This window comes from Salipiger sp. ABN3_019 (genome assembly GCF_056158605.1).
Genome location: NZ_JBSWTP010000004.1, coordinates 1 through 112206 on the forward strand (window position 1 = coordinate 1; position 112206 = coordinate 112206).

The 112206-nt window shown below is 65.1% G+C and carries 102 protein-coding genes and 4 pseudogenes (1 of these 106 only partly in view); 58 read left to right on the top strand and 48 right to left on the bottom strand.

Going from position 1 to position 112206, the window contains the following annotated elements; genetic code table 11:
• Together ACXAD2_RS03930 and glnT are read left to right on the top strand one after the other, a co-directional pair.
• Positions 1 to 291 (top strand): glutamate synthase-related protein (locus ACXAD2_RS03930; protein ID WP_475167129.1); only part of this gene is annotated, 291 nt, incomplete at its 5' end.
• A gap of 80 nt (positions 292 to 371) precedes the next feature.
• The gene (gene glnT, locus ACXAD2_RS03935; protein WP_475167131.1) at positions 372 to 1688 is read left to right on the top strand and encodes a type III glutamate--ammonia ligase; all 1317 of its coding nucleotides are present in this window, start codon (positions 372 to 374) and stop codon (positions 1686 to 1688) included.
• A 24-nt stretch (positions 1689 to 1712) separates the two neighbouring features.
• Here glnT and ACXAD2_RS03940 read toward each other — a convergent pair whose 3' ends face one another.
• Entirely contained in the window at positions 1713 to 2681 is a 969-nt protein-coding gene (locus tag ACXAD2_RS03940) for a GlxA family transcriptional regulator (RefSeq protein ID WP_475167134.1), read from the bottom strand.
• A 120-nt stretch (positions 2682 to 2801) separates the two neighbouring features.
• Here ACXAD2_RS03940 and ACXAD2_RS03945 point away from each other — a divergent pair, with 120 nt between their 5' ends.
• The 4 genes from ACXAD2_RS03945 to ACXAD2_RS03960 are packed head-to-tail and all read left to right on the top strand — an operon-like array spanning position 2802 to position 7820.
• Positions 2802 to 4052 (top strand): sarcosine oxidase subunit beta family protein, encoded by a 1251-nt coding sequence (locus ACXAD2_RS03945; protein WP_475167136.1) that lies wholly within the window; start codon positions 2802 to 2804, stop codon positions 4050 to 4052.
• Positions 4053 to 4061: 9 nt separating this feature from the next.
• Entirely contained in the window at positions 4062 to 4343 is a 282-nt protein-coding gene (locus tag ACXAD2_RS03950; RefSeq protein WP_206895757.1) for a sarcosine oxidase subunit delta, read from the top strand.
• The gene (locus ACXAD2_RS03955) at positions 4340 to 7285 is read left to right on the top strand and encodes a sarcosine oxidase subunit alpha family protein (RefSeq protein WP_475167138.1); all 2946 of its coding nucleotides are present in this window, start codon (positions 4340 to 4342) and stop codon (positions 7283 to 7285) included. Before ACXAD2_RS03950 ends, ACXAD2_RS03955 begins: the two co-directional genes overlap by 4 nt.
• On the top strand, positions 7278 to 7820 hold the full coding sequence (locus tag ACXAD2_RS03960; protein WP_475167142.1) for a sarcosine oxidase subunit gamma: 543 nt from the start codon (positions 7278 to 7280) through the stop codon (positions 7818 to 7820). Before ACXAD2_RS03955 ends, ACXAD2_RS03960 begins: the two co-directional genes overlap by 8 nt.
• A gap of 79 nt (positions 7821 to 7899) precedes the next feature.
• Here the strand turns inward: ACXAD2_RS03960 and ACXAD2_RS03965 are convergent.
• The 6 genes and pseudogenes from ACXAD2_RS03965 to ACXAD2_RS03990 form a co-directional block, all read right to left on the bottom strand.
• Positions 7900 to 8450: pseudogene (locus tag ACXAD2_RS03965) on the bottom strand (IS30 family transposase); the annotation flags it as partial.
• A gap of 234 nt (positions 8451 to 8684) precedes the next feature.
• Positions 8685 to 9710 carry an IS110 family RNA-guided transposase gene (locus ACXAD2_RS03970; RefSeq protein WP_475167146.1) on the bottom strand — a complete coding sequence of 342 codons (1026 nt, stop codon included), beginning with the start codon at positions 9708 to 9710 and terminating at the stop codon, positions 8685 to 8687.
• 86 nt (positions 9711 to 9796) lie between these two features.
• Positions 9797 to 10333 (bottom strand): annotated as a pseudogene (locus ACXAD2_RS03975) (IS30 family transposase); the annotation flags it as partial.
• Between the two features lie 197 nt (positions 10334 to 10530).
• Positions 10531 to 10803 carry a hypothetical protein gene (locus ACXAD2_RS03980; RefSeq protein WP_206895879.1) on the bottom strand — a complete coding sequence of 91 codons (273 nt, stop codon included), beginning with the start codon at positions 10801 to 10803 and terminating at the stop codon, positions 10531 to 10533.
• A 61-nt stretch (positions 10804 to 10864) separates the two neighbouring features.
• Positions 10865 to 12217 (bottom strand): ISNCY family transposase, encoded by a 1353-nt coding sequence (locus ACXAD2_RS03985; protein ID WP_475166197.1) that lies wholly within the window; start codon positions 12215 to 12217, stop codon positions 10865 to 10867.
• 165 nt (positions 12218 to 12382) lie between these two features.
• Positions 12383 to 13186, bottom strand: coding sequence for a DeoR/GlpR family DNA-binding transcription regulator (locus ACXAD2_RS03990; RefSeq protein ID WP_475167148.1), 804 nt, complete (start codon positions 13184 to 13186; stop codon positions 12383 to 12385).
• Between the two features lie 251 nt (positions 13187 to 13437).
• Here ACXAD2_RS03990 and ACXAD2_RS03995 point away from each other — a divergent pair, with 251 nt between their 5' ends.
• From ACXAD2_RS03995 to ACXAD2_RS04015, 5 genes are all read left to right on the top strand, one after another.
• On the top strand, positions 13438 to 14502 hold the full coding sequence (locus ACXAD2_RS03995) for an extracellular solute-binding protein (protein ID WP_475167153.1): 1065 nt from the start codon (positions 13438 to 13440) through the stop codon (positions 14500 to 14502).
• An 86-nt stretch (positions 14503 to 14588) separates the two neighbouring features.
• A complete protein-coding gene (locus ACXAD2_RS04000) occupies positions 14589 to 15401 on the top strand; it encodes an alkaline phosphatase family protein (RefSeq protein ID WP_475167155.1) in 813 nt (270 codons plus the stop codon).
• Positions 15395 to 16204 carry an ABC transporter permease gene (locus ACXAD2_RS04005; protein WP_475167158.1) on the top strand — a complete coding sequence of 270 codons (810 nt, stop codon included), beginning with the start codon at positions 15395 to 15397 and terminating at the stop codon, positions 16202 to 16204. The genes ACXAD2_RS04000 and ACXAD2_RS04005 overlap by 7 nt, the downstream gene beginning before the upstream one ends.
• The gene (locus ACXAD2_RS04010; protein WP_475167161.1) at positions 16201 to 16989 is read left to right on the top strand and encodes an ABC transporter permease; all 789 of its coding nucleotides are present in this window, start codon (positions 16201 to 16203) and stop codon (positions 16987 to 16989) included. The genes ACXAD2_RS04005 and ACXAD2_RS04010 overlap by 4 nt, the downstream gene beginning before the upstream one ends.
• Positions 16990 to 16993: 4 nt before the next feature.
• Positions 16994 to 18028: an ABC transporter ATP-binding protein gene (locus ACXAD2_RS04015; RefSeq protein ID WP_475167163.1), complete on the top strand. Its 1035-nt coding sequence runs from the start codon at positions 16994 to 16996 to the stop codon at positions 18026 to 18028.
• A gap of 178 nt (positions 18029 to 18206) precedes the next feature.
• On the opposite strand, the gene ACXAD2_RS04020 is transcribed toward ACXAD2_RS04015, so the two are convergent.
• The 6 genes from ACXAD2_RS04020 to ACXAD2_RS04045 all read right to left on the bottom strand — a co-directional run bounded on the left by ACXAD2_RS04020 (position 18207) and on the right by ACXAD2_RS04045 (position 24056).
• The gene (locus tag ACXAD2_RS04020; RefSeq protein ID WP_475167166.1) at positions 18207 to 19043 is read right to left on the bottom strand and encodes an inositol monophosphatase family protein; all 837 of its coding nucleotides are present in this window, start codon (positions 19041 to 19043) and stop codon (positions 18207 to 18209) included.
• Positions 19044 to 19055: 12 nt separating this feature from the next.
• On the bottom strand, positions 19056 to 19784 hold the full coding sequence (locus tag ACXAD2_RS04025; protein ID WP_475167168.1) for a DUF1868 domain-containing protein: 729 nt from the start codon (positions 19782 to 19784) through the stop codon (positions 19056 to 19058).
• Positions 19765 to 20880, bottom strand: coding sequence for an ABC transporter ATP-binding protein (locus ACXAD2_RS04030; protein WP_475167170.1), 1116 nt, complete (start codon positions 20878 to 20880; stop codon positions 19765 to 19767). The genes ACXAD2_RS04025 and ACXAD2_RS04030 overlap by 20 nt, the downstream gene beginning before the upstream one ends.
• Before the next feature lie 2 nt (positions 20881 to 20882).
• Positions 20883 to 21788 carry a carbohydrate ABC transporter permease gene (locus tag ACXAD2_RS04035; RefSeq protein ID WP_475167174.1) on the bottom strand — a complete coding sequence of 302 codons (906 nt, stop codon included), beginning with the start codon at positions 21786 to 21788 and terminating at the stop codon, positions 20883 to 20885.
• Positions 21785 to 22669 carry a carbohydrate ABC transporter permease gene (locus tag ACXAD2_RS04040; protein WP_475167177.1) on the bottom strand — a complete coding sequence of 295 codons (885 nt, stop codon included), beginning with the start codon at positions 22667 to 22669 and terminating at the stop codon, positions 21785 to 21787. The genes ACXAD2_RS04035 and ACXAD2_RS04040 overlap by 4 nt, the downstream gene beginning before the upstream one ends.
• An 85-nt stretch (positions 22670 to 22754) precedes the next feature.
• Positions 22755 to 24056, bottom strand: coding sequence for an extracellular solute-binding protein (locus tag ACXAD2_RS04045; RefSeq protein ID WP_475167182.1), 1302 nt, complete (start codon positions 24054 to 24056; stop codon positions 22755 to 22757).
• A gap of 142 nt (positions 24057 to 24198) precedes the next feature.
• On the opposite strand from ACXAD2_RS04045, the gene ACXAD2_RS04050 reads away from it, so the two are divergent.
• Positions 24199 to 25368 (top strand): ROK family transcriptional regulator, encoded by a 1170-nt coding sequence (locus ACXAD2_RS04050; RefSeq protein WP_475167186.1) that lies wholly within the window; start codon positions 24199 to 24201, stop codon positions 25366 to 25368.
• A gap of 7 nt (positions 25369 to 25375) precedes the next feature.
• Here ACXAD2_RS04050 and ACXAD2_RS04055 read toward each other — a convergent pair whose 3' ends face one another.
• Positions 25376 to 26545 (bottom strand): MFS transporter, encoded by a 1170-nt coding sequence (locus ACXAD2_RS04055; protein WP_475167190.1) that lies wholly within the window; start codon positions 26543 to 26545, stop codon positions 25376 to 25378.
• Between the two features lie 200 nt (positions 26546 to 26745).
• On the opposite strand from ACXAD2_RS04055, the gene ACXAD2_RS04060 reads away from it, so the two are divergent.
• From ACXAD2_RS04060 to ACXAD2_RS04080, 5 genes are read left to right on the top strand one after another with little or no spacing between them, the layout of a single operon-like run.
• Positions 26746 to 27903 carry an extracellular solute-binding protein gene (locus ACXAD2_RS04060; RefSeq protein ID WP_475167193.1) on the top strand — a complete coding sequence of 386 codons (1158 nt, stop codon included), beginning with the start codon at positions 26746 to 26748 and terminating at the stop codon, positions 27901 to 27903.
• A 5-nt stretch (positions 27904 to 27908) separates the two neighbouring features.
• A complete protein-coding gene (locus ACXAD2_RS04065; RefSeq protein ID WP_475167197.1) occupies positions 27909 to 28802 on the top strand; it encodes an ABC transporter permease in 894 nt (297 codons plus the stop codon).
• On the top strand, positions 28799 to 29653 hold the full coding sequence (locus tag ACXAD2_RS04070) for an ABC transporter permease (RefSeq protein ID WP_164183136.1): 855 nt from the start codon (positions 28799 to 28801) through the stop codon (positions 29651 to 29653). Before ACXAD2_RS04065 ends, ACXAD2_RS04070 begins: the two co-directional genes overlap by 4 nt.
• A gap of 10 nt (positions 29654 to 29663) precedes the next feature.
• Positions 29664 to 30725, top strand: coding sequence for an ABC transporter ATP-binding protein (locus ACXAD2_RS04075; RefSeq protein WP_475167204.1), 1062 nt, complete (start codon positions 29664 to 29666; stop codon positions 30723 to 30725).
• On the top strand, positions 30718 to 31578 hold the full coding sequence (locus ACXAD2_RS04080) for a glycerophosphodiester phosphodiesterase (RefSeq protein WP_475167210.1): 861 nt from the start codon (positions 30718 to 30720) through the stop codon (positions 31576 to 31578). Before ACXAD2_RS04075 ends, ACXAD2_RS04080 begins: the two co-directional genes overlap by 8 nt.
• On the opposite strand, the gene ACXAD2_RS04085 is transcribed toward ACXAD2_RS04080, so the two are convergent.
• Entirely contained in the window at positions 31575 to 32405 is an 831-nt protein-coding gene (locus ACXAD2_RS04085) for an inositol monophosphatase family protein (RefSeq protein ID WP_475167217.1), read from the bottom strand. The two genes, ACXAD2_RS04080 and ACXAD2_RS04085, sit on opposite strands and share 4 nt — an antisense overlap.
• Positions 32406 to 32766: 361 nt before the next feature.
• On the opposite strand from ACXAD2_RS04085, the gene ACXAD2_RS04090 reads away from it, so the two are divergent.
• Together ACXAD2_RS04090 and ACXAD2_RS04095 are read left to right on the top strand one after the other, a co-directional pair.
• Positions 32767 to 33018, top strand: coding sequence for a hypothetical protein (locus ACXAD2_RS04090; RefSeq protein WP_475167221.1), 252 nt, complete (start codon positions 32767 to 32769; stop codon positions 33016 to 33018).
• Between the two features lie 62 nt (positions 33019 to 33080).
• Positions 33081 to 34283, top strand: coding sequence for a bifunctional aminoglycoside phosphotransferase/ATP-binding protein (locus ACXAD2_RS04095; RefSeq protein ID WP_475167227.1), 1203 nt, complete (start codon positions 33081 to 33083; stop codon positions 34281 to 34283).
• Between the two features lie 691 nt (positions 34284 to 34974).
• Here ACXAD2_RS04095 and ACXAD2_RS04100 read toward each other — a convergent pair.
• From ACXAD2_RS04100 to ACXAD2_RS04140, 9 genes and pseudogenes are all read right to left on the bottom strand, one after another.
• On the bottom strand, positions 34975 to 35709 hold the full coding sequence (locus ACXAD2_RS04100) for an amino acid ABC transporter ATP-binding protein (protein ID WP_224906917.1): 735 nt from the start codon (positions 35707 to 35709) through the stop codon (positions 34975 to 34977).
• Positions 35706 to 36380, bottom strand: coding sequence for an amino acid ABC transporter permease (locus tag ACXAD2_RS04105; RefSeq protein ID WP_475167231.1), 675 nt, complete (start codon positions 36378 to 36380; stop codon positions 35706 to 35708). Before ACXAD2_RS04105 ends, ACXAD2_RS04100 begins: the two co-directional genes overlap by 4 nt.
• A gap of 4 nt (positions 36381 to 36384) precedes the next feature.
• Positions 36385 to 37143 (bottom strand): amino acid ABC transporter substrate-binding protein, encoded by a 759-nt coding sequence (locus ACXAD2_RS04110; protein WP_475167234.1) that lies wholly within the window; start codon positions 37141 to 37143, stop codon positions 36385 to 36387.
• A gap of 180 nt (positions 37144 to 37323) precedes the next feature.
• Positions 37324 to 38073 (bottom strand): annotated as a pseudogene (locus ACXAD2_RS04115) (SDR family NAD(P)-dependent oxidoreductase); the annotation flags it as partial.
• Positions 38074 to 38144: 71 nt separating this feature from the next.
• Entirely contained in the window at positions 38145 to 39473 is a 1329-nt protein-coding gene (gene hisD, locus ACXAD2_RS04120) for a histidinol dehydrogenase (RefSeq protein WP_475167237.1), read from the bottom strand.
• A gap of 49 nt (positions 39474 to 39522) precedes the next feature.
• Positions 39523 to 40287 (bottom strand): HpcH/HpaI aldolase family protein, encoded by a 765-nt coding sequence (locus ACXAD2_RS04125; protein ID WP_475167239.1) that lies wholly within the window; start codon positions 40285 to 40287, stop codon positions 39523 to 39525.
• Between the two features lie 23 nt (positions 40288 to 40310).
• Complete coding sequence (locus ACXAD2_RS04130; RefSeq protein ID WP_475167241.1) at positions 40311 to 42227, bottom strand: TRAP transporter permease; 1917 nt, start codon at positions 42225 to 42227, stop codon at positions 40311 to 40313.
• 86 nt (positions 42228 to 42313) lie between these two features.
• Entirely contained in the window at positions 42314 to 43282 is a 969-nt protein-coding gene (locus ACXAD2_RS04135) for a TAXI family TRAP transporter solute-binding subunit (protein WP_475167244.1), read from the bottom strand.
• Between the two features lie 111 nt (positions 43283 to 43393).
• Positions 43394 to 44374 carry a LacI family DNA-binding transcriptional regulator gene (locus tag ACXAD2_RS04140; RefSeq protein ID WP_475167250.1) on the bottom strand — a complete coding sequence of 327 codons (981 nt, stop codon included), beginning with the start codon at positions 44372 to 44374 and terminating at the stop codon, positions 43394 to 43396.
• 218 nt (positions 44375 to 44592) lie between these two features.
• On the opposite strand from ACXAD2_RS04140, the pseudogene ACXAD2_RS04145 reads away from it, so the two are divergent.
• Positions 44593 to 44796 (top strand): annotated as a pseudogene (locus ACXAD2_RS04145) (transposase domain-containing protein); the annotation flags it as partial.
• A gap of 82 nt (positions 44797 to 44878) precedes the next feature.
• Here ACXAD2_RS04145 and ACXAD2_RS04150 read toward each other — a convergent pair.
• The gene (locus ACXAD2_RS04150) at positions 44879 to 45784 is read right to left on the bottom strand and encodes a LysR family transcriptional regulator (protein WP_475167254.1); all 906 of its coding nucleotides are present in this window, start codon (positions 45782 to 45784) and stop codon (positions 44879 to 44881) included.
• Between the two features lie 114 nt (positions 45785 to 45898).
• Here ACXAD2_RS04150 and ACXAD2_RS04155 point away from each other — a divergent pair, with 114 nt between their 5' ends.
• From ACXAD2_RS04155 to ACXAD2_RS04170, 4 genes are all read left to right on the top strand, one after another.
• The gene (locus tag ACXAD2_RS04155; protein ID WP_475167257.1) at positions 45899 to 46831 is read left to right on the top strand and encodes a VOC family protein; all 933 of its coding nucleotides are present in this window, start codon (positions 45899 to 45901) and stop codon (positions 46829 to 46831) included.
• A 5-nt stretch (positions 46832 to 46836) separates the two neighbouring features.
• Positions 46837 to 47442: an alpha/beta hydrolase gene (locus tag ACXAD2_RS04160; protein WP_475167260.1), complete on the top strand. Its 606-nt coding sequence runs from the start codon at positions 46837 to 46839 to the stop codon at positions 47440 to 47442.
• Positions 47443 to 47554: 112 nt separating this feature from the next.
• A complete protein-coding gene (locus ACXAD2_RS04165; RefSeq protein ID WP_475167264.1) occupies positions 47555 to 47854 on the top strand; it encodes a GNAT family N-acetyltransferase in 300 nt (99 codons plus the stop codon).
• 127 nt (positions 47855 to 47981) lie between these two features.
• Positions 47982 to 48947, top strand: coding sequence for a pirin family protein (locus tag ACXAD2_RS04170; protein WP_475167267.1), 966 nt, complete (start codon positions 47982 to 47984; stop codon positions 48945 to 48947).
• A gap of 503 nt (positions 48948 to 49450) precedes the next feature.
• Here the strand turns inward: ACXAD2_RS04170 and ACXAD2_RS04175 are convergent.
• The gene (locus ACXAD2_RS04175) at positions 49451 to 51457 is read right to left on the bottom strand and encodes a TonB-dependent receptor domain-containing protein (RefSeq protein ID WP_475167269.1); all 2007 of its coding nucleotides are present in this window, start codon (positions 51455 to 51457) and stop codon (positions 49451 to 49453) included.
• A gap of 420 nt (positions 51458 to 51877) precedes the next feature.
• Between ACXAD2_RS04175 and ACXAD2_RS04180 the strand changes: the two genes are divergently transcribed.
• From ACXAD2_RS04180 to ACXAD2_RS04195, 4 genes are all read left to right on the top strand, one after another.
• The gene (locus ACXAD2_RS04180) at positions 51878 to 52933 is read left to right on the top strand and encodes a hemin-degrading factor (protein WP_475167271.1); all 1056 of its coding nucleotides are present in this window, start codon (positions 51878 to 51880) and stop codon (positions 52931 to 52933) included.
• Positions 52934 to 53007: 74 nt separating this feature from the next.
• Positions 53008 to 53814 (top strand): heme/hemin ABC transporter substrate-binding protein, encoded by an 807-nt coding sequence (locus ACXAD2_RS04185; RefSeq protein ID WP_475168184.1) that lies wholly within the window; start codon positions 53008 to 53010, stop codon positions 53812 to 53814.
• A 1-nt stretch (position 53815) separates the two neighbouring features.
• Positions 53816 to 54883 carry a FecCD family ABC transporter permease gene (locus tag ACXAD2_RS04190; protein WP_475167273.1) on the top strand — a complete coding sequence of 356 codons (1068 nt, stop codon included), beginning with the start codon at positions 53816 to 53818 and terminating at the stop codon, positions 54881 to 54883.
• 3 nt (positions 54884 to 54886) lie between these two features.
• Complete coding sequence (locus ACXAD2_RS04195) at positions 54887 to 55672, top strand: heme ABC transporter ATP-binding protein (RefSeq protein ID WP_475167275.1); 786 nt, start codon at positions 54887 to 54889, stop codon at positions 55670 to 55672.
• 10 nt (positions 55673 to 55682) lie between these two features.
• Here ACXAD2_RS04195 and ACXAD2_RS04200 read toward each other — a convergent pair whose 3' ends face one another.
• Positions 55683 to 56315, bottom strand: coding sequence for a TetR/AcrR family transcriptional regulator (locus ACXAD2_RS04200; RefSeq protein WP_475167278.1), 633 nt, complete (start codon positions 56313 to 56315; stop codon positions 55683 to 55685).
• Positions 56316 to 56482: 167 nt separating this feature from the next.
• Between ACXAD2_RS04200 and ACXAD2_RS04205 the strand changes: the two genes are divergently transcribed.
• From ACXAD2_RS04205 to ACXAD2_RS04220, 4 genes are read left to right on the top strand one after another with little or no spacing between them, the layout of a single operon-like run.
• Positions 56483 to 58603: a TonB-dependent siderophore receptor gene (locus ACXAD2_RS04205; RefSeq protein ID WP_475167281.1), complete on the top strand. Its 2121-nt coding sequence runs from the start codon at positions 56483 to 56485 to the stop codon at positions 58601 to 58603.
• A complete protein-coding gene (locus ACXAD2_RS04210; RefSeq protein ID WP_475167283.1) occupies positions 58600 to 59682 on the top strand; it encodes an ABC transporter substrate-binding protein in 1083 nt (360 codons plus the stop codon). Before ACXAD2_RS04205 ends, ACXAD2_RS04210 begins: the two co-directional genes overlap by 4 nt.
• On the top strand, positions 59682 to 60152 hold the full coding sequence (locus tag ACXAD2_RS04215) for a hypothetical protein (RefSeq protein WP_475167286.1): 471 nt from the start codon (positions 59682 to 59684) through the stop codon (positions 60150 to 60152). The genes ACXAD2_RS04210 and ACXAD2_RS04215 overlap by 1 nt, the downstream gene beginning before the upstream one ends.
• Positions 60149 to 60796, top strand: a complete 648-nt coding sequence (locus tag ACXAD2_RS04220; protein WP_475167288.1) for a siderophore-interacting protein — start codon at positions 60149 to 60151, stop codon at positions 60794 to 60796. Before ACXAD2_RS04215 ends, ACXAD2_RS04220 begins: the two co-directional genes overlap by 4 nt.
• Positions 60797 to 60858: 62 nt before the next feature.
• Here the strand turns inward: ACXAD2_RS04220 and ACXAD2_RS04225 are convergent, their stop codons facing one another.
• Positions 60859 to 61248, bottom strand: coding sequence for a hypothetical protein (locus ACXAD2_RS04225; protein WP_475167290.1), 390 nt, complete (start codon positions 61246 to 61248; stop codon positions 60859 to 60861).
• Between ACXAD2_RS04225 and ACXAD2_RS04230 the strand changes: the two genes are divergently transcribed.
• On the top strand, positions 61240 to 61449 hold the full coding sequence (locus ACXAD2_RS04230; protein ID WP_475167293.1) for a hypothetical protein: 210 nt from the start codon (positions 61240 to 61242) through the stop codon (positions 61447 to 61449). The two genes, ACXAD2_RS04225 and ACXAD2_RS04230, sit on opposite strands and share 9 nt — an antisense overlap.
• Here ACXAD2_RS04230 and ACXAD2_RS04235 read toward each other — a convergent pair.
• Complete coding sequence (locus tag ACXAD2_RS04235) at positions 61427 to 63352, bottom strand: TonB-dependent receptor domain-containing protein (protein ID WP_475167294.1); 1926 nt, start codon at positions 63350 to 63352, stop codon at positions 61427 to 61429. The genes ACXAD2_RS04230 and ACXAD2_RS04235 overlap by 23 nt on opposite strands.
• Positions 63353 to 63524: 172 nt before the next feature.
• Positions 63525 to 63782: a hypothetical protein gene (locus tag ACXAD2_RS04240; protein ID WP_475167295.1), complete on the bottom strand. Its 258-nt coding sequence runs from the start codon at positions 63780 to 63782 to the stop codon at positions 63525 to 63527.
• Between ACXAD2_RS04240 and ACXAD2_RS04245 the strand changes: the two genes are divergently transcribed.
• From ACXAD2_RS04245 to ACXAD2_RS04270, 6 genes are all read left to right on the top strand, one after another.
• A complete protein-coding gene (locus ACXAD2_RS04245; RefSeq protein ID WP_475167298.1) occupies positions 63781 to 63975 on the top strand; it encodes a hypothetical protein in 195 nt (64 codons plus the stop codon). The genes ACXAD2_RS04240 and ACXAD2_RS04245 overlap by 2 nt on opposite strands.
• Positions 63976 to 64179: 204 nt before the next feature.
• Positions 64180 to 65097 carry a siderophore ABC transporter substrate-binding protein gene (locus tag ACXAD2_RS04250; protein WP_475167302.1) on the top strand — a complete coding sequence of 306 codons (918 nt, stop codon included), beginning with the start codon at positions 64180 to 64182 and terminating at the stop codon, positions 65095 to 65097.
• 11 nt (positions 65098 to 65108) lie between these two features.
• The gene (locus tag ACXAD2_RS04255; RefSeq protein ID WP_475168189.1) at positions 65109 to 66062 is read left to right on the top strand and encodes an iron chelate uptake ABC transporter family permease subunit; all 954 of its coding nucleotides are present in this window, start codon (positions 65109 to 65111) and stop codon (positions 66060 to 66062) included.
• Complete coding sequence (locus ACXAD2_RS04260; RefSeq protein ID WP_475167305.1) at positions 66055 to 66996, top strand: iron chelate uptake ABC transporter family permease subunit; 942 nt, start codon at positions 66055 to 66057, stop codon at positions 66994 to 66996. Before ACXAD2_RS04255 ends, ACXAD2_RS04260 begins: the two co-directional genes overlap by 8 nt.
• Complete coding sequence (locus ACXAD2_RS04265; protein ID WP_475167308.1) at positions 66993 to 67748, top strand: iron ABC transporter ATP-binding protein; 756 nt, start codon at positions 66993 to 66995, stop codon at positions 67746 to 67748. Before ACXAD2_RS04260 ends, ACXAD2_RS04265 begins: the two co-directional genes overlap by 4 nt.
• Before the next feature lie 148 nt (positions 67749 to 67896).
• Positions 67897 to 68901, top strand: coding sequence for a siderophore-interacting protein (locus tag ACXAD2_RS04270; RefSeq protein ID WP_475167310.1), 1005 nt, complete (start codon positions 67897 to 67899; stop codon positions 68899 to 68901).
• Between the two features lie 37 nt (positions 68902 to 68938).
• Here the strand turns inward: ACXAD2_RS04270 and ACXAD2_RS04275 are convergent, their stop codons facing one another.
• Entirely contained in the window at positions 68939 to 69733 is a 795-nt protein-coding gene (locus ACXAD2_RS04275; RefSeq protein WP_475167316.1) for an IclR family transcriptional regulator, read from the bottom strand.
• Between the two features lie 284 nt (positions 69734 to 70017).
• Here ACXAD2_RS04275 and ACXAD2_RS04280 point away from each other — a divergent pair, with 284 nt between their 5' ends.
• Positions 70018 to 72060, top strand: coding sequence for a TonB-dependent receptor (locus ACXAD2_RS04280; RefSeq protein ID WP_475167320.1), 2043 nt, complete (start codon positions 70018 to 70020; stop codon positions 72058 to 72060).
• A 410-nt stretch (positions 72061 to 72470) separates the two neighbouring features.
• Positions 72471 to 73784 (top strand): NtaA/DmoA family FMN-dependent monooxygenase, encoded by a 1314-nt coding sequence (locus ACXAD2_RS04285; RefSeq protein ID WP_475167326.1) that lies wholly within the window; start codon positions 72471 to 72473, stop codon positions 73782 to 73784.
• 321 nt (positions 73785 to 74105) lie between these two features.
• Here the strand turns inward: ACXAD2_RS04285 and ACXAD2_RS04290 are convergent, their stop codons facing one another.
• From ACXAD2_RS04290 to ACXAD2_RS04300, 3 genes are read right to left on the bottom strand one after another with little or no spacing between them, the layout of a single operon-like run.
• Positions 74106 to 75407 (bottom strand): NAD(P)/FAD-dependent oxidoreductase, encoded by a 1302-nt coding sequence (locus ACXAD2_RS04290; protein WP_475167328.1) that lies wholly within the window; start codon positions 75405 to 75407, stop codon positions 74106 to 74108.
• Positions 75404 to 76147 carry an N-formylglutamate amidohydrolase gene (locus ACXAD2_RS04295; RefSeq protein ID WP_475167330.1) on the bottom strand — a complete coding sequence of 248 codons (744 nt, stop codon included), beginning with the start codon at positions 76145 to 76147 and terminating at the stop codon, positions 75404 to 75406. The genes ACXAD2_RS04290 and ACXAD2_RS04295 overlap by 4 nt, the downstream gene beginning before the upstream one ends.
• The gene (locus tag ACXAD2_RS04300; RefSeq protein ID WP_475167331.1) at positions 76140 to 77021 is read right to left on the bottom strand and encodes a MurR/RpiR family transcriptional regulator; all 882 of its coding nucleotides are present in this window, start codon (positions 77019 to 77021) and stop codon (positions 76140 to 76142) included. The genes ACXAD2_RS04295 and ACXAD2_RS04300 overlap by 8 nt, the downstream gene beginning before the upstream one ends.
• Positions 77022 to 77183: 162 nt before the next feature.
• On the opposite strand from ACXAD2_RS04300, the gene ACXAD2_RS04305 reads away from it, so the two are divergent.
• On the top strand, positions 77184 to 78881 hold the full coding sequence (locus ACXAD2_RS04305) for a peptide ABC transporter substrate-binding protein (protein WP_475167333.1): 1698 nt from the start codon (positions 77184 to 77186) through the stop codon (positions 78879 to 78881).
• 346 nt (positions 78882 to 79227) lie between these two features.
• Here the strand turns inward: ACXAD2_RS04305 and ACXAD2_RS04310 are convergent, their stop codons facing one another.
• From ACXAD2_RS04310 to ACXAD2_RS04320, 3 genes are read right to left on the bottom strand one after another with little or no spacing between them, the layout of a single operon-like run.
• Positions 79228 to 80508, bottom strand: coding sequence for an NAD(P)/FAD-dependent oxidoreductase (locus ACXAD2_RS04310; protein WP_475167336.1), 1281 nt, complete (start codon positions 80506 to 80508; stop codon positions 79228 to 79230).
• A gap of 25 nt (positions 80509 to 80533) precedes the next feature.
• Positions 80534 to 81442 (bottom strand): dihydrodipicolinate synthase family protein, encoded by a 909-nt coding sequence (locus ACXAD2_RS04315; protein WP_475167337.1) that lies wholly within the window; start codon positions 81440 to 81442, stop codon positions 80534 to 80536.
• An 11-nt stretch (positions 81443 to 81453) separates the two neighbouring features.
• On the bottom strand, positions 81454 to 82941 hold the full coding sequence (locus tag ACXAD2_RS04320; protein WP_475167340.1) for an aldehyde dehydrogenase: 1488 nt from the start codon (positions 82939 to 82941) through the stop codon (positions 81454 to 81456).
• Positions 82942 to 83122: 181 nt separating this feature from the next.
• Between ACXAD2_RS04320 and ACXAD2_RS04325 the strand changes: the two genes are divergently transcribed.
• From ACXAD2_RS04325 to ACXAD2_RS04375, 11 genes are all read left to right on the top strand, one after another.
• On the top strand, positions 83123 to 83722 hold the full coding sequence (locus ACXAD2_RS04325; protein ID WP_475167343.1) for a cupin domain-containing protein: 600 nt from the start codon (positions 83123 to 83125) through the stop codon (positions 83720 to 83722).
• A gap of 135 nt (positions 83723 to 83857) precedes the next feature.
• Positions 83858 to 84709, top strand: coding sequence for an ABC transporter permease (locus tag ACXAD2_RS04330; protein WP_475167346.1), 852 nt, complete (start codon positions 83858 to 83860; stop codon positions 84707 to 84709).
• Positions 84706 to 85503, top strand: a complete 798-nt coding sequence (locus tag ACXAD2_RS04335) for an ABC transporter permease (protein ID WP_475167350.1) — start codon at positions 84706 to 84708, stop codon at positions 85501 to 85503. The genes ACXAD2_RS04330 and ACXAD2_RS04335 overlap by 4 nt, the downstream gene beginning before the upstream one ends.
• A complete protein-coding gene (locus ACXAD2_RS04340; RefSeq protein ID WP_475167353.1) occupies positions 85500 to 86636 on the top strand; it encodes an ABC transporter ATP-binding protein in 1137 nt (378 codons plus the stop codon). Before ACXAD2_RS04335 ends, ACXAD2_RS04340 begins: the two co-directional genes overlap by 4 nt.
• A gap of 35 nt (positions 86637 to 86671) precedes the next feature.
• A complete protein-coding gene (locus tag ACXAD2_RS04345) occupies positions 86672 to 87730 on the top strand; it encodes an ABC transporter substrate-binding protein (RefSeq protein ID WP_475167356.1) in 1059 nt (352 codons plus the stop codon).
• Positions 87731 to 87792: 62 nt separating this feature from the next.
• Positions 87793 to 89244, top strand: coding sequence for an FAD-binding oxidoreductase (locus tag ACXAD2_RS04350; protein WP_475167359.1), 1452 nt, complete (start codon positions 87793 to 87795; stop codon positions 89242 to 89244).
• Positions 89245 to 89249: 5 nt separating this feature from the next.
• Positions 89250 to 90437, top strand: a complete 1188-nt coding sequence (locus tag ACXAD2_RS04355) for an alpha-hydroxy acid oxidase (RefSeq protein ID WP_475167361.1) — start codon at positions 89250 to 89252, stop codon at positions 90435 to 90437.
• A gap of 166 nt (positions 90438 to 90603) precedes the next feature.
• Positions 90604 to 91305, top strand: a complete 702-nt coding sequence (locus ACXAD2_RS04360) for a helix-turn-helix domain-containing protein (protein ID WP_475167364.1) — start codon at positions 90604 to 90606, stop codon at positions 91303 to 91305.
• Entirely contained in the window at positions 91302 to 92105 is an 804-nt protein-coding gene (locus ACXAD2_RS04365; protein WP_475167366.1) for an IclR family transcriptional regulator, read from the top strand. The genes ACXAD2_RS04360 and ACXAD2_RS04365 overlap by 4 nt, the downstream gene beginning before the upstream one ends.
• A 156-nt stretch (positions 92106 to 92261) precedes the next feature.
• Positions 92262 to 92972 carry an isochorismatase family protein gene (locus ACXAD2_RS04370; protein WP_475167368.1) on the top strand — a complete coding sequence of 237 codons (711 nt, stop codon included), beginning with the start codon at positions 92262 to 92264 and terminating at the stop codon, positions 92970 to 92972.
• Positions 92973 to 93104: 132 nt separating this feature from the next.
• Positions 93105 to 94097 (top strand): AraC-like ligand-binding domain-containing protein, encoded by a 993-nt coding sequence (locus ACXAD2_RS04375; protein ID WP_475167370.1) that lies wholly within the window; start codon positions 93105 to 93107, stop codon positions 94095 to 94097.
• Positions 94098 to 94130: 33 nt separating this feature from the next.
• Here ACXAD2_RS04375 and ACXAD2_RS04380 read toward each other — a convergent pair whose 3' ends face one another.
• The 8 genes from ACXAD2_RS04380 to ACXAD2_RS04415 all read right to left on the bottom strand — a co-directional run bounded on the left by ACXAD2_RS04380 (position 94131) and on the right by ACXAD2_RS04415 (position 104412).
• The gene (locus ACXAD2_RS04380; RefSeq protein WP_475167372.1) at positions 94131 to 95219 is read right to left on the bottom strand and encodes a substrate-binding domain-containing protein; all 1089 of its coding nucleotides are present in this window, start codon (positions 95217 to 95219) and stop codon (positions 94131 to 94133) included.
• Positions 95220 to 95447: 228 nt separating this feature from the next.
• Positions 95448 to 96428 (bottom strand): ABC transporter permease, encoded by a 981-nt coding sequence (locus ACXAD2_RS04385; RefSeq protein WP_475167376.1) that lies wholly within the window; start codon positions 96426 to 96428, stop codon positions 95448 to 95450.
• Positions 96425 to 98911: an ATP-binding cassette domain-containing protein gene (locus ACXAD2_RS04390; protein ID WP_475167378.1), complete on the bottom strand. Its 2487-nt coding sequence runs from the start codon at positions 98909 to 98911 to the stop codon at positions 96425 to 96427. The genes ACXAD2_RS04385 and ACXAD2_RS04390 overlap by 4 nt, the downstream gene beginning before the upstream one ends.
• Positions 98912 to 98915: 4 nt before the next feature.
• Positions 98916 to 100016, bottom strand: a complete 1101-nt coding sequence (locus tag ACXAD2_RS04395; RefSeq protein ID WP_475167381.1) for a substrate-binding domain-containing protein — start codon at positions 100014 to 100016, stop codon at positions 98916 to 98918.
• Positions 100017 to 100065: 49 nt separating this feature from the next.
• On the bottom strand, positions 100066 to 101430 hold the full coding sequence (locus tag ACXAD2_RS04400) for an amidase family protein (protein ID WP_475167383.1): 1365 nt from the start codon (positions 101428 to 101430) through the stop codon (positions 100066 to 100068).
• A 38-nt stretch (positions 101431 to 101468) separates the two neighbouring features.
• Positions 101469 to 102137 (bottom strand): nitrile hydratase subunit beta, encoded by a 669-nt coding sequence (gene nthB / locus ACXAD2_RS04405; RefSeq protein ID WP_475167386.1) that lies wholly within the window; start codon positions 102135 to 102137, stop codon positions 101469 to 101471.
• Entirely contained in the window at positions 102134 to 102760 is a 627-nt protein-coding gene (gene nthA, locus ACXAD2_RS04410; RefSeq protein WP_475167389.1) for a nitrile hydratase subunit alpha, read from the bottom strand. Before nthA (ACXAD2_RS04410) ends, nthB (ACXAD2_RS04405) begins: the two co-directional genes overlap by 4 nt.
• A 137-nt stretch (positions 102761 to 102897) precedes the next feature.
• Positions 102898 to 104412, bottom strand: coding sequence for an amidase (locus ACXAD2_RS04415; RefSeq protein WP_475167391.1), 1515 nt, complete (start codon positions 104410 to 104412; stop codon positions 102898 to 102900).
• Positions 104413 to 104589: 177 nt separating this feature from the next.
• Between ACXAD2_RS04415 and ACXAD2_RS04420 the strand changes: the two genes are divergently transcribed.
• Positions 104590 to 105966, top strand: coding sequence for an amidase (locus ACXAD2_RS04420; protein WP_475167393.1), 1377 nt, complete (start codon positions 104590 to 104592; stop codon positions 105964 to 105966).
• A gap of 18 nt (positions 105967 to 105984) precedes the next feature.
• Here ACXAD2_RS04420 and ACXAD2_RS04425 read toward each other — a convergent pair whose 3' ends face one another.
• On the bottom strand, positions 105985 to 106965 hold the full coding sequence (locus ACXAD2_RS04425; RefSeq protein WP_475167395.1) for an AraC-like ligand-binding domain-containing protein: 981 nt from the start codon (positions 106963 to 106965) through the stop codon (positions 105985 to 105987).
• A gap of 259 nt (positions 106966 to 107224) precedes the next feature.
• Positions 107225 to 108259, bottom strand: a complete 1035-nt coding sequence (locus ACXAD2_RS04430) for an NADP-dependent oxidoreductase (RefSeq protein ID WP_475167397.1) — start codon at positions 108257 to 108259, stop codon at positions 107225 to 107227.
• 54 nt (positions 108260 to 108313) lie between these two features.
• On the opposite strand from ACXAD2_RS04430, the gene ACXAD2_RS04435 reads away from it, so the two are divergent.
• Complete coding sequence (locus ACXAD2_RS04435; protein WP_475167398.1) at positions 108314 to 109564, top strand: MFS transporter; 1251 nt, start codon at positions 108314 to 108316, stop codon at positions 109562 to 109564.
• 108 nt (positions 109565 to 109672) lie between these two features.
• Here ACXAD2_RS04435 and ACXAD2_RS04440 read toward each other — a convergent pair whose 3' ends face one another.
• Positions 109673 to 110308: a HupE/UreJ family protein gene (locus ACXAD2_RS04440; RefSeq protein WP_475167400.1), complete on the bottom strand. Its 636-nt coding sequence runs from the start codon at positions 110306 to 110308 to the stop codon at positions 109673 to 109675.
• Between the two features lie 318 nt (positions 110309 to 110626).
• On the opposite strand from ACXAD2_RS04440, the gene nthA (ACXAD2_RS04445) reads away from it, so the two are divergent.
• The 3 genes in view from nthA (ACXAD2_RS04445) to ACXAD2_RS04455 are tightly spaced (each overlapping or abutting the next) and all read left to right on the top strand, a layout consistent with a single transcriptional unit that may run on beyond the window.
• Positions 110627 to 111256 (top strand): nitrile hydratase subunit alpha, encoded by a 630-nt coding sequence (nthA, locus tag ACXAD2_RS04445; protein ID WP_475168191.1) that lies wholly within the window; start codon positions 110627 to 110629, stop codon positions 111254 to 111256.
• Positions 111253 to 111921: a nitrile hydratase subunit beta gene (gene nthB, locus ACXAD2_RS04450; RefSeq protein WP_475167403.1), complete on the top strand. Its 669-nt coding sequence runs from the start codon at positions 111253 to 111255 to the stop codon at positions 111919 to 111921. The genes nthA (ACXAD2_RS04445) and nthB (ACXAD2_RS04450) overlap by 4 nt, the downstream gene beginning before the upstream one ends.
• A protein-coding gene (locus ACXAD2_RS04455) for a nitrile hydratase accessory protein (RefSeq protein WP_475167405.1) crosses the window boundary here: on the top strand, positions 111921 to 112206 show its 5' portion. The gene runs 191 nt beyond the window's last position; only the first 286 of its 477 coding nucleotides appear in the window; the start codon lies at positions 111921 to 111923; the stop codon falls past the right edge of the window. The genes nthB (ACXAD2_RS04450) and ACXAD2_RS04455 overlap by 1 nt, the downstream gene beginning before the upstream one ends.

Genomic DNA, 112206 nt, shown 5'->3' on the forward strand with positions numbered 1-112206 from the left:
ACCACCGCCGGAGCTTATGACGACTGGCACGAAGGGCGCGATCCGGCGGGCATCACCACGCAGGACCCTGACCTCATGGCGCGGCTCGATCCCATCGCTGCGGGCCGCCGTTTGCGCAACTACCTCAACGTGATGACGCTGGAATGCCAGACCATCGCGCGCGCCTGCGGCAAGAGCCATGTGCACAATCTTGAACCAGAAGACCTCTGCGCGCTGACCATGGAGGCCGCCGCCATGGCGCGCGTGCCGCTCGCCGGGACAGAGTGGTACCCGGGCAAGCCGGGCTTCTGAACCGGCTGCAAGCGACGGGAAGACCGGGCGAGGGCGCGCAGACGCCCCGCCCGCCACAACAGGGAACGAAAGGTATCGCCATGGCCGATCTGGCTGAATTCGCCCGCGAACGCGGCATCAAGTACTTCATGATCTCCTACACCGATCTTTTCGGGGGCCAGCGCGCCAAGCTGGTGCCCGCGCAGGCGATCGCGGACATGCAAGAAGACGGCGCGGGGTTTGCCGGTTTCGCCACATGGCTCGACCTCACCCCGGCGCATCCCGACATGCTGGCGGTGCCCGACGCTTCGGCGGCGATCCAGCTGCCATGGAAGCCCGAGGTGGCATGGGTCCCCGCCGATTGCGTCATGGAAGGCGCGCCGGTGGATCAGGCGCCGCGCAATGTGCTGCGCAAACTGGTCGATGAGGCCGCCTCCGAGGGGCTGCGCGTGAAGACCGGCATCGAGGCCGAATTCTTCCTGCTCACCCCCGAGGGCACGCAAATCTCAGACCCTTTCGATACCGCCGAGAAACCCTGCTACGACCAACAGGCGGTGATGCGCCGCTACGATGTGATCGCCGAGATCTGCGATTACATGCTGGAACTGGGTTGGGGCCCGTATCAGAACGACCACGAGGACGCCAACGGCCAGTTCGAGATGAACTGGGAGTTCGCCGACGCGCTGGTCACCGCCGACCGCCACAGCTTCTTCAAGTTCATGGTGAAATCGGTCGCTGAAAAGCACGGGCTGCGGGCGACCTTCATGCCCAAGCCGATCGAAGGGCTGACCGGCAACGGCTGCCACGCGCATATCTCGGTCTGGGATCTGGACGGCAAGACCAACGCTTTCGCCGGAGATGCCGGTGGCCAGATCGGCGAGGTCGGCCTTTCCGAGCAGGGCGGGCACTTCCTTGGCGGCATCATGAAACACGCCGAAGCGCTGGCCGCGATCACCAACCCCACGGTCAACAGCTACAAGCGCATCAACGCGCCGCGCACCATGTCGGGTGCAACTTGGGCGCCGAACACCGTCACATGGACCGGCAACAACCGCACCCATATGGTGCGCGTGCCGGGGCCGGGCCGCTTCGAGCTACGGCTGCCGGATGGCGCGACCAACCCCTATCTGCTGCAGGCGGTGATCATCGCGGCGGGTCTGTCGGGCATCCGCTCCAAGGCCGATCCGGGCCAGCGCTACGACATCGACATGTATGCCGAAGGCCACACTGTGAAAGACGCGCCGAAACTGCCGCTGAACCTGCTGGACGCAATCCGTGCCTATGATGCGGATGAGGAGCTGAAGGCGATGATGGGTGCCGAGTTCTCGGCCTCCTACGCCAAGATGAAGCTGCAGGAGTGGAATTCCTTCGTGTCGCATTTCTCTCGCTGGGAGAAAGACAATACGCTGGATATCTGACGTCCCGCTCATCACGCCCCGGGGTTAGCTCCGGGGCGTCTTGCGTGTTGAGGCAGACACCGCAGGTCGCAGCCGCGATGGCTCGTGACCATAGAGCCGCCGGAATGCATCGGAGAAGTGCGAGGGCGTCGAGAAGCCGGTCATCTGGGCAATCTGCGAGAGTGGCAGGCGGGTCGAGGCGATCAGCTCGCGCCCGGTCTCGAGCCTCAACCGCCGGTATTCCTCCATCACCGAACGCCCCAGTGCGGCGCGGAACTGGCGCTGAAGCTGGCGCACGGACAACCCGCTCAGGCTTGCGATCTGATCCTGGTCGAGCGGATCGGCGATATGGCTCTCCATCAGCTCCAGCGCGCCTTCGACCGCGCGCGGCAGCGCACCGTATCGGGCGGCGAGAGACACCCGTTGCGGTGCTTCGGCGCCCCGGATCTCGGTCTGGATGAACCAGTCGGAAATGCGCTCGGCGAAGCGGTTGCCGAAATCCCGCGCGATGATCGTATGCATCATGTCCAGCGGCGCCGAGCCGCCGGCGCAGGTATAGCGGTCGCGGTCGATGACAAAGAGTCTGCGCTCCAGCAGCCAGGGACCGGGCATCGTGTCGAAATCATCGTAATGGTGCCAGTGGACGGTAAAGCGCCGGTCGAGCAGAAGTCCCGCCCGCGCCAAGACCACCGCCCCGCCCGAGATGCCCCCCAGCGCCACGCCGTTGCGATCCGCCTGCCGCAGCCAGGCCATCAGCGCCGGGTCCGTGATGCGCGCCGGATCGCCCCCTGCCACCACGAAGATGAGATCGTAGAGCGGCGCGGCATCGCGAAAGAACTGCGTCTGGAAGGTGGCCCCGACCGACGACACGGCGGTGGTGCCGGTGTTCGAAAGAAGCGTGATGTCATAGGCGAGATCGGGCGAAAAAAGGTTCGCTGCGCGCAGCGGCTCCAGCGCGGCGGAGGTCGAGAGCAGCGCAAAACCGTCGAGCAGAAGAAATGCAATTCGACGCATCGCGCGTCTCCCGTCCCGGAATTTCAGTCTATGTCCCAAGTTCAACAGAAATCGTCCCAAAGCAAGATAGTGCCGCGAAAAAATGGGGATACAACAAGGGAGTTCGCAAGAGAGGCCCGCATGACATTCTCAGGTTTCAAAGTCGTCAAAGAAGCGCTGACCGGCCACAGGGGATGGGGCCCGCTGTGGCGCAATCCGACCCCGAAACCAGCCTATGATGTGGTGATCGTAGGCGGCGGCGGGCACGGGCTTGCGACCGCCTACTACCTCGCCAAGCGCTACAATCTGCGCAATGTGGCGGTGCTGGAAAAGGGCTGGATCGGGTCGGGCAATGCGGGGCGCAACACCACCATCATCCGCTCGAACTACCTGTTGCCGGGCAACCAGCCGTTCTACGAGCTGTCGATGCAGCTCTGGGAGACCCTCGAGCAAGACACCAATTTCAACTCGATGGTCAGCCAGCGCGGGATCATCAACCTCTTTCACTCGGACGGCCAGCGCGACGCATACCGTCGGCGCGGCAACGCGATGATGATCTCGGGTGCAGGGGCGCGGCTGCTGGATCAGCGCGAGCTGCGCGACATGGCGCCCTTCCTCAACTTTGACAACGCGCGCTTTCCGATCAAGGGCGGGCTGCTGCAGGAACGTGCGGGCACGGCCCGCCACGATGGCGTGGTCTGGGGCTATGCCCGCGGCGCCGACCAGCTGGGCGTCGACATCATCCAGAATTGCGAGGTTACGGGCTTCCGCATCGAGAACGGGAAGATGCTCGGGGTCGAGACCACGCGCGGCTATATCGGCGCGGGCAAGGTGGGCGTGTCGGTCGCGGGCAGTTCGGGCCGGGTGATGGCCTATGCGAACCGCCGCCTGCCGATCGAGAGCCATGTGCTGCAGGCCTTCGTGTCGGAAGGGCTCAAGCCGGTCATCCCGGGGGTCATCACCTTCGGCGCGGGACATTTCTATGTCAGCCAGTCCGACAAGGGCGGGCTGGTCTTTGGCGGCGACATCGACGGCTACAACTCCTATGCGCAGCGGGGCAATCTGCCGGTGATCGAGGACGTGCTCGAAGGCGGCATGGCCTTGATGCCGATGATCGGACGGGCGCGTCTGCTGCGCGCCTGGGGCGGGTTGGTCGACATGTCGATGGACGGCTCTCCGATCATCGACCGCACCGACATCGACGGGCTCTATTTCAACGGCGCGTGGAACTACGGGGGCTTCAAGGCGACCCCCGCCGCGGGCCTCACCTTTGCGCATCTGCTGGCCACCGACACGCCGCACGACACCGCGACCGGCTTCCGCTTCGATCGGTTCAACCGCGGCTACGTCATTGATGAAAAGGGCGTCGGCGCCCAACCCAACCTGCACTGAGGCCATGACATGCTGATCCCTCATCCCCTTCTCGGCCTTCGCGACGCGCAGGAGTTCACCTATCTGGGCGATGCCGCGCTGATGAACCGCCCCGACCCGGATGCACCGGGCGCCGAGGCCGCCTTCTGCGACTACGTCTTCCTGCGCGACAACCCGGCGGGCGTGCACCGCGAATTGTGGTTCCACGAACAAGGGGATCGCTCGTGGCTGGTGGTCACGCGCAACACCCTGACCCATGAGATCCTCGGCGCCGAGCTGGCCTCGGACGTGAAAGCAGGAGCCGCGCAATGACCCGTCTGACCGGCGGTCTGATCGACCGCAGCCAGCCGCTGCACTTCACCTTCAACGGCTCCGGCTATCAGGGCTTCGAAGGCGACACGCTCGCCTCGGCGCTGCTGGCCAGCGGCGTGCGGCTGATGGGCCGTAGCTTCAAGTATCACCGTCCCCGCGGACCGATCGCGGCGGGCAGCGAAGAGCCCAACGCGCTGGTCTCGCTGCGCGATGGCGCCCGGGCCGAGCCCAACACCCGCGCCACGGTGACCGAGCTTTACGATGGGCTCAGCGCCCGTTCGCAGAACCATGTCGGCCCGCTGCACCGCGACATGCTGGCGGTGAACGACCTGCTGTCGCCGTTCTTTGCCGCGGGGTTCTATTACAAGACCTTCATGTGGCCCAAGGCCTTCTGGGAAAAGCTCTATGAGCCTGCGATCCGCAAGGCGGCGGGGCTCGGAGCGCTGTCGATGCTGCCCGATCCAGACGCCTATGACCGGGGCTTCCTGCATTGCGACCTGCTGGTGATCGGCGGCGGCGCGGCGGGGCTGACGGCGGCGCTGACCGCCGGGCGCGCGGGGGCTCAGGTGGTGCTCGCCGACGAGGACTTCCGCCTCGGCGGGCGGCTGCTGATGGAAAGCGACCTTCTGGACGGTGCGCCTGCCAGCGACTGGGTCGAGAGCGTGCTGGCCGAGCTTGCCAGCCTGCCGAATGTGCGGATCATGACCCGCACCACGATCTTCGGCGTCTTCGATCACGGCATCTATGGCGCGGTCGAGCGGGTGGCGGATCATCTTCCGGTGCCCGGCGACAGGGTGCGCCAGACGCTCTGGCGGATCACCGCAAAACGCGCCGTGCTGGCGGCGGGCGCGACCGAGCGGCACATCCCCTTTGCCGACAACGACCGGCCCGGCATCCTGCTGGCGGGCGCGCTGCGCGCCTATGCCAACCGCTGGGCGACGCTTCCGGTGGCGCAGGCAGGCGACGCGGTGGCGATATTCACCAACGGCGACGACGGGCACCGCACGGCGCTTGACCTGCTGGCCAAGGGCGCGACCCTGCTTGGGGTGATCGACACCCGCGACGATGCGGTCGCCCATGGCGACTATCGCGTCTTTGCTGGCGCGCAGGTCACCGGCAGCAAGGGCCGTCTGGGGCTGAGCCAGATCGAGATCACCGAAGGCGGCAAGGCCTCGTGGCACGAGGTCGGCGCGCTGGGGGTGGCGGGGGGCTGGAACCCGAACCTGCACCTCGCCTCGCACCATCGCGGGCGGCCCGAGTGGGATGCCTCGCTGCTGGCCTTCGTGCCGGGGCAGGGCGGCCCGCAGGGGCTGATCCCCGCGGGCGCTGCCGCCGGCAAAGGCGGCACGGCGCAGGCGCTGGCGGATGGCGCGCGCGCGGCGCAGGCCGCTCTGGACGACCTGACGCTCACCGCGCCGCAGATCGCGCTGCCCGAGGCAACGGATGCCCCCTCGGCGCAGGAGGCTTTCTGGCATGTGCCCGGAAAGAAACGCGCCTGGTTGGATTTCCAGAACGACGTGACGGTCAAGGACGTGAAGCTGGCGCATCAGGAAAACATGCGCCCGGTCGAGCATCTCAAGCGCTGGACCACGCTCGGCATGGCGACGGATCAGGGCAAGACCGCGAATGTCTCGGCGCTTGCGGTGATGGCCGAACTGACAGGAAAGTCGATCCCCGAAACCGGCGCCACGATCTTTCGTCCGCCCTACACCCCGGTCTCGCTTGGTGTGCTTGGCGGCGGTGACACGGGTGCCAATTTCCGCCCGCGGCGGCTCACGCCGACCCATGGCTGGGCGCAGGCGCAGGGCGCAGAATTCGTCGAGGTCGGTCCATGGATGCGGGCGCAATATTTCCCGCGCAAGGGCGAGAGCCACTGGCGCCAGAGCGTCGACCGCGAGGTGCTGGCCGTCCGCGCGGGTGTCGGGCTGTGCGATGTCACCACGCTGGGCAAGGTGGATGTGCAGGGCGGCGATGCCGGGGAGTTCCTCAACCGCCTCTACGCCAACATGATGGGCACGCTGAAGGTCGGCAAGGTGCGCTACGGGCTGATGCTGCGCGAGGACGGGCACGCCTACGATGACGGCACCTGTGCGCGGCTGGCCGAAGATCACTATGTGGTCACAACCACCACCGCCAACGCCGGGCTGGTCTATCAGCGCATGGAATTTGCGCGCCAGTGCCTCTGGCCCGAGCTTGACGTGCAGCTGATCTCGACCACCGACGCATGGGCGCAGATCGCCGTGGCGGGGCCGAAATCGCGCGAGTTGCTGAGCCGCATCGTCGATGATTTCGACCTGTCGAATGAGGCCTTCCCCTTCATGGCCTGCGCGCCGCTCAGCATCTGCGGCGGGCTGCGCGCGCGGCTATTCCGCATCTCATTCTCGGGCGAGCTTGCCTATGAGGTCGCCGTGCCCGCGCGCTACGGCCATGCGTTGATGCAGCGGTTGATGGAGCGCGGTGCCGATCTCGGCGTCACGCCCTATGGCACCGAGGCGCTTGGCGTGCTGCGCATCGAGAAAGGACACGCCGCCGGGGCGGAACTGAACGGCCAGACCACGGCGCAGATGCTGGGGCTGGGCCGGATGGTCTCGGCCAAGAAGGACAGCATCGGCGCGGTGATGTCGCGCCGCGAGGGGCTGGCCGCCGACCGCCGCCGCCTTGTCGGGCTGAAGTCCGCCTCGCCGCAGGAACAGGTGGCGGCGGGGTCGCATCTCTTCACCGAAGGGACGGCGCAGAGCATGCAAACCGATCAGGGATGGGTCACCTCGTCGTGCTGGTCGCCACATCTGCAGAGCTACATCGCGCTGGCCTATCTCGAGAACGGCGACACTCGCCTTGGCGAGATCGTCATTGCCGCCAACCCGCTAGAGGGGCGCGAGCTGCGCGCCGAGGTCGTGCCCGCCCATTTTGTGGATCCCGAAGGAGGACGTCTCCGTGACTGACCTTTCCCCCGTCACCGCGCTTGGCGACAGTGCGCAGCGCTGCGCGCGTTTCGGCGCGCTCACCTTGTCGGAAAACACAGGCCTCGCCCTGGCCTCGCTGGCGCTGCGCAAGGGGCAGGCGGTCCCGGCGCCCTTTGGCCTCGCGCTTCCGGATGTGGCCCGCGCGGTCTCCGCGGGCTCGCATGGCGCCTTCTGGACCGGTCGCGGCCAATGGATGATCGAGGGTGAGGGTCTGGCCGAGACCGATTTTGCCGCCGCGCTGCAGGCGCAGGTGCCGGGCTACACGGTCACCGAGCAGACCGACGGTTTCGTCGCGGTTGAGATTGTCTCGGACTCGGGCGGCGCTCCGCTCGAGAGGTTGCTGAGCAGGCTGGTGAATATCGACCTGAAGACGCTCGAGCCCGGCTGCTGCCTCCGCACGGGGCTCGAACATATGAGTGTGTTCCTGATCCGCCGCTCGGACACCCGACTGGCGGTGATCGGCATGCGCAGCCTTGCGGGATCGCTGTGGCACGCCCTGTCGCACGCGGCCTGAAGTGATGTGGAGGAGACGAACGGGCTGAACCGGGCCAAGAACGGTTTTCTGATTCACGACTCGGATGCGAGTGGCAAGACTATCGTGCAGCGCCAGCGTGTGTGCGCGACTTGAAGCGCGACTCCCATGACCTGCGACGGTAGGGGCGCCCGCCCATTTCCTCCATCATCTTTTCTCGGAAGACCTCGGCCGGGGTCCTCCAGCCGAGGCACTTACGGGGCGTGTTTTTGAGCTGGTCGCAGAGCTGCTTCAGCTCAAGCTCCGTCATGGCCGCGATGTCACGCTGCCTTGGAAGCCAGCGCCGCAGCCGGCGGTTGGTGTTCAGGGCAGTGCCTTTCTGCCAGGGCCCTGCGGGTCGCAGAACCAGCTGTCCGCGCCGATCCCATCCTTGAGCCGTTGCCATGCCGAGAACTCGGTTCCGCGGTCGAAGGTGATGGATTGCCGCGCATCCGCGGGCAGGGCGGAGAGCCCCTGGATGAGGAATTCCATGATCGGCTTCGATCGTCGGTCCTCGTTGCGCAGCACGACGGTGTAGCGGCTGACACGCTCCACCAGGGAGGTCACGTTGATCTTGCCGTGCTCCTTGCGGAACATCACCAGGTCACATTCCATGTGTGGATACCTCGGTCGGTGCAAGCCTTTCTTGAACGAGTCGAACATGTGATCGGGTACGGTCATGTGTCAGGCCTCGATGTGCGGCTTTGACAATGCCGCGGGCCGGTATGGCGATGCGAAGGTTGGGTCCATATCAATGTGCCCGAGTTGGAAGCTCTCTGGGAATGCCTGGTTTCCCCAACCTCGATCTGGTCGATCGTTTGTCCTTACTGTTTAATGTCCGTCTCACACCTGCCAACCCTCACCGTGTCACGCGGCAAGGGCTGGCTCTCGATAGTCCTCCTGTTTCGTCATCATCGCCCAGATCGCGCGGGCGGTTTTGTTTGCCAAGGCGATGGCGACCAGAATCCGGGGCTTGCGCGCCAGCATCTGCTCCAACCAGGACCCTTTGGGAGGGCCGTTCTTGACCGCCCATCTGACCCGCGTCATCGCGCCGATGATCAACAGTCTGCGAATGTCCCATTGTCCCATCTTTGAAGTGCGCCCCAGAATTTGCCGGCCACCTGTCGATTTCTGAACAGGGACGAGACCTAGCCAGACCGCAAAATCACGCCCCGTTCGGAACCCTTCCATCGGCGGGGCGAAGGCTTGAATTGCCATGGCGCTGACGGGGCCGACACCCGGGGCGGTCTGCAGGCGGATCGTCTCTGGATCGCTCTTGGCTTCTTCTTTGAGGCGCTTTTCTATTTTCATGATCCTGACGTCGAGACTGCCAATCTGCTCGAGGTGCAGGCGACAAAGCTCGGTGACGCCGGATGGGAGCATGCTCTCTGGAGCATCGAGCTGCGCCTCGAGTTTCCTGACGAATGTCCGTCCGGGGGGCGCGATGATGCCATATTCCATAAGGTGCCCACGCAGCGCGTTGATGAGGGCGTTGCGTTGTCGAACGAGGAGATCGCGCGTCTTGAAGGCCATGGATTTGGCCTGCTGCTCGGCGGAGTTCACGGGTACGAACCGCATGGTCGGACGCACCACGGCCTCCGCGATGGCCTCGGCGTCATTCGCATCGTTTTTCTGCCGCTTCACGAAGGGCTTCACGTAAATCGGTGGGATGAGCCGCACTTCGTGGCCGAACTTCATGAACTCCCGCCCCCAATAGTGCGACGAAGCGCAAGCCTCCATGGCGACAAGGCAGGGCGGGTGCTCGGCCATGAACCGGGTGAGCTGCGCCCGCGAGGGCTTCTTGCGGAACACGGGCCGTCCTGACGCCGCCGCGCCGTGAAGCTGAAAGACCGACTTTGCCAAGTCGATGCCGATGACTGTAACCTCTTCCACGGATACCTCCTCCATGCTGGTGCTTTTCAACATCACCATCTTGGCACATCGCGATGCCGTTGCGGGGTGAGGTATCCACACCATCAGTGCCCAAACTCAACGCGCTCGGCGACGCAATCCGGCCTGTTTGAAAGGCTTTGCGCGTCCGAGATGTGGCTGCGCTGGTACCGGCGATATCCTCGGGGTCTGCGGCGTCTGCGATGCTCGGGTAGGTGCCGGTAGAACTGCTCGGCGCGACCTTCCTTCGAGTAGGCGTAGCGATAGATTGTCTCGTGGCTCACACGGACACCATGCTGCTCGAGACGCATCCGGCCGGCGATTTGCTCCGGCGACCAGCCAGCCTTGAGCCCATGCAGGGCGGCAGCTTTGAGCTGCGGGTGCTGAACCATCTTGCGGTGAAGGGCGCGGCGCTTCTCGCTCATGGTCTGGGCATTCAGCGCGTAGTATCCCGCGAGCTCGGGCAGCTCGCCGCCGTCGTAGTGATTGCGCTTCAGATCACGGTAGATGGTCGAGGGGGCGCGGCTCAGACGATCCGCGATCTCGGGGATCGACATCTTGGCCTCACGCCACTTGGAAATCTTGATCCGCTCCTCGAAACTCAGCTGAAGGTAACAACGACCCATCCCACATCCTCCATGCAAACTTCTGTTTTGATACAGAATTTGCACTTCGTTTGTGAATCCATCCCATTTGTTGAACTTGTTGCAACCAAGTTGAAATGTCTTCGGCTGCGCAAAGCAGAAATGTCTCACCGAGGGTGGAGAAGCATGGCCGGGCAGGGCGAAGACCCCACATATCGCAGCCCTGATCGGCCATGCGTTCAGAGCCGGAGCTTGCGGCGCTCCTTTGCGCTGTAGAAGGCACGGAAACCTTGCTCATCGAGGAGCTTCTCGAAGGCCCGCCAGGCAAGGCCGTCGGCAAAATATGGAGGGTTGTCCAAGATCGTCAGCGTCCCGAAGGCGTTCTCCACTGACAGGATCCAAGAAGGATCATCTGAGGTTCGGTAAATCTCCACGGTGAAGCGGTGGCCGTCGATCACCACGTCCTGCGTCAGGTTCGAGAAGATGATCTCCGGCTCTGTATTGCCTGCCATGTGCCTGCCTCGCTCATTCGCTCGCGGCGGAGGTTAGCATCGCGGCGACGCGGCGACAGCGTCATTCCGGGGGTGCTGCGGCCCGCGCCTTTGCCTGGCGCGCTGCCAGCGAGTTCCAGCCGTCGTTGCGGCGACCTGTCGGCTCGTAGCGGGTCCGCTGCTTACCGGCCCGCCGCTTCTTCGGAGGCGCCTTGTCCTGCTCGGCCTTGATGTATTCCAGCACCGCGCTCAGATGCTTGTTCTCGGTGATCGCGGCATGGCTGACACGCTGGTCTTTGTCGAACACGGAGTAGGGCAGCGACACGCCTTTCCAGCGGACCTCGAACCGGCCATCGGGGAACTCGTAGGTGTCGACATACTTGCCAGGCAGTGCGCGCGTGATGTCGTTCTCCGCAAGGATGATGCGCTGCCGCTCATAGGAAAAGGCCAGTTGCCTGGTGACATAGCGCTCATCGCGGAAGCACAGGATCTCTCGCAGACGTTCCGGTTCCATGTTCAGGGACCGGTGCAGGTTGTCGGCCCGTAGCGGCACCTTGGCGAACTTCGCATTATGGCGCGCCAAGAACCTTGGCAGGATCGCGTTGCCGGCTGCCATGTCGCAGACGCCCGCCAGCCGTAGTTCCTTCACCAGCCGATCCTGTAGGGTACGGTTCGCGCGCTCGACGCGGCCCTTTGCCTGGCTGCTGTTTGCACAGAGGATCTCGATGTTCAGATCGTTCAGCGCCCGACCGAACTGGGTCATGCCATGGCCCGACTTCGCTCCTTGCTTGGCGACACGGAACACCGAGTGCTTGTCGGAATAGAAGGCCACGGGCCGGCCGTGCGCCGCGAGATACCGCTCGAGCGCGCCGAAATAGCTGAAGGTGCTCTCAGAGGCTACAAACTCCAGGTGCATCAGCGTGCTGGTGGCGTCGTCGACAAAGGCCAGCAACGTGCAGGCCGGACCGCGTTCCTCGAACCAGGCGTGATCAGAGCCGTCTATCTGCACGAGCTCGCCATAGCAGTCTCGGCGCCGGCGCGGCTGGTGAAACGTTCTGCGCTGATTGCGCGACAGCCAGATGCCGGCATCCTGCATCCATTTGCGCAAGGTCTCCCGCGACACCTTCAGGCCATGGTCTTCCGCCAACTTCTCGGCTGCGAACGTGGGCCCAAAGTCGGCGTAGCGCTCACGGATCAGCGTCAGCGCAAACTCACGCACCGCGGGATCGATCCGGTTGTTGGACGGACGTCCGCGGGCCTTGTGCCGGATCGCCGCCGGACCATCGGCCTGGAACGTCTTCAGAAGCCGGTGAACCTGCCTTCGACTCAAGCCCAGGACCGAGGCCGCCGCCACCGCAGACATCCGGCCTTGCACCACATCACTCAGGACTTCGATCCGGTTCAGCTCGCGCTCGCTCATGACCACCAATCCCACGGCCGCACTCCAATCCTGCCCAATCAGGGGAGTGTGACACTTCAGCTTTGCTCATGTGAGACATTCTAACTTGGCGCTTACAGAACTGATGCTGATAAGAAACATTATGTACATTTTTTTCTGTATCACATGCCGCGAGACGCGTTCACAGACAGCGTCCGCAGGCTACTTCGTCAAGGCCGTATCAGCAGGCCCCTCGAACTCCGGTCCTGCGATCAGCACCCGTAGACACTCCGGAGATGGTCCACCGAGCCGATCTACAAAGTCTTCTGCATCGCTGATCAACGTATTCACGCTCTCGAGACCGCAGATCCGCGCGCGACTTTGTCGACCGAGCTTGGCGGCGTGAGCAAGGGCGATGGTTTGCCGCGCATGTTCGACCATCGCCCGGGCGACCAGAGCTTCGTCCATCGAATAATTGGTCAGCCCGGCGGCGGCCTCCACCGCGACCGGGGCGATGATCGCAAAATCTAGGTGATAGCGACGAATGGCCTCCACCGTGAGCGCGCCGTAGGTGCCCTGTCGGTCCTTGTCGAGGTCGCCGCCCAGAAGCGTGACGCGATGCGCGCAGGTGAGCGTACGCGCGATCGGCAGCGAGTTGGTCACGATGGTCAGGTCGGTGCGGTCGATGAGCGCCTTGCCGAGAACAGCCGTCGTGCTCCCCGCGTCGATGAAGCAATGGCTCTGCTGCGGCAACAGTGCCACGGCGCGTTCGGCAATCCGCTGCTTGGCCTCCGCCGCCTCCATCAGGCGTAGGCCGAAGTTGGGCTCGGGTTGCGGCTCGGCCACGCCCGGACGTACAGCGCCGCCATGGCAACGCCGCAGCAGCCCGCGCGCCTGAAGTTCTGACAGATCGCGCCGCGCTGTCTCGCGCGAGACGCCGGTCTGCGCAACGATCTGCGCGATCCCGATCGCGCCCTCGCGGTCGAGTTGGTCAAGGATCATCCGGTGCCGGGCGTCATGCCACATGTCTCGCTCCTCCTGCGCTGCCTGAGATAATGAGCAACTTGCCACAGTTTGCCACATGAAAATCCACGGGGTCATCGAAGCTTCATCAAAGGTTTGGATTTCTGACATGCTTCTTGCGCTAGCAGGCGCATGCAGATGGGCTGAACGGTGGCAAAAGCACAAGAACACACAGGCACCATGCCCCGACACCGTCTGCCCCAAAATGCCACATGCCGAGACCTCCCGATCGGCACATATCCAAGGACCGACCCATGACTCGCGTTTTCGCGTTCGCCGCCCCGCTGCTCGTCGCGGCCACCTCCCTCTCGGCCCAGAGCTACCCCACCGCAGACACCTCGCCCGAGGTCGCCGACCTGATCGCCGCCGCCAAGCAAGAAGGCGCGGTCAGCTCCGTCGGCATGCCCGACAGCTGGGCCAACTGGAAAGACAGCTGGGAGCAGATCACCGAGCACTATGGTCTCGAGCATTTCGACCGTGACATGAGCTCGGCGCAGGAACTCGCGGTTTTCGAAAACGAAGGCACCAACGGCACCGCCGACATCGGCGACGTGGGCGTCGAGTTCGGCCCGATCGCCGTCAGCCGCGATCTTGTGCAGCCCTACAAGCCCACCACATGGGAGCAGATCCCGGCCTGGGCCAAAGACGCCGACGGCATGTGGGCAATGCCCTACACCGGCACCATGGCCTTCGTCATCTCCAGCGACATCGAGACCCCGCCGTCGAGCTGGGCCGACCTGCTGGAAGGCGATTACGCGATTTCGCTGAACGCCGTCGGCTCGGGCGCGCAGGACAACGCCGCCGTGCTGGCCGCCGCCATCGCCTTCGGCGGCGACGAGACCGACCTGATGCCGGGCGTCGAGTTCTTTGCCAAACTGGCCGAACAGGGCCGCATCCGTGCCAACGCCGCCAACCCTGCCACCATGGAACAGGGCGAGATCGAGGTCGCGCCGCTGTGGGACTTCAACGCACTGAACTACGCCGCCACCGTCGGCGGGGACCGCTACACTGTGATCATCCCTTCGGATGGCTCGGTCACCTCGGGCTATGCCAGCGTGATCAACAAGAACGCGCCGCACCCGAACGCGGCCAAGCTGGCACGCGAATACATCTTCTCGGATCAGGGCCAGATCAACCTCGCCAATGGCTACGCCCGTCCGATCCGCATCGACCACATCGAACTGCCCAAAGAGACCGCCGCCCGCGTGCTGCCCTCCGAGCAGTACGAAAGCGCCAAGCCGATCGACGCCCAGACCTGGCAGGAGAACGCGCCGCGGCTCGGTCAGCTGTGGCAGGAATACGTGCTCTCGGCGATGTAATTTCCGGGCAGACACAGCCCAGCGTGCCCCGCCTCGCGGCGGGGCACCTCAGTCTTGACCGCTCCGACTTCACGAAAGCCCACCCCATGACCGAGCCCGCGCCCCGCGTGATCCTCATCGTGCTCGACGGCCTGCGCCACAGCACCGCCCGCGACACCCTCGGCTGGCTCGAAGGACAGGTCCGCGCCGGCCGCGCCCATTGCGCCGCCATAAACGCCGAGCTTCCGGCGCAGTCGCGCCCCCTCTACGAGACCATCCTCACCGGCCGCACCCCCGCCGAGCACGGCGTCTCCAGCAACGCCATCGTCCGCCGCTCGACGGGTGACAATCTCTTTGCCCGCGTGCGTGCCGCAGGACGCCGCAGCGCCGCTGCCGCCTATCACTGGGTGAGCGAGCTTTACGTCTCTGCCCCTTTCGATCCGCTCACCGACCGGCTGCTGCTTGATGGCAGCGGCGATATCACCGACGGGCTGTTCTACTGGGACGACGCCTATCCCGACGCCCATCTCTTTTCCGACGCCCACGCGCTGATCACCCGCAGCGCGCCCGATTTTCTTCTGCTGCACCCGATGAATGTCGACGACGCCGGGCATAAGGCGGGCGGCAGTTCCAAGCTCTACCGCGATACCGCCCGCGCGCAAGGCGACCTGCTGGCCCGTTTCGCGCCGCTTTGGCAGGCGCTCGGCTACACGGTGATCGTCACCGCCGATCACGGCATGTCGGACGACGGCAACCATTCCGGCCCCGCCCCGGACGAGGCCCAGGTGCCGCTTTACACGCTCGGCTTCCGCGCCGAGCCCGCGCCCCTGCAGACCGAATTGGCGGGCCTGTGCTGCCGCCTGATGCAGATCGAGTCCGGCGCGCTGCGTCCCTACGACGGCGAAATCACCCGATGCTGAGCCGCCGCCTCTACGCGCTTCCGTTCCTCGCGCTGCTGGCACTGATCGTGGTCTGGCCGCTGTCGACCGTTGTCGTCGGATCGTTCAAACCCGGCGCGCCGCTGGAGCATTATGCCTACATCCTTGGAAGCCGGTTTTACCTCAAGGCCTTCTCGGTCACTCTGAAACTCTCGCTGCTGACCACCGCGCTGGGGCTGGCGATCGCTGTGCTGCTGGCCATTGCGCTGCGCGCCCGCTCGCGCCGCCTGTCGGATCTGGCTCTGACCATCGGCAACATCGGCGCGAACTTCGCCGGGGTCCCCTCGGTTCTGGCCTTCATGATCCTGCTCGGGTCCAACGGCATCATCACCAAACTTCTGCGCGAGGCCGGGCTGATGGAGGGCTTCGACCTCTACAGCTGGTCCGGGCTGGTTCTCACCTATCTGTTCTTTCAGGTCTCAATCGGTACCGTTCTGGTCCTGCCGGTGATCACTGCGATCCCGCGCGACATCGAAGAGGCCGCGGACCTCCTGGGACAGGGCGGCGCGCGCTTCTGGGCCTCGGTCGGACTGCCGGTGGTCTGGCGGCAGTTGCTGTCGGTGGCAACGCTGCTCTTCGCCAATGCCATGGGCACCTATGCCACGGCATACACGCTGATGGGGACCAGCGCGCAGATCGTCACCGTGCGCATCGGCGAGCTGGTCGCAGGCGATGTCTTTGCCGATCCCGGCCTCGCCAACGCGCTGTCGATCTGCCTGCTGGTGGTGCTGATCGCGCCGATCCTCCTGGCGCAGCTTCTCACCGCGAAAGGGACGAAGGCATGAGCAGACATTTCTCTGGCAGTTTCCTCGTCTTGTTGGCGAGCCTCTTCGCCCTGCCCTTCCTCGCCATTGCCCTCAGCGCCGTCGCGACCGACTGGAGCGATGCTCTGCTGCCGCGCCACATCGGCCTGGACGTGATCACATCGGTGCTTGGCGATCCGCGCTTTCAGGCTTCGGTGTTGCGGTCACTGGCCATCTCCCTTGCGGCACTTGCGCTCTCACTGGCGCTTATCGTGCCCGCCATCGTCGCCGCGCATGTCTACTGGCCCGCGCTCGACCGCTGGTTCGCCCGGCTGGTGGTGCTGCCCTACGCGGTGCCCGCCGTGGTGCTGGTGGTCGGCTATCTGCGGGTGTTCTCGCAGCCTCCGGTGCAGATTAACGGCACGCCAATCCTTCTGGCACTGGCCTATGTGCCGCTGTGCTTCCCAATGCTCTACGTCAACGTCAAGAACGCGTTGCAAGGGCTTGCCGTGCGCGACTGGCTCGACGCCGGACGCCTCGTCGGCGCAACCGACGAAAGGGTGCTTCTGAGCGTGGTTCTGCCGATGATCGCCCCCGCAATCGGGCTGGCCTGCGTGCTCAACCTCGGCATCCTGATGGGCGAGTTCGTCTACGCCAACTTGCTCGTGGGCGGCCGTTTCGAGACGCTGCAGATCTACATGTTCGCGCAGCGCAGCGAAAGCGGCTCGGTCACCTCCGTCATCATCCTCGCCTATTTCCTGACATTGCTGCTGCTGACGGCTCTCGCCATCTGGCTGAGCGCGCGCGGCGGCACCGACAAGCGCTGATCCCATGAGTTCACAAACCTCCTCCACCTCCCGCAATTTTCTCGACATCGACCGCGTCACCGCCGCCTATGGCGACACGCAGGTGCTGCACGGCGTTTCTCTGGATGTCTCCGAGGGCGAAATGCACGTGCTGCTCGGCCCCTCGGGCTGCGGCAAGACAACGCTGCTGCGCGCCATCTCCGGGCTGCAGCCGATCAGCAGCGGCGCCATGACACTTGGCGGCACCCGGATCGACGACAAGGCCCCTGACAAGCGCGGGCTGGCGATGGTGTTTCAGCACTACGCGCTCTTCCCGAACATGAGCGTGCGCGGAAACCTCGCCTTCGGCCTGCGCGGCAAGGGGCTGTCACGGCCGCAGATCGACGACAGGGTCGAGCGCATGCTGCACACGGTCGATCTGACCGCCCGCGCCGATGCCCGCCCTGCCGCCCTGTCGGGGGGCCAGCGCCAGCGCGTCGCGCTGGCCCGTGCGCTGGTGGTCGAGCCGCGCCTGCTGCTGCTCGACGAGCCGCTGTCGGCACTCGACGCGCAGCTCCGCAAGCGCCTGCAACTCGAACTGAAGCGCCTGCAGCGCGCCGCCGGGCTTACCGCCATCCTTGTCACCCACGATCAAGACGAGGCCATGCGCCTCGGCGACCGGATCACCCTGATGGACGCCGGACATATCGCGCAAACCAGCACCCCTGCAGAACTCCACGCCCGGCCCGCGAACCTTTTCGTCGCGCGGTTCTTCGGCGAGGCCAATATTCTGCCAGCCGACTGGTTTGTCCCCGGCCATGGCGGACATGCGGTTGTCCACCCCACCGCCCTCATGCCCGCGCCCGAGGCCTCTGCCACGGTGTTCACCGCCGATGTCATCGATACCGAGCATCTAGGCGCCTTGCGCAGGGTGAACTGCCGTGCATCCGGAGAAGAGATCAGGTTCGATTTCTTGCCTGCAAGCACGCCGCTGGACGTCACGCCAGGCACGCGTATCGCCTTCGCGGTCCGAGACGACGCCATCCACTACGTTGACGGTTATGCCGCTGGCGTATCGTGATCGACCAGACCGCATCAGACCTGGCCAAATGCGCCCTGCGTTGTGGGGGGCATTCGCAGCAATCGACTATCCTCGGACCATCGGTCTGCAGAGGTAAACATGCTCATTGCGGTCGTGCGCGCTGGCGAGGGGCACAGCATGAAAGCCGAAACAGCCCCCGTGCGGCGAGTTGGCAGCCCTACCAGCGAAGGGCCGCGAGGTCTTCGGCAAGCTCCTTGCTCGCCCCGGCAGTGATGCGCCCCGACCGCAGTGTCGGCAGATAGCCCGGCTCGCCATCTATGATCACGCAGCCGCCCGCCTCCTCGAGCACGAGAACGCCTGCCGCGTGGTCCCACGGGTTGAGCGAGCCGTTGACCGCAAAATCCGCCTGCCCCATCGCCAGCATGCGATATTCGTGGCACGAGCAGCGCAGTGACCGGGCGCTGCGCACCCCGTCGAAGGCGGCAAGGATCTCCGCGCGGCGGGCACCGCCGTAGAGATCGAGCGGCAATGTGCCCTCGGCATTCGACAGGCTCGCGCCGCGGCGGGCCGTCAGCCTGCGCCGCGTTCCAGAAGCGCTGACATGTTCTGCCCCGCCGCCGCGATGCGCCATGACCCAATCGTCGAGCACCGGATCATAGAGCAGTCCGAACACCGTCTGACCTTGGCGGGTGACCGCGAGGATCACCCCGAATACCGCCAGCCCGCGCGCGAAATTGAAGGTCCCGTCCACCGGGTCGATGATCACGCAGGTTTCTGCGTCTGCGATGCTGCGCAATAGCGATGGATCCTCGGCCACGGCCTCTTCTCCGACCACCGCGCAGCCGGGGAGGATGGCGCGGGCACCCGCGGCCAAAGCTGCCTCAGCCTCGCGGTCGGCGATGGTCACAAGGTCGGTGGCATCCGCCTTGGCGTCCACATCGGCGGCTCCGAGATTGCGGAAGCGGGGCAGGATCACCTCCCGCCCCACGCGCCGGACCAGCGCAATGAGCGCCTCCGCCTCGGTTTCGCTGAGGGTCTCGATCTGGTCCTTCATGGCGTGGTCTCCTTACAGGTGCCGCAGCGGCTCGAAATGATGCATGTGCTCGAAGTTGCACAGCTCGATCGGGCCAAGCCGGATGTCCTGCAGCCGCGGGCCATGCTCGGCGAAGAGCGCCTCGGACAGAGCCACCACTTCGCGCGCGGCATCCTCGCTCAGCCAGTGCAGCAGGTAGGCCAGCGAGATGTGGAAGGTATAGGTCTCGTAGCCCTCGGGATCGATGCCGGTCGCCGCGCGCAGCGTCGCGCGGGTGTCGCGCAGCCCCTGCTCGTCGGGGCCGATGCCGTCGACGGTCATCGAATGCCCGGCGAAGATCTCCAGCGCGCGGATGCGTCGGGCTTGCGGCACCGCGATGCCGTCGAGCCGCTCCTTGAGCACGCGGGTCACCTGATTGCGTGTCGCGCCCTTGTCGACGCCCTCGGGCCAGTCAAAGCGGTGGGCAAAGGGGCCCGAGATGCCTTGGAACACCGTCATGTGCAGCGACTCCGCCGGCAGGAAGGTGAAGCACGCGCCGTGCGGGCCGGCCTTCAGCCCCGCCTGGATATCGACAAGGGCCGCGTGCGCGTCGCTCTCGGGGTCGATGTGGCAGATCATCGTATTGCCCGGCCAGATCAGCATCCGGCCTTCGGCGGTGAACTTGCCGCCTTTGCCGGGGGCAGAGATGCCGGAAGGTGCGGTGGCGCCGGGATAGGCGCGGCCCGTGAGGTGATCGACGGGATCAGGACGGAAGGTGGTCATGTTGTACTTTCTTAGTGTGGGAGTGCGTATCGGCCTTGCTCAGCGCCATGCCGGTGAGCGGGTCGAAGAGATGGAGCGCCTCGGCGGGAAGCGAGACGCGAAGATCGCCGCGCAGCGCGGTGCGGGCCCCCAGTGCGGTGGTCATGCGCAGCGCGGTGCCATCCGGAAGGCGCAGGGTCAGCACCGCGTAGGCGCCGAGGTCTTCAGCATAGGTCACCTGTGCGGGCACACCCATCGGCGATGGCACCACCTGCTCGGGCCGAATGCCGAGGATCGCCGGGCCTTGGTGCGGATGCGCCGCAAGGGCCGTGCCGTCGGCAAGGCGCAGCATCCCGCCCTCACCGGTGACGTCGACGAGGTTCATCGCCGGAGAGCCGATAAAGCCCGCGACAAAGGTCGAGGCGGGACGGTGGTAGATCGCTTCAGGCGTGTCGAACTGCTCGATCTTACCCTTGTTCAGCACCATGATCCGGTCGGCCAGCGTCATCGCCTCGACCTGGTCATGGGTGACAAAGACCGAGGTGGCGCCGATGCGACGATGCAGTTCGGCCAGTTCCATGCGCATGTCGTGGCGCAGCTTGGCATCGAGGTTCGACAGCGGCTCGTCGTAGAGCAGCACCTGCGGCTCGCGCACCACCGCGCGGGCGATGGCGACGCGCTGGCGTTGCCCGCCCGACAGCTGGCCGGGGCGGCGATCTAGGTAGTCACCCAGTTCGACAATACGCGCGGCCTCGGCCACGCGCGCGGCGCGCTCGGGCTTTTTCACTCCGGCGACCTTCAGCGCGTAGCCGATGTTTTCGGCGACGGTCATATGCGGATAGAGCGCGTAATTCTGGAACACCATGGCCAGTCGGCGGTTCTTGGGCTCTTCCTCCTGCACCTCACGGCCGCCGATGGTGATGCGGCCGGCGCTCAGCCGCTCGAGCCCGGCGATACAGCTCAGCAGCGTGGACTTGCCGCAGCCCGAGGGGCCGAGGATAACGGTGAACTCGCCGCCGCGCAGCTCGGCGTCGAGGCCGGGGATCACCGGCGTGTCGCCATAGGATTTGACCAGCCCGTGCAGGCCGATGGCGGCGGTGGAGCTTGTCTCGAGCATTGTCATTTCTCCGAGAGGGTCAGACCGCGCACGATGCGGCGCTGGAACAGCGCGATCAGGATCAGCGGCGGCAGGGTGACAAGGATGGCGCCGGTCATTTGCAGCGGGAAGTCGGGGATACGTTCACCGTCTTCCTGCAACCGGGTGAGCCCGACCACGGCCATGGTGCGCGCGGGCGAGGAGGCGGCGACCAGCGGCCACATGTATTGAATCCACGCGCTGATGAACATGTAGATGCCAAGTGCGGTGATCGGCCCTTTCGACAGCGGCAGCAGGATGTCCCACAAGAAGCGCAGCGGCCCCACCCCATCGACGATGGCGGCGCGCGCCAGCTGCGGCGGAATGGTCCGAAAGAACTGCACGAGGATCATCGTGCACGAGCCCTGCGCCATCAGCGGGATCGAGATGCCCGCGTAGCTGTCCAGCAGGTTCCACTGCAGATCGAGCGGCCCGCCAAAGAGCGCGCCCCACCAGCCACCGAGATTGGCCACCACGTTGAGCGGCAGCGCGACATTGGCGGTGACCTGATAGGCGGTGATGATCATCAGCTCGAGCGGCAGCATGATCGAGGCCACCACCAGCGCGTAGACAAAGCCCCTGCCCCGCCCGGTGAAGAAGACCACGGCGTAGCTGGTGGTCACCGCCAGCGCGACCCGGCCCGCGGCGACGATGCCGCCCACGATGATCGAGTTGAGCGTCTGGCGCGGCAGGTCGGTGCGGGACCACACCTCGCGGAAGTTCTCGAGGAAATGGCTGCCGGGGATCAGCGAGAAGTTGTTGCGCAGGAACGCCTCGTAGCTCTGCGTCGCGGTGATCACCACGAAGACCAGCGGGGTCAGCACGAACAGGAGGCCAGCGATCAGGATCGCTCCCGCAACCCGGTCGATGGAGGAGGTGTTCTCGATCATCGGTCGTAGTTCACTTTGCGCTCGAGGAAGAAGTACTGAAAGCCGGTGATGCAGGCGACGAGCACCATGAGGATCACCGTCTGCGTCGCCGCGCCCGACAGGTCGTAGGCTTTGAACCCGTCGGAATAGATCTTGTAGACCAAGAGGTTGGTGGCACCGCCCGGCCCGCCTTTGGTCATCGTGTCGATGAGGCCGAAGCTGCCCGAAAGACTGTCGGCGACCTCCAGCACGATCACCACGAAAAGCTGCGGCGTCAGCAGCGGCAACTGGATGTCCCAGAGCCGCCGCCACGGCCCCGAGCCGTCCATCGCCCCGGCTTTGTGCAGATCCTGCGGGATCGCCTGCAGCCCGGCCAGCAGGATGATGAAGGTGAAGGGGATGGCGTTCCACACGTTGGTCACGAAGAGCATGATGTAGGTGTGGGTGACGTTGGTGCGCGGGTTCCAAAAGCCCGGCCAGATCTCGTTAAGCGGGGCGAGGATGCCGAGGAACGGGTTCAGGATGAACACGAAGATCACCCCGATCGAGGCCGAGGCCACAGCTTTCGGCCAGATGAACACGTTGCGCGCCAGCGGCGAGAGCTTCAGCGCCCGGTCGGCGGCCAGCGCGAGGATCAGCGCAGTGCAAATCGATGTGCCCGAGGCGAGGATCATATAGAGCAGCGTCGCGCCCGCAGAGGTCCAGAACTCACCCGAGCCCAGCACCCGGCGGAAGTTCTGCAGCCCCACGAACTCCGAGCCGCCGCCAAAGGGCTGCTCGAGGTGGAAGGCCCAGAAGAAGGCCAGCAGGATCGGCAGGTAGAAGAACAGGAAGAGCACGATCAGTTGCGGCGCGCTCAGCCACCACGGCAGCCAGCGCGAGCGGAAGATTTCCTGTTTCATGGGCAGGACTTTCGGTTGGGTCGGTCAGCGCGGGGTGGCCGGCCCCGCGAAGGGCCGGCCACATCTCGGGTAAGGGACTGAGGGATCAGGGAAGCTTGCTGCCCTTGTAGGTCTGCTCGAACCGGCGCAGCAGCTCGTTGCCGCGGGCGGCGGCGTTGTCGAGCGCCGCTTGCATGTCCTGCCCGCCGGTGAATGCCTTCTGCGTCTCTTCCATGAAGATATCGCGGAATTGCACGTAGAAGCCGAGCCGCACACCGCGGCTGTCCTCGGTGGCGGGCTGGTTGAGGCTTTCGACGCCGGTGCTTGCCGTGGCGAATTGCGGATCATCCGACAGGCCAGCCGCCTGCAGCGCCGCAAGGCCGCTGTTGGTGACCGGCACATAGCCGGTGATGCGGGTAAACTCGATCTGCTGCTCGTCGCCGCGCAGGAAGTCGAGGAAGGCGCGGGCGGCGTCATACGCGGGCTCGTCATGACCCTTCATCACCCAGATCGAGGCACCGCCGATCAGCGTGTTGTGGCGCTCATAGCCCTCGTACATAGGTGCCATGGCGATCTCGACCTTGTCGCCCAGTGCGGCGAAGGCCGCGCCGTAGGACCCGGTGGAGCCTTCCATCATCGCGCACTCGCCGCTGTTGAAGGCGGTGGTGTATTTGCCCGCGGCGGTGTCGGCGTCGAGCTTCACCAGACCCTCTTCGCGCCATACGGCAAGGTTCTGCAGGTGCTCTGCGACGGGGCCGGTGTTGAAGGTGTATTCGGCGTCGAGCCCGCCATAGCCATTATTCTGGCTGGCAATCGGCAGGCCGTGACGGGCCGAGAATTGTTCGAGCACGCGCCATGGGTGAGCATCGGTGGTGAACGGGCAGTCGACGCCAGCCTCTTTCAGCGCGCGGGCCGTCTCGATCACCGCTTCCCAGGTCTGTGGCAACTCACTCACGCCGGCTTTCTCCAGCAGTTCGCGATTGCCATAGAAGATCAGCGTCGAGCCGTTATAGGGCTGCGAGAAGAGCTCGCCGGTGGATGTCTCGTAATAGGAGCGTGCACCGTTGATATAGTCGCCCCAGTTAACATCGGGCTCGACCTCCTGCACCGGCTGAACCGCGCCCGACAGCATCAGGTCAAGCGTGCCCGCATCGAAGAACTGGATCAGCACAGGGTGCTGTTTCGAGCGGTAAGCGGCGATGGCCTTTTGCATGCCGGTTTCGTAGCTGCCCTGCCCCACGCAGGTGACTTGGTGCTCGGACTGGCTTTCATTGAAGGCGGCGCAGGCGGACTGGATCGCCTCTTCGCCAGTGCCGGTGTTGCCGTACCAGAATTCGATGTCAGCGGCCTGCGCGACGGGCGCGGCGGCCATCAGCGCAAGCGCGGAAAGGGCGGATTTCTTCAGCATGTCGGGTCCTCGGAAGACGGGAGCAGGAGCGCCGGAATCGGCATGCTGGCGTCATAACACTTTATGTGTAACAATGAGGTGACGTGTCTGAAACAGCATTATTTTGCTTGAATACGAAACACCTCACGTAGAATGTGACCAGATGAGCGCTCACTTCCGAACCTTCCCGACCGATCCTACCGCCTTGCTGCCGCGGCGCTTTTGCCGCCAAGGCGCCGCCGTGGTCAGCCGCAACGAGCGCCAGATGCTCTCTGCGGTGTGGCAGGATCCCGAACATACCCGCGCGTCGCTCACCGCGCGGATGGAACTGACGCAACAATCGGTGCACCGGCTGCTTTCGACGCTCCACGATGACGGGATGATCCTCTTCGGCCCGCTCATCCCGCCGAAGCACAAGGGCAAGCCCAGCCCGCGCTTGCTGCTCAACCCTCGTTTTGGCTGTGCGCTCGGAGTTTCGCTCGACACCGACCGCGTTGCCGTGGCTTGCATGGATTTCTCTGGCGGCCATGTCACGCGGCAGTTCCCCATCGCGGGAGACAGCGTCGAGGCCGTGCTGAATCGTCTCGACGAGGCGTTCGACGCGCTTCTTGAACAGACGCGCTTTCGCCGCGAGGACGTGCTGGGGGTCGGCTTTGCGATCGCGGGCTACCTGATGAAGAACGGGCGCTACAACCCGCCCGAACCGTTGAAACACTGGTCCGAGGTCGATCTGGCGCGCGCCGTCTCCGAGCGGTTCGACCTGCCCTGCTGGACCGACAACAACGCCAACACCGCTGCGCTTTGCGAGGCGATGTTCGGTCTCGGGCGGCAGCACCGCAATCTCGTCTACCTGTCGTTCAACTACGGCTTTGGCGCCGGGATCATCAGTGAGGGCGATCTGCTGCGCGGCGCCTTCGGCAACGCTGGCGAGATCGGCATGATCTTCACCCCGGAGGAGGCCGGGATCCGCCCCGCGCTCGGACTGCTTTTGGCCCATCTGCGCCACGCTGGCCATGATCTGCGGAGCATCGAAGAGATCGGAGCGACGGTCAGCCCGATGTGGCCCGAAGTGGAGGTGTGGGCCGATAGGGTCGCGCCGCAGCTCAACCGCGTGCTCAATGCGGTGACCGCGATCGCAGATCCGGCGTGCATCGTCTTCGGGGGCCAGATTCCGCGCCCGCTGGCGCAGGCCTTCATCGATCGGGCTGAGTTTTTCGCCCGGCCACGCCATGGCCATATGAACCCGCTTCCCGAACTCGCGATCTCTACACTCGGAGGAGAGACGCCGGCAGTGGGTGCCGCGTGCCTGCCTCTGCGCGCGCTGGTGTTTTGAGCCTCTGCTACCGTCCCAGCCAGCCGACCACCCGCCCGACAAAGAGCCCGACGAAAAGCAACAGCGGCACGGGTACGATCAGCGCCCACACAGCCCCATAGGCTTCGACCAGACCGCCAAGCAACGGCGGCACGGCGAAAAGCGCCAGCAGCGAGGCCAGAGAGTAAGCCGCCATGGTCTTGGTCGCCGAGCGGGTCGGGTGGCGCATCGCCAATGAGGTCGCCACGGGCGCGCCAAGCGCCACCCCACCGCCGACCAGCGCAAAGCCGACCAAGAGGCCCGCAGCCCCAAGCCCGAGCGCGGGCGAGAAAATGCAAAGGCCAAGCCCCGCCAGCGTCACCAGCGCCATGAGCCGCAAGAGCACGCGCACCCGCAGCCGCGCGCGCAGCATGTCGCCGCCCATCCGCGCGGCAAACATGCCGATGGTGAACGCCGCGTAGATGCGCGAGGCGCCGATTGCATCCAGACCCAGCTCTTCGCGCAGATAGAACATCGACCAGTCGTAGACGACGCCCTCGGTGATGCTGAACCCGGCGATCAGGACGAGCAGCCCCAGAACAAACGCATCGGGCCGTGCAAACCTTGGCCCGTCCACCGGCGCGGTCACGAGCGGTTCGGGATCACCCGCACGCGCCGCCAGCAGTACAACCAGCGGCAGGCTCGCGGCGCCGAGGAGCGTAAGTTCTGCCGCAGTGGAAACGCCTCGCGCGGCGGCCCAGCCGCCCAGCACCGCGCCGACGAACAGCCCCGCCGACCATAAGCCATGGCATTTTGAGATGACATTGCGCCCGCTCTTTTCTTCGATCCGCGCGGCGATAAGGTTCTTGGCCACCTCGAGGATCGCCATGGCAAACCCATAGGCGAAGAGCGGCAGCGCCAGACCAAGCAGCCCGTCGGCCAGCCGTCCCGACGCGGCGAGCGGCAGCAGCACGACGGCCGCGAGCAACATCGCGGCGGCAATGCGCCTTGCACCGAACCTCTCGATCAGTCGGGCCGCGAGCGGAAAGCCAAGCAGCGTTCCCAGCGTCTGCGCCAGCAGCGCGAGCCCCAGCGCCGAAGGGCTGATGCCCTGCGCCGCGGTCACGCCCGGAAGGCGCGAATAGAGTGTCACATAGAGCGTCGCGTTGACGAAGAAGATCGACGCAGGAAGCGCATAGATGGGCAGAGGCAAGGTCATGGTCGGGCGAAATCCTGAAGCAGCGCGCTCGCAGAACCATCAATTCATCCGCAGGTCCATGGGCAAACTGTTAGCGCCAGCAATCTTCATCCAGCCATCATCAAACCTTTGCAAAAGGTTAACACGGGCCGCCTATCTGCCCCGCCAGTGAGCTCGTCGACCTCCCCGGCGAGACGCCTCTGACCATTCAGGAGCCCCCCATGACCTCCAATTTCTCGCGCCGCGGTTTCCTCCGGACCGCGGCAGCCTCCGCCGCTGGCCTCGCCCTGCCCCGCATTGCATTCGCCGCCGACGGCTTTGTGAACGTCTACACCGGCTCGGACAGCAACATCTCTGATTTCTGGACCAATGTGATCCTGCCCGGCTTCAAGGCGGTGAACCCGGGTGCCAAGGTCCGCGTTGTCGACGCCGGAGATGGCGCGGGGCTGCGCGCCATGGCCGACCGAGCCATGGCCGCGCTCGGCAGCGATGCCGATCCGCAGGTCGACCTCTTCGAGGCCTACACGCCCGATCAGACCGCTGGCTCCATCGACGCAGGGCTGTGGGTGAACTTCGCCGAGGCCGGCACCCAGAACCTGGACAAGGTGAACCCCGCCGCCAAACAGACCGACTTTGATCTGCCCTACCGCGGCAGTCAGGTGCTGCTGGCCTATGACGCCAGCCGCGTCGCCGCCGAGGACGCGCCGAAGACCTGGGACGAGATGACCGCCTGGATCCACGCCAACCCCGGCCAGTTCATCTACAACCGCCCCGACAAAGGCGGCTCGGGCGGCAACTTCGTGCGCCGTGCGATCCACGAGGCCAATGGCCGCGACCCGCAGAAGTTCACCCTCGAAAACTTCTCCGAGGACTATGCCGCGCAGAGCCTGCCGGGCGCGTGGGACCTGCTGAACGGCCTTGCGCCGGACCTCTATGAGGGCGGCTCCTATTCCTCGGGCAACACCCAGTCGATCCAGCTGCTGGCGCAGGGCGTTGTGACCATGACCCCGGTCTGGTCCGATCAGGTGCTGCAGGCAATCTCGATGGGCGTGCTGCCGGAAGACACCGGGCTTGTGCAACTTCAGGACCTCGCGCTCTGCGGCGGCTTCAGCCGGATCACCGTGCCGACCAACGCGGCAAACCGCGACGTCGCTCTGCAACTCGCCGCCTATGTGCTGTCGGAAGAGGTGCAGTCGAAGATCATCACCGAGCTTGGCGGCTTCCCCGGCGTGTCGTGGGATCACGTCGACGGCGCGCTGCGCGAGAAATACGCCGACGTCATCCCCGCCTCGATCCCGACCTTCCCGGGCGGCGACTGGGACGCGGCGATCAACGATGGCTGGTATCGCAACGTCGCGCCCGGCCTCACCCGGGGCTGATTGCGATGACCGACCTTTCGTCCTCCGGCACGCGCCGGACGGGCGGCACGGCACAAAGTAGCGGAAGGGGGCTCACGGGCCTCCTTCTCGTTTCCGCGCCGGTCGCCCTGCTTGGCTGGCTGATCATCTACCCGATCTTCAACGCCATCGCCCGCACACTGATCGCGCCGACCGAAACCGGCAGCGAGATCAGCCTGGACACCTACGTCCGCTTCTTTTCCGACGGCTATTCGCTGGCGAACCTTTGGCTGACGCTCTGGGTGACGGCGGTCTGCGCGGCGCTGCTGCTGGCGATCTGCCTGCCGCTCGCGCTCTACCTGCGCTTTGCCAAAAGCCGGGTCGCGGGCGTGGTGCAGGGGCTGGCGCTGTTTCCGATGTTCGTCCCCTCGGTGATCCTCGCCTATGCGCTGATCCGCACCGTCGGGCCGAACGGCGGCGTCGATCTGGTGCTGAACGCGCTTGGCCTGCCCAAGATCGCCTCGCCCTATCTGACCCCTTGGGGGCCGATCATCGGGCTGGTCTGGGACAATATCCCGCTCACCACGCTGATGCTGGTCGCGGGGCTTGGCGCCGTTTCAGACAACGCGGTTGAGGCCGCGCGCGATGCAGGCGCGCGACCGCTCGCCCTGCTGCGCCACATCATCCTGCCGCAGATCGGCAACGCGATGCTGGTGGTGCTGTCGTTCACCGTGCTCAGCATCTTTTCCGCCTTCACACTGCCCTACGTGCTTGGCCCCGCCTCGCCTGAGATGATGGGGCCCTTCATGCAGCGCACCTTCTCGCAGGTGATGGACACCCGCATGGCGGTGACACAGGCGGTGATCACCTTCGGCATCTGCGCCGTCTTTGGCGCCTTCTACGTGCGCTCCATCGCCAAAAACCGCGAGGCCCGCCGATGACCGCCATCGACCCTTCGACCCTTTCCGCCGAAGTGCCCGTCCACCGCACCAAACGCCCCGACTGGCTGGGCCTCGCGCTGGCGCTGGCGCTTGGCATCGTGGTGGTGATCCCGCTGCTGGTGGTGGCGCTCTGGGCCTTCGCCGAGGTCTGGCGCTACCCCAGCCTCTTGCCGCAGGAGTTCGGCTTCCGCTTCTGGCAGGCGACGCTGGCCCGCCCCGACGTCTGGTCGGCCATGTCGCTGTCGCTGCGGCTGTCGGTGACGGTCACGCTGCTTTCGGCGCTGATCTGCCTGCCAGCCGCCTATGCCTTCGCGCGGCTCGATTTTCCCGGGCGCAATGTCCTTTTCCTGTCGTTCCTCGCCTCGCATGCCTTTCCGAAGTTCGGCCTGCTGGTGGCGATCGCCGGGATCTTCCTGAACCTCGGGCTGATCTCGACCTTCTGGGGCGTGGTGCTGATCCAGCTTGTCGGCACGCTGATGATGATGATCTGGATCCCCGTCGCTGCCTTTCAGAACGTCGACCGCGCCATGGAAGAGGCCGCACGCGACGCAGGCGCAGGCCCGATCCGGGTGTTCTGGTCGGTGAGCCTGCCGCAGGCCGCCCCCACCATCTTTGCCGCCGTGCTGCTGAGCTTTGTCGGCACCTTCTATGAGACAGAGGGCGCCTGGCTGATCGGCGCCCCCGAGATCCGCACCATGCCGGTGCTGATGATCACCTACATCAACAATCAGATCGTCGTGCAATACGGCGCGGTGCTGTCGGTCCTTCTGTGGGTGCCGAGCTTTGTCGCGCTGATGTTCACCCGCCGCCTCGTCGGCTCGGCATCCTTTGCCAAGGGCTTCGGCGTCTGAGGAGACTGCAATGGCACAACTGACACTCAAAAATCTCGGCAAATCCTTCGGCGACACCGAGGTGATCGACAACCTCTCGCTCACCGTGGGTGATGGCGACCTGGTCTGCCTGCTCGGGCCGTCGGGCTCGGGCAAATCCACCGTGCTGCGTATGGTCGGCGGCTTCGAGACGCCGAACCGCGGCGCGATCCTGATCGACGGCGAGGATGTGACCCGCGTTCCGCCCGAAAAGCGGCCCACGGGCATGGTGTTCCAGAGCCACGCGCTCTGGTCGCATATGTCGGTCGCGGGCAATATCGCCTTCGGGCTCAAGCTGCGCCGCATGCCGAGCGCGCAGATCCGCGACAAGGTGCGCGAGGCGCTGGCCCTCGTAGGCCTCGAGGGCTTCGGCGAACGCCGGGTCTGGCAACTGTCGGGCGGTCAGCAGCAGCGCGTCGCCATTGCCCGCGCGCTGGTGCTGGAGCCGAAAATCCTGCTGCTCGACGAGCCCTTCGCCAGCCTCGACCAGCACCTTCGCGAGCGCCTGCGCGAAGAGCTGCGCGACATTCAGCGGCGGCTCGGCATCACCACGCTCTTCGTCACCCATGGACAGGATGAGGCGCTCGCGCTGGCTGACCGCATCGTGGTGCTGCGCGGCGGCGAAATCGAGCAGGTCGCCAGCCCCGACCGCATGTACCGCGCGCCACAGACGCGCTTTGTCGCCGGTTTCATCGGATCGATGAACTTCCTGCCCTGCGACATGCGCGGCGGCGTCTCGGATCACCCGCTCTTCGCCGTCCGCGCCACTGTCCCCGATGGGCCGGTCGAACTGGCGATCCGTCCCGAGGCCCTGAGCCTGCGCCCGTCCCGCAACACCGGCGCTCGTGTCCACCGCGTCACCGATTACGGCACCCATCTGCTTGTGGATGTTGATCTGCCGGAGGGCGCCCGGATCAAGGCGATGTGCCCGCCGAGCGGGCGCTTCGAGGCCGGGCAGGAGGTTGCGCTAGAGGCCAATCACGTGGCGATTTTCCGGGGCAGCGCGAAACTGGCCGATGTGACCATAGACCGCCCAGAGATGGTTCATGTCTGAGCCCCGGCACGCCGCCACAATGGCCCCGCCCACCGTGCTCGATCACGCCGCAGGCCGGACATGGCTCAAGTGGCATCGGGGGCGTCGCCGGGTCGCGGATTTCGACTTCGACCCGCGGCGCATTCGCGAGGGCATGCGCCTTGGCGCCTCGGTGGAGATTGATCTGCGGCGCCACGCGGACGGCGGTTTTGCGGTGCTGCACGACGAAACGCTCGAGCGCGCCACGACCGGCAGTGGCGCAGTGGCGCAGACCTCTGCCAGCGCGCTTCAGGGCCTGATCCTGCGCGATAATGACGGGCTGCCGACGGGCGTTCCCGTGGCCCTGCTGAGCGCGCTTTGCCACGAGCTTGCCACCGCGCCGGTTGGCGCGGGCGCGCTACTGCAACTCGATCTGAAGGAAGACAGCAGCACGCTTACGGAGGCGGATGTTGCCGCCTTCGCCCGCGATGTTGCCCCGCTGCAGCGGCACATGGTCCTCTCGGGGGGCGACGCGGCGGCGGTCGCTCGCCTTGCCGCCGCGCTTCCCGATCTGCAGATCGGCCACGACCCCTGCCACTTCGGCGCACGCGATGCGCTGGCCGGCTCCGGCGATGACACCGGCTTTGTCGCGCGCGCGCTTGCCGAGGCCGGAGCCGCGCGGATGATCTACCTCGACATCCGCCTGATCCTCGACGCTCTGGGGCGGGGCTTTGACATGATCGGCGCGTTTCACGCCGCCGGACGTCGCGTCGATGCCTACACGGTGCAGGGTACCTCGCCTGACATGGCGGCGCTGTGCAGACGGCTGATGTCGCTCGGGGTCGACCAGATCACCACGGACGACCCCGAGGGGCTGTTTGCCGCGCTGGCCTAGCCCGCCGCGAAGCCCTCGAGAAGCCAGGGATGCATCCCGGCGCTGCCCGCAAGGATGGCGCCGGGGCTGCGGATGTCGCCGCCATCAAAGCTGGTGACCACGCCCCCCGCCTCGCGCAGGATCAGCACCGAGGCGCCGTAGTCGACCAGCGACAGCATGTCCTCGAAGAACCCGTCCAGTCGTCCCGCCGCCACATAGGCGATCGACAGCGCCGAGCTTCCCAGCCGCCGCACGCCCGACGTGCTGTCCATCGCACGGCGCAGCGCAGCGTGATAGCTGTCTTCGGGCACGCTCTGCACCTGCCCGCGGATCGGCAGCCCCGCCCCGATCACCGAGTTCTCGACGTCGCCCGAACCGGTCGCATCAAGCCGCTGCCCGTTGAGCCATGCGCCCCGCCCTTTCTCGGCGGCGAACATCTCGCCCATCATCGGATCATAGGTGATCCCGGCCACCACCTCGCCGCCTTCGAGCCGGGTGATCACCACGCCGAAATGCGGGATGCCCCACGCGTAATTGGTGGTGCCGTCGATCGGGTCTATGACAAAGGTCGGGCGGTCTGCCTCTGCCGTGCGGTCGCCCACCTGTTCTTCTCCGATGATGCCGCAGCCGGGAAAGGCCGCCTGCAGTTCGGCGACGATCACCTCTTCGGTCTGCAAATCGCCCTGCGTCTGATAGTCGTGGCGCCCCTTGAAGATCATCTCACCGGCATCTCGGCGGCGCAGGGTCTGGCGGGCGATCTCACCCCCGGCAAGGGCCGCCTGCGCCATGGCGCGCAGTCCTTCGGAGGCGGTATCTGGAAGGGCTGTCTGCAGTGTCAGGGAAGGCATTTTGGCGTCTTTCAAAAACTATATTTGTCAGCACTGCGATGCGTCCGCCGCGACCCCGGGACAAGTGAAGTTTTGATGAATGGCTGCAAACGAACACCAGTCGGCGACCCTTCAGCCTTTGGCCGAGGATTGAGCCCACGACTCTCTGAAGGACACGAATTGCCGCGGTTAGTGAGACCCGGCCTGAGTACGGCACGAGGATCGAACGGTCGTGCCGAGGCAGCGCTCGTAATGGATGGCAACCCTGCATGTGGACTATGATCAACAAGCGTGAAGCGTGGCAGCGAGGCGCAGTCCTTGCTGTATATCAAGGCGCTTGGCCGTAACCGAGGTACAAACCGCCCAAATCGGGAGCGGTTCCATGCCACAGTCACAGACGGTCGACTTCCTCTCCTCGAGCGGGGCCTTCGCCTCAAAAGCGCCGGCACGCGTGTTGCACACCCACGGCGCCTTTGTCTTCCTAAGTGGCGATACGGCGCTCAAGCTGAAGCGGGCGGTTACCTGTGACTACATGGACTTGGGTACGGTCGAGCTCGGGCGCGCGATGCTGATGCGAGAGCTCGGCTCAACAGTCCTGCCGCCCCGGAGATATACCGCGATGTTCTGCCTGTGACACAGGGCCCGAACGGGCTTGAGCTCGCCGGGTCCGGCCCTGTGGTCGACTGTGTACCTCGAATGTGGCGCTTTCCCGAGGAAGATGAGTTCGAAGCAATCGTTGCCCGCGGGTCGTTCGGCGACCGACTGGCGGGATCAACCGGGGTCGTGATCGCGCACTACCACGCACGCGCACCAGTCGTGAAGACATCTGGCCAAGCGCTGATTGCGGCCATCCTCGCCGAACTCGGTCGCGTGTTCAGCGAGTTCGCTGGAGCCGCGGGCACCTCGGCGGTCACTGCTTGGCAGACCGCTGTGGGGGAGACGCTCGAAACGGTCGGCGCATTACTCGACGCACGTGGCGAAACTGGTCACATCCGTCGCGGCCACGGCGATCTTCATCTCCGCAACCTCGTAATGATCAAAGGACGGCCGGTGCTTGACGACGCTCTCGAATTCGACGAGGTGCTCGGCACATGCGACGCGCTCTACGATACAGGGTTCCTCGTTATGGACCTGTGCCACCGGGATCTGCATCGGCAGGCCTGTAGCGTCCTCGACGCGTGGCTCCGCGAAGCGCGTTGCGCCGAGAATGCGGGGCTTGCAGCGCTCTCGCTCTTCCTGTCGATGCGGGCCGCGATTCGAGCAATGGTGCTGCTGCAGACCGATGCAGCGCGAGACCAAACAGGTAGCAGTACTGCGGAGATCAGCGCCTATCTCGACCTCGCGCTGGCGGCGCTGCGCCCATCAGAGCCCACGCTGGTTGCCATCGGGGGATACTCGGGGAGCGGCAAAAGCGTTCTGGCTCAGTCACTGGCGCCTGGCCTCGGGGCGTTGCCCGGGGCGGTCTTGGTATCCTCCGATCTGAAACGGAAGGCCGGACAGGCCTCGACCGCTCGCCTTGGGCCCGAAAACCACACGCCCGACCGGCGCGAGGCGGGCTATGCAGAGATGTTCGAGCGGACGGAAACGCTGACCCGAGCGGGCCAGACGGTGATCCTAGATGCGACCTTCACCAGCCCGTTCATGAGAACCGCCGCCGCGGCCGTTGCAGCCCGTACCGGAGTTCCCTTCCAGAGCCTTTGGTTGACCGCATCCGAGGCGGTTCTCACCCACCGAGTACACGCCCGGACAGGGGATGCGTCGGATGCAGATGTGGCGGTTCTGGGCGCGCAGCTCGCGGGCGACTTGGGAGAAATGCTTTGGGAGACCGTCGACGCGTCTGGCACCCCAAAAACCGTGCCGGACAAAGCGCAGCAATTTCTCAGGCGATGTGGGACCTGACCATTCGCTCCCGACACCGAGAGCCAGCGGGAAGCGTCTCTTCCTCTGCGGAAAACGAAGCGGTAGATTGCCCGATGGGGTGAGCGAGAGAGGATAAGCCGCAAGAACCGCATCGGAGGTTCAACAACCGCGCCTGACACCTGATTGAGCCTGGTCGAATGCATAATCGGCTCTTCTCGAATTCCTTGCAGACTGCCTGTGAGACGATTTCGAGCGGATAATTGCAAATTATGCCAAAGACGTTTACTCTCGAAGAAGGGTTTTGAAGTCGCGATCTTCTTCGATGCGCTCAATTGTCGGCGTGTAGGTCGATCCGGGACATAGTTTTTGGAGGCACTTGGACCCTGCACTCGACAAATATTCTTTAGCGCTTCACCAAAGGCTAGGCCGATGGGCCCACCACTCCGAAGCCGTCCCCCGGCGCTCCGGTATCCAAGCCGTGTGTCGCATACGACCAGCGCTTTGCCGGGCATGACCTCGCTGAGCCGAGGCTGGAGCGCCCGCATGATTTCGGGCGTCTGGCTGAACGGGCCATTGATCACGCAGTGATCCGGCTTCAGCGTGCGCACCAGGTTGCGCAGACACAGGCGATGTACCCGATCGACATCGACCTGTCGGCGACATCCGGGCACACGGCGAGGACGTCGCCGAAACCCCATTCATCCGACGGAAGCGACGGATCGGGGTCGGCCTAGTGCGACAGGCGCTTGAGGAACCGCTGCAGCCGCTCGTCCTTGGGCGCGCCGAAAATCTGTTCGGGCGCGCCTTCCTCGACGATCTTGCCGCCGTGCATGAAGATCACCCGGTCGGCGATCTCGCGGGCAAACTGCATCTCGTGGGTGACGATCAGCATGGTCTGCTTCCGCTCGGCCACCCGGCGCATCAGGTCCAGCACCTCGCCGACCCATTCGGGATCGAGCGCCGATGTGGGCTCGTCGAACAGCATCAGTTCGGCACCGATCGCCATGGCCCGTCCGATCCCGACGCGCTGCTGCTGCCCGCCCGACAGGCTCGCCGGGTAGCTGCCCGCCTTCTCGGCCAGACCGGTCTCCGCCAGCACCTCAAGCGCCCGCGCCTCGGCCTCGGCCTTGGGGCGGCCCTGCACGGTGACCAGCGCCTCCATGATGTTCTCCTTCGCGGTCTTGTTGGCAAAGAGCGCGTAGTTCTGGAACACGAAGGCCGAGCGGCGGCGTAGAGCGAGGATCTCGGCCCGCGATGCACGGGCGGCATCCAGCGTCACATCGCCGATGGTGATCTGCCCCGCGTCTGGCTGGTCGAGGAAGTTGAGGCAGCGCAGCAGCGTCGATTTGCCGGTCCCCGACGGGCCGATGATCACCACGCGCTCGCCCGGCGCGATATCTAGGTCGATGCCGTCAAGCACTGCTGTGCCGTTGAAACTCTTGCTGAGACCGCGGACCTTGATCATCGTGCATATGCCTTGTTCAGGTAGGTTTCGAGCCGCTTCTGACCCTGGCTCAGCAGTTCCACCATGGCCCAGTAGATCAGCGCCACGACAAGGAACGCCTCGAAGTAGAGGAAGCTGCCTGCCGCCTCTTTCTGCGCCGCGCCCATCATCTCGGTGACGCCGAGGGTGAAGGCCAGCGAGGTGCCCTTGATCATGTCGATGAAATAATTGACCAGCGTCGGCGCGGCGACGCGCGCCGCCTGCGGGAGGATGATCCGCCGCATCATCTGCAGCTGGGTCATGCCGATCGACTGCGCGGCCTCCCACTGGCTGCGGTCAACGCCAAGGATGGCGGCGCGGATTGTCTCGGCCATATAGGCCGAGAAGTGCAGCGTCAGCCCCATGATCGCGGCAGTGACGCCGTCGATGCTGGTCAGGAAACTCAGCACCTGCGGCAACCCGTAGTAGAACAGGAACAGCTGCACCAGCAGCGGTGTGCCGCGGAAGAAGCTGATGAACAGCACCACCGCCCAGTCGAGCCAGCGGATGCGGAACACCCGCTCGACCGCCAGCAGCGAGGCGAGGACGAGCGCTAGCACCATCCCCGCCGCCGCCATGCCCAGCGTCAGCGGCACATAGCCCAAGATGACGGGCACCAGCCCCAGCATGTAGTCGAGGTCCAGTCCCCGCATGATCTTACTCCGGGCTGGTGATGTCGGTGCCGAACCACTTCTGCGAGATCTCGGTCAGCGTGCCGTTCTCGCGCAGGGTGGTCAGCGCGGCGTCCACCTCGTCGCGCAGCGCGGTGCCGGTCTCATCGGTACGGAAGGGCAGCGCGTTGCGGATTTCCGAGAACGGCTTGCCTGCCAGTTCCAGCGGCAGCGGGCTTTCCTGGATCAGCTGCGCCGACGACACGCGGTCCATCACAAAGGCATCGACACGGCCCAGAGCGGTATCCTGCGCGATGTTGGACTCATAGGTCTTGATCTCGATCTCGTCAGCGAAGGGCAGTTCGCGCAGCAGCTGCTCGAAGTTCGAACCGAGGTTCACCGCGACGGTGCGGCCACGCAGGTCCTCGACGCCAGCCACCACGTCATTGCCCTCACGCACCACCACCTGCGCACCGTCATAGACGTAGGGCTGGGTGAAGGTGAACTTGGCCTCGCGCTCGGGAGTGATGGTGATCTGATTGGCGATCGTGTCGATGCGGCCCGCGTCGAGCGCGCCGATCAGACCCGAGAAGGACATGGTCTCGAACTCGACGTCGAGGCCGGTCTCTTCGCCGACGGCGTTCATCACGTCCACCTCGAAGCCCTGCAGCACGTCCTGCTTGACGAAGGTGAAGGGGAAATAGCCGCCCGACATGCCCACGTGCAGGGTCTGGCCCTCCTGCGCGGCAGCGGCGCTGGCCAGTCCGGCGGTGATCGCAGCAGCGGCGATGATGGATTTGAGCATTGTGGCAACTCCTTTGAATTAGGAGCACTAGGTGTCTTCGCGGGCCCCGGGGATCAATGGCCCGGAAAAGAAAAGGCCCCTGTTGCCGCCCGGTGCGCATCGGCCGGAACGCCGTTCTGCATTTCCCGCCTCTGGCGGAATGCGCGTTTGCTCCTCTACAGCGCGGTCCGCCCCTTTCAGTCCGCCATCCACCAGCAGCGAGGTCCCCGTCACCAGCGACGAAGCCTCCGAGCACAGGTAGACCACCGCCCCCATGATGTCCTCGACTTCGCCGACACGTCCAAGCTTGATCTTGTCTTCGATCCAGGCGCGGCGCGCGGGGTCCGCCAGCGTCTGCTCGCCAAGAGGCGTCCGGATGAACGTCGGGCAGAGCGTGTTGATCCGCACGCCATGCGGGCCCCACTCGATGGCCATGGATTTCACCATGCCCTCGAGCGCGTGCTTTGAAGCGCAGTAGACGCCGCGGTCGATGCCCCCGACATGGCCCATCTGGCTGCTGACGTGCACGATCGACCCGCGTTTGCCGCGGTCGATCATCCGGCGTGCCGCGGCGGTTGACAGGAAGTAGGCAGCCCGCAGGTTGACATGCATCACCGCGTCGAAGTCCTCGGGCGTCGTCTCGAGCGCCGGACCATGCCGCGCCATACCGGCCGAGTTCACCACGATATCGACGGCATCCATCTCATCCAGCGTCTCACGCGTCGTTTCAACGTCGGTGATATCGAGGGTGAGCGTCTCGCAGGACAGGCCCTCGCGCTCCATTGCCTCGACCAACTCCGCAAGCGGCCCGGCCCGGCGCGCGACGCAGATCACATGGGCCCCTGCCCTGGCGAGCGCTGTGGCCGCGCCAAGACCGATGCCGGAGGTCGCCCCGGTGACTAGGGCGCGCTTGCCCCGGAGCGTGAAACTTGGTGTTGCCGGCAGCTGCATGTCTGCTTCCTTCCTGCTTCAGATACTCGGCGGGCCCGGCCACAACCTTGCGCAGGCCGGGCCCGTGCAGATCACTCCGCCGCCTCGCGATAGGGTGCGGCTCCGCCGAACGGCACGTCGATGCCGCCGTAGCGGCGGACGCGCAGGTTGCACTGCTCGGCATGACCCACGAAACCCTCGAGCAGGCACAGGCGCGATCCATACTCGCCGATGGTTGCAGCGGCCTGGTCACTGGTGATCTTCTGGTAGCTATGGGTCTTGAGGAACTTGCCAACCCAGAGACCGCCGGTGTAGCGCCCGGCCTTCTTGGTGGGCAACGTGTGGTTGGTACCGATCACCTTGTCGCCGTTGGCCACGTTGGTGCGCGGGCCGAGGAAGAGCGCGCCGTAGCAGGTCATCTTCTCGAGGAACCAGTCGTCGCGGTCGGTCATCACCTGCACGTGCTCAGAGGCGATGTCGTCAGCCACCGTCAGCATCTCGTCATAGCTGTCGCAGACGATGACCTCGCCGTAATCCTGCCAGCTGGCGCGGGCGGTCTCGGCGGTGGGCAGGATGTCCAGCAGGCGCTCGATCTCCGCCAGCGTCGCCTCGGCCAACGCCCGCGAGTTGGTCAGCAGCACCGCCGGCGAGTTGTAGCCGTGCTCGGCCTGGCCCAGCAGGTCGGTGGCGCACATCTCTGCATCCACGGTCTCGTCGGCGATCACCATGGTCTCGGTCGGACCGGCAAAGAGGTCGATGCCGACCCGGCCGAAAAGCTGTCGCTTGGCCTCTGCGACAAAGGCGTTCCCGGGACCGACCAGCATGTGCACCGGCTGCATGCTCTCGGTCCCGATGGCCATTGCGCCGATTGCCTGGATGCCGCCCAGGACCCAGATCTCGTCGGCGCCGCCGAAATGCATGGCGGCAATCACCGCGGCATTGGGCTTGCCGCCGAAGGGCGGCGTGCAAGCGACAATGCGGGGCACCCCGGCGACCTTGGCGGTGGCCACCGACATATGCGCCGAGGCGACCATCGGGAACTTGCCGCCGGGGACGTAGCAGCCGACCGATTGCACCGGGATGTTTCTGTGTCCGAGGATGACCCCGGGCAGGGTCTCGACTTCGATATCGGTCATCGAGGCGCGCTGCGCCTCGGCGAATTTTACCACCTGCGCCTGCGCGAAGCGGATGTCGGCGATCTCCTGCTCGGTGAGTGTGGCGATCAGCGCGTCGATCTCTGCCGCGGACAGGCGGAAGTTCTCGGGGCTGTAGCTGTCGAACTTCTCCGACAGCGCCCGCACCGCCGCGTCGCCGCGCGCCTCGATGTCGGCCAGCGTGGCTTCGACGATCGCCCGGGTCTTGGCGTCGTCCTCACGGCGGTCGTCGTCGGATTTGCCGCGCTTGAGATACTCGATGGTCATTTCGGATTGCTCCTGTCGGATAGATTGGGGAGAAACAGAGCCAGCACGGTCAGGGCGCGAAGCTCTGCCGGAAGGCGCTGGTCAGCGCGGCGCCGCCGCCCTGCATGAGGGTGTGCTCGGAGCCCACGACAAATAACGAGCCGCCTGCGTTTCGGTGGCCCTCCAGATCTTCGCTGGGGGCGCAGTAAAGCCCCGTGGCCGCACCCTCGACCGCGAGGATCTTTCGGGTCATCTCGGCGACCTCCGGGGCAAAGAAATTGTCCAGCCCGTGCGAAACCGCCAGGTCGGCCCGACCGATGAACAGGGCATCCACCCCCTCGACTGCGGCAATGCCGGCGTGGTTGACCACGCCGTCCGGATCCTCGATCTGGCAGATCAGGGCGAGCTCGTTCCGGGCCTTGCCGAGATGCTCGGCCAACGGCCGCCCGGCATATTCCGCAGCGCGAGTGGTGCCGGCAAAACCGCGCCCACCCGGACCGTAGGCCACCGACTTCGCCAGCGCCTCCGCCTGATGGACGGTTTCCACATGCGGCACCATCACGCCCGCCGCCCCGGCGTCGAGCACGCTGAGCACCCAATCGGGTGTCGCCACCGGCACGCGCACGACGATCGGACATCCGAGAGCCCGGCCGGCCATCACCATCGTGTCGGTGCTGCCCCGATCGAAGGGCGCATGTTCGGCGTCGACGACGAGGAAGTCGAAGCCCGCACGCGCCATGACTTCGATGATGATCGGATGCGGCGTCTTTATGAAAGCCCCCACAAGCGGCTCACGCGCGGTCAGGCGGGCCTTGAAATCTGCATTGGTCGTCATGGTCTGAACTCCTTTTGCCGCGGTCACGCAGGTTGCGTTTCGCTGGCCTCATGCGACGGGGTGATCTTGCGCGAACTCAGGACCAGCGCGCCAAAGAGCAGTGCGCCACCCAGTGTGGCCCACCAGGGCGACATCAGCGCGAGGATCGCCGGCAGCACCCAGAACAGGCGTGACGCTGCGCCCCAGGGAAGCCGGGCCCCGCCCAGAAGATGCGCCGTCGACAGGACGAAGACTGCACCCGAGATCACGGCGCGGGCAATGCCCTCGGCGCCGCCGCCGCCCAGCATGCCGGGATAGGCGATGAACAGCATCGGCAAGGCATAGGCGGTGGCGCCGAGCCGCAGCGTCTGGCCGGCGACCTTCACCCATGGCGCCTGCGCGATGGTGGCGGCGACGAAGACGCCAAGGCAGACCGGCGGGGTGATCACCGACAGCGCCGCGTAGTAGAGGACGAACATATGCACGACCAGCGGGTCGATCCCCTGCTGGATCAGCGCCGGCGCAAACACCGCGGCGACCATCACGTAGGCAGCAGAGGTCGGAAGCCCCATGCCCGCGATCAGGCAGACCACCGCCATCAGGCCGGCAATCAGCCAGAGCTGCCCCTGCCCGATGCTCAGCACCGCCGCCGTCACCGCGACACCGAAGCCAGTGAGGTTGATCATCGCGACGAAGACCTGCGCGCCGACCAGAAGGATGCCCACGATGACCACGCCCTTGCCGCCGGCCTCCAGGGCGCGAAGGATGATGCCGAGCACGGCACGCGGGTCCTCGCCCTTGCTGACGCGTGCCACGAGCACCGCGATCAGCATGGCGATCATGCCGTAGCAGGCGGTCAGCTCGACGGAGTTTCCGTTGATCACCCCGAAGGACAGGCCGAGCAGGCCGGCGACGATCGGTGCTAGCCGCGCGAAGCTCATGGCACCGCGCCAGTCCGGAAGCGTGTCGTCGGTGACCGGCCGGAACCCCTGGCGCAGCGCGATGACGTGCACAGTGCTGTAAATGCCGAGATAGAAGAGCAGCGCCGGTACCACGCCCGCAAGCGCGATCGACCAGTAGTTCAGGCCGACGAGCTCGGCCATGACGAAGGCGGCGGTGCCCATGATCGGCGGCGCAAGCTGGCCGCCGGTGGATGCGATCGCCTCCACCGCCCCTGCATAGGCAGGCGGGTATTTCAGGCGCTTCATCAGGGGGATGGTGAAGTTGCCCGTCGTCGCAACATTGGCCACGGTCGATCCATTGATGGCGCCGAAGAAGCCCGAAGCAAAGGTCGCGATCTTCGCCGCGCCGCCCGGTCGCGAGCCGCCGAGCCGTGCGGAGAGGTCGAAAAACGTCTCGCCCGCACCGGTGTGCAGCAGGATCGCCCCGAAGAGCACGAAGGCTGCCAGCGTTGTCGAGGCCACGTTGACCAGCATGCCCCAGAGGCCGCGGTCCGACAGGAAAATGATCTCGGTCAGATAGCCGGTATCGAAGCCGCGGTGCCCGAACTGCCCGGGGATGAGATAGCCGAAGAACGCATAGCCGACAGAGATGAGCACGATCAGCGGAAACACCCAGTTGGAGGTGCGCCGCGCCAGCTCCAGGACGCAGAGCAAGGTGCCGAAGCCCATCAGCATGTCCCAGCCGTTGGCCCAGGGCAGATCGGTCATGATGTTCTGGTAGTTGCCGATGATGTAGCACCCCGAAACCGTCACCACGGCGACAATCGCGGCGTCGATGAGCATGCCGAGCGGGCGCCAGCGGCTGCCCTCAAAGAGCGGATGCATCAGCACGGCCAGCGCACTGATCGTCATGACGAAGAGCGCCCGCTGGACCAGAGACTCAAACGGTCCGTTGAACGATGTGTAGAAGACGAACGCACCGAGAAGGACGGCAAGCACGGCAATCGCCGTTTGTCGCAGCCTGGTCGGAAACGGGGGAGCGTCGGAGGGAACGGTCATCGCGGCACCTTCGCGGAATGAGGGGATGGACCGGGCAGCCTGAAGCTGCACCGGTCACAGGACAGATGGTTGCCTCGGGCGAGCCCTTACTTCAGGCGCTCGGGCACGGTCAGGCCGATTTCCTCGTAGAAGCGGATCGCGCCGGGATGCAGCGGGCTGGTGGCATATTGCAGCGTCAGCTCCGGCAGGTTCAGCCCCTTGACCGCCGGGAAGGCCGCGCCCTGCTCGTCCATGTTCTCCATCACCGCCTTGGTGATGTCATAAGCGGTCTGCTCGTCCATGTCGGGTCGAGCGGAAACGCCGATCATGAACCCCCAGGCCGTGTAGGGCCCGGAGTTTTCCATCTCGCCGCCCGGCATCTCGACGATCGAGAGTTCCGGCAGCGTCTCGCGGATCTCGGCTTCCTGCGCGTCGTCGATCCCGAGTACCTGCAGCGGGGTGAAGGCAGCGATATCGGTAGTCAGCGCGTCAAAGCTGGTGCCGACCGCGCTTTTCACGAAGCCCTCCGAACGGTCGTCCTTGATGGCATTGGCCTGTTCGCCATTGGTGCCGCGGACCCAGTCCGGGGTGATACCCAAGAGGTCGAACACCTCCTGCGAGGTCGCCTCGGTCGAGGAGCCGCGCATGCCCGGGCCGAACTTCTGCCCTTCGAGCCCGGCAAGGTCGGTGATGCCGGAATCGCGGCGGACAACGACGTTCTGCGGCGCCAGCGAATAGGCCCAGAGCAGTTTCGACTCGACCGGTCGCCCGTCGAAGGACTTCACGCCATTATAGGCCTGGTAGAGCGTCGAGGTGGTGATCAGGCCGATGTCGAGCTGCGAGCGAGCCATGCGCTTGAGATTGTCGACCGTCGCGCCGGTTTCGACCACCGAGGCCTGGTAGGCGTCAGGAAAGCTGGCGTTCACGATCTGCGCCAGCGACGCGAAATAGGCGTAATGCGCGCTCTGCGAGTTGGTTGCCCCGAAGGCGAGACGGGTTTCGGCCCAGGCGGGCGCAGTGGTGGTGATGGCAGACAGCGAAAGGATCGCCGTCGCCGCCAGGCAACGGAATTTCATGGATTCTCCTCCCAAAGAATTCTGAGTCACCCACGAACGGGTGCTGGGAAGGGATTAGCCACAGAACGCCAGAGGCGTGCAACTCTTGCCATCAGTTATGAAATTATTTCACTATCCACTTTCACGTACCTGCATCTCGCCGGAAAGGATTCGGATATCACCAATCTCTTCCGACCCATCTGAGGCGAGAATGATGTCCACTGCCTGATCGAGCATCCGGCGCAAAGGCTGACGCACCGTGGTCAGACGGTAGGATTCCCAAGCGGCCATCGGGATATCGTCGAAGCCCACCACCGCCAGATCATCGGGGACGCAAACGCCGGCGATCCGTGCAGCGTCCAGCACCGCGATGGCCATGATGTCATTGGCACAGAAGACGGCATCTGGCAGCGGCCGCTGTGCCAGCATTTCCTGCGCCGCAGCATAGGCGCGGCGGTAGTCGAACCCTCCGTCGAACTGCTGCGCGAAGACACGTCCCGCGTCCTCCAACCGGTCGCGGAAACCGCGCATTCGCTCGAGATGCGTGGACGTGTCCCGCCGCCCTCCCATGAAGGCAATGCGCTTTCGCCCCGCATCGAGGAACCTCTCTGCAACCCTCTGCGCACCTCCATAATTGTCGCAGCAGACCGCCATCATCCGACTGTCCGTCTGCACGCGGTTCAGCAGTACCGCCGGAATGCCATTTTGCCGGCAGGCTCGCGCGAGCCCAGACGTCAGGGTCGAATTGGCCAGGATGACGCCCTCCGTGCGGAAGTCGAGAACCTGCCGAATGGCAGTGTCTACATCCTCAGCCGAGGGCACCACATGCACGATCGCTTTCAGCCCGCGTTCCGGCAAGAGCCGCGTCATCTCGTCTACGGCAATCGGGTAGAACGGATTCTGCATCTCGCTCACGACCATGGCGATCGTATTGGTCGCCTGCGTCGCGAGCACCTGATCGACCTTGCTGACATAGCCCAGTCGCGTGGCGGCCGCGAAGATTGCCTTGCGCTTGTCCTCGGATATCGGGGCAGTGCCCCGATACGCCCGAGACACCGCGGACACGGAAACGCCGGCTTCCCTCGCGACGTCTTTTGCTGTGATCTTTCTCATGCCTACAGTCTTAACATATTTTCATGACAAGTGAAAAATTTTCATCACTGAGTCGTCTCGACGCGACTCCGCCGGTGGTATCCACTCCATCCTCGCCACAGGGCGCGGCCGAGGTATTTAGAGAAGCGCAGGGACTCGTTGCGCAGCGAGCCTTTGTCCGCCGTTGGTCTGAGGGCAACGGCGAGCGCTCCAGCCGCGATGGTCTTCCAAGGCTTCGCGTTCTAGCCGGGGCTGATGCTGGCGGCGAGATCCTCGCGGAGGCAATGACGATCTTCGAGAGCGCAAAGCTCAGCGGCCACGCCCCCGAAGCCTTTCTGGCAGACATCCTGGTCCGCATCGGCGACCACAAGATCAACCGCCTCGACGAGCTGCTGCCGTGGAACTGGGTGCCGCTGGATCAGGGGGCAAAGGCCGTCGCCTAATCTGCGGTCCTTACCGGCCGATTACGTTGTTTCCTAGGGTGCGTATGTCCAAGCTCGCATCATAATCGGCGGCGCATACAAGTTAGAATCTAAAGCTGTCGATGTCGCGGATGTAGGCTTCGAAGAAATCGGTGAAAGTTCCGACCAGCGGCGGAAGTTTCTCATAGGGCGGATAGTAGAGCATGAGGTTGAGTGGCGGCAGTTGCCACTCAGGCAGCACCACCTCAAGAGCGCCGGAAGCCAGCCCGTCCCGGACCAGAAAGTCTGGCAGGTTGACGATGCCGTTTCCCGAGAGCGCCATCTCATAGAGGAACTCGCCGTTGTTCGACATGACATCGGTCCCAGCGCGCAGCGTCCGACGCTGGCCGCCACGGGTAAACGTCCAGGTCTCAGCAACGCCCCCATGGCCGTAGGACAGGCAGTGTTCGGGCAGCAGCTCTTCGGGGGCCTTCGGGCGCGGGATGCGATCAAACAGCGAGGGCGCGGCGACCACCTGCCGGGGCACGTGACAGATCCGCCGCCAGATCGTCGACTTGTCCGCCGGCGGGTCCGAGATGCGGATCGCGAGATCGCAATCAGCCTCGAGGATGTCCACCAGTACATCGGTCAAATGCACGTCGAGCGCGATATGCGGATAGGCCAGCCGGAAGCTCGCCACCAGGCCTGGCATCAACCGCATGCCAAACGACATCGGCGCATTGATCGCCAACCGCCCCCGGTCGGGTCTCGTGGTGCGCGTGACCTCCTCTGTCACCCTGTCGAACTCTTCGAGCACCGGGCGGTAGCGCGCCGCGACCATCGCCCCTGCCCCGGTGAGCGAGACCTGCCGCGTCGTGCGCAGCAGCAATTGCTGGCCGAGGTCCTCCTCGAGCTGGGCAATGATCCTGGTGATCGATGCCGGGGTCATCCGCAGGCTGCGGGCGGCCCCGGCAAAACTGCCCTGCTCGACGACTTCAAGAAACACGCGGATCGGCTTGATGGTCTGCATCACGTCAGATTGTTGCGATCCATCGCAATGGTAAATGCCAGTTAGTTTCTATTCTTGAAAATTATCGTAGCCCCTATCTTGGATGCAACAGACACACACCTGATGGAGATCGAGATGATCACGGACATCAAAGGGCTGCACCACGTCACCTCGATGGCGGCGGACGCGGCCGAGAACAACCGCTTCTTCACCGACACGCTCGGCCTGCGCCGGGTCAAGAAGACCGTCAACTTCGACGCGCCCGAGGTCTACCACCTCTACTACGGCGACGAGATCGGCACCCCCGGCTCGGTGATGACCTATTTCCCCTTCGGCCAGATGCCCTGTGGCCGCCGCGGCACCGGCGAAGTCGGCGTGACCGAGTTCGCCGTGCCCGAGGGCGCGTTTGGCTACTGGCAGGACCGGCTCGCCGCCAAGGGCGCAACCGAGCTGACCGAAAGCAGCTTCCTCGGCGAGACCCGGCTGGAGTTTGCCGGCCCCGATGGCGACGGCTTCGCGCTGGTGGAAAGCCCTGATCGCGGCCGCGCCGCCTGGACCGGCGCCGGCGTGCCGGAAGAGGCCGGCATCCTCGGTTTTCACGGCGCCCGGATGCGGCTGCGCGATAGCGCCGCCACCGCCGAGCTGCTGACCTTCATGGGCTACCAGAAGGACGAGACCGACGGCACCGTCACCCGCTACCGCATCGATGGCGGCAATGCTGCCGACACCATCGACCTCGAGGCCGTGCCCGGCGGGCAGACCGCCGCGCAGGGCGCGGGATCAGTGCATCACATCGCTTTTGCAGTCGAGGACCGCGCGGCACAGCTGCGGGTGCGCGAGGCACTGCTCGACACCGGCTATCAGGTCACCCCGGTGATCGACCGCGACTATTTCTGGGCGATCTACTTCCGCACCCCCGGCGGCGTGCTCTTCGAGATCGCCACCAACGAGCCCGGCTTCGACCGGGACGAGGACACCGCGAACCTCGGGCAGGCGCTGAAGCTGCCGACCCGATACGAGCCGTACCGCGGCCAGATCGAAGGGCTTCTGCCCGCAATCGGAGCCTGATCGCCATGACCCAGACCCTGAGCTACTACGCCCGCACCCGTGCCCCCGATCCGGGTGCCCCGCTGATCTTCGCCTTTCATGGCACTGGCGGAGACGAGAACCAGTTCTTCGAGCTGGTCCGGCAGATCCGCCCCGACGCGGGCATCGTCTCGCCCCGGGGAGACGTCTCGGAAGGCGGCGCCGCGCGCTTCTTCCGACGCACCGGCGAAGGCGTCTATGACATGGACGACCTCGCGCTGCGAACCGAACGGATGGCGGCCTTCATCGCCGCGCACAAAGCCGCCAATCCGGGCGCTCCGGCCTATGGCTTCGGCTATTCCAACGGTGCCAATATTCTTGCCTCGGTGGTGATGGCGCATCCCGAACTCTTCGACAGGATCGGCCTGCTGCACCCGCTGATCCCGTGGGAACCTGCACCAGTCGATCTTGGCGGGCGGCCCGTGCTGGTCACCGCCGGGCGCCGCGATCCGATCTGCCCGTTGCCGCTCACCGAAGGGCTGCTGATGTGGCTTTCAGACAGTGGCGCCGACGTCCGGACCGAGATCCAAGACGGCGGCCACGAGGTCCGGCAGGGCGAGATCGCGGCCCTCGCCGAGCTGCTCACCACCTGACCCGCCCCGGCGCGCTCCCCGGGCGCCGGAGACTTCTCCCGCCGTATCGCCCCGGACACTCCCGTCACGGCGCCGGTCCGGTGCCACCCAGCCCCAATCAGGAGACAGCAGAATGACCGACCCGATCATCAGTTACAGCGAAACCGACAGCAAGGCACGCTATGTCGCCACGGTGGAGGGTGTCGCGGGCGAAGGCGAGTTGACCATCTCCAAGGTCTCGCCAACCCTCATCATTGCTGACCACACCGCAGTGCCCGAGAGCATGCGGGGCATGGGGATCGCCAAGGAACTGGTGCTACGCCTTCTCGAGGACGCACGCGGCAAGGGCCAGCGCATCGTGCCGCTCTGCCCCTTCGTGCGCGGCTACGCGATGCGCCACCGCGACGAGACCGCCGACGTCATCCAGTGGTGACCCTGCCGGTCGCGGCGTCTCCGAACACGGGGCAGTTGCGGTAAAGTCATGCGGGCGAGGCATCGCCCGTGCCAGGAGGAAACACAGGACAGAGGCGGTAACGCCGCCCCCCCAGAGGAGACCCGAGATGAGCTGGAACCCCACCCATAGCCCCGAATGCCCGAACTTTGGCTGCGGCGCACTCGAGACGTTGATCATCCCCCGCGCCCGCGACATCGGCGGCTTCGACGTCCGCCGCGCCCTGCCTTCACCGAAGCGGCAGATGGTCGGACCGTTCATCTTCTTTGACCAGATGGGTCCCGCCGAGTTCATCACCGAGGGCGGCATCGACGTGCGCCCGCACCCGCATATCGGGCTCGGCACGGTCACCTACCTCTATCAGGGCGAGTTCGAACACCGCGACAGCATCGGCAGCCACCAGATGATCTACCCCGGCGAGGTCAACTGGATGACCGCGGGCCGCGGCGTGACCCATTCGGAGCGCACCAGCGAAAAGACCCGCGGCACCCGCCACAGCCTTTTCGGCATCCAGACCTGGATCGCCCTGCCCGAACACCTCGAGGAAAGCGAGCCCGGCTTCGAGCACCACGGCAAGGAGGCGCTCCCTGTGATCTCTGACGGTGGCAGCGAAGCCCGGCTCATCCTCGGCGCCGCCTATGGCGAGAGCAGCCCGGTGACCATGCCGTCCGAAACCTTCTACCTCGACGTCGTGCTGCAGCCGGGCGCCGGGTTCCCCTTGCCTGACGATCAGGAAGACCGCGGCATCTACGTCACCGAAGGCGCGATCGAGGTCGCGGGCGACATCTTCGAGGCCGGGCGCATGATGGTGTTCCGCCCCGGCGACCGAATTTCGGTCAAAGCCGGTCCCCAAGGCGCCCGCCTAATGGCGCTCGGCGGCGCGACCATGAGCGGGCCAAGGTATATCTGGTGGAACTTCGTCTCGTCGTCAAAGGACCGGATCGAACAGGCCAAGGAGGACTGGAAGGCCGCCGACTGGGCGAACGGTCCCTTCCGCCTGCCGCCCGGCGACGAGCAGGAGTTCATCCCGATCACCGAAGAGCTGGACCGCACCCGCCCGAGAAACTGGGGCTAGTTTCCGGACAGGAATATGCATAGCGAGGCGGATCGATGAGGCACTTGAAAGCTCATGGGCGGAGAACGCTGAAATATGTATTTTGAGGTGATCAACATCCAGCGGTTCCGAGACGCACTGCTTGCCGATACGGCTTTTCAAGTCCATGCCAAGACCGGTGGTCCGGTCGCAGTGATCCCTGTCAGGCATCCTGGATGCGCGGCGAGGGCGTACCCGGCGAAGGCATAGCACCTATCGTCCGTTGCCGTTGAAGCTGACTTTGGGACGTTGGGTCGGGCGGCTATCGCACATAAAAGCGAAGAAGCGACCCGGGATACCCGGATCGCTTCCTCCCCGAACGCAAGGGCTGGCTCCCTTGCTCTTTTGCTTACGTCCCTGCCGGTCTTGGCCATGGACCCTTTGCGCCCCGAGGGTTGGGGCATTGGGTCTCTTGCTGGCCGTTATCCCCCCGGCTGCGGCGTGCCTTCCGCCGCCAAGGGGACCTGACTACTGCTCGGCCTAGCTCAGAAAGTCAGCTGGAGCCCCAGATAATATGTGCGCCCGGGGCCATTGGCGGTGGCGGCGTAGGGCAGATATTCCTCGTCTCCGACATTCGCCACCTTGGCGGTGATCAGCAGATTGTCGGTGGGCTCATAGCTCGCGAAGATATCCCACAGCCCGTAGGCATCGCTTTTCTCTTCGCTGTCGATCGACACCCCGGCGGCCGTATAGCTGTAGGTCGCGCCGGTGGTCAGTTCGCCATTCATGAAGTGACGTGCCAGCGTGGTCGAGAAGGTTTCGGGCGGTTGCAGCTCGTAGCCCTCATAGCCCGACGGCGGCGTCGAGTCCGAATTGGTGTAGGAGAGCGCACCCGACCACAGTTCGGAGTCGTAAGCGGCCTCGAGTTCGAGACCCTGCGTGACCGTCGTGCCGTCAATATTGTCGTAATAGGCAAGCGTCGTCGCCCCAACAGAAGTATATGCGTCCTCCGTGACGTAGGCGACGTAGTCTTCGACGTTCATCTTGTAGTAAGCGACGCGCGCAGTGAGGCGATCGCCGGCGGTCAGCAGATCATTGCGCGCGAGATTGACCCCGATTTCGCCGCCCTCAGAGGTTTCGGTCTCGAGATCGGGGTTCGGCCCGAGATAGAGGTTGAAGAAGCCGTAGCCGTGGAAGCTTTCCTGCAGGGTCTCTTGCAACGACGGCGCCCGGCTGCTCCGCGAGATGGAGACATAGGGCTGCAGCCAGTCGTTGACCTGATAGGCCAGCGTCAGCTTCGGATCGAAAGACGTCTCGTCGATATCCACATCGCCCGACTCCAGTTCGTTGTCGAGGCGACCCTTCAGGCTGTAGTCGCTGTAGCGCAGCGCGGCGGTGACTTCCCACGGACCGTTCGAGAAGGTGTTCTCGGAGTAGACGCCAAGGTTCTTCGCTTCGCCGTAGGTTGGGTTCGCCCCCCCTTCCGCGCCGCCCAGAACGTCTTCGTAATACTCGAAGCCATTGGTCGAGGTGAGCATCCAGCCCCCCAGCGCAAGCTCGCTGACATTGGTGACGTCGAGCCCGGTGGTGATGGTCTGCATCTGACGTCCGACGTAAGAGCCGGTGCCGTCGATCGAGCCGGTGTATTCATTGTCGGTGACCGAGCGATACAGGTTCGCGGTCAGGTTGACCGCCGGGCTGTAGTCGAGCGTGTAGCCCAGCTTGTAGAGGTCGGTCGTCATCTCCTGATAATAGGAGTTGGAGGCATAATCGGCGTTCATTCGGGTCGCCAGAAGCTCGAGGCTCTGGGTCTCGGTCAGCGCGTAACGGCCGCGTAGCATATAGCTGTCGCGATCCTTGTCGGTATTGTCCACCGTGTTGCCTGCGCCATCCTCAAAAGCATCGGCGGTGGCCCGTGCATAGGCCGCCAGCACCGAGCCCCGCTCGCCCACATAGGCAGCGGCCCCCATGCGCCCGAAGTCGTCACCATTGTCGCCATAGCTCAGCTTGACGCGGCCACCGGCGCCCTGACCGTCAACGATGTCCTCTGCGTCGATCAGCCGGAAATTCGCCGCACCGGCGGAGCCACTGCCGCCCGCGGTCACCACCGCGCCGCGGGTGATGTCGATGCCCTGCAGGAACAGCGGTTCAAAATTCGCGTAGCCCTCCGAGGCGTGCCCGTTGAAGCGGAAGTTCTGCGGCACCCCCTCGACGGTCATCGCGACCCGGCCCTGCCCCTGCAGCCCGCGGATCGAGACGGCAACACCGGGCTGGCCCGGGTTCAGGCGCGTCGACGCGCCGGGCGTTTGGCGGATCACATCATCCACCGTCGCCGTGCCGCCCTGCGCGGTCACCGCATTGCCCTCGAGGTGCGAGGTGTTTTCCCCGGCGTAGGTCGGCGTGCCGTCTGCGGAATAGCCGACGACGATGCGCCCGAGGTACAGATCGTCGCCCTCTTCCGTCTCCTGCGCCACGGCGCTCGTTCCGGTTACGGCCATCGCCAGCGCAATTGCGGTTGCGCATCGGTAAGTTGCAGCAAGTCTCATCGTCATCCGTTCTGGTCCCTTCGCCGACGCATGGGCGCACTCTGGCCCTCGCCCGTCGCGACGCGTCGGCACACTCGTTATCGAACGGCATCAGCTGGGCTGGCCGCTCGGGGTTCTTGGTTTTGGGGATCTCGCTTGCACATACATTCGGAACTGTCGTCCTGAACGCTGTCAGCTGGCGCTTTCAGAGGGTTAGGCCAGGCCAGAACTAAAAGTCAAGTGATTAAGTCAGGAATTTGATCCTGTCCTGCTGCCGCCTCTCAATACGGCATTCTCTGGCTTCCCTTAGGGGACATCGACGCGCATCTTGCGCCCTCACGTTTACCTGAGTAGATACATCAAGAATATTTGCTTATCCTTGCTCCAGCCAATGCACCTGCGGGTGCGAGCCAGACACCGCGTCCACCCATGGCCAGGAGTGACTACATGGCTCAGAACTCGCCGCTATCCGCGCAGGACATCCGCACCGCGCGTCTCGAAAAATCCAATCTGCGCGAGCGTGATCTGGCCGAGCAGCTGGGCATCAGCGAAGCGCAACTGATGGCTGCGCATGTCGGCCATGGCGTCACCCGGATTACTGCCGATCCCGACAAGCTGATGACCGCTGCTGAACGGCTGGGCGAGGTCATGGCACTGACAAGGACCCCTTCGTGCGTGCATGAAAAGGTCGGTCGCTACGCCAATTACCACTCCGGTGAGCACGCCTCGATGGTGCTCAACGAAGAGATCGATCTGCGCATCTTCCCGCGCCACTGGGCGCATGGCTTTGCGCTTGACCACCAGACAGACAAAGGGCTCCGCCGGGCGCTGCTGGTGTTCGATGCCGCAGGCGATGCGGTCCATAAGATCCACATGCGCGACAGCTCGGACCACGGCGCATGGGAGGCGGTGGTGGCCGATCTCGCGCTCGAGACGCAGGACGACACGCTGCAGACCGAACCGCGCGAGGCACCGGAGCCCGCGAAGTCCCGGCCCGACCGCGCAGACGAATTGCGTGCGAACTGGGACAAGCTGACCGACACACACCAGTTCCTGATGATGGTCAGCCGCATGAAGATGAACCGGCTCGGCGCGTATCGCATTGCCGGAGCTCCCTACGTCCGCCCTGTGGCACCGCAAAGCCTTGAGGCCCTGTTCACCGAGCTTTCGGCGAAACAGGTGCCGGTCATGATCTTCGTCGGCAATCAGGGCTGTATCCAGATTCACTCTGGTCCGGTCACCAATATCAAGATGATGGGGCCGTGGCTGAACGTGCTGGACCCGGGCTTTGACATGCATCTGCGCAGCGATCATGTCGCCGAGGTCTGGGAAGTTCACAAGCCGACGCGCCGCGGCATGGCGGTGTCGATCGAAGCCTTCGATGCCGAGGGCAGGATCATTCTGCAGATCTTCGGCGTGCGTAAACCTCAGGACCGAGCGGCAGAGTTCGAGGCCATCGCCGCCGCCCTGCCCGAAGCCGCGCCCGCAGAGGTGATGTCGTGAGCGCCGCGCTCTCTCGCCTTCGAGCGGCCCTTTTTGCCGGTGCTGCTTGGGCCGTGCTGGCGCTGCCCCTGCTGATGGCCAGTGCGTTGCAGGCCCAGGAGCCGCAGCGCATCGTCTCGATCGGCGGCGCGGTGACCGAGATCGTCTACGCCCTTGGCGAGCAGGACCGTTTGGTGGCCCGCGACACCACGTCGAATTTCCCCGCCGAGGTGACGCAACTGCCCGACATCGGCTACATCCGGCGCCTGTCGCCAGAGGGTGTGCTGTCGGTGAACCCCTCGCTCATCCTCACCGAGGAAGGCGCGGGCCCGCCCGAAGCCGTCGAATTGCTCGAAGCCGCCAGCATCGAGTTCGCGGAAATCCCCGAAGGCTATGACCGCGAGGCCGTGCTGACCAAGATTTACCACGTCGCCGAGGTTCTGGGCGTGCCCGAGAAGGGCGAGGCTCTGGCTGCCGATGTGGCCGCCGATCTGGATGAGGCGGCAGAGATCGCAGCCAAGGAAGCGGCTGGCGCGCCGCGCCGGGTGCTCTTCGTGCTGTCGATGCAGGGCGGGCGCATCATGGCGGGCGGCACCGACACCGCCGCGGACGGGATCATTCGCCTTGCTGGCGGGGTGAATGCCGTCACCGACTTCGAGGGTTACAAGCCGCTGTCCGACGAGGCCATCATTGCCGCCGCTCCTGACGTGATCCTGATGATGGCGCGGGGCGGCGACATGGGCGTCAGCGACGAAGACCTGTTTGCGCAGCCCGCCATCCTCTCGACGCCCGCAGGCGAGAGCCACTCGGTGTTGCGCATGGATGGGATGAAGATGCTCGGCTTCGGACCGCGCACCGCCGAGGCGGTCGTAGAATTGGCCCGCGCGCTGGCAGGTGGCTGAGATGGTTGCGATCCACCCCGAGGCCCATGCGGCAGGTGATCGGCGCAAACTGGCGCGCTCGACAAGTTGGGTGCTGGTGGCGCTGCTGCTGGCGACCGCTTGGGCAAGCCTTGCCGTGGGCGCTTCGGGCGTGTCGCTGCCTGCCGCAATCGGCGATCTTCTGGCTGGGCGCGAGATCGAGGCGCGCACGCGGATCATCCTGTGGGACATCCGCCTGCCGCGGCTCCTGACCGGCATGATGGTGGGGGCGTCGCTGGCCGTGGCCGGGGCTGTCCTGCAAGGGCTGTTCCGCAACCCGCTGGCCGACCCTGGCCTTGTCGGGGTCAGCGCCGGAGCGGGGCTTGGCGCAATTTCGGCGATCGTTCTGGGCGGGCTTTTGCCGCTGGGGCTTTCCGGGGTCTTCGGCCCGGCGCTGGTGCCGGTGATGGCCTTTGCCGGCAGCTGGCTTTCGGTCAGCGTGCTGTATCTTATCGCGACGCGCGGCGGGCGCACCTCGGTGGCCACCATGCTGCTTGGCGGGATTGCCCTTGCCGCGATGACGGCGGCCTTCTCCGGACTGCTGATCTACATCGCCGACGACCAGCAGCTGCGCGACCTGACGTTCTGGAGCCTCGGCTCGCTCGCCGGGTCTTCGTGGAGCAGGACGCTTTATGCCGCGCCCTTGATGCTGACGGCGCTCGTCGCCGCCCCGGCCCTCGCGCGCGGATTGAACGCGCTGGCCCTGGGCGAGTCGGCGGCGCATCATCTGGGCATCCCGGTGCAGCGGCTGAAAACCTTGGCGATCCTCGTCGTCGCGGCCGCCGTTGGCGCGGCCACCGCGATTTCGGGGGGCATCGGCTTTGTCGGCATCGTCGTGCCGCATCTGCTGCGGCTCGCCACCGGCCCTGAACACCGTGCCCTGCTGATCAACTCTGCGCTGCTCGGCGCCAGCCTGCTGCTCATCGCCGATGTGATCAGCCGCAGTATCGTCGCGCCCAGCGAACTGCCAATCGGCATCATCACGGCGGTGGTCGGCGGACCGTTCTTTCTGTGGATCCTGCTGCGCCGCCGCGCCAGCCTGGAGATCTGAACGATGCTCGACGCCCGCGACATTACCGTGGCCTATGGTCACCGCCGCGTCCTCGACCGCGTGACCTTCCGCGCCGCCCCCGGCGCGCTGACGGCCATTGTCGGGCCGAACGGATCGGGCAAGACAACGCTGCTGCGCGCCATGACCGGCGATCTGAACTATGCGGGACGCATTGTGCTGGGCGGCGAGGATCTCTCGACGATCCCGGTCTGGCGGCTGGCGCTGCGGCGCGCGGTGCTCTCTCAATTCACCCCGCTGGCGTTTCCGTTCACCGTGGCCGAGGTCGTGGGGCTGGGCCAAATCCGCACAGGTCCCGGCAGCGCAGCCGATCTCACGCCGCGCGCGCTGGCGCGGGTCGGCCTGAGCGGTTACGCAAGCCGTCCCTATCAAGAGCTGTCCGGCGGCGAGCAGCAGCGCGTTCAGCTTGCCCGCGTCCTGTGCCAGGTGTGGGAGCCGGTCGAGGCCGGTGAGGCCCGCTGGCTGTTCCTCGACGAACCGGTCTCGAGCCTCGATATCGCGCATCAGCTGCAGGTCATGCAGATCGCCCGGGACTTTGCCGACGCCGGCGGCGGGGTGGTGGCGATCATGCATGATCTCAACCTCACGGCGATGTTCGCCGACAGTGTCGCACTCCTCGCCGAGGGGCGTCTGCTCGAACAGGCCAGCCCAGAGGCGCTGCTGCGCGACGAGCTGCTGTCGCGCGCCTATGGGTGCAGCCTCCGCGTGAGCACTCCGCCGCCCAGCGGTCCCTATGTGCTGCCGCATGCAGCACGGCTTGGAACCGCCTGAGCGGCCCACATCAAGGTCGCGCAGCGCCCGCCACAAACAGCCGCCATGCGCGATCAAACCACGCGGTGCGCACCGCGTCATCCGCAAGCGCGGTTGCGCCCATAAGCGCATCATTGCTTGGCCCCAGAACAACGGCTGCAAGCAGTTGCTGCGCGACGAAGCCGGGGTCGGGCGCATGCAGTGCCCCCACCTCATGCGCCCGTGCGATGGCGTCGGTCAGCCGCGGCGTGAACGGGTCGTCCTGCACCAGCGGACGGGCGCGCATCGCCTCGATGAAGGCCTCGCGCTTCAGCGCCAGAAGTTCCTCATCAAGGTTGGCATCCAGAAACCAGCGCGCGAGGTGGCGCACCCGCTCCAGAGGATCGTCCGGGCTCTGCGCGTCGGTCTCCTCGAACCAGGCGAGCGTGCGCTGGCGCGCCTTCTCGGCGACGACGGCGAACAGATCTTCCTTGGTGGAAAAGCGGCGATAGAGCGTGTCCTTGCCGATGCCGCAGGCGGCGATCACCTGCTCCATCGTTGTGGACGCAAAGCCTTGGCTGATGAACAGATGGCGGGCGGCGCCTTCGATCTCTGCGGCGAGGCGTTCGGCCTCTTCCTTCGTGGGGCGGCCTCCGCGCGGCTTACGCTTTGTCTTCGTGGTCAACATCCGGGTCCGAATAGTGCATCTGAGTGGCCGACATTATGGGCAGCATTGCAACTCCGCGGCAAGCTGATGACGTTCCCAAGTAAATTCATCGGAATTTATCTGGACGCATACGTCCCGTTCTTGCTACAGCCTCTGACGGGACAATGACTCGTGGAGACGGAAAGATGGTGGGCAAGGCCGCGACGCTGACGGTTGCAATTGGCTGCGTGGCGACAGCCGCGACAGCGCAGGAGTTTGATCTCGGCACGATCGTGATTGAGGCAGACGTGGCCGATACGTCGGCCTCATACGCGCTTCCCGAAATGCGCTCGGCCAGCAAGACCGACACGCCCGTGGTCGAAACGCCGCAATCTCTGACCGTGCTCACCCGCAAACAGTTCGACGATCAGAACACACAGACCGTCGGCCAGGCGCTGCGCTACACCTCCGGTGTGCTTTCCGAGATCGACGCCTCGACCCGCTATGACAGCGTCTTCTTGCGCGGCTTTGGCGGCTTCGGCACGGCCTCGCAATTCGTCGGCTTCCTCGACGGTCTGAGGCTGCCGCGCGGACAGGGCTTCGCGCAGACCGCGGTGGACCCTTTCTTGCTTGACCGGGTGGACGTGCTGAAGGGGCCGTCGGCGCTGCTCTATGGCCAGTCGAGCCCCGGCGGGCTGGTCAATATGGTCAGCCGCAGCCCTGACGGCAGCACCGGCGGTGAGGCGCGGCTGGAGTTCGGCAGCTACGGCCGGGTGCAGGCCGGTCTCGCGCAGCAGGGAACGCTGAACGAAGACGGCACGCTGCAATACAGTCTCTCGGCCATGGGCCGCGGCGCTGGCTCTCGCTACGACGACGTCGATGAACAGCGCTACGCCATCGCCCCAACCTTGGTCTGGCAACCCAGCGAGCGCACCCGGCTCAGTCTTGGCGGCTATTGGCAAAAAGACCCAGAGGGCGGCTATTTCAACTCCACTTATCCCATCGATCTTGCCCCTGCCTTCGAGGACGAGCTTGATCGTGACCTGAACATGGGCGATCCCGATTTCAACTCCTTCTCCCGCGAGCAATGGGGCGTGCAGGCCGGGATCGAGCACGGGTTCACCCCTGCGCTGACGCTCCGCTCAAAAATGCGCTACGGCGGTGTCGATGCCGAGATGCAAGGGATCCAGTTCGCCGGCGCGATCACCGATGACGGCGTGCTCAACCGTCTGGCCGTCGCCTCGGACGAGGCGGTGCGGGCGTTTGCCTGGGACACCAACCTTGAATATGCCGCCAGCATCGGTGCCGTCGATCACCGACTGCTTGCCGGTGCCGACCTGCAATGGAACGAGAGCGACTGGCAGTATGACTATACGCTCGCCCCGTCTCTCGACGTGACCGACCCTGTCTATACCGGTGTTTCCGGCCCCTTCTACCCGCTGACAGACAGCCTGCAGACCATGCGCCAAAAGGGCCTCTACCTGTCGGACCAGATGGCCTTTGACCGCTTTCGCGCGGTGATCGGCGCGCGCTATGACTGGCTGGAGACGGAAAGCGAAAACCGCCTGACCGGCACCACCACCAAGCAAGACGCCGAGGCGGCCTCTTGGCGTGCGGCGCTGCTGTATCACTTCGACAATGGCGTTGCGCCCTATCTCAGCTATGCCACCTCCTTCGAGCCGGTGATCGGCGTCGATGCCTCGGGCGATCCGTTCGAGCCGACCCGGGCAAAGCAATGGGAGCTGGGCGTGAAGTTTCAGCCGCAGGGCATGGACGCGCTGTTCACCTTCGCAGCCTTCGACATCCGGCAAGAGAACGTGCAGACCCCTGCCGATATCGCCGGGTTCTACGAGCAGACCGGCGAAGTCCGCTCGCGCGGGCTGGAGTTTGAGGCACGCGGCGCGGTGACATCGCAGTTCGACCTGATCGCCGCACTGACACTGCTCGACACGACCGTGAGCAAGTCGAACGACGAGAGCATCGAAGGCAACCGACCGCAGGCGGTTCCCGAGTACTTCGGCTCGATCTGGGGCAATTACGCTTTCGCCGGCACGCTCGACGGGCTCGAGATGGGCGGCGGCCTGCGCTTCGTGGGGGAAAGCTATGGCGATGATGCCAACACGCTGAAGGCCGACGCCTACACTTTGGTGGACCTTGCGCTGCGCTACGATCTTGGTGCGCACAGCCCCGCGCTGACCGGGCTCGAAGCCACTCTTAACGTGCGTAACCTGCTGGACGAGACCTATTATTCGAGCTGCAGCTACGACATCTACTGCCAGTACGGCGAGGGCCGGGTGATCACCGCGGGTCTGCGCAAGACATGGTGACCCGCAGGCAAATGATCGGCGGGGGCGCGGCGTTTCTCGCAGCGCCCCGGCACGCGCTGGCAGACGGCATCGAAACCGCGGATGTGCTCGGCACCCCGGTTTCCTTGCCACGGCGACCGCAGCGCATCGTGCTGCTCGACGCGACCGACATCCTGTCGATGGCGGCGCTGCTGCCCGATCCGGCAGAGCGGGTGGTCGGCTGGGCCAGCGCCGGGCGGCTCGATCTGGGCGCAATGACAGAACGTCTCGCGCCCTCGCTGCCGGAGGTGGGCAAGCTGTCGCCCGACACCGTTTCGGTGGAAAGCGTGTTGGCGCTCGAACCCGATCTCGTCGTCGCAAGCGCCTATATGCTGCCGCCGCAGGGATCGCCCCTGGCCGAGATCCTGCGCGCATCCGGCATTCCGATCGCCTGGACCAGCGGCCACAACGGCGCGCTGTCGCCCGAGTTGTCGTTGCGGCGGGCCATGGCGTTCTGGGGCGCCGTTCTGGGCGAGGAGCGCCGCGCCGCTCAGATCACCGACCTCGGGCTCGGACGTTTCGAGGCGGTGCGCGCCTGCGCCTCCGGTTCCGATCGTCCGCGGGTCTACATGGAGGTCATGTCCACCGTCGACGACTGCTGCTGGGGGGCCGGGCGTGCGTTCTGGGGCGACCTCATTGAGATGGCGGGCGGCGAGCTTCTGGCCGCGTCCGAGGGCTGGAGCGGTAAATTCTCGAACGAAGGGCTGATCGCGCTGGAGCCTGAGGTCTATGTCGCGACCGGCGGCGGCTTCGCGCCGGATCTGCAGCCGGGCATTGCGCCGGGACTGGACCCAGCCGCCGGACGCGCGGGCCTGCGCCGGGTCGCGTCCCGCATCGCGCTGTCTGGCGCGCCGGCGCTGCGCGACGGGCGTGTCCACGGCATATGGTCCGGACTCGTCACCTCTCCTCTGCTGGTGCCGCTGCTTGCCGAATGCCTCGGACGCTGGCTGCAACCCGGCGGCTGTGCGCCGCTTGACCCCGCCAAGACACTTGCGGATCTCAACCGCTTTTTCGCCCACCCGCTGCAAGGGCCGCTCTGGCTGTCCCTCGGAGAAGACTGATGCTCAAGGCACATGCCAGGATCGCGTTCCCAGCCGCCGCCGATTACTTTCCCACCATCCTGGAGGCCCTCGAAGCGCACAAACTGCCGGTGCACCGGCTGAGCGAAACCGAGGCGCGTGCCGGAGAAGGCGCGGAAATCAGGCTGAAACTCAGCGAGGACCGGCTCGATGTGAGCATTGCCTGCGCCGACGGCGCGATGCTGAACTCGCTGCGCTACTCGGTGACCAGCCTGATCGACTTCAACGCCCGCGATGCGGCGCCACATGTGATCTGGCAGGGGGATACGGCGGGCGAAACGCTTCCGGCTGACCTGCAGGTGCTGCGCGTGGACGCCACCGAAGCGCTCAACCGCAACACGCGGCGCATCTGGTTCGCCGGGGGGATTTGTCGCGCTACGACACCGTTGCGCAGCTGCATTGCCGGCTGCTGTTCAAATCCGGGCGTGGCATGCCGCAACATTGGCCCATGATGACCGACGAGGGGCGCATCCGCTGGCCCGAGGGGCGCGCGCTGCTCGATACGCGGGTCTATACCATCCGCGCGGTCGACCTCGAGGCGGGGCGTGTGGCGATCGATTTTCACCTCGGCCACACCGGCGGCCCGGCCACCAGGTGGGCGCGCGATGCCGAACCAGGCGATGGCGTCGGGTTCATAGGCCCCGCCGCGCAGGGCCTTTTGCCGGCGCAGTTCCATGTCTTCGCCGGAGATGAGACCGGCCTGCCGGGGATCGCAAGATGCGTCGAAGCCCTCGCACCCGCTGCGCGAGGCGTGGCGCTGATTGAGGTGGATGGCCCGGAAGACCGGCAGGAGATCACATCGCCGCTCGGCGTCGAGCTGCGCTGGCTCTATCGCAACGGCGCCGCCCCGGGGACCACGCCGCTGCTTGCCGATGCCTTCAACGCGATTGTCTGGCCCGATGACCTGACGGGCGCCGCGCTCTGGTGCGGTGCGGAACGCGACGCCTTCGTGGCGATCCTGCGCCGCGCGCGCGCACTTGGCGTGCCGCGCGAGAATATCGTGGCCTTCGCGCATTGGCGGCGCGGCATGAGCGAGCCAGAGATTGCCGCGGCGGGCAGCAGTGCGGTCCGCGACACAGAGCCATCTTCGACCTGAGCCGGCCCAGAGCAATCAGAGCGTAAAGTGCGCCGCCGAGGCGTGTGCCCCTCTCAGGCTCTTCACTCGGGAAAGGCACGCCTGCATTGCGAGGCCTTGCCGCGATACGCGCTCTGCTCCTGTAGCAGCGCGGCCTCTAGGCGCCGCAGCTTCGCGCGTTCTTCGGCGACGTCGATCGGCACGGCCTGCTCGCGGGGCCCCGGATCCGAGGCAACACAGCTGGTGACCCCGCCATAGCGGTAATAGCCGCCGTAATAGCCCGAGCAGAACCCGACGGTCGCTCTGGAACGGGTGACATGCACCGCATAGCCGCGGTCGATGTTCCCGCGTGCGACCTCGATGCGCTCTTCGAGATTGCGAACCCGCGCCCCCGCGCGGTCGAGACATTGTTCCTGAGGCGTGGCGCAGCCCATGACGACAAGCGGCAGGGCAAGCAACATGCGATGGTTCATCATCTCCTCCTCATCGAAGATGCAACGCTCTGGAAAGCCTACGGGCTTTCCCGCCCAAGTGAAGAATTTTCAGACCAAAATGCCATTTTCGTGATCACCGACAGCGCCGCAAAGGCGCTGCCGGAAAGGCGGCCGAGCGAGAGGGAATCCGCCGCGGCCGCCCGTTTCAACCTCACCCTCAGAAGCGGTAGCGTGCGGTGAGCGAGAAGGTCCGGCCCGGCTCGGTCAGGGCGACCACGCGATCCACGTAGTCGATCCCGTCAGAGCTGCGGCTCGAATAGGTCTCGTCAAAGAGGTTGTCCACATCGAGCCTGATCTCAAGCCCTTCGACCCCGCGCGGCGTGTAGCTGGCGTAGAGGTTCACAACCTCATAGCCAGGCAGGTCCACCTCGGTGTCGGTGTTCTCCAGCGCGACCTCCGCCGTGCCGCCAAAGCGCCATTGATCATTCGCGGCAAAACCGGCCTCAAGCGCGAAGATATGGCCGACCGGACGGCCAAGGTAATAAGAGGTCGAGCCGATGGTCTCTTCGTCCAGTTCCACATTCGCATAGGTGTAATTCAGGCGCGCGAAGCCCTGATCGGCGGTATAGCCGACCGAGCCCTCGAAGCCCTTGGAGACCAGATCGCTCTGCGCGCCGCGGTCACCGCCGGTGGGCAGGACCGAGGTGATGTCGTCCACCTGCGTGTAGAAAAGCGCGCCGCTTGCCTCCCACGGGCCGCTGCCGTAGCGCAGGCCCAGACGCGCCGCTTTCGACCGCGACGGGATGAAGTCGTCGTAGGTCCAGTCGGTGCGGTAGTTGACCAGCGCCGCCTCGCCAAGCGCAAAGCCCCCCCATGTCGAGGCCACACCGGCGTTCAGTGTCCAGGCGTCGCTCAGGATCACGTCCACCGCGCCATTGACGCTGAAGCCGCCCTCTTCGAACTTGTCGCCGTTTGCCGCATCGAACCACTGATAATCGTAGCGCGCGCCATAGCTGACCGAAACCCGGTCGCTGACGTCCTGCCGGGCTTGCGCGAAGAAGCCGAGATCAAAGACCTGCTCGTCGCCGCCCGTGCCGGTGGCGGCCTCGCCGTCGGCGGTCTCATCAAAGAAATCGATCCCGGCGGTCAGCGTACCGCCCGAGATATCGAAGACGTTCTTCGCCGTGCCCGACAGGCTGGTGTTGATGCCTTCAACATCGCCGACGTCGACTTCCTGCTCGTTGTAGGTCAGGCGCAGCGTCGGCGCCAAAACGCCTTGCGGTGCCTCGTCGGTGTAGGTCAGCGTGTAGGAACTGCGGCGGGCATAGCCCTCCATGATCTCGGTGTCGCGCCCGATGACCGAGGCGAAGTCGGGACGGATGAACCCGCTTTGCCCGGCGCGGTCGCCGATATCCTCGGTCTGCGAGGCCGAGAAGGTCAGGCGCTTGCCGGTTTCGCTGGTGTACCCCAGTTTGACGATCCCGTCCGTGAGGTCGGCACCGGTGCCGGTGATCTCGTCACCGTCGCCATCCTCGTAGTCGTCGCCCTCCTGCTTGGTGCCGCTGAGCAGCCACTCAAAGCCACCCTGTTGTCCGAAGAGTGCCAGCGACGTGCGCCAGCCCGCGCCATTGTTGCCATAGGTCAGGCTGGTGAGCCCGCCAAATGCCTCACCGGGCTCGAGCAGGTCGCGCGCGTCCTTGGTGGTATAGGCGATCGCCCCGGCCAGCGCGCCCTGCCCCGCGTCTGCGGGCGCGAGCCCCTCGCTGACCTCGACCGACTTCAGCAAGAACGGATCAAGCAGCACGTTGCCGGTGTGGTGGAACGCCCCTTTGTTCTGCCGCGCGCCGTCGATGGTCACCGACAGCAGGCTTTCCTCGATACCGTTGACAAAGACCTTCTGCGCGATCGCCGCGCCGCCGCTTGCGGTGATCGAGGACTCGCCCGCAAAGACGTCTTTCACCGTCGCGGGGTTGCGGGCTTCGATCTCCTCCTCGGTGATCTCGGCATTGCCAAGCAGGCTTTGTGCTTCGGCCGACTCGATGCGGATCGTGCCAAGGAATAGCTCGCTGGCATCCTGTGCGGCTGCGCCACTTGCGCAAAATGCGGTTGTCAGGAGCGCAATGCCCCGTGCGGTTCTCGCCATATGTGGCTGTCCTCCGGATAGCTCTTATCGGGCTGGCTGGACCGCGCTCGGGACAGGTCTGGCTGAGTAACCCAGCGTTACCTGACTCTTTTACTTGGATCAACTTCCGATCACGCATCCGAGAGCCGCAGTGGCGTCATGTCGCAACATCACGCGGGTTGTTGCTGAAAACTTAGCAACCCAAGAGCTTTGCCCGAAGTGGCCGCGCGCGCCGGTCGCCTGCGCCAAAGGTTGCGCCATCTGAAATGGCAAACCCGAGTGTTTCGCTCTTGATTTTATCTCCAAGCAAATCACTCAAGTATATGTTTTTATTGCTTTTTCTCTTGCAGCGCAGATCGACCCGACCTATATGGTTTTTTGTGGAAAGCAAGCAAGCGAGACGCCAGCGAGCCATCCCGCCAGACAGCAGCCACTCGAAGGAGAAAGCCATGTCCACTGCTTGCAAAGCCTGTGCATTCTATGAAGACCACGTTGCAAACTCGTCGCACGAACTCCCCGATGCGGGCCTGTGCCGCGCCAACCCGCCGGTGAACCAGCTTGACGCTGACAGCCGCGGCTTCTGGCCGGTCGTCAAGGCAACCGACTGGTGCGGTAAGTTTGCCAACACCTTCGCAGCAGAATAATCTGCAGCATACGACAAGCGTCGCGAGGCAGCCTTCGGGCTGCCTTTTGCGTTTCTGGGGCATGGATTGGAAAATCCGCCGAAATCTTGACTAAATTGAGCGGGATCAAGTTGCGGTCCGTTGGTCCATCCCTTTACCTAGGCAGGGAATGCGGAGCCGACCACACCGGTGTAGCCACGCGACATTTGAACAGCGAGTTGCCCCATGCGCAGATTTCTCTTCGCAGGCCTGATGGTCTCTCTGATGGTCCCCGGCCTCAGCGCCAGCCCCGCTCTTTCGGCAGACGTGACGATGTCCACCGCCACCGGCGACGCCACCGTTTCCGCGAGCCCAGAAACGCTGGTGGTTTTCGATCCCGCCGCCATTGATACGCTGCAGGCGCTTGAGGTGCCCATCGATGGCGTTCCTTCGCCGCTCTATCTCGAAAGCCTCGCGCCCGCAGCGGCACAGGCCGAGGTGGTGGGCACCCTCTTCGAGCCCGACTTCGAGGCGCTGGCAATCCTGCAGCCCGACCTGATCATCATCGGCGGGCGCAGTTCTACGCAGGGCGAGCCGCTGTCGCAGATCGCGCCGGTCATCGACATGACGATCTGGGGCGAGCATCTGGTGGATCAGGCCAAGGCGCGTATCGCCGCCTACGGCACGCTGTTTGGCATCGAAGACCGGGCCGAGACCCTGACCGCCGCGCTCGACGAGAAGATCGAGGCGGCGCAAGCTGCCACCGAGGGCAAGGGCAACGCGCTGATCCTGCTGACCAACGGCGGAAAGATCTCGGCCTATGGCGTCAATAGCCGCTTTGGCTGGTTGCATGAAACGCTCGGCCTTCCCGAAGCGCATCCCGAGCTTGATGCCGAAACGCATGGGCAGTCGGTGTCTTTCGAGTTCGTTGCCGAGACCGACCCGGAGTGGCTGCTGGTGATCGACCGCGGCGCGGCGGTCGGACAGGGCGGCGAAGCTGCCGCAGCGACCCTCGACAATCCGATCATGGAGCGCACGCGGGCGATGCAATCCGGTCAGGTGGTCTATCTCGACGCCGGGCCTCTTTACATCGCGGGGGGCGGGGCCGCCTCGATGATGCACACGCTTGACGAGATGATTGCCGCTTTCGGTGCAAAGGACTGATCTTGATCCGCCTGCCGCTCTGGCCCGTTCTGCTCGTATCGCTTCTGGCGTTGAGCCTGCTCAGCCTCGCCATTGGTGCGGGATCGCTGCTGTCCGAGAATGGCGGGGCCTGGCTGCTGATGGTCAGCCGGGTGCCGCGCACCGCCGCGGCGCTGCTGGCCGGGGCCGGTCTGGCGCTGGCCGGGGTGGTGGTGCAGCAATCGGTGCAGAACCGACTGGTCGAACCCTCGCTCATCGGCACGCCAGAGGCCGGGATGCTCGGCCTGCTGGCGGTGACGTTGATCGCGCCGGGCATGGCCATCGCGGGCAAGATGGTCTTTGCCGCATTGGCGGCGCTGGTGGGCATGATCGGATTTCTGGCGCTGGCGGCGCGGGTCCCGCGCGAGGACCCTATGCTGCTGCCGATCGTCGGGCTGATCTATGGCGGCATTCTCTATGCCGTCGGCATCTGGCTGGCCTGGACGACCGACCTGATGCAGTACCTTGGGACATGGCGGCTCGGAGAGTTTTCCGGCGTCATGCAAGGGCGTTACGAATGGCTCTGGGGGGTCGCGGCGCTGGCGGTGCTGCTCTATGTGATTGCCGACAGGATAACCCTGCTGGGGCTCGGCGAGGCGCAGGCGCGCAGCCTCGGGCTGGACTATGCGCGCACCCGCTCTCTGGGGCTGGTCATCGTCGCGGCGATCACCGCGCTGGTTCTGGTCACGGTCGGCAGCTTTCCGTTCGTCGGGCTCATTGCGCCCAATCTCGTCTCGCGCTGGCGCGGCGACAACCTGCGCGCCAATCTGCCGCTGATCGCTGCCTGTGGCGGGCTGATGATGCTGTCCGCCGATGTGATCGGTCGGTTGTTGCGCTACCCGTTTGAGATCCCCGCTGCCACCGTGGTTTCGGTGTTTGGCGCGGCGGTCTTTCTGTGGCTGCTCTACGCCGCCCCCCGCAAGAAAGCGCCCGCACACAATGGCTGAGCGGCGGGTGACATGGCTGGCGCTGGCCCTGATGCTGGCGAGCGCGGGATTTCTGGCGTGGCAATTGCGCGGACCGATGGCGTTTATCCTCGAGCTGCGGGCGGTGAAACTTGGTGCGCTGATCTGCGTCGGAGCCGCCACCGGGGCGGCCACGGTGATGTTTCAGACCATCGCGATGAACCGGTTACTGACGCCGGGGATCGTCGGCATCGACGCGCTGTTCGTTCTGTTCCAGACCTTGCTGGTGGCCGCGCTCGGCGGGCTTGGCGCGGCGCAGATCCACGGCGCGCTGCGCTTCGTGCTCGAGACCGCGGTGCTGATGACGGCCACCGGCGCGCTTTTCGGCCTGCTGCTGCGCAAGGGAGCGGGCGATGTGACGCGGATGATCCTGACCGGTGTGATCCTTGGCATGATGCTGCGCGGTCTCGCCGAGATGGTTCAGCGGATGCTCGATCCCTCCGAGTTTTCGGTCGTGCAGCAAGCGCTCTTCGCCAGTTTCGGGCGCGTCGACACCGGCCAGCTGGCCGCCGCCGGGGGGCTCATGGTGATCGCCCTGTGGCTGGCGCAGCGCATGGCTCCGGCGCTGGATGTGGCGACGCTGGGGCGCGACACGGCGCGCGGGCTCGGGCTTGACCACGACCGACTGGTCCGGCGCGCGCTGCTGCTGGTGGCCGGGCTGGTCTCGGTCTCGACCGCGCTGGTGGGCCCGCTGACCTTTCTCGGCCTGCTTTCCGCCAGCCTCGCCCGGCAGATCACCGACACCCATCGCCACGCGGTGCTGCTGCCGGTGTCGGCGCTGATCGGCGCGCTGATCCTCGTCGCCGGGCAATTCGTCTTCGAACGGCTGCTGTCCAGCGAATCCGCGCTTGCGGTCGTGGTGGAGTTCTTCGGCGGGATTCTCTTTCTTGTTCTCGTGCTGAGGCGCCGCAGATGATCGATATCCAGTCCCTCGACTACCACGCAGGCGACGCGCATATCCTGAAGGATGTGACACTGACCTTGCGTCGCGGCGGGATCACCGCGCTGATCGGACCCAATGGCGCGGGCAAGTCCAGCTTGCTGCACTGCATCGCTGGCCTGACCGTCCCGAGCGCCGGGCGCGTCTCGATCGATGGCAACGACCCTTTCGCCATCCCGGCGCGGCAACGCGCGCAGACCGTCGCGCTGCTGCAACAATCCCCGACCGTGGTAAGCCGGCTGCGGGTGCGCGAGCTTGTGGCCTTCGGGCGCTGGCCGCACCATCAGGGACGCAGCACCGCCGAGGATGCGCGGCTGGTAGAGGCCGCAATGGCCGCCTTCGGCCTGCGCGATCTGGCGGAGCGTCCGCTCGAAACCCTGTCGGGCGGTCAGCGGCAGCGCGCCTTCATCGCGATGACCTACGCGCAGGACACGCCGTGGATGCTGCTCGACGAGCCTCTCAACGCGCTCGACCCGCGGCACGCCCGAGACCTGATGGCCCGGCTGCACGAGATTTCCCGCTCAGATGCGCGCAGCATCGTCATCGTGCTGCATGACATCAATGCCGCGGCGGGCTGGGCGGATCGCATCGTTGCCATGAAGGACGGACGGGTGGTGGCCCATGACGACAGCCGCGCCCTGCTTACACCTGCGACGCTGGGAGATGTCTTCGACACAAGGTTCGATGTGTTGAGCCACGATGGTCGCCCGGTGGTGGTGGCGCGCTAAAGACAGGCAAAAGGATCTCCTCCGGCGCTGCGCGCAGCAGAGTCCCGGCGTAATTCTTGATTGTTTTTATCGAATTTCTTACCCTGCCACCGACCGACGCCCGCACATTGGCACCGAGACGGTCGGCATTCATCTTACGAGGACAGTCATGCTCAGCGCCAACGCCCAACTCGACGTCGAGGTTTCGCAAGCGTTCACGAGGTTCAAGCAGGTTGCCAACGCCTCGCAATTGCCGATGTCCGAAGAGCACGGGACGCTCTGCATCACCCTGCCCCGCGCCACGCTGACGGTGCGGGCCGAGGCGGGCGCCACAGCGCTGGAGGTCAGCAGCCCCGACGAAGTTGGTCTGCAACTGGTGCGGGACATGATCGCCGAGCGTGTCAGCGCGCAGGGGCTTACAGTGCATTGGCGCGGCGTCGAGGTTGGCCGCCAACCCGGAAACCAATCGCGGGCGCGCGTGCGCTCGGTCGAGCGGCTGTCGCCCTCCTACACCCGGGTGCAGATCGTCGGCCCGCAACTGGCGCGGTTCGCCGAAGGCGCGCTGCACTTCCGGCTTCTCTTCGGGCCCGAAGGCGCAGCATGGCCCGCGACCGACGCGAACGGCGTCACGCAATGGCCCGGCGGGATCGAGGCTTGGCATCGTCCGGTCTACACGACCCGCGAGATCGAGGTCGCTGGCGACGAGACCCGCATCGTCTTTGACGTCTTCCGCCACGACGGCGGCCGCGTCACCGATTGGACGGACCGCGTAGAGCTGGGAACCGAGGTCGCGATGACCGGACCCGGCGGCGGCAAAATGCCCGCCCCGGCGCGCTGGATGGCATTTGTCGGGGATGAAACCGCGGTGCCGGTGATCGCCCGTATCCTCGCCGCAATACCCGCGGACGTGCAGGGCGAGGCGGTGCTTTTCGTTCCCGAAGCGGCGGACATTCAAGAGCTTCCGCGTCCAGCGGGCGTCACGCTGCGCTGGGTTTTGCGCAATGAGGCCCTGTCTCCGCTGGAGGCGCTGCACGGACTGGCCCTGCCCGCAGAGGACCGCTTTGTGTTCTTCGCGGCAGAGAAATCCGAGGCGCTGGCTGCACGTGAATGGCTGAGCGCGCAAGGGCTGGCACGGGGCGAATACGCCGCGGCCTCTTATTGGACGCGGCCCTGACGCCAGCAACTGACCCGACGCCGGACAAAGCGGGCGCTTAGCGCCCGTCGATCCGCCCCGCCGTCGCTTTGCTCAGGGTCAGCGCGACCTCGCGTAGATCGCGCCCGACGGCATCGGTGACTTCATCGCCGAGGTTGGCCACCGTGGTCATCACGCAGGCGATCTCGCCCTGCGGGTCGAACACCGGCACCGCCTGACCCGCGACATGCGGCAATAGATGGCCCTTGAGCTCGCACCAGCTTGTCGCGCGCACCTCGGCCAGCACATCGGACGCAGGTCGGGATCCGCGAAAGCTCTTGGGCTGCGAGTTGCGCGCGCGGGCGATGCGATCCTCGGGCAGGAAAGCCTGGAACATCAGACCGCAGGCGGAATTGTCGAGCGGCAGCACATCCCCCAGCGCCAGCGAATTGATCGAGAAGACAGCGCTGCGATACCAGCGCACCAGCGTCGGGCCGCGCTCGGTCCAGATCGCGACCCCGGCGCTGGCCGCCGTACGTTCGGCAAATTGCTTCATCTCGCTGGCGGCCAGTTCCACCGGATCGAGACGCCGCAGCGCCGCCACGCCGACGCCCAACGCCAGAGGGCCGAGATCGTAGTGCCCGCTTGCCGGATCCTGCACCGCCAGTTCCTCGCGCACGAGGCTCTGCAAGTAGCGGTGGGCCATCGAGCCCGAGGTGCCCGCCCGTTTGGCGATAACCCCCAGCGCCAGCGGGCCGGAGGCATTGGCCAAAACCCGCAGAAACCCGGCGGCGGTCGAGACTGATTGGATCGTGCCTGCCTTGCGGTGATCGCTTGGCGCGGTGGCGATCTCGTCTGGCGCCTCGTTCTGCATCAAATGTCCTTCGTTCTGGTGGCCCTGCACGGCATCCGAAGCCGCAGAGTGGTCGTGCGGACGCTAGCCGCAGGCGCAGGGCGGATCAATCCACCGGCCCGAGTGCGATCCCGCAACAGTATCCGAGTGATTTTGTCTATTTAATATTGCTCTGCAGTATTCATCATGCAATGAGGAATAAATGCGGCTGTCCGAGCCACGCGCCCTCGCGCGTCCCATCCTGATCGCCAAGACCCGGATCCTCCCAAGCCACGCGGCCGCACCGACCAATGATGGGGACAGATATGAAAACGAAAAGCAGATTGCTTGGCGGCATCGCGCATGGGGCGCTCGTGCTCGGGATGGCGCATCCGGCGCTCGCGCAACAGAGCGGCTACGACCTTGGAATGATCCTGCTCACCGGTGAAAAGGACGCCAAAACCATCGAGAGCACCGCGACCTCGGTGCAGGTGATCACCGGCGATGAGGTGAAACCGCAGAGCGGCGACATCAGCGAGGCGCTGAAGACCGTTCCGAACCTGCTCGACGTCGGCACTGGCGTCGCACCGACGATCCGCGGCATCGAGAGCCAGGGCGCGCAGGAAGGCGCGGTCGCCTTCTTCGCGGGCACGACGCCGCGCGCCACGGTCAATGTCGATGGGCACTACCAGAACTACTATGAATATGTGAACGGCGGCACCAGCCTGTGGGACATCGACACGGTCGAGGTTTACCGCGGCCCGCAGACCACCAAGCAGGGTGCCAACTCGATCGCCGGCGCCACGATCGTCAACACCAAGGACCCGACCTTCGAGCCGGAAGCCGCGGCGCAACTGCTGGGCGGCAGCTACAACACCCGCCGTGCTTCGGTGGCGCTGAGCGGACAGGTCGCATCCGATATCGCGATGCGTTTTTCGGCCGACTACTTCTCACGCGACAATTACGTCGAGGTGAAAGATGCCGAGGGCGACGGCGGTGACACCAACCGCGATTTCGAGAGCCAGACATATCGCGCAAAGCTGCTGTGGGCCCCCTCGGATCTGCCCGGCTTCGAGGCCAAGCTGACCTACGCGCATGTGGACAGCAACGAGCCCACCAGCGAGAGCGTCCCCTTCCCCTACAATGGCGATCTGGAAAGCAGCGACTACGGTCCCACGCTGCATGTGATCTCTGACAGTGTAATTGCCGACGTCAGCCACGACTTCGGCAATGGCATCACCCTGTCGAACCAGCTCAGCTATGGCGAGTCGGTCTATGACCGTACCCTCGAGGAGTATGAAGACGGCACCGCCCATGTGGAATCGGACGGCTGGACCAACGAGCTGCGCGCGAATTTCGGCGACGCCCTCGATCCGGTCAGCGGCGTTGTCGGGCTGTTCTATTCGCAGACCGATCAGGCGGATGACATCTACATCACCTACAACGGCAACGGCGGGCAGAGCTTCTTTGACAACGACAAGACCAGCACCGGCCTTTACGGCGAGCTGACCTGGCGCCCGGCAGAGCGGCTGTCGGTGACCGGCGGGCTGCGCTTCCAGCACGACGAGATCGCCCGCAGCGGCACCTATGAGAGCTACCTTTTCGGCACCACGAACCCTGTGGATTACGACGAGGACTTCGATGCCATTCTGCCCAGCCTCGGCCTTGCCTACGCGGTGACCGACGACACCACTGTCGGCGTCTCGGTGGCCAAGGGTTACAACCCCGGCGGCAGCGGCATCAACTTCATCACCAGCGACTACTATGAATACGACGAAGAGACGGTCTGGACCTATGAGGCCTACGCCCGAAGCTCGCTGCTGAACGACCGGCTGTTCCTGACCGCGAACCTGTTCTACAGCGACTACCGCGATCAGCAAATCTACTCCAGCCGCACCACCTATAACGCCGAGCGCGCCGAGACCTATGGCCTTGAGCTGGCCGCCGATTATCAGGCCACCGATACACTGCGGCTGACCGCTGGCATGGGGCTGCTGCGCACCGAGATCCTCGAGTTCGACGATGTGCCGAGCCTTGAGGGCAACGAGTTGAGCCGCGCCCCGCATGGGACCTTCAGCCTTGGGGCGAGCTGGGATGTGACCGACCGCCTCACCGTGGGCGGCGATGTGCGCCACGTCACCGGCTATTATTCGGATGCCGACAACACCAGCGACTACGAGGTCGATCCCTATACGGTGGCCAACCTCTCGGCGAGCTATGATCTCAATGATCAGTTCGAGCTCTATGGCTATGTGAACAATGTCTTCGACGAGAACGAGGTCACTTGGGTGCGCAGCGCCACGGGCAGCGCCTCGGCCCGGGTCACCGATCCGCGGATGATTGGCGTCGGCGTGCGCATGCAGTTCTGAGCCGCAGCGCCGCACAAAAACGAAACGGGCCCACATGCGTGGGCTCGTTTTCGTCTGCCCGGTGGCACTGCGCGCCGGTCAGTTTGCCGCCCAGCTGCGCACCGCTTCAAGTGCGTGTTCGGCGCTGGCGATAGGCGGCGTCGAAACCTTGGCGCTACCGATATAGGCCTCCGCCGTCTCGGGGCGCGCGCCGCGGCCCCTATCAAAGCTGTAGACCGGCGCCAGCACGCCCGCGTCATCGGCATATGACGGCGCGAAGGGAGGGAAGCTATCCGATTGAGAAGCTGAGGGACAAAGCCTTGAGAACGTATCGCACCAAGGAACGCGCTTCGAATTGCAAAACCTGCATTCCACAGTAAAACCGTCAACAATCCAAACCCTCCCAAGTTCCGCGCAGAAAGGCGACCCCGGTGGCCCCCATCCAAAAACAGCTGCATATCGGCATGACCCTCGCGCCCACCTGGCTCTCGGGGGATGCGTGGCGGCGCGCGGACAGCCAAGTGGAACGCCTGTCGGACCCGCGCTTTTTCATCGAACTGGCGCAGCGCGCCGAGGCGGCGCATCTCGACTTCGTCTTCCGCCCCGACAGCCTCGGCGCGCCGCCGCCGGGCATGGCAAAGCTTCCCGGTGGCAGCGGCTCGGACCCGACCTTGCTGATGACGCTGCTGGCCGGGCACACCTCGCACATCGGGCTTTTGACCACCGCTTCGACCACCTTTTTCCCGCCCTATATCCTCGCCCGCGCGCTGATGACGCTGCATTGGCTCTCGGGCGGGCGCGCCGGGTGGAACATCGTCACCAGCCTCGACGGTCAGCGCAATTTCGGCCTCGCGCAGATGCCAAGCGCCGACGAACGGTATGCCAGCGCCGCCGAAGCGGTGCAGGTGATCCGCGCGCTCTGGCAGACCTGCCCAAACGGCTCTGCACTCATAGATCGCAGCGCGGGGCTTTATGACAGCGCGACCATTGCCGAGCCGATCAATTTCGAGGGTGCCTATCACCAGGTCGAAGGCCCGCTGGGCGCCATGGGGCATCCCGCCCCATTGCCGCTGTTTCAGGCCGGGGCCTCTGACATCGGGCGCAATTTTGCCGCGGGCATCGCTGACGGGACCTTTGCGGCCTGCCCCGACAAAGCGACCGCCATCGAGTTGCGCGCCGACCTGCGCCGCCGCGCCGAGGCGCAGGGACGACCCGCCGATGCGGTGCGCGTGATGCCGGGGCTGAGCCTGTTCCTTGCCGCCTCAGAGGCCGAAGCGCGGGAGCTTTACCGCGAGACCCATGCCGGCACGAGCCGGGCGCAGAAACTCGCCAAGCTGACAGCGATGATCGGGCTTGATCTCTCGGACTGGGAGGGCAGCCGCCGGATCACCGCCGACGATCTGCCGCCGCTGGCGCAAGGCGTGCGCAGCCGCACCCACGCCGAACTGCTGCACCGCAAGATCGCCCGATCCGAACCGACCCTCGACGCGTTGCTCGAAGCGCCCGAGGTGCTGGGCTCGGCTCATTGGCAGGTTATCGGCACGCCCGGGCAAGCCATCGACGCCATTCGGGATTGGGCCGATGCGGGCGCTCTGGACGGCTTTATTCTCTTCCCCGGCGGCTCGGTGCCCTGCCTTGATCTTGCGCTTTCCACCATTCCCTCCGCGCTGGCCGAGGACGGGCGGTTCCGTGACGGCTATGAGGGCAGTGACTTTGCCTCACACCTCGGTGTCGCAAAGCAGTAGTTCGAAACGCCGACGATCCGGATGTGCTTCGGATGAGGTCGAATTATGCAAGAGTATTGCGTGATTGGATGAAACGGCCTTAGGCAGCACCCCAAGATCAGCTCTCCGAGCGGATTTCGGGGCTGCAGGCCGGCACTTTTGTACGAGCGGATCGCGCGGATTGTCGCAGCGGCGCGCAGGTAGCTTGGAGCCCCCTCTTCGATGGTTCGTATCCGCGAGAAACGTTGGACATCTCGTGAAACTACGCGCCGCGGGACCGGGTGGCGGTTACGCTCACGGTTCAGAAACCCATCTCGGGGACACCATCCTTGAGCGCTCGCGCTAAGAGCTCATCGCCTTGTCTCTTTTGCGTTCCATTTTATCACGGGTTTTGTTGAAGGGCCCGCGAAGCGATTGCACACCCAGGCCTATAAGTCGTCTTGCTGGAATGCGCGCTGGCGCATCATGCGGCCAGAGACGCGCGCCGTCGGAGGGACATGCGAGCGTGGCAGCAAAGGCGCGACCCAACGCGGCTGAGGTGGGCACGCCCCGGCCACAGTACCCGAGCAATCCCCACAGTCCCTCATTGAGTTCAAAAATTGCAGGGCGCTGCCGGGCGGAGATCCCGACTGTACCTGTCCAGTGATGTCTCCAGCCGAGCCCCTCAAGAACAGGGTAGCGGCTCATGAGCCGTGCTCCCACTTCCCTAAAGGTCGGGTCTGTCATGCGCCCGCGCTTCAGTTCGACGAGGCCACCGGTGATGATACGTCCGGCAGCATCGACCCGGAAAAACATGGGATCCCGGCGCGTGTCGCTAAAGTTCATGCCAGACGGCAGCACTGCGCGCCGTTGCTCCGCGTTTAGCGGTTCGCTAGCGATTGCATAGGAGGTCATCGGAACGAGGCTGCGGCGCATCCGTGCCGGGACTGCATCGGCCCCATACGCATTGGTGGTGAGCCCGACCTTTCGCGCGGTGATTTCGCCGCGCGGGGTGCGCAACACCCAAGCCCCCGCAGCATTCCGCAACAGCCCGAGCAGCGGAGTATGTGTGCAGACCCGGACGCCTGCTGCCTGCGCCGCTCCTGCAAGGCCGCGGACGTATGCCAGAGGATTGAGGTGACCGCCGTCTCGGTGAACCCAGCCGCCGAGATAGCCTTTGATGCCGCTAAGCGCGGTCACTTCATCGGGGCCAAGGAAGTCCCCTGCCTTGCCTAGCGCGGCGTATTTAGCATGGGCTGCACGCGCGCGGATCAGGCCGGCCTCATCATGAGCTGCGTTGAGCCAGCCCTTCTGCTCCGCCTCACAGTCAATTCCGAGCTCAGCGATCTGCTCGAAGACCATCTGCCCGGCGTCGCGCAGTAGCGCAAATCCCTCGGCCGGGAGCGACCCCGGGTCGAGATATCCGAAGACTGGAATGCACTGCCCATGGTTGCGGCCAGAGCCGCCCTGCCCGATTTCGCCCGCTTCGATCAACGCCACTGACAGGCCTTTCCGTGCAAGCTGAAGCGCCGCGATAGTGCCGCTGAAGCCACCGCCCACCAGCGCCACGTCTACGGCCATGCTGCCCTCCAGCGGCGGCGTCTCAGGGGCTGGTGGCGCGCTTAGGGCATAGGGCGGCTCGGTCGAAACTCTCTCGGCGCTCATGCGCGTTCCTCCATGCGGGCCGCCAGTGTCAGCGCCCGGCCAAGCCGCTCGGCCCAGTCGCGCTGGCCCTGCGGGGTTTCCAGAAGATCGTTGCTGACCTCAAAACCGCAGGCCCGGTGGCCGCTGCCCCAGGTGTGCCGATCCAGGGTGTAGACCCCCTCGCGCCCCGAGTAGGGTTGGTTGTCACCCAGCGTGAGCGCCGCGTCGTCTGCGAGCGCATTGAGCAAGTCGTGCGCCAGGCGCGGGGATTCATTCCAAATGGTGCCTCCGTCCCAAGGGCGACGAAAGCCGTCGTATGTCCGCGTGCAACTGTGTAGCGCGAAGAACAGCGGATCACCGTGGCGGGCCGTTACCCGGTCCCAGAGCTGTGCAACCGCAGCGTGATAGGGCCAGAAAATGCCGTTTTGCCGGGCACTCCGTTGCGTTTCGCAGATCCCGGCATTGCCCGGAATCGGCGTGTCCTCGACCATGGTCAGAATTGAGCGCGGGTCGGCCAGCCAGCGGTTGAGATCGATCACTAGTCGGCTGACTGTACCAAGGATCACCGGCGCATCGAGTTGTTCGGCCAAGGTCCGGGCCAGCAGCGCGATCCCAAGGTCACAGAAATGATGTGTGTTGCGCCACGTTGGATCGAGCCCGAGCGCGCCGAACCGCTCAGGCGTGTCGGTGCCCGCATGGTCAACGACGATAAGCGCCGGGAAATTTCCTTCGGGGTTTAGGATGACGGGCTGCTCATACATCGCCCCGGTCCTCGGGAGCGGCGTTGGGCGTGTCCTGCCCCCGCAGGGCCTCTAGCCGTGCCAGCCGTTGCCGTGCCGAGCCGCGGTCGCGCTCGACCACTGCGGCGACCAGCGCCTCGACTTGGGCGGTGGGCACCACGCGCGAGCCGAAAGGCGAAGCCAACTCATCCGGCGCGGTCAGCACGGCGTCTGCAAGCGCTGCGATTGGCGAGCGCCAGAGGTCGGTCAGGAGCACGATGCGCGCCCCCGCCTCTCGCGCGAGGGTGGCGAACTGCAAAAGCTCACTCTGGTAGCGGCGGTAGTCGAAGAGCACGATCACATCGCGCGGTCCGATGTCGGCCAAGGCGTCATAGGCAAAGCCGAGCGGCTGATCGAGAAGAGTGACCCCTGCCCGCACCTGCCCCAGTTGTAGCGCCAGACGCTGAGCGAGGTTGCGGCTGTAACGTCCGCCCAGCGTTTTGACCGAAATCTTGGGATCCGCCAGCAGGTCTGCGATTGTGTCGAACTCGGCGGGCACGACACGGTCCGCCATGCGCCGGAAGGCCTCGGCCTGCATCAGCAGCACCCGCCGGTAGAGATGCTCCTCCCCGCCCGCCTCCACCGGCGGCGTCTCCATCTGGATCAGCGGCGAGCCGAGTTGGCGATCGACCTCGCACATCACCGCCGCCTGAAACTCAGCGAAACGCGCAAAGCCCAGCTTTGCGAGATAGCGTAGTACCGTGGGACCGCTCACCCCGGCGCGAGTGGCAAGTGACTCGACCGTACCGAGCGCGCTCGTGGGAAAATTCTCGGCAAAAGCTGCTGCCAACTTGCGCTCGGCCGTAGAAACGGCCGAGTTGCGCAGCTGCGCGGCGAGGTCTTCTGAAGATTTCATCGCATGCTCGATTTTAGCATATGTATCGTTTGATACAACTTGACGTACAAAATTCTGATGCGCAACTTTTATTACATCTGCTCGACTGACTCCCTGCAGGTGGTCGAGCCAATTCGACCGGGGCCCATCGCGTCCTCGGCATCTCACGACAGGAGAGCCCTCATGAAGACCTTTGCAGTGATGCTCGGAACAGCGTTGACGCTGCTGCCGATGGCGGCCAGCGCCGAGCGCGGCAGCGACGGCAAGCTGAACATCCTCTACTGGCAGGCCGCCTCGACGATGAACCCGTACCTGTCGGGCATTGCCAAGGAAGTCGAAGCCGCCTCTCTGGTGCTGGAACCGCTGGCCCGCTTCGACGAGACCGGGGCGCTGGTGCCGATCCTCGCCGAGGCCATACCCACCGTTGAGAACGGCGGTGTCAGTGAGGATCTGAAGTCGATCACCTGGACCCTCCGCGAGGGACTGAAATGGTCCGACGGCAGCCCAGTGACGGCAGAGGATGCCGTATTCACCTGGAAGTATTGTACGGACGAGGAAAGTGGCTGCGCGGCACTGCAGCAGTTCGACGGGGTCGCCGACGTGGTGGCACTCGACGACAGCACGGTAGAAGTGCGCTTTTCGGAGCCCAAGCCCTACCCCTATGCCGCCTTCGTAAGCTCCGAGGCGCCGCTACTGCAAGCCGCGCAGTTCAAGGACTGCACCGGGAGCCGTGTCGCCCAGTGCACCGAAGAAAACAGCCACCCGATCGGCACGGGCCCCTATATGGTCGACGAGTTCCGCGCCAATGACGTCATCACCTACGTGATGAATCCCGAGTATCGCGATGCCGAGAAGCCTGCCTTCGCCAATGTCACGATCAAGGGCGGCGGCGATCCCACCTCAGCTGCGCGCGCGGTGCTGCAAACCGGCGAGGTTGACTACGCCTGGAACCTACAGCTTGCGCCCGACGTTCTGGCGCAGATGACCGATGGGCCCGGCGAGGTGATCACCGGCGACGGCCCGGCTGTCGAATTCCTCTTCATGAACCAGACAGACCCGAACCCCGACCTCGGCGAGGCGCGGTCTACGGTGGCCGGTGGCGCACATCCCTTCCTGTCGGATCCCCGCGTGGGCAAGGCGCTGTCGATGGCGATCGACCGTGGCGTGATCGCCGAGGCGCTCTACGGTGATGCCGGTGTACCCGGCTGCGCGGTGATCCCCGCACCGGCGCTTTACAAGTCGGACGCCAATGAGGGCTGCGTCGTGCAGGACCTCGACGGCGCGAAAGCATTGCTCGACGAGGCCGGCTGGACCGACAGCGACGGCGACGGCATCCGCGACAAGGATGGCCAGAAACTGTCGATCTTGTTCCAGACCTCGACCAATGGCGTGCGCCAGGACAGCCAAGCGCTGATCAAGGACTGGTGGAACCAGCTTGGCGTAGAGACCGAGCTGCGCAACATCGACGCCTCGGTCTACTTCGGCGGCGACCCCGGCTCGCCTGACACTCGCCAGAAGTTCTTTGCCGATGTCGAAATGTATACCGACAACTCGAAGGGACAGGACCCCGAGGCCTTCCTCGGCAACTGGAGCTGCGCCAACATCCCCTCACCCGAGACGCAATGGCAGGGCAACAACATCCAGCGCTTCTGCTCGGATGCCTACGAGGAGCTGATCCTCGCCTTCCGCGCCGCGGCCTCGCTGGAGGAGCGCGGACAGATCGCGCGGCAAATGAACGATCAGCTCGTCGCCTCCTACTCGATTGTGCCGCTGATCCACCGCCGCACCATCTCGGGCAAGGCGAAGACCTTGGCTGGTGTTCGGATGAACAGTTGGGACAGCCAGATTTGGAACATCGCCGATTGGCATCGCGCTGAGTAACGTCTGACTTCACGAAACGGAATTAGCGCCTCCGCATTTCATGGAGGCGCTAAGAAGGCCCATGGTTTTGCGCGGTTTGCATTGGGCGTCGGAGAGACTAACGAGCTTCCGTGCGCGCGTTGTGATGATGACCTCGGCATCGGGACAGACGCCGTCACCCTGTTCGGCCAAATGCTCCGCACCAGCGGCCGGAATGCAACGGTGCGATCGTGGAGATGACGTCGCACTATCCATCTAGTCCAGACATAGCGCGATGCGGCTTCTCAGGTTTTCATAGCCCGATGTCCCTCTGTTGAGGTCCCGTGCAATCAGAAGAGGATATCCGTCGGTCCGCCCTACGCTCTGTTTATGGCTGCAAGGCCGCGCGCAGCTTTGCCCATTGCACCGCCGCGTGCACGCCGACCGGCCAGAACCGGTGAAAGCGGATTTTCTTCAGCGCGGTCGCAGGCAGCGGTAGCCTTGTCTCCACATCCTGCCCTGCGAGCGCTTCTGCAAGCCGCTCTCCCATCGCCGTCGCCAGAGCCACCCCCCGGCCATTGTAGCCGTAGGCGATCAGCAGCCCATCTGCGGGAGCGTGCAGGTGCGGAAGGTGGCTCTGGGTGATCGAGACCCGGCCGTTCCAGGCGTATTGCCAGCCGACGGAGGCGAGCTCGGGCCAGAGCCGGATTGCGTGGCGCGCGATGGCCTGCATCCGGCGAGGATCGGAGGACGGCTTCATCGGTCCGCGCCCGCCAATGATCAGACGGCCGCCTTCATCGACACGGCAATAGACTGTCACCAGCCCCGCCTCGTAGAGCGCCTGTCGTCCCGGCATGATCCTTTCGGCGAGCTTGCCAAGCGGCTCAGAAGCCAGCACCGAGCTGAACACCGGCACCGAAGCCTGCCGCAGACCCGGATAAATCTGGTCGGCATATCCATTGCAGGCGATCAGAACCCGCGAGGCGCGGACCTCCTGACCGTTGACCTGCAGGGCCCATTCAGACCCGGAGCGTTGCAATGCGCTGACCCTGGACCGTGCGAAAACCGACGCGCCAGCCGCCTGAGCGACCCGCGCGAGGCCGCGCGCGTAAAGCAACGGATTGAGGTCGCCGCCTCTACGATCGAGAAAGGCGCCATGGTAGGCATCGTGCCCAAGCAACCTGGTCAACGCCTCACCCTCGATCCAATCAACCGGCATCCCGTGGGCCCGCATATCCGCTTGGCTCGCCCGGACGCCAGCGACATCATGGGCGCTTGCAGCAGCCCTCAAGGTACCGTTGCGACGCAAACCGCACTCGATGCCGTGCCGCGAGATCAGCTCTGCGGTCTGCTCGACCGTCGACCAGCCGAAATCGACAATGGCGCGGCCCTGCACCTCGCCGAAATGCTCGAGAAACCAGGACGGGTCATATTTCAGGCCCGGGTTCAGCTGTCCGCCGTTGCGCCCCGAGGCCCCCCAGCCCGGCTGTTCCGCCTCGAACACCGCTACGTCGATCCCGCGCTCCGCAAGATGCAAAGCGGTCGACAGACCGGTGAAGCCGCCGCCAATAACCGCAACCTCGGTGCGCAGAGGGCCATCGAGATGCGGCCAAGCCGTGCCCGGCCCGGCCTCACGCAGGTAAAGGGAGTTCTCTGCGGTCTCTGACATGGTGACGCCTCATTGCGCTCGTGGATTACGCGGCCTCTGGAACGGCAAGCCCGGACGCGCGAAGCCCTGAAAGCACCAAAGCGAGCCGCGCCTTCAGCGCGTCGGACACTGGCGCCGCCGGAAGCGCCGAACTTCCCGTCTCGAGCCCCGCCAATGCGAGGGCGTGCCGCAGCGGAGCGGGGTTCTCTTCGGCGAATAGCGCATCCATCAGCGGGCCGAGGCTGCGCTGGATCGCCAGCGCTTCGGTCAGTTCGCCCGCTTCAGCAAGCGCCTGCACGCGCGCCCAAGCCCCCGGCACCAGCACCGCCGAGGTCAATACACCGCCGACGGCCCCCGAGGACAACTGCTGGACAAAGAGCGTGTCTTGCCCGCTGAGCGCCCCAAAGCCGGGCCCGACACGCTGCATGACCTGATCGAAATGATAGAGGTCGGTGCTCGAGGCCTTCATGCCGACGATGGTGCCTTCCTCGGCCAACGTCGCGATCGTGTCAGGCGCGAATGCAAACCGCGCGCGAAACGGGTTATCGTAGAGCATGATCGGCAGATCGACTGCGTCGCGCATCGCCCGGAAATAGTCGATGGCCCCCTGCTGTGACGGCGGCGCATAGTAGGGCGCAATCAGCATCAGCCCCGAAGCACCGGCGGCGGCGAAGGCGCGGGCCGCTGGCAGCGCATCGCCCAAGCCCGGCGCCAGCACACCGGCATACACCGGGGCGCCCTGCGCCGCCTCAACACAGGCCTCAACGGTGGCAGTGCGAACGTCTGGCGAAAGCGAGACATATTCGCCCGTCCCGCCCATGGGCACGACGCCGCTTGCGCCATTGTCGAGCATGTAGCGGACCAATGCCTTCATCGCGGCACGGTCGGCCACGCCGTCGGCATCCAGCGCGGTCGGACAGGCAGGCATGAGGCCCTTGATAACGGGTTCGGTCATGGCAGTTCTCCTTACCCGAGGTTGATCCAAGTGGTCTTGATGTCGCTGTATTTGTCGAGCGCATGCAACGACTTGTCGCGTCCGAAACCGGATTGCTTGAAGCCGCCGAAGGGCGACGAGATGTGGCCATGGTCAAAGCAGTTCACCCAGACAACGCCAGCTTGAAGTTGCTCGGAGACCCGGAAGGTGCGGTTCAGGTCGCGAGTCCACATGCCCGCAGCCAATCCGTAAATGGTGTCATTGGCAAGGCTCACCGCCTCGGCCTCGTCCCGGAAACTCAGCACCGAGAGGACCGGGCCAAAGATCTCTTCCTGCGCGATCCGCATATTCGCCGTGACATCCGCGAAAACCGTCGGTTCGACAAAGCAGCCACCTTCTTCGGGCTGGGTGCCGCCCGACACCAGCCGGGCGCCTTCTTCCTTGCCTGCCGCGATGTAGGACATCACGCGCTCGGTCTGTCCTGGATCGACAAGCGCGCCGATTTGCGTCGAAGGGTCGAGCGGATCACCCACCTTCATCGCCTTTCCGGTCTCGGCAATCTTCTCGATAACCTGATCGGCGATGCGTTCGTCGACCAGCACCCGCGAGCCCGCGTTGCAGACCTCACCCTGGTTGTAAAAGATGCCCCAAGCTGCGGCCTCTGCCGCCGCATCGATATCTGGCGCGTCGTCGAAGATTATGTTCGGCGACTTACCACCACACTCAAGTCCCACGCGCTTCAGGTTCGAAAGGCCCGAGTATTGCATGAAATATTTGCCGACCTCGGTTGACCCGGTGAAGGCAATACAATCCACGTCCATGTGCAGACCGAGCGCCTTGCCAGCGATCTCTCCACGGCCCGGCACCACGTTGAAGACGCCTTCCGGAATGCCCGCTTCGATCGCCAGCGCCGCGATGCGGATCGCCGAGAGCGAGGACTGCTCGGCCGGTTTCAGCACCACGGAGTTGCCAGCAGCCAAGATCGGCGCAATTTTCCAGCAGGCCATCATCAGCGGGAAGTTCCACGGCACGACCGCCGCGACGACACCGAGCGGGGCCCGCTTCATCAGCGACAACGCGCTGCCGGGGGTCGGGGCGATCTCGTCATAGATCTTGTCGACGGCTTCGCCGTACCAGCGCAGGCAGGTCGTCGAAAGCGGAAGGTCCACCGACAGGCTATCCGAGATCGGCTTGCCCATGTCGAGGGTCTCAAGAAGCGCAATCTCGTCGCGATGCTCCTCGATCAGACCCGCGAAACGGACCAGCCGGACGCCGCGATCCGAAGGACTCATCTTGCGCCAGCTGCCCTTGTCGAACGCTGCGCGCGCCGAGGCGACAGCGCGGTCGACATCTTCGGCGCCACCTTCGGCGATTTCGTTGAGCAGCGCCCCCGTGGCAGGGTTGCGGTTCTCGAAGGTCGCCTCCGAAGCTGCATGGACATAGGCCCCGTCGATGAACATCCGGCCTTCGAGGCTCAGCGCGGCAGCGCGCTGGTGCCACGTCATCTCAGCATCCCGCATGGCGCATCCTTTCTTTTCCTGCGATTTAGCGGGAAGATCAGGGAGGAAACTGAAATTTGCAACTCAAATTTTTGGTATTCTGAAAACTGGTTGTGCGAAGGGGGTGATTTCACTACCCTGATATGGACATCGGCACCCTGCGCAGCGCCGCCAGTGCCTTATAGTATGATAAAGGACGGCCATGGACGGAATCTCGGCAGGAGCATCGAGCCGCCGCAAAACGCGGCAGGGTGAAGAACCGAAGCTGGGCGCGCGCATCCGCGAGTTGCGCCAGGCACAGAAGATGACACTTGCGGATCTTGCCGCAAATTCAGGCATCTCTATCGGCACGCTGTCGCAAATTGAGCGCAATCTGGTTTCACCCACGGTCCGGACCCTGTTCACCCTGGGCGAGACCCTTGGCGTGTCCGCGGCCTGGCTGCTCGATCCGACAAAAAACGACACACAATCAGACCCTTATGTAGTGACCGCGGATCGTCGAGAGCCCTTTGTGCGCAGCGAAGGTCTTCGCAAGGACCTGATCTCACCCAAGGCCAGCGAGCAACTCAAGGGGTTCTACCTGATCATCGAGCCGGGCTGCGGGTCGGGCGACGAGCCCTATTCGCACAATGGTGAAGAGATCGGGCTGGTGATTGCCGGCGTACTCGAGCTTACAATTGAGGGCGAGGCGCGCGTGCTGCGTGAGGGCGACTGCTTTTCCTTTCCGAGCGATCTGCCGCACCGCTTCTCGAACATCGGTGCCACGCAATGCATCGTTTTCTGGGTGAATGCGGATCTTTGATCCATAGTTTTCGGCCATTCTTTTCAGTTTTCAGAATTCTGCTTGTAAAATTTAAGAATTGATGCAAGCGTTCAGAAAACGAAAGAAGTGGCCGACCCAGCGTCGGCTCTTCGACCTCACCGACAGAGAGGTTGCATGGCCACCGACACCCCCTACCTCAACCGACCAACGGGTCTGGCGCTTCTCGCGCCGATGACCCTTCTGCTGGCGGTGTTCTTTCTCTACCCGCTGGGTCAGACACTCTGGCAAAGCTTTAACGAACAGGGGTTCACCCTGCGCGCCTACGAAGGGCTGTTGACCAGCACGCTTTTCCGCAAAGTGCTGGTCACCACTTTCACCATCACTGGCTCCGCCACACTGGTCAGCTTGCTCATCGGATTTCCGGTCGCGCTGCACCTGTCGCGCATGTCGCCGCGCCGCCGCGTGCCCTATCTTGCCATGGTGATGCTGCCGTTCTGGACCAGCATCCTCGTGAAAAGCTTCGCACTCACGGCACTGCTTGGCTATGAGGGCGTCATCAACACCTTCCTGAGCTGGCTGCTGCGCAGCGAGATCCACATCCCGATGGTGTTCAACCGTGTCGGTGCGATCCTCGGGATGATCAACTACCTGCTGCCCTTCATGATCCTGTCGATCCTCGGCAGCCTGCTGGCGCAGGACGCCAACCTCGGCCGGGCGGCAGAGGTCATGGGCGCCTCGCGCTTCACCATTTTCCGCCGCGTGACCCTTCCACTGGCGATGCCCGGGGTGATCGCAGGCGTCCTGATCAATATCACTCTGTCGATCGGCATGTATATCACTCCGGCGCTTCTCGGTGGGCGTCAGGATATGATGGTCGCCAACCTGATCGACTTCTACACCCGTCAGACCCTCGACTGGCCGTTGGCCTCGGCTATCGCCATCGTACTGTTGCTGATCTCGGGCGTGCTCGTTGCGGCGCTGAGTAAGGTTCAGGGCGGCAACGCGACCGGAGGATCGAAATCATGAAGTCCGCACTGCGTGGCGCTGGCACTCTGATCGTGCCCCTGGCCGCCTGGATCTGCTACCTTTTCCTGCTTGCCCCATCGCTGATCGTCGTTCCGATCTCCTTCGGCACCGGCAGCGAGATGGAATTCCCGCCGCAGGAATGGTCGACCGAGCTTTACCGGGCATTCTTTTCCGACCCGGCCTGGTGGGGCTCGATGAGCCGTAGCCTGCTGATCGCCGCGATCGTCATGGTGATCACCACCCTCCTCGCTGTGCCCGCCGCCTATGCGCTGCAACGCGCCAAGCTGCCTGGCCAGCGGCTTATCTCTGCCTTCTCGATGGGGCCGCTGCTGGTGCCGGTGATCGTGCTGGCGCTGGGGCTCTACCTGCAACTCGCGCCGCTGGGCCTGCTGAACCGCACGGTGACGGTCGTGCTTTCGCACACCATGCTGGCCATTCCTTTCATGATGATCTCGGTCGGCGCCGCGCTGCGCCACCTCGATCCCGCCTACGAGCAGGTGTCGCTGATCATGGGGGCCAAGAAAAGCACCATCTTCTTCCGCGTCGTGCTGCCGCAGCTCAAGTCCGGGATCGCCGCGGGCGCGCTCTTCGCGTTCCTGATTTCGCTCGACGAGGTGATCATCTCCTATTTCATCACCGGCCCGGACACGGAAACACTGCCGGTGAAGATGTTCAGCGCCCTGCGCTGGGAAATCTCCCCTGTCATCGCCGCTGTCTCGACGCTGCTGACGGTCGTCTCTCTGGCGCTCGCGCTCGTGATGATGCGGCTCGAACGCAAGGAGCTCGAGGCATGAACGCTCATAGCAATTTTGACTCTCAGGACACCGACCGCATGACGCCCAGCACCACCCAGGACCCGATGATCCGCGTCACCAACCTGACCCGCACCTACGGATCCGCAGTGGCGCTCGATCACGTCGACATGACCGTCGCCCGCGGCGAGTTCGTGACCCTTCTGGGGCCATCTGGGTCGGGCAAGTCTACGCTTCTCAACCTGATCTCTGGCATGACGCAGGCGACCGAGGGCACGATCGAGATCGACGGCCGCGACGCGACGAACGTGCCGACCAACGAGCGTGGCCTCGGCATGGTCTTCCAGAACTACGCGCTCATGCCGCATATGACCGTCTTCGAGAACATTGCCTTTCCGCTGCAGGTGCGCAAACTGCCCAAGGCCGAGATCGCGACCCGCGTGCGCGACGTGCTCAAACTGATCCAGCTTGAGCATGTTGCCGACCGCAAGCCCAAGCAGCTATCGGGCGGCCAGCAGCAGCGCATCTCGCTGGCGCGCTGCATCGTTTACAAGCCTTCGATCATCCTGATGGACGAGCCGCTTGGCGCGCTCGACAAGAAGCTGCGCGAGGACATGCAACTCGAGATCAAGCGCCTGCACGCGGAACTTGGCGTCACGATGATCTACGTGACCCACGATCAGGAAGAGGCCCTGTCCATGTCGGACCGCATCGTGCTGATGCGCAATGGCCGGATCGAGCAGCAAGGCGAACCCGAAGAGCTGTACTTCGAACCCAAGACGCTCTTTGCGGCTGATTTTCTTGGCAGTTCGAACCTGATCCCCGGGCGCGTCGATGCCGTTGCCGGGCTGTTTCAGACCGCGATGGGGTCGCTGCCTCTGCCCGAGGGCTTTGCGGGAGCTTCTGGCTCCGGCGAGGCAGTGCTGATGGTGCGCCCCGAGTCCGCGACCATCAGCCCCGAAACCGAACAGCCGGGCATTCCGGCAACGCTGCGCGACTCGATCGTGCTCGGCGGCGTCCTGCGCCACTACCTCGAGGCAGCGGATGGCACCCGCCTGATGGTGCAAGAGCCCAGCACCGCCCACCGTAAGCGTCCCGCCCGCGGGAGCAGCTTGCAGGTCAGTTGGCAGACCCGGGATGCCCGGCTTCTGCCCGGCAGCCCCGACCATTCGTAAAAATGAAAAACGACCGACAGGGAAAGGAAATCAAAATGCGGAAACTCGAATTGAACCGTCGCCATCTGCTCCGTGGCCTCGCCGGCAGCGGCGTCGCACTTGCGGCACCGGCAGTCTTTACCGGTCGGGCACGTGCTGCTGACCAGACGCTGACCGTCACGACCTGGGGCGGCAGCTACCACGAGATGGTCCAGAAAAGCTTTGTCGATCCGTTCACGGCGGAGACCGGCATCGAGGTGCAACTGATCGACAATGGCGACATGGCCAAGGTCAAGGCGCAGGTGCTGAGCAATTCCGTGACCTGGGACGTCGTCGATGCGCCCGCTGCCTTCGCCACCTCGGGTGCCAAAGAGAACCTCTGGGAAGAGCTCGATCCGTCACTGGTCGGTATGAGTGGCCTCGTCGAAGCGCCGAACCCTTACTACATCCCATTCTACCTCTATAGTGGTGGTGTGCTCTGGGACGCGGAGCGTAACCCCGACGGCGATCACCCCACCGACTTCGCGGGTTTCTTCGATGTCGAAAAATTCCCCGGCCGCCGCTGCGCCCGCGCGCTCGCGCCGGAAACGCTCGAGATGGCGCTGGTCGCCGATGGCGTCGATCCCGCCGACCTCTACCCGCTGGATGTCGAACGCGCCTTTGCCAAGCTCGATGCGCTGAAGCCGCATGTCTCGAAGTTCGCCTCTTCGACACCCGAGCAAGTGTCGTCGGTCGCGCAGAACGAAGCCGATTTCTCCTATAGCTATTTCAACCGTGTGAACTCTGCGCGGCAGAACGGCGCGACGGTGGATTTCTCCTTCGAGCAGACCAATAACTCGCTCGACTTCTGGGCGGTCACCAAGGGCTCGCGCAACAAGGAAGCAGCGATGCGCTGGATCGAATTCTCGCTGCGCCCCGAGCAGCAGAAGACCTGGGCGCTGGCAGGTTTCTACGTCCCCAACCACGTCGAAACGCTCGACGCCATCCGCTCCAGCGACGAGGGCGGCTACCTGCCCGACCTTTCGAGCGGCAAGAACGTGGTAATCAACCCCGAATGGTGGGGCGAGAACTACACCGAGATGCAGCGCCGTTATTCCGAATGGCTGATTTCGTAAGCTGACACTCCCGCGCCCCGCGCAATCCGCGCGGGGCGCTCCCTGCACCGAAAGCTCCAAGAATGCTCGACACGCCGCACCTCCTGACCGATTTCGCCGCCATCGTCGGCGACGCCCATGTTCTCACCGATCCCGCGCGCATCGGCGGCTACCTTATCGATGTCCGACGCAACTACGAAGGTGACGCGCTGTGCATCCTCGAGCCCGCAAGTACAGTGGAAGTGAGCCAGATCGTGGCGCTGTGCAACGCGCGCGGCGTGCCAATCACCCCGATTGGCGGCAACACCGGGCTCTGCGGCGGTGCGGCGGTGCGCGGCAAGACCCTCACCTCTGGTGAGACCGTCCGCGGTGTCGGCCTGTCGCTGCGCCGGATGAACCGGATACTCGACATCTCGCCTCTCGACGAGACCATCACCGTCGAGGCAGGTTGCGTGCTGCAGGCGATCCAGCAAGCGGCGGCAGAGAACGGCATGCTCTTCCCGCTCAGCCTCAGTTCGGAGGGCAGCTGTCAGATCGGCGGCAATATCGCCACAAATGCCGGCGGCTCTTCGGCGATCCGCTACGGCGTCACCCGCCAGCTGGTCCTCGGGCTCGAGGTCGTCCTGCCCTCTGGCGAAGTCATCGACGGGATGACCCGTCTGCGCAAGGACAACGCCGGTTTCGACCTCAAGCAACTGTTCATCGGGTCCGAAGGCACCCTTGGCATCATCACCGCCGCCGTGTTGCGGCTCGTGCCCGCCCCCCGCACCCGCGAGACCGCGATGGTCGCGGTAGACAGTGTCGACGACGCGCTGGCCTTGCTCCGTAGAATGAAAGACAGCTTCGGCGAGCGCGTAACATCAGCCGAGATCACCGAGGCCGACTACATGGCGTTGGTGCTCGAACAGTTTCCGGCGTCGCGCCTGCCTTTTGCCGAACTGCCACGCTGGTCGCTGCTGCTCGAGGTCAGCGACAGCGCCGAGGAGTCAGACATGATGCCAGCGCTCGAACGGACGCTGATGGCAGCGCTCGAGGACGAGATCGCCCTGGATGTGGTCATCGCCCAGAACGAGCAGCAGGCCGAGGATTTCTGGTTCCTGCGCCACGCGGTTTCGGATGCCATCCGCCATGCCGGGCCAAACATGTCGCATGACAGCTCGGTGCCGCTCGAGGCGCAGCAGGCCTATGTCGATCTCACCCGCACCCGCATTCTTGCGGAGTTTCCGGAGGCCCGGCCGCTCTACGTCGGACATATGGGCGACGGCAACATGCACCTCGTGGTGATGTTCGCCAAGGACCGCTTTGCGGACCGCGCCGCATATTTCGAGATGTCCGGCTCTCTCGACCGGATCATCGACGGCGTCGTGACCGAGCTCCGGGGCAGCATCACCGCCGAGCATGGCATCGGGCTGAGCTACCGCGCGCGGCTTGCCGATGCGCTGCAACCCTCGGCGCTCGGACTTATGAAGGGGATAAAGGCCACGTTCGACCCCAATGACATCATGAACCCCGGCAAGCTCTTCTTGCCCGATTGAGCTCGGTGTCTTCCTTTCTCGACTTTCCCGAAGCACGTCAGCGGGCCTGCCGTCGGCTGCCGCGCGGCATCTTCGAATACATTGATCGCGGCTCGGAAGCCGAAACCGCGATCAGCTATAACCGCGCGCAACTCGACGCTGTACGCATCGCACCCCGTGTCCTTCAGACGCCGGAACGGGTTCGGCCCAGAACCATTCTAGGCACCGACTTCGCACTGCCGTTGGCGGTCGCACCCACGGCCTTTGCCGGTCTGGTGCGGCACCGAGGAGATATAGCGCTGGCGCGCGCCGCGGCCGCCCGAGGCGTGCCCTTCACTGTCGCTACGGAGAGCCTCCTGTCCGTCGAGGAGGTCCGGGCGGCCACCGATGCAGCGCTGTGGTTCCAGCTCTATCTATGGGACAGCGAGGCGCATTGGCGGGCCCTTCTCGAGCGGGTCCGCGCAACCGGCATTGAGGTGCTAGTGCTCACTGTGGACACGCGCGCCTCTCCGTTGCGCAGCTTCAATATCCGGAACGGCTTTGGCTTGCCGCTGCGTTTCGGTGCACGCAATGTGACCGACGTGATGCGCCACCCGACCTGGGCAGCAGACGTGTTGGGGCGCTCGCTGATTTCGGGCGGATTGCCGCGTTTTGCCCATCACCCGCAGGCGGCACAGGCCTCGATCACCGGCAGGGGACTGCCGCCGATGCGGCACGCGGCAGATCTGAATTGGGACCATCTCGCGAAAATCCGCGACGCATGGCCCGGCAAGCTTGTGGTGAAGGGCGTTCTGCACCCCGAAGATGCGCTGCGCTGCCGTGATCTGGGAACGGACGGGCTGGTGGTATCGAGCCATGGGATGCGTAACCTCGACATTTCGGTGAGCCCGATCGAGATGCCGCCATCGATCCGCGCCGCGGTTGGCCCCGATATGCCGCTGCTCGCCGACAGCGGTGTGCAGCGAGGCAGCGACGTTCTCAAACTGCTGATGGCCGGGGCCGACGCCGTTCTTCTCGGACGCGCAATGCTCTACGCGCTGGCCAGTGGCGGCGAGGCAGGGGCGGTTCGCATGATCGACATCCTGCGGACCGAGCTGGAAACGACGATGTCGCTGGCCGGAGTTCCTGATCCCCGCCCGAGCTCGGGCATTTCGGCGACAAGCGTCGCACAGCCCGCCTTCGCCTCTTGCGAGAGCTGCAAGCGCGCAAATTGAAATCATCTTTGTTATTTAGCGGTGGGCATGGACGAAATCCCTCCTGCCCTCAACGCCTGGCAAAAGCTCTTTGCAACGATATGACTTGCGCGGCATAGGCATAGCTCGGAAAATATGGACGCGGCAGCTTCGCTGTCGGTGACGCAAGTCCTCACGCGGAGTGATCATGACCAACCCCCCGGCGCGCCAGCGCGGCGTGAAATCTGTGGATATGGCAATTCGTCTGCTGAGGATCGTTCAGGAAAGCGGCCAGCCGATGATGCTGCGAGACCTCGCGGAGCAGGCAGGCATCACGCCGGCACAGGCGCATTCCTACATGAACTCGCTCAAGCGGACCGGCATGATCGCGCAAGAGACGGCCGCCGGGCGCTACGGCCTGTCGGAGTCGACTCTCGCTCTCGCGCAGACGGTCCTCCGTGGTGACCCGGTGCTAAGGCAGACGCTCGAGCGGGCGCGCGCCCTGTCTGTTCGCCTCGGCATGATGGTCACGGTCGAACGGTTGATCCGGGATGTGCCGACGACGATCTGCGTGATCAAGGGACCGAGGCCGCTGAGCCTGAGCCTGAGCCCAGGCATGCGAAGCGCTGCGAGCAACAGCGCCGCGGCGCATCTCTTCGACGCCTGGCGGAGCACGCCCGAGATGGGACATGCGCGCGCCCGGTCCATCCGCGAAGCCGGTTTCACCCATGCGGTCGGAATGCCGGTTCCGCATCTATGCAGCCTCGCAGCCGCGGTGATGACGCCCGCAGGCCCCTGTGCTGCCGTCTCGGTCATTGGCTACCCCGAGGCGGTGTCGCCAGACCAGAACTCCCCGACGCTCCGGGCGCTGCTCGAGGCGACCCGTCGCTACGAAAGCGCGTTGGCATGAGCGGTCTGACCGATGGTCGTGGCGTCCAGGCGGTTGAAACCGGCCTCTCGCTGCTTTCGCTCTTCACCGAGACGACCGGCTCGCTGAGTGCGATGGAACTTTCGCGTCGGTCTGGCCTCAGCAAGGCGCAAGTGCACGCCTATCTCGTCAGCCTGCAAAACGGCGGTCTGGTCACGCGGGACGCAAAAAGCGGAGGCTACCAGTTGGGGGACCTCGGGCTCGAGCTGGGCATGAGCCATCTTTTGAACATGGACCCGCAGGTCGTCGCGGCCAACGAGGCTTTGAAGGTGGCGCAATCGGTCGGCCAGTCTATCTCGATTTCTGTCTGGGGCGCCTATGGCCCGACGGTCACCGCGGTTCTGCAAGCCAACGACGAGATTCGGAGCTCGGCACAGCCGGGGACGGTCTATTCGGTCACCGGCACCGCGACAGGGCGGCTGTTCGCGGCCTTCCTCGATGACACGCTCTGCAGGTCAGTTGCCGAACAACAACTCGCCGAGAGCCACCCGGTGCGCTACGTCGGTGCCTGCCCGCCGTTCGACGGGCTTGGCGACATCCTCGATCGCGTGCGCCGGACCGGGGTGTCGATCACCTATTCCTTCCCGCAGCCCGGCGTGACCGCCCTCGCGGCGCCCGTGCGCAATTTTTCCCAAGAGATCGAAATGGCTGTCACCATGCTGGGCGCGGCGCAAGAGATCGATATTTCGCTCGACGGGCCGCATGTGGTGCGGCTTCAGGAGCTTGCCGAGACGATCTCGCGCAGATTGGGATACGTGCCGGCGCCTGAAGCCGGCGCCTGAAGATTGAGCGGCGGCAACGTTTTTCGGGCCACGGGGCAATGCAGACCGCGGGCTTGTTGCTATAGCTGCGTGCAAAAGACAAATCGACTCGCTATTGTCGGACAAGCTTTTGACGAATCCGGCGCGCGCCGCGCCTGACCCAGCAAGGAAAACCAGATGCACTGGATCAAGATGTCGCCTGCCGCCCTCGAACGGGGCAAGACCAACCGCGGTGGGCGCGATCACGCATTCGAGGCAATCGATCCGGCCCGGACGGCGCATGTCGTCGTCGACCTGCAGAATGGTTTCATGGAAGTGGGGGCCGTTTCCGAGGTGCCGGCGGCGCGGGACATCGTGCCAAATGTGAACGCGCTGTCGCGCGCGGTCCGAGCGGCGGGGGGGACCAATGTCTTCCTGCGCTACACCTATGATGCCAACGAAGCGCGGCCCTGGACCAGCTGGTACGGCTCCATGCTCGGCACGCCCTTTTCCGAAGGTCTTATGAAGGGTTTCACCGCGGGCGCGCATGACCATGCGCTCTGGCCAGGCCTGGACGTGGCCGAGGGCGAGCCGGTGCTCGACAAGACACGCTTCAGCGGCTTCATCCAAGGCACCTGCGATCTGCACGACGTCCTGCAGGGCCTCGACGTCGACACCGTGCTTGTCACGGGCACGGTGACCAACTGCTGCTCGGAGGCGACCGCCCGCGATGCGCATCAGCTTAGCTACAAGGTGATCTTTGTCTCGGACGGCAACGCCGCGCTCAACGACGAGGAACACAATGGCACGCTCGACAGCCTCTATTCGGTTTATGCCGATGTCCGTAGCACGCAGGAGGTTGTCGCCCTGCTGAATGCCGGCGCGGAGGGGCGCGTCGCAGCCGAGTAAGCCAGCGCAACTGGCGGACGATCCCGCGAACACAACCTCGGCATTTTGGCCGATCGCAGAGATCTGCCTCCCTGCACGCGCGTCTGACTGCCGTTCCGTTCCCCAGAGAGCCCTTCCCGCGGATGATCTGAAATGCGCCAAACCATCGTCTCCACGCCGCCCGCTCCGCTCCGGCCCGTCACGCAATTCAGCACACAGCCATTTGCTCCGGATGAACGGGTGGCCTTCTGGAACGACGTGGTCTGCGACCATTTCTCTCCGGCAACGGTTTCACTGCCTGCAGACGAGGGCCGGGATTTCAGCGCGACGACGCTGCAGCGCAGCCTCGGTCCCGTGGGCATGAGCCGGGTCGAGGCAACGCCGCACATCACCCGCCGCGACGGGAACGCGGTGCGGCGCAAGCCGCTCGACTGCTTCTTTCTGTCCTATCTCACTCATGGACGCGGACGCCTGCGGCAGGGCGGGCGTGAAACCGTTCAGACCGCGGGCGACATCCTGATCTACAGCTCGGAGGAGCCCTTCGAGTACCAGTGGGACAGCAGCTATGGTGGGTACTGGCTGCGCTTGCCCGGGCCGCTGCTGCTTGGCCGGATGCCTCAGGCCCGGGCGATGACCGCGCGCCCCATCAGCACGCAGCAACCGATGGGGCGGCTTCTGGGGAACCTCATCCAGGAAAACTACAGGCTCGAGCTGCAATGTCCCGCGGCGACCATGCGCCGGGTCGCCTCGTCGCTGGTCGAGGTTCTCGCAGCCGCGTTCGAAGGGCATGCCGGGCTCGATCCCGCGCAGGACCCGCGACACATGAACCTGCTGGACCGCGCACGATCGCATATTCTTGCCAACCTCGAAGACACCGATCTCGATTGCGACAGGCTGTGCCACGACCTCGGCGTGTCACGCAGGACGCTGACACGCCTTTTCGCGCAGCAAGGCGCGACGCCGATCAGCTGGATGTGGGAACAACGCCTCAGGCAGAGCCACGAGTTGATCGCGTCCGGACAGGGTGTGCGGGTAACCGATGTGGCCGTGGCCAGCGGCTTCAGCAACCTGTCGCATTTTTCGCGCGCTTTCAAAGCCCGATACGGCGTGACCGCCAAAGCCATGATCGCCGCTCGGGGAAAATAGCGGCGCAGCAGAAAGGCCGCTGCGCCGCGTCGATCAGTTGTAGCCGAAAACCGATTTCAGTTCCTCGTCGGTCAGCAGCGAGCTGAGATCCGCATCGGGCGGAAGCGAGCTGTCGCAGCCAAGAAAGACCTTCGCGAAACTGTCATTCGAAACATAGGGGTAGAGTTCGAGGCTCTCGGGGTTCTCGGTGCCCTGGAATTCCGCCATCGCGCGCCGCAGGGCGAAACGGATGATCGTCGTGGTGCCGTCGAGGGAATAGTAGTCCCACCCCTGCCCGGCCTCCTGGTCGGCTTCCCACTTGCAGTTCAGCTCGTTGCCCGAAGCGATGGTCAGCATCGCGGGAACCTTCTCGCCGGCTTGCTGGTAGGCGTTGACCGCAGCCAGCGACGCCGGGCCGTAATCGGTCACGATGGCGTCGATCTCGGGAAAGGTCGCGATCAGCCCCGCCGCTGCGCGCTGTGCATCGGCCATGTTCCAGTTGGTGACCACGTAGTCGTCCTGCAGCAGTTCGATGCCCGGGTTGCTTTTCATGCCTTCCTTGAGGCCGTTGAAGAAGTTGTCGGACGAGGCCGCGCCGGGCAGGCCGCCCATGAACACGATTTTAGCGTCTTCGAAGTGCTCGCCGATCCAGTCTGCCCAGAGGTGTCCGGCCACCGTCTGATCTTGGTAGATGTTCACCGTGTAGTCGCGCCCGTCGGTGCCGGTCAGCTTGCCGAAATAGGGCACCATCGTTGCCCCAGCGCGGGTCGCGGCGCGATAGGCCGGGATCGAGGCGTCGCCGAAATCGCCGGAATGGCCAATGATAATGTCGAAACCCTGCGCCACGAAGCTGTTGATGTCGCTGTTGTATTTCTGCGCATCGCCCTGGGCGTCAGAGTGGCGTACCTCGGTGATATTCGCGCATTTTGCCGCTTCGCTGCGGAACTCCTGCTCGGCGGTGCGGCGCCATGTGTTGCCGCCCATGCCATCGGCGAGGGCCACGCGCACGGGCTTGTCGCCGCACATGGTGGCGATGTCGGCGCCTTCGCCCATTTCGGTCTGGCCTTCCTGTGCCTGACCGGCTGTCGCGGCCCCCAGCGCGAGCACGGCGGCGGTCAACTTGAGACTGTTGGATCGGATCATTTTAGCAAGCTCCACTGTTGGTTGTCTGTCGTGGGTCCGACGTTCGGGCCGGAGCCGCGTGCGCGGCCGAGCATGCATGGCTCGCCTGTGATGCAGAGTATCCGACGGTCAGATGCCTGCTTTACCGGGCGGGCCAAAGAGATTGTTCCATGCGGACATGCATGCGCCAAAAAAGAGGGGCCCCGCCATTTGTGGCGGGGCCCCTCTGAGCGTGCGGTCAGGATGCCGTCACTTCCTGACCAGTTTCACCAGCCGCGGGCCCGCGAGCGCAAGGACGATCACCGCCGCCTGAACCAGGTATTGCGCCGGGGTGCCGGCGCCCATGGCAAGCACCATCTGGCCGAGCTGCGTCATGAAGATCGCGGCAATCGCGCTGGCCACGATGCTGCCCTTGCCACCGGTGAAGGGCGTTCCTCCCACGACCACCGCGGCGATCGACGGCAGCAGGTAGTCGTCGCCCGCGGTGATGGTCGCCGAGTTGATGAAGCCGGTGAAGAGAATGCCTCCGAGTCCGAAGAACATCGCTCCGACCGCGTAGGTCCCCACCAGGTAGGGCATCGCCGGGAATCCTGCGGCGGTCGCTGCGGCCGGGCTGGCACCGACCGCGGTAAAACGTCGTCCTAGCGGTGTGTAGCGGATGATTCCGGCGATGGCTGCGACCACGATGAACGCCAGGATCAGGATCGCCGGCAGCCCGGCGAGCTTCATGTGCACGAAGTCCGCAAGCGGGCCCGGCGCCGAGATCGAGTTACCGTTCGAGATGTGGCGCGCAAGCCCGGCATAGATGGCACCGGTGGCCAGCGTGGCCACGATCGGCGTGATCCGGAGGACAGAGACGGCGATCCCGTTGATCAGCCCCAGCACGGCGCAAAGCACGACGGCCGCCACCAGCGCAAGTGTCAGCGATTGCGTCTCGAGATAGACCCGCGACACTGCAAGGCCGCCGACGGTCATGATCGCGCCCGACGAGAGGTCCATCCCGCGCTGCTGAATGATGATAGTCTGCCCTGCGGCAACGACGGCGAGCATCGCGGCGAAGGGCAGCATGCCCAGCAGGGCGGGCCAGCGCATGGTGCCGGGGGCCAGCACCATGCTGGCGGCGAACACCAGCACCAGCGGGATCCAGACCCATGCGAATTCCGACATGTTGGCGAAGGGAAGCTTGCGGGCCGGCCCACCGGCTTCGGTCACTGTACCTGAGTTGCTCATACGGACACCGCCTTGGATCTGCTGAAGGAGTAGAAGGCCACCGCAAGGATGATCAACCCGCCGAGCAAGTAGTTCTGCCAGGCCGAGTCGAGCTGCAGGAAGGTGGCCGCCGAGTTGACGAGGGTGATGAACACCGCCCCGAGCAGTGAGCCGAGGAAGAGGCCGCGCCCGCCCATAAGGCTGGTTCCGCCGATCACCACCGAGGCGATTGAGGTCAGCGTGTAGCCCATGCCTGCGCGTGGATCGCCGATGGCGACCTGTTCGATCATCATGATCGCCGCGAAAGCGGTCAGCACCGAACAGCCCACATAGGCCGCGAATTGCGTCAGCAGCGGTGTGACGCCGGCCACGCGGGCTGCCTCTGCGTTCGAGCCGAAACCCCGCCAGCGGATGCCCTTGCCGGAGCGCAGCAAGAAGACGTCGAGAACGATCCCCACGACGATGGCGACGATGAAAGTTGCGGGGATCACCCATATGTCGAAGCCGAGCGCATCGAGCACGCCGAAATCGGTCATCCCGCCGGGCACCGGCCGGAGCAGCAGCGAAACCGCCTGCACCGCCATGTAGGTGGCCAGCGTCGCGACCATCGGGTGCAGCTTCAGCGGCCCGACGAGCAGGAAGTTCACAGCACCCACGCAGGCCGCGACGAGGATGATAGAAAGCCAGCCCAGCGACGGCAGCAGCCAAGGGTCGCCCGACAGGAAGAACGAGCCCACCACCGCGCAGAGCCCCATGAGCGGCCCGACCGACAGGTCGATTCCGCCGGTCAGCATGAGGAGCTGCTGGCCGTAGGCCACCATCGCCAACGTCGCGGTCATCGCCATCAGGTTGGTAAGCGACCGCTCGGTCAGGAAGTAGGGGTTCACCCAGCCCGCGACGGAGCCCAGGATCAGGGTCGCGGCGATGAGCATCCAGAACGGCGCCCAGTCGGAACTGCCAAGGCGCGCGAGCTTGCCGCCTGCCTCGCGCACGCCTGCACGCGCATTCGTCGCGGTCATCATCGCCTGGGCGATGGCTTCGTCATTGACCGCGTCGCCCTTGAGTTCAGCGACGATCTCGCCGCGCGAGAACACGTAGATTCGGTCGCAGAGGCCGACCAGTTCGGCGCGGTCGGACGAGCAGACGATCTGGCTCATCCCCTCCTCCGCGGCCTTGCGCATGACCTGGTAGATCTCGGCGCGGGCTCCGACATCGACGCCCTGCGTCGGTTCGTCGAGCAGCAGCACCTCGGGATCGCCCGCAAGCACGCTGGTCAGCACGACCTTCTGCGCGTTGCCGCCCGAAAGAGAGGAAATCGGCGCTTCGATGCCGGCCATCTTGACGTCGAGACGCGCCAGATCCTCGCGCGCGCGGCGCTTTTCCGCAGCGGCGCTGATGAAGCCGCCGCGCGCGTCCTTCTCGATCGAGCGCACGGAGAAGTTTTCGCGCACCGACAGGCCGGGGAGCAGCCCTTCACGGTGACGGTCGCCCGGGACGAAGCGGATGCCCGCCTTGCGCGCGTCCTTGGGCGAGCGGATCTTCACCACGTGGTCGGCGACGTTGATCGGCCCTTCGATGGGCTTCTGGCCGGCGAGCGCACGCATGAGTTCGCGCTGGCCATGGCCGTCGATCCCGGCCAGGCCGACGATCTCGCCGCGATCAATCCGCATGACGATGTCCCGAAAGCCCGGTCCCGAAACGCCGTTCAGTTCGAAAATCCGCTCGGGCTTTCCCGAGGGGCGCAGCTTGGGCGGGAACGGCCGCTCGACGCGGCGACCGACGATCATCGTGATGATTTCTTCTTCCGACAGGTTGGTGGCCGGACGCGTGCCGACTTGACGGCCGTTGCGCAGCACCGAGATCCGCTCGGCGATTTGCCGGACTTCGCGGATGCGGTGCGAGATGTAGACCACGGCGCAACCTTTCGCCGCCAGATCGCGTACAATCTCGAACAGGCGGACCACGTCGCGCCCGGTCAGATGCTCGGTGGGCTCATCCAGGACCAGCAGCTTCGGCTGGCAGGCGATCGCTTTCACGATCTCGACGATGAAGCGTTTCTCGGGCAGCAGGCTTTCGACCCGCGCATGCGGATCGATGCCGGTGTCTGCATGCCAGTTGGCCAGCCGCTCGCGGACAAAGCCTTCCAACTCGCCGACTGCTGGACGCAGGTGCTTGGGCAGGCCCATATGGATGTTCTCGGCGACGGTCAGGTCGGGCATCAGGGAGGGCTCCTGACGCACGATGGCGAGACCCCGTTCACGGGTCTCGCCGGGGTCGGCACTGAGCGCTTCACCGAAAAAGCGCACGGTCCCTTCGTCAGGCTCTAGCGCGCCGCTGGCGACCGCCATCAGCGTGGATTTGCCGGCGCCGTTCTCACCGACGAGCGCGTGGATCTCGCCAGCGCGGACCGTCAGGGACACGTCGTCGAGCGCGGTCACCGGGCCGAAGCGCTTGGTGATGCCCTCCAGGAGGAGGGCATCGGTTTGGGAGAGTGAAGCGGTCATCGGATCAGTTCCAGCCGAAGACTTTCTTGAGTTCGTCCTCGGAGAGAAGCGAGCTCAAGTCCGCGTCGGGCGGCAGGTCGGTGTTGCAGCCAAGCGAGATGTCCTTGAAGCTGTCGTTCGACACATAGGGCACCAGCACCGTGCCTTCGGGGTTCTCGGTGCCCTCGAACTCGGCCAAGGCGCGACGGAAGGCGAAGCGCACGATGGTCGTCGTCCCGTCGAGCGAGAAGAAGTCCCAGCCCTTGCCGGCCTCCTTGTCTTCGGCCCACTTGCAGTTCAGCTCGTTGCCCGAGGCGATGGTGAGGATCGCGGGCACCTCTTCGCCGGCCTGCTGGAAGGCGTTCACTGCCGCGACCGCTGCCGGACCGTGGTCGGTCACGATGGCATCGATCTCGGGGTAGGTTGCGATCAGGCCGGCGGTGGCGCGCTGCGCGTCGGCCATGTTCCAGTTGGTCGTTACATAGCTGTCCTGCAGCAGCTCGACGCCGTCATATTCGGCGATACCCTCCTTCAAGCCGTTGAAGAAATTGGTCGAGGAGGCGGCACCCGGCATGCCGCCCAGCATGACGATCTTGGCATCGCCGAGGTTCTCGCCGATCCACTCGCCCCAGAGGCTGCCGGCCACGGTCTGGTCCTGATAGACGTTGGCGACGTAGTCGCGTCCCGGCGTGCCGCTGAGTTTCGAGAAATAGGGCACCATCGTCACGCCGTCGCGGGTGGCCGAGCGGAAGGCGGGGATCGACGCATCGGCGAAATCCGCGAACGGAATGATGATGTCAAAGCCCTGGGCGACGAAGCTGTTGATGTCGCTGTTGAACTTCTGGGCGTCGCCACCGGCGTCGGAATAGCGCACCTCGGTCACATTGGGGCATTTGGCGGCTTCGTTGCGCAGTTCCTGCTCGACGGTGCGGCGCCAGGTGTCGCCGCCGATCCCGTCGATGAGCGCGACGCGCGCGGGCTTGTCGCCGCACATGGAGGTGATGTCGGCACCCTCGCCCATTTCGGTGGGGGCGTCCTGGGCTTGGACGGCGCTTGCCATGGACATGGCGACGGCGGCGGCAGCGAACCAGCTGCCGGAAAGCTTGAGGATCGAGGTGTTGGTCATGGGAGTTCTCCGTGTTGGCTGTATTTCTTTTGAGGGTCCGCGCCTTTGATTAATGGGCGCGGGACAGGTCGGCCTCGATGCGGACGGCCAGTGCCAACAGACGGCGATCGCAACCGATCGGCGCCTCCAGCATCAAGCCGACAGGGAGGGAGTCCGCATCGAGACCCGCCGGAACCGAGAGCGAGGGGGTTCCGACGATTGTGGCCAGGGCGGTGTTCTGCACGACCACAGGGAGCGTGGGCCGTTTTTCATCCCTGACCGAAATCTCGAGGTAGTCGGCCAGCTTCGGCGGCTGGACCGGAGAGGTGGGCGCGACGATGAGGTCGATGCCGAAGGTCGGAAACAGGCTGCCGATGCGGGCCTGCAGTGCCGCGCGCCCGCCCCGCACCAGCGCACGGTAGGTCTCGGCGCCGGCGTCCGCGGCGGCTTGCATGGTGGCAAAGATCTCGATCACGTCGGGGCTGGCGAGCCCCTCGCGAAATTCCGCGAGCGTGATGCCAAGCGTTCCGGCGCAAAATTCCTGCCAGAACTGCAGGGCTTCGGTCTGCGCCGTGGGCGCATCGAGCTCCGCCTGGATGGTCTCGTAGCCAAGCTCCGGCAGCGGCACCACCTCGACGGTCCCCGAGGCCTCGAGCTGTGCCAGCACCTCGCGGAACCGCTTCTCGGTCGCGGTGCAGTAGCCCGGCAGGGCATCGGCAGGAAGGCCAAGACGGATGGGCCGCTCGGGCAGTTCTGGCAGCGCGGCGTCATCGGGGCAGATCACCGCGTCGATCTCGGCGACGTCGGCAACCGTGTTGGCCAGGACGCCGATCGTGTCGCGCATGAAGGAGATCGCCAGAACCCCCTCGGTCGAATAGCGCCCGGTCGAAGGACGCAGGCCCACGGTTCCGCAGAATGCCGCCGGGATCCGCACCGAGGCGCCGGTATCGGTGCCCAGGGCGGCAGGGACCACGCCGGCCGCCACGGCCGCGCCCGACCCACCCGAGGAGCCACCCGCGGTGCGGTCCGCGTCATAGGGGTTGATGACCCGGCCATAGGCCATGTTGTCGGAGGTGATCCCGAAGGCCAGCTCGTGCATGTTGAGCTTTGCCGGCACCCAGGCTCCCGCCGCCCGCAGCCGCGCGACCACCGGCGCATCCGAAGCGGGACGGTTGTGGCGCAGCGCGGGCGAGGCCCCGGTGGTGGCGAAGCCGGCCACGTCGATATTGTCCTTCACCGCGATCGCGACCCCGGCAAGCGGGCCCTGCAGGTGCGTCGGAAGAGATGTCTGCACCTGCGTCGTCGCGTTCAGCGGGTTCGCGGCGGCGATATCCTGCAGCCGCTTGGCGCAGGCCGGGAGGCCGGATGCAGCGATCTCGTCGCAGACATCCTGCAGCGTGATGCGGTGGCCGATAGACTGGGGCTGATCTTTCATGGCGGTTCCTCGCGGCAGGCTCCTGCGCCGGGCAGGCTTCAGGCGGGCTCGATGTAGGGCTGGTAAAGGTCGATGTAGACGGCGTCTTTTACCCCGGCGTCGGGCCCCCAGAGCTCTGCGCCCTCGAAGCGGACCGAGTACACCCACTGCGGATCCTCGCCCTCGGTGTGGGCGCGCTGGTCGGCATAGGCATAGGCATCCCGCGCGGCGACGACCGTGCCGACGTGTCCGCGGATGTACCGTGGCAGCCGGGTGTGCCCCTTAGGATTGATGTTCCGGGCCCGCACCTTGTCACCCTCGGCGAAACGGCGGGGACCGGACGCCTCACCACGCGCGTCGTGAGGCTGCCTGACGACCTCGCCCATCTTTTCGTTCGGCGGAGGCGGCACAGCGCGGGCCCATTCCGGCGCCGGACCTTCAGAGATCCCGGTCTCCAACTCGCGCGCCGTGACGACGCCCTTCTCGAGAAGGATCGCCTCGTAGCTGTCCATCCAGTGCAGGTAATAGGGCGAGATCAGGTAGTGGATGGCCGGGATCTTCTCCATGGCGTGCCGAGACTGGTCGGCGTTGAACAGTCCCACGACCTGAAGCAGGAGGTTGAGCGCGAAGGCCCCGCGCTCCCATTCTTCGGCGAAGAGGGGCTCGTCGACATCCGGCACAACCGGGCCGTAGCCCTGCATGCCGCCGAAATCATGGACGTTGTTCATGCCGCGCCCCCTTCGAGTTCTTCGGGGGTCAGCGGCAGGCCGGTGCCGATCATCGAGTTGCGGGTGACTAGCTTCTCAAGCTGTTCGGCGCTCCAGCCCTCGGTGCCGGCGGGGCGTTCAGGCAGCACGAAGTAGCGCAGCTCGTTGTTGCTGTCCCAGACGCGCACCTCCACGTCGTCGGGGATCTCGAGATCGAATTCCTTGAGCACCGCGCGCGGTTCGATCACCACGCGCGAGCGGTAGGCGGCGGTTTTGTACCACATCGGCGGCAGACCCAGCACCGGCCACGGGTAGCAGGAGCAGAGCGTGCAAACGATCACATTGTGCACCTGCGGGGTGTTCTCGCAGACGAGCATATGCGCCCCTTCCATGCCCGAGAACCCCAGCTCGAGGATCGCCGCCGGACCGTCTGCGATCAGGCGCGCCTTGTACTCCGGGTCGGTCCAGGCACGGGCCACGACCTTTGCCCCGTTCTTGGGGCCAAGCTCATGCTCGAAGACCTCGACAATCGCGTCGACCGCGCCTTCACGCAGCAGGCCCTTCTCGATCATCAGTTGCTCCATGGCCTTCGCTCTGAGAGCGAGTGCCTCCGGTGGCATGGTCCCGTGAGAATGATCCGACATGTCTCGATCCAGTTCTTTGGTCTGTTTCCGCGACCGCGGCTTACCCAGGGTCGCCTTCTCGTTACGTTAGCGCGGGGACCAAGAGGCTGCTTTGCCAGGTTGGTCAATCGCCTTGATCCTGTGCGCCGCGCTCCGGTTCAGAATGTCTTCCAGTCGCCGGATTGCTCGAAGGCATGCGCGGCGCGATAGATGGTCTCCTCGTCGAAATGACGCCCGACCAGCATCATCCCGACCGGCAGGCCGTCGGAAAGGCCGCAGGGCACCGACATCGCCGGGTGGTGGGTGATGTCGAAAGGACAGGTGATCGCCACCGGCTGATGCGCGTGGGTCACCACCTCGGCCAGCGAGGCACCCGGCTCGGGGAATTTCTGCGCGGTGACCGCCGTGGTCGGCATGAGCAGCAGGTCAACCTGCGCAAGCTGCGCATCATAGGTGGCGCGCAGGCGGCGGCTGATGTTCATCGCCTTGCCGTAGTAGCGGGTTCCGTATTTCTGCGTCACGTAACGCCCGGCCAGCAGGGCGATCTTCGCGGTCGGCGACAGATCGTCCGCCGAGCGGCGCCAGCCGCGGTAGTGATCCATCATCGAGACGGCATAGAGATCGCGACGCGACGCACCGTAGCCATCGCCCTCGAACATCGTGGTGAAGGCACCCTCGGTGACGATCGGCTCGAAGATCGCGCCGGCCTTGAGATGCATCGGGATCGAGACCTCGGTCACCTTCGCCCCGAGCGCTTCGAGCCGCTTGGCCGCGGCGCGGACCTTCTCGTTCACCGCGGGATCGGCGAAGATGCTCTCGAAACCTTCCTTGAGAACGCCGATCTTCAGGCCCTTGACGTCGCCGGTCAGCGCCTTGGTGTATTGTTTGACCTCGGGAGCCTTGATGCGCGGGTCGTAGCCGTCGTCACCGGCGATGACTTCGAGCAGCAGCGCATTGTCCTCGACGGTGCGGGTCATTGGCCCAGCGTGATCGATCTCGATCTCGATCGGCATGATCCCGGTGTAGGGCACGAGGCCGTGCGTCGGCTTCATCCCGTAGATGCCGCAGAACGACGAGGGCATGCGGATCGAGCCGCCCTGGTCGCAGCCGATGGACATGTCGACCTCGCCGGTGGCCACGGTGACGGCCGAGCCCGAAGACGAGCCTCCCGCCGAATACCCGTGACGCCAGGGGTTGTGCACGTGGCCGGTTGCGTTGGTGAAGGAACTGCCGGTCATGCAAAGCAGCTCGCAATGTGCCTTCCCGGCGATCTCGGCCCCTTCGTCGAGCATGCGCGTCACGATCGGTGCGTCGAACTCGGGTACGTAGCCCTCGAGGTGGGGCGTGCCGTTCATCATGGGGACCCCGGCCAGCATGATGTTGTCTTTCAGCGAAACCCGCTTGCCCTTCAGCTTGCCGGTCGCCGCACCGGCGACGGAGGTCTTCCAGTACCAGGCGTTGTGCGGGTTTTCTTCGGGCAGCGCTCGGTGTCCGGGCGTGCGCGGATAGGCCACCTGCGGCACCTCGTCGGCCATCTCGGCGACGACGGTGTAGGAGGACAGGCGGGCGGCGATCGCCGTGCGGTAGTCTTCAAGTTCGGCGTCACTGAAGGACATGCCATAGCCGGCAGCGGTCTTCTTCAGTTCCTCTTTGGTGGGTGCGTGCACGGCCATCGGCGGATTCCTGAAATTGCTCGAATTGAGCAACAGCTACCCGGCAGACGCGGGCGCGTCTTTGCTGGTCCTGCCAATCTTCATGGCTGCGCGGGCCAACCTCTGTTTCGCGCTTGTCGGGTGCGAAAGCCGCCGGTCAACACGTGTGACCAGAAGCCAGCGGAACAGGAGAGCCACATGGATTTTGCCTTCGACACGATCACCAGCCTGCGCGCGCGGTTGGCACGGCGCGAGCTTCGCTCGGTGGACGTCACGCGGACCATGCTCGATCGCATCGCGGCGCGCGCCGAGCTCGGCGCGTTCATCCGCGTCGAAACCGAGACGGCGCTGGCGCAGGCGGAAGCGGCCGACCGCACCCTCGACAAGATGCGTGCGGACGCCCCTGTCCTGACCGGCATTCCGATCGCCGTGAAAGACATTTACGACATTGCCGGCCTGCCGACGACAGGCGGCATGGGACACCGCCGGACCCATACAGCTCGGGGCACCGCCACCGCCGTCGCGCGACTTCAGCAGGCTGGCGCGATTATGCTCGGCAAGACCAACCTGACCGAAGGCGTTTACGCCGAGCACACCCATTTCGGCACGCCGCGCAACCCCTGGAACGCGGCGCGCTGGTGCGGCGCCTCGTCGTCCGGAAGCGCCGTCGCCGTGGTTTCGGGGATGTGCTACATGGGTCTGGCGTCAGAGACAGGCGGCTCGATCCGCATCCCAGCGGCGATGAACGGGGTCACGGGGCTCAAGCCGACATGGGGACGCGTCAGTCGCGCCGGAGTGTTCGAGCTTGGTGCCTCGCTTGATCACGTCGGACCGCTCGCGCGCAGCGTCGAGGATGCCGCGCTGGCGCTGTGGATCATGGCCGGGCGCGACCCAGCAGACAGCACGACCCTGCGCCAGCCCTTGCCTCCCCTGCAGGCGATTCCGCGCGATGTGACGGGACTGCGCATCGGCGTGGATCGGGACAGGAATGCGGATGATGTCGATGCCGAGCACCTTCGGGCCCTCGACGACATGCTGGCCGTGCTGAGGGACGCTGGCGCCGAGATCGCCGAGATCGAGGCCCCCGATCCGACCGCCATGATCTGGGACTGGTTCGAGGTCTGCGCATCGCATACCGCGCTGGCACACGAGGCGGATTATGCCGAGCATGCCGCAAACTACGGCCCCGCTCTCAGGGACCTCATCGAGCGCGGGCGCAGCCTGTCGGCGACGGAGCTTCAGCGCGTTCAGATGCGCCGAGACGCGTTCCGGGGCGACTTCGAGGCGCTGTTCGACAGTGTCGATCTGGTGGCCACCCCGGCGATGGCCTTCACGCCCCCGACGTCCGAGGAGATGACCCGCTCAAGCGCGCGCATCATCTCGGGGCTGCACAGATTCACCTGCCCCTACACGATGTCCGGGCATCCGGCGCTGTCGTTCCCGGTGGGCCTGCATTCGGATGGCATGCCGATCAATGCGCAGCTTCTTGGTCCCCTGCAGGGCGAGGCCGCGCTTGTGCAGGCCGGGCGGGCCTTCCAGGCGCGCACGTCGCACCACTTGCGGTATCCCGCCTGACCGGCGGGCGGGTGCGCCTCAGCGGGCGCGCTCGTCCATCATAGCCTTAGCGGTCATTCCGAACTGCGACTTGAACGCGCGCGAGAAATGCGAGACGTCGCTGAATCCGCAGGCCATCGCGAGATCCGTAACCCGCTGGGTGCCTCCGGTGAGGATCATTTGCCGGCTCCGCTCGAGCCGCTGGCTCCAGATCCATTTCGCGGGCGTGGTTTCGGCCTTGGCGAAGACGCGCGCAAGGGTCCGGCGGGACACCCCAAGCTCGGACATCAACCGCTCGCAATCGAGATCGGAGTCCTCGAGGTTGGCAAGGATGTAGGACTGGGCCCGGTCGAGAAGCCCCTGGTGCCGTGGCGAGTCATCCAGGTCGATCCCGGAATGAGCCTCGAACGCCGCGGCGATGAGGTCGATCAGCGACGAGGCGACACGGCGCGATGCCGGATTGTCGCCGCAGAGATCGAGCCCGTAGGCTTCCTCGATCAACCCGCCGACGAGGCGACCGATTGGCGCCGTCGTGGAAATCGAGCGCGCGGTCATAACCTCGGCGTTGGCGATGCGGTTGGTCAGCAGGGTACGCGGCAGCCGAAGCCAGTAGCCAGCATAGTCCATGTCCCAGACGTATTCGAAGGGCTGGGCGGAATCGTAGAGAATGAAGTCGCCAGCGCGTTGCACCGTCTCACGCCCGCCCTGCCGCAACCGGCCCTGTCCCTCGGTCGCATAGGCAAGAAAGAAGCAGTCGCGCGGATTGCGCCGGATCGAGGCACGGTCGCGCAGCGAGGCCTGCGGCGTCGAGCGGATGTGGCTGATCCCGAGCCCGGCCAGGCTGCGCCGTTCCATCCAGGCGCTGAACTTGCTCCGGTCGGCATTCTCCGGGACGTGCATCGCGGCCGGAGAAAAGTTCTCGCAGACCACGTCACTCCAGAAAGCGAAACGCTGCGACTGGGGAAGCGCGCAGGTGTCGATCGTGGCCTTGCCATTCTGCTCTGTCGCGACTGGTCTCATAGCTGGGCTCCTTTGCGGCGACAGAAACATGCATCCGGAATGCGGTGAATTCGGCGACGGCTGGAATGCCTCTGTAACACCGGGATGACGGAGGCGGTGCCGCCGAATTGAGCGCAGCTAAGGGCGCGCGCTCAATATTTGAGCGAATTGGACCGAGCCTATGAGCCGCACCTGAGTCGTGCACGAACGTATACATACAAGGGGTTTCGCGCTTGGATTGCTGGCTTGTCGGGGTCGTCCGAAACTCAGAAGAGTTGCATCAGGCGATGTCCACGCCGAGTTTTCCGCGAACCCCGCCGGCTTCGAGCGCGTCATGCGCCTGCGGCAGCTCCTCGAGCGTGAACCGGCGGCTCACATGGCTGCGCAGATCCCCGGCAATGACCGCGTCGGCGATCCGGGCCAGGTCGTCACTGCGGGACTCGGCGATGAAGAACCGGGCGGCTCCAGCGTTCTTTGCGGCCGCCCTCCTCGCATCCGGCGGCGCGACAGCAGAGATCATCCGGCCACCATCCCTGAGGACCGACCAAGACCGGGTCTGGGTTTGCGCGCCGATCAGGTCAAACACGAGATCGACGTCAGACAGCCCCGCCTCGAAACGCTCCGTATCATAGGCCATGACCTTGTGCGCGCTCAGCTCAGAAAGAAAGGCGCGGTTGCGCTCCGATGCTGTGGCGACCACGCGCGCCCCGGCCCGCGCCGCCAGTTGCACCGCGTAGTGCCCGACCCCGCCGGAGCCGCCGTGGATCAGAACCGTCTCGCCCGCTTCGAGATGACCATGACGGAACAGCCCCTGCCATGCAGTCAGCGCGGCGATCGGCAGCAGCGCGGCCTCCCTTAGCGACAGCCGGTCGGGCACCTGCGCGAGTTCCTCCGGCCGCATGACAAGATATTCGGCGAAGGCACCGCGCGTGAAATCAGGGGCACCAAAGACCCTGCGCCCGAGCCACGTCGGATCGACACCCTCGCCGGTCGCGTCGATCACCCCCGCAACATCGCGTCCTCCGATGTAGGGCAGGCAACCCGGAGGCACGGCGGGATAGCCGCCGCGCCGGATTATCAGATCAACTGGGTTCAGGCTGCTGGCGATCTGGCGGACGAGCACCTCGCCCTGCCCCGGTGCCGGGCGCTCGATCATCGCGAGCTTGAGCTTGTCAGTAGCGCCAAAGGCGCTCAGTTGGCTGGCTTTCATCAGCGGCACCGGTCTCTCCCGAAAATCTGATTGTTTCTTGACAAATTCCCACAATTCGCCAATTGCAAAGCTATTCGCCATTTGCATACGGACCTCCTCCGGCATTCCCGGTGAGCCGTCAAGGCATTCTTGTTTCCTTAACCTTGGAGCTATCCTCCCATGGCGCCATCGGTAAGCCACGCGGTCACGCCCGACGCGGCCTCTCTAGAACCCTGCAGGGCAGACACCTCCGACTACTTCGTCGGACGCGTTTTCTGCGCTGTCGCGATCTTTGCGGCCTTGCTGGCCAGCACCACGCCCAGCCCCCTCTACCCGGTCTACATCGAAGACTGGGGCTTGCCGCAGAGCGCAGGCACCACGATCTTCGCGGTCTACGCCATCGGAACGCTGGCATCGCTGTTTCTTGCGGGGACGCTGAATCGCCGGGCCTCGGACCGGCGCCAAGTGCTGCTGCCGGCGCTGCTGCTGACGATGGCGGGGGCGCTGATCTTTGCCACCGCCGGAGAGGTATGGATGCTGCTCGTCGGGCGCCTGCTTTCAGGTGTCAGCACCGGACTGATCACCTCCACCGCCTCAACCGCGCTCTTCGATCTCGACAGCAAGGCGAAGCGCGGCCGGGCGGCGACCGTCTCAACCATCGCCTTCACTGGCGGGGCAGCCGCGGGGCCTTGCCTGTCGTCGGCGGCGCTGGCGGCGCATGCCGCACCGCTGGTGACGCCGTTTCTCGTCATCGCGGCGATCGCCGCCCTGGCCTTCGTCGGGCTTTGCCTTGCTGCCTGGCCCAAGCACGCAGCCACAGAGCGCAAGCAAGATCGCGACATCCGTTCCGACCTGTCGGACCGCGAGCGGCAGATGTATCTGCGGCTTGCCTGTTTGTCCGTCGCCGTTGCCTGGATGCTGGGGTCGGTTCTCATGGCAACCTCGGTCAGTCTCGCGACCAACCTGTTCCACCTGAACATCCATGCGCTGGCCGGGCTTCTCCCTGCGCTGTTCCAGCTCTTCGGCGGCATTGGGCAGATGATCTCGGGGCGCGTCCGCCCGCTTACGGCCATCTTGCTTGGACTGGGCCTGTTGGCGGTCCTGCAGGTGATCGTCCTGGGCGGTGCGTTAAGCGGTGTTTCGGCGGTCTTTGTTTTGACCATGCCGCTGTGCGGTCTCGCCTACGGTGCGGCCTTCGTCGGCGGCGCGGCGCTGGTGAACCAGACCGCGGCGCAGGGCACGCTGACCAGCAAGATCGCGCGCTTCTATGTGGTGGGCTATCTGGCCAATGCGATCCCCACCTCGATCTTCGGCTACCTGATCGACGGGCTTGGTCTGGCCGCGGCCTTCAGCATCTTCTCGGTGGTCTTCGTCTGCCTGGCCCTCACCGGCGCGCTGATCGCCGGGCGCTGGCGGCTGCGCCCCGCATAGCTGCCACCTGCGCCGCGGGGCACCGGGTCCGCAACAAAAAAGGCCGGCCCTGCAAATGCGGGCCGGCCAGTGGTGAAACGCCCGGAGGCGCCCCGGGGAGAGCCTTGATCAGACGGTGAACACCATGGCTTCGAGTGTCTCGATCATCACGGCACAGCCGACACCCATGCAGACGCCCGCTGCGATCCGCTCGCGGGATGCGGCGACGCTGACTGCGTCGCGCAGCGCAACGGCGGTCATGGCGACGGCCGTCGCGATGGCGAACTGCACCAGTCCGAAACCGGCGAGGTAGGCAGGGATGACGCCGGTTTCGGCGCCGAGGATCGCGCCGCCATAGGCCCAGCCATGGAACAGGCCGATCGCCGGAACCGCAGCCAGAACCACTTTGCCCGCAGTCAGTTCCGCGCGCAGCAGCAGCGCGCCAAGCGCCACGACCGAGGCCCCGATAACCACTTCCGCCAGCGGCAGCGTGACGCCCGCCAGGGTCAGCAGGCAGCCGAAGATCGTGGCGATGGCGAAGCCCGCGGGGAGAGCGACCTTCAGTCCCGTCCGCGCGGCCAGCAGACCGACGAGCACGACGAAGGCGAGATGGTCGATCCCGATGACCGGATGCGCAATCCCGCTGATTGCGGACTGAACGGCGGTCTCGGGCAGTGCGCCTCCCATGGCATGGTGGGCCTGCACCGGCAGAGGCGCGAGAAGGCCGAAAGCGGCGATTCCGAAACGTTGCGTGAAGCGGGTCATGTGAAGATCCTCGTGGCTTTCTGATATCTGACATCCGGACCTGCGGTGGCCCTTCTGTCTCGATCCACACCGCCGGCCCGCATCCGATCAAGAAGAATATGCGGCATTGGCCAAGCGGTTCGCCCAAATTGGCCATCTCAGTCAATTTCGCCCGATTGGCCGTGCAGGTGCCGTACCGGCAACTTCGGTCGGACTGTCTTTTGGCAACCTCAGTCGACAAAACGGGCACGCTCAGCACAGACAGCGGCCATGAAAGCGAGTCATACTGGCGAAAACGAAAACCACGAAACCTCGACGTCCCACGACAGGGTGAAGAACATGTCCGACCATCACCACGGCACCAAGCCGCCCTCCGACAAGGCACTGCGCGTTCGCGCGCTTGAGCAACTGCTCACCGAGAAGGGACTGATCAAGGAAGGCGCGGTCGACGCCATCGTCGATATTTTCGAACAGAAGCTGGGGCCCAAGAACGGCGCCATGGTCGTCGCCCGCGCCTGGAGCGATCCCGAGTTCAAAGCGCGGCTAATGACCGATGCCTCTGCCGCGATCGAGGAGTTCGGCTTCGCCGGTTTCCAGGGCGAATACATGGTGGTCTGCGAGAACACCCCCGAGATCCACAACGTCGTCGTCTGCACGCTGTGCTCGTGCTACCCGTGGCCGGTGCTCGGCCTGCCGCCGACCTGGTACAAGACCGCGCCCTACCGTTCGCGCGTGGTGATCGAACCGCGTGCGGTACTCGAGGAATTCGGTCTGACGATCCCCGCAGAGGTCGAGGTGCGGGTCTGGGACTCCAACAACGAACTGCGCTACCTCATCCTGCCGATGCGCCCTGAGGGCACCGAGGGCTGGACCGAGGCGCAGCTGGCCGAACTGGTCACTCGCGACTCGATGATCGGCACCGGCCTGCCACTAACCCCCGATGCGCTGACCAAGGGAGAGACCGCATGAACAGCATTCATGATCTCGGCGGCATGCACGGCATGGGGCCCCTGCCGTTCGACGAGAATGAGCCGATGTTCCACGAGGATTGGGAGCGGCGCATCTGCGGCGCTCACCTTCTGACCCTGATGACCGGCCTCGCGGTCGCCGATGAGGCGCGCCACTCCATGGAACGGATCGAGGCACTGCACTGGCTGGCCTCGCCCTATTACCAGCACTGGCTCGACGGGACCGAGACCTACCTGCAGGAAAAGGGCATCGCGACCGCCGAGGAACTGGCCACGGGCAAGGCCAGCGCGCCGCTTCCGGAGTGGGCTGCCAAGCTGGAGGCGCTGGAGCCCGAAGCGGTCACCAAGATGTTCACCACCAACCACCCGGTGACCGGTGCGGCCAAGACCCAGCCGCGCTACGAGGCAGGGGATAAGGTCCGCTCGCTGAACATCAACCCCAAGACCCACACCCGTCTGCCGCGCTACACCCGCGGCAAGCCCTGCACCATCATCGCCTACCGTGGCGCCTGCCTCTTTGCAGATGCCCGCGCGCAGGGCGACTATGAGGCGCTGGACCACACGTATACAGTCCGTTTCGAGGCGGCGGACCTCTGGGGACCCGACGCCGGCGGCAAGGATGCCGTCTACATCGATCTTTACGAACAATACCTGGAGGACCTGTGATGGACACGCGCAGCATTATTTCGGCGCTCGACCCCTGCCGCACCGACCTGACCTCGCTGGGGCAGGCCGACGTCGGCGCCCCGGGCTTCGGCGAGCCCTGGCACGCGCAGGTCTTCGGGCTTGCCATGGCGCTCGCGCAGGCAGGTGTGTTCAGCTGGGCGGAATGGGTCGAGACCTTCTCGACAGAAATCCGCACGCATCCGCAGAGCGGCATGGAGACCTCGGAAGAAGCCTATTACCGGCAATGGTCCGAGGCCCTGATCACCCTCCTGCGTAAGACCGGCG

What these genes read in the sequence shown, in the direction of transcription:
- ACXAD2_RS04300 (WP_475167331.1), bottom strand. Translation starts at nt 77,021, where the DNA reads ATGAAATCTTCAGAAGACCTCGCCGCGCAGCTGCGCAACTCGGCCGTT.
- ACXAD2_RS04015 (WP_475167163.1), top strand. Translation starts at nt 16,994, where the DNA reads ATGAGTTCACAAACCTCCTCCACCTCCCGCAATTTTCTCGACATCGAC.
- ACXAD2_RS04035 (WP_475167174.1), bottom strand. Translation starts at nt 21,788, where the DNA reads ATGATCGAGAACACCTCCTCCATCGACCGGGTTGCGGGAGCGATCCTG.
- ACXAD2_RS04125 (WP_475167239.1), bottom strand. Translation starts at nt 40,287, where the DNA reads ATGACGACCAATGCAGATTTCAAGGCCCGCCTGACCGCGCGTGAGCCG.
- ACXAD2_RS04295 (WP_475167330.1), bottom strand. Translation starts at nt 76,147, where the DNA reads ATGTATGAGCAGCCCGTCATCCTAAACCCCGAAGGAAATTTCCCGGCG.
- ACXAD2_RS04190 (WP_475167273.1), top strand. Translation starts at nt 53,816, where the DNA reads ATGGTTGCGATCCACCCCGAGGCCCATGCGGCAGGTGATCGGCGCAAA.
- ACXAD2_RS03940 (WP_475167134.1), bottom strand. Translation starts at nt 2,681, where the DNA reads ATGCGTCGAATTGCATTTCTTCTGCTCGACGGTTTTGCGCTGCTCTCG.
- ACXAD2_RS04160 (WP_475167260.1), top strand. Translation starts at nt 46,837, where the DNA reads ATGACCCAGACCCTGAGCTACTACGCCCGCACCCGTGCCCCCGATCCG.
- ACXAD2_RS04050 (WP_475167186.1), top strand. Translation starts at nt 24,199, where the DNA reads ATGAGCGCTCACTTCCGAACCTTCCCGACCGATCCTACCGCCTTGCTG.
- ACXAD2_RS04305 (WP_475167333.1), top strand. Translation starts at nt 77,184, where the DNA reads ATGAAGACCTTTGCAGTGATGCTCGGAACAGCGTTGACGCTGCTGCCG.
- ACXAD2_RS04185 (WP_475168184.1), top strand. Translation starts at nt 53,008, where the DNA reads ATGGCCAGTGCGTTGCAGGCCCAGGAGCCGCAGCGCATCGTCTCGATC.
- ACXAD2_RS04360 (WP_475167364.1), top strand. Translation starts at nt 90,604, where the DNA reads ATGACCAACCCCCCGGCGCGCCAGCGCGGCGTGAAATCTGTGGATATG.
- ACXAD2_RS04310 (WP_475167336.1), bottom strand. Translation starts at nt 80,508, where the DNA reads ATGTCAGAGACCGCAGAGAACTCCCTTTACCTGCGTGAGGCCGGGCCG.
- ACXAD2_RS04270 (WP_475167310.1), top strand. Translation starts at nt 67,897, where the DNA reads ATGCTCAGCGCCAACGCCCAACTCGACGTCGAGGTTTCGCAAGCGTTC.
- ACXAD2_RS04275 (WP_475167316.1), bottom strand. Translation starts at nt 69,733, where the DNA reads ATGCAGAACGAGGCGCCAGACGAGATCGCCACCGCGCCAAGCGATCAC.
- ACXAD2_RS04055 (WP_475167190.1), bottom strand. Translation starts at nt 26,545, where the DNA reads ATGACCTTGCCTCTGCCCATCTATGCGCTTCCTGCGTCGATCTTCTTC.
- ACXAD2_RS04165 (WP_475167264.1), top strand. Translation starts at nt 47,555, where the DNA reads ATGACCGACCCGATCATCAGTTACAGCGAAACCGACAGCAAGGCACGC.
- ACXAD2_RS04235 (WP_475167294.1), bottom strand. Translation starts at nt 63,352, where the DNA reads ATGGCGAGAACCGCACGGGGCATTGCGCTCCTGACAACCGCATTTTGC.
- ACXAD2_RS04010 (WP_475167161.1), top strand. Translation starts at nt 16,201, where the DNA reads ATGAGCAGACATTTCTCTGGCAGTTTCCTCGTCTTGTTGGCGAGCCTC.
- ACXAD2_RS04110 (WP_475167234.1), bottom strand. Translation starts at nt 37,143, where the DNA reads ATGCTCAAATCCATCATCGCCGCTGCTGCGATCACCGCCGGACTGGCC.
- ACXAD2_RS04140 (WP_475167250.1), bottom strand. Translation starts at nt 44,374, where the DNA reads ATGAGAAAGATCACAGCAAAAGACGTCGCGAGGGAAGCCGGCGTTTCC.
- ACXAD2_RS04040 (WP_475167177.1), bottom strand. Translation starts at nt 22,669, where the DNA reads ATGAAACAGGAAATCTTCCGCTCGCGCTGGCTGCCGTGGTGGCTGAGC.
- ACXAD2_RS04000 (WP_475167155.1), top strand. Translation starts at nt 14,589, where the DNA reads ATGACCGAGCCCGCGCCCCGCGTGATCCTCATCGTGCTCGACGGCCTG.
- glnT (WP_475167131.1), top strand. Translation starts at nt 372, where the DNA reads ATGGCCGATCTGGCTGAATTCGCCCGCGAACGCGGCATCAAGTACTTC.
- ACXAD2_RS04435 (WP_475167398.1), top strand. Translation starts at nt 108,314, where the DNA reads ATGGCGCCATCGGTAAGCCACGCGGTCACGCCCGACGCGGCCTCTCTA.
- ACXAD2_RS04030 (WP_475167170.1), bottom strand. Translation starts at nt 20,880, where the DNA reads ATGCTCGAGACAAGCTCCACCGCCGCCATCGGCCTGCACGGGCTGGTC.
- ACXAD2_RS04385 (WP_475167376.1), bottom strand. Translation starts at nt 96,428, where the DNA reads ATGAGCAACTCAGGTACAGTGACCGAAGCCGGTGGGCCGGCCCGCAAG.
- ACXAD2_RS04020 (WP_475167166.1), bottom strand. Translation starts at nt 19,043, where the DNA reads ATGAAGGACCAGATCGAGACCCTCAGCGAAACCGAGGCGGAGGCGCTC.
- hisD (WP_475167237.1), bottom strand. Translation starts at nt 39,473, where the DNA reads ATGACCATCGAGTATCTCAAGCGCGGCAAATCCGACGACGACCGCCGT.
- ACXAD2_RS04150 (WP_475167254.1), bottom strand. Translation starts at nt 45,784, where the DNA reads ATGCAGACCATCAAGCCGATCCGCGTGTTTCTTGAAGTCGTCGAGCAG.
- ACXAD2_RS04280 (WP_475167320.1), top strand. Translation starts at nt 70,018, where the DNA reads ATGAAAACGAAAAGCAGATTGCTTGGCGGCATCGCGCATGGGGCGCTC.
- ACXAD2_RS04195 (WP_475167275.1), top strand. Translation starts at nt 54,887, where the DNA reads ATGCTCGACGCCCGCGACATTACCGTGGCCTATGGTCACCGCCGCGTC.
- ACXAD2_RS04430 (WP_475167397.1), bottom strand. Translation starts at nt 108,259, where the DNA reads ATGCCGGAGGAGGTCCGTATGCAAATGGCGAATAGCTTTGCAATTGGC.
- ACXAD2_RS04400 (WP_475167383.1), bottom strand. Translation starts at nt 101,430, where the DNA reads ATGAAAGATCAGCCCCAGTCTATCGGCCACCGCATCACGCTGCAGGAT.
- nthB (WP_475167386.1), bottom strand. Translation starts at nt 102,137, where the DNA reads ATGAACAACGTCCATGATTTCGGCGGCATGCAGGGCTACGGCCCGGTT.
- ACXAD2_RS04350 (WP_475167359.1), top strand. Translation starts at nt 87,793, where the DNA reads ATGCTCGACACGCCGCACCTCCTGACCGATTTCGCCGCCATCGTCGGC.
- nthB (WP_475167403.1), top strand. Translation starts at nt 111,253, where the DNA reads ATGAACAGCATTCATGATCTCGGCGGCATGCACGGCATGGGGCCCCTG.
- ACXAD2_RS04365 (WP_475167366.1), top strand. Translation starts at nt 91,302, where the DNA reads ATGAGCGGTCTGACCGATGGTCGTGGCGTCCAGGCGGTTGAAACCGGC.
- ACXAD2_RS03950 (WP_206895757.1), top strand. Translation starts at nt 4,062, where the DNA reads ATGCTGATCCCTCATCCCCTTCTCGGCCTTCGCGACGCGCAGGAGTTC.
- ACXAD2_RS04100 (WP_224906917.1), bottom strand. Translation starts at nt 35,709, where the DNA reads ATGATCAAGGTCCGCGGTCTCAGCAAGAGTTTCAACGGCACAGCAGTG.
- ACXAD2_RS04215 (WP_475167286.1), top strand. Translation starts at nt 59,682, where the DNA reads ATGCTCAAGGCACATGCCAGGATCGCGTTCCCAGCCGCCGCCGATTAC.
- ACXAD2_RS04170 (WP_475167267.1), top strand. Translation starts at nt 47,982, where the DNA reads ATGAGCTGGAACCCCACCCATAGCCCCGAATGCCCGAACTTTGGCTGC.
- ACXAD2_RS04130 (WP_475167241.1), bottom strand. Translation starts at nt 42,227, where the DNA reads ATGACCGTTCCCTCCGACGCTCCCCCGTTTCCGACCAGGCTGCGACAA.
- ACXAD2_RS04085 (WP_475167217.1), bottom strand. Translation starts at nt 32,405, where the DNA reads ATGCCTTCCCTGACACTGCAGACAGCCCTTCCAGATACCGCCTCCGAA.
- ACXAD2_RS04330 (WP_475167346.1), top strand. Translation starts at nt 83,858, where the DNA reads ATGGCCACCGACACCCCCTACCTCAACCGACCAACGGGTCTGGCGCTT.
- ACXAD2_RS04095 (WP_475167227.1), top strand. Translation starts at nt 33,081, where the DNA reads ATGTGGCGCTTTCCCGAGGAAGATGAGTTCGAAGCAATCGTTGCCCGC.
- ACXAD2_RS04340 (WP_475167353.1), top strand. Translation starts at nt 85,500, where the DNA reads ATGAACGCTCATAGCAATTTTGACTCTCAGGACACCGACCGCATGACG.
- ACXAD2_RS03980 (WP_206895879.1), bottom strand. Translation starts at nt 10,803, where the DNA reads ATGGCAGGCAATACAGAGCCGGAGATCATCTTCTCGAACCTGACGCAG.
- ACXAD2_RS04370 (WP_475167368.1), top strand. Translation starts at nt 92,262, where the DNA reads ATGCACTGGATCAAGATGTCGCCTGCCGCCCTCGAACGGGGCAAGACC.
- ACXAD2_RS04155 (WP_475167257.1), top strand. Translation starts at nt 45,899, where the DNA reads ATGATCACGGACATCAAAGGGCTGCACCACGTCACCTCGATGGCGGCG.
- ACXAD2_RS04075 (WP_475167204.1), top strand. Translation starts at nt 29,664, where the DNA reads ATGGCACAACTGACACTCAAAAATCTCGGCAAATCCTTCGGCGACACC.
- ACXAD2_RS04175 (WP_475167269.1), bottom strand. Translation starts at nt 51,457, where the DNA reads ATGACGATGAGACTTGCTGCAACTTACCGATGCGCAACCGCAATTGCG.
- ACXAD2_RS03990 (WP_475167148.1), bottom strand. Translation starts at nt 13,186, where the DNA reads ATGTGGCATGACGCCCGGCACCGGATGATCCTTGACCAACTCGACCGC.
- ACXAD2_RS04060 (WP_475167193.1), top strand. Translation starts at nt 26,746, where the DNA reads ATGACCTCCAATTTCTCGCGCCGCGGTTTCCTCCGGACCGCGGCAGCC.
- ACXAD2_RS04245 (WP_475167298.1), top strand. Translation starts at nt 63,781, where the DNA reads ATGTCCACTGCTTGCAAAGCCTGTGCATTCTATGAAGACCACGTTGCA.
- ACXAD2_RS03945 (WP_475167136.1), top strand. Translation starts at nt 2,802, where the DNA reads ATGACATTCTCAGGTTTCAAAGTCGTCAAAGAAGCGCTGACCGGCCAC.
- ACXAD2_RS04380 (WP_475167372.1), bottom strand. Translation starts at nt 95,219, where the DNA reads ATGATCCGATCCAACAGTCTCAAGTTGACCGCCGCCGTGCTCGCGCTG.
- ACXAD2_RS04065 (WP_475167197.1), top strand. Translation starts at nt 27,909, where the DNA reads ATGACCGACCTTTCGTCCTCCGGCACGCGCCGGACGGGCGGCACGGCA.
- ACXAD2_RS04230 (WP_475167293.1), top strand. Translation starts at nt 61,240, where the DNA reads ATGGTTCATCATCTCCTCCTCATCGAAGATGCAACGCTCTGGAAAGCC.
- ACXAD2_RS04205 (WP_475167281.1), top strand. Translation starts at nt 56,483, where the DNA reads ATGGTGGGCAAGGCCGCGACGCTGACGGTTGCAATTGGCTGCGTGGCG.
- ACXAD2_RS04315 (WP_475167337.1), bottom strand. Translation starts at nt 81,442, where the DNA reads ATGACCGAACCCGTTATCAAGGGCCTCATGCCTGCCTGTCCGACCGCG.
- ACXAD2_RS04180 (WP_475167271.1), top strand. Translation starts at nt 51,878, where the DNA reads ATGGCTCAGAACTCGCCGCTATCCGCGCAGGACATCCGCACCGCGCGT.
- ACXAD2_RS04250 (WP_475167302.1), top strand. Translation starts at nt 64,180, where the DNA reads ATGCGCAGATTTCTCTTCGCAGGCCTGATGGTCTCTCTGATGGTCCCC.
- ACXAD2_RS04090 (WP_475167221.1), top strand. Translation starts at nt 32,767, where the DNA reads ATGCCACAGTCACAGACGGTCGACTTCCTCTCCTCGAGCGGGGCCTTC.
- ACXAD2_RS04260 (WP_475167305.1), top strand. Translation starts at nt 66,055, where the DNA reads ATGGCTGAGCGGCGGGTGACATGGCTGGCGCTGGCCCTGATGCTGGCG.
- ACXAD2_RS04265 (WP_475167308.1), top strand. Translation starts at nt 66,993, where the DNA reads ATGATCGATATCCAGTCCCTCGACTACCACGCAGGCGACGCGCATATC.
- ACXAD2_RS04425 (WP_475167395.1), bottom strand. Translation starts at nt 106,965, where the DNA reads ATGAGACCAGTCGCGACAGAGCAGAATGGCAAGGCCACGATCGACACC.
- ACXAD2_RS04080 (WP_475167210.1), top strand. Translation starts at nt 30,718, where the DNA reads ATGTCTGAGCCCCGGCACGCCGCCACAATGGCCCCGCCCACCGTGCTC.
- ACXAD2_RS04415 (WP_475167391.1), bottom strand. Translation starts at nt 104,412, where the DNA reads ATGGCCGTGCACGCACCCACCAAAGAGGAACTGAAGAAGACCGCTGCC.
- nthA (WP_475167389.1), bottom strand. Translation starts at nt 102,760, where the DNA reads ATGTCGGATCATTCTCACGGGACCATGCCACCGGAGGCACTCGCTCTC.
- ACXAD2_RS04395 (WP_475167381.1), bottom strand. Translation starts at nt 100,016, where the DNA reads ATGACCAACACCTCGATCCTCAAGCTTTCCGGCAGCTGGTTCGCTGCC.
- ACXAD2_RS04025 (WP_475167168.1), bottom strand. Translation starts at nt 19,784, where the DNA reads ATGACCACCTTCCGTCCTGATCCCGTCGATCACCTCACGGGCCGCGCC.
- ACXAD2_RS04220 (WP_475167288.1), top strand. Translation starts at nt 60,149, where the DNA reads ATGATGACCGACGAGGGGCGCATCCGCTGGCCCGAGGGGCGCGCGCTG.
- ACXAD2_RS04135 (WP_475167244.1), bottom strand. Translation starts at nt 43,282, where the DNA reads ATGAAATTCCGTTGCCTGGCGGCGACGGCGATCCTTTCGCTGTCTGCC.
- ACXAD2_RS04390 (WP_475167378.1), bottom strand. Translation starts at nt 98,911, where the DNA reads ATGACCGCTTCACTCTCCCAAACCGATGCCCTCCTCCTGGAGGGCATC.
- ACXAD2_RS04325 (WP_475167343.1), top strand. Translation starts at nt 83,123, where the DNA reads ATGGACGGAATCTCGGCAGGAGCATCGAGCCGCCGCAAAACGCGGCAG.
- ACXAD2_RS04225 (WP_475167290.1), bottom strand. Translation starts at nt 61,248, where the DNA reads ATGAACCATCGCATGTTGCTTGCCCTGCCGCTTGTCGTCATGGGCTGC.
- ACXAD2_RS04105 (WP_475167231.1), bottom strand. Translation starts at nt 36,380, where the DNA reads ATGCGGGGACTGGACCTCGACTACATGCTGGGGCTGGTGCCCGTCATC.
- ACXAD2_RS04070 (WP_164183136.1), top strand. Translation starts at nt 28,799, where the DNA reads ATGACCGCCATCGACCCTTCGACCCTTTCCGCCGAAGTGCCCGTCCAC.
- ACXAD2_RS04005 (WP_475167158.1), top strand. Translation starts at nt 15,395, where the DNA reads ATGCTGAGCCGCCGCCTCTACGCGCTTCCGTTCCTCGCGCTGCTGGCA.
- ACXAD2_RS03955 (WP_475167138.1), top strand. Translation starts at nt 4,340, where the DNA reads ATGACCCGTCTGACCGGCGGTCTGATCGACCGCAGCCAGCCGCTGCAC.
- ACXAD2_RS03995 (WP_475167153.1), top strand. Translation starts at nt 13,438, where the DNA reads ATGACTCGCGTTTTCGCGTTCGCCGCCCCGCTGCTCGTCGCGGCCACC.
- nthA (WP_475168191.1), top strand. Translation starts at nt 110,627, where the DNA reads ATGTCCGACCATCACCACGGCACCAAGCCGCCCTCCGACAAGGCACTG.
- ACXAD2_RS04240 (WP_475167295.1), bottom strand. Translation starts at nt 63,782, where the DNA reads ATGGCTTTCTCCTTCGAGTGGCTGCTGTCTGGCGGGATGGCTCGCTGG.
- ACXAD2_RS04440 (WP_475167400.1), bottom strand. Translation starts at nt 110,308, where the DNA reads ATGACCCGCTTCACGCAACGTTTCGGAATCGCCGCTTTCGGCCTTCTC.
- ACXAD2_RS04420 (WP_475167393.1), top strand. Translation starts at nt 104,590, where the DNA reads ATGGATTTTGCCTTCGACACGATCACCAGCCTGCGCGCGCGGTTGGCA.
- ACXAD2_RS04335 (WP_475167350.1), top strand. Translation starts at nt 84,706, where the DNA reads ATGAAGTCCGCACTGCGTGGCGCTGGCACTCTGATCGTGCCCCTGGCC.
- ACXAD2_RS04345 (WP_475167356.1), top strand. Translation starts at nt 86,672, where the DNA reads ATGCGGAAACTCGAATTGAACCGTCGCCATCTGCTCCGTGGCCTCGCC.
- ACXAD2_RS04290 (WP_475167328.1), bottom strand. Translation starts at nt 75,407, where the DNA reads ATGAGCGCCGAGAGAGTTTCGACCGAGCCGCCCTATGCCCTAAGCGCG.
- ACXAD2_RS04045 (WP_475167182.1), bottom strand. Translation starts at nt 24,056, where the DNA reads ATGCTGAAGAAATCCGCCCTTTCCGCGCTTGCGCTGATGGCCGCCGCG.
- ACXAD2_RS04375 (WP_475167370.1), top strand. Translation starts at nt 93,105, where the DNA reads ATGCGCCAAACCATCGTCTCCACGCCGCCCGCTCCGCTCCGGCCCGTC.
- ACXAD2_RS04320 (WP_475167340.1), bottom strand. Translation starts at nt 82,941, where the DNA reads ATGCGGGATGCTGAGATGACGTGGCACCAGCGCGCTGCCGCGCTGAGC.